Here is a 113,961-nt window from a genome sequence, read left to right as displayed (position 1 = left end):
CGTGCTGTACGCCGCCCGGTCGGGGATCCCGGCCCAGCCCGCGATCGAGCACGTGTTGACGATGACGGCGTGGTCCGACGCCCGCAGGTGCGTCAGCGCGGCCCGGCTCGCCCGCACGATCCCGAGGACGTTGACGTCGAGCAGGCGCATCCAGTCCGCGTCGTCGTTGTCCTCGATCGTGCCGCGGAGCCCGATGCCGGCGTTGTTCACGAGCGCGTCGATCCCGCCGAGCAGCTCGGCGGCCTCGTCGATCGCGCGGCGCACCGCGGTGTCGTCGGTGAGGTCGGCGACCACGGACCCCACGGCGTCGGGCCCCGTCTCCGCGACCCGGTCGAGACTCACGACGCGGGCGCCGCGCTCGGCCATCGCCCGGACGATCGCGGCGCCGATGCCCTGCGCGCCGCCGGTCACGACGGCGCGCAGGCCGTCCAGCTCGGTGCTGTTCACGTGCTCTCCTTCTCGCCCGCTGCGGGCGCTGTCGAGGGGGTGCTCCCCGTCGGGGGCGACGCCGACGGCAGGCCGTAGACGCGACGGGCGGTGCCCTGCCAGACGGCGTGCTGCTCCGCGGGGCTCAGGCCTGCCAGGAGGTCGTCGAGGGCCTCGACCCAGCGACCGTACGACGCGGCGAGCAGGCTCACCGGCCAGTCGGAGCCGTACAGGAGCCGGTCGGCACCGAAGGTCTCCAGGGCGTGGTCGACGGCGGGCCGCAGGTCGCGCGGGGTCCAGTCGTCCCACCGCGCCTCGGTGACGAGCCCGGAGAGCTTGGCGCTGACGTTCGGGCAGGAGGCCAGGCGCGCCAGGTCCGCGGACCACGTCGCCAGGTGCCCGTCCGCGAGCGGCGGCTTGCCGAGGTGGTCGAGGACGAACCGGCTCTGCGGCTGCGCCTCGACGAGCCGCACGACCGCCGCGAGCTGGTGGTCGCGCACGACGAGGTCGAAGACGAGGTCGTCCGCCGCGACGGCCGCGATGCCCCGGCGGACGTCGTCGCGGTCGAGGAACCGGGGGTCGGCCTCGGCCTGGACCATGTACCGGATGCCGACGAGTCGGTCACCACCCCGTGCGGCGCGCAGCCTCGCGAGCCGCTCCGGCACGTCGGGCGCGCGGACGTCCACCCAGCCGACGACGCCCCGCACGAGCGACGAGCCCGCGGCCACGTCGAGGAGGTCGAGCGTCTCGGAGGTCGAGCTCACCGACTGCACGACGACGGTCCCCTCGATCCCGTGCCCGGACGTCGCGGCGGCGAGGTCGTCCGGCGTGAAGTCCGCGTCGATCGCGGCCATGCTCGTGGGGTCGATCCAGTCCTGCGGGTGGCGTGCACGCACCCACAGGTGATGATGGGCATCGACGATGCCGTCCCGGATCATTCATCGAATGTATCGTAGATCTTCCGCCGTTTCGATAGCCCCATAACAGGCATATAGCAGATTCTACGCTGGGTAGAACCGATCACTCGAGAGGAATCACTCATGGAGCGCCACGGTCAGGTCGTCCGGATCACGCCGGGCATGCGCGAGCGGTACCTCGAGCTGCACGCCGCGGTGTGGCCCGAGGTCGAGGCGACCCTCTCGACTCACCACGTCACCAACTACACCATCTTCATCCACGGGGAGCTGCTGTTCGCGTACTACGAGTACGTCGGGGCCGATCACGACGCGGACATGGCACGCATCGCCGCAGACCCGGTCACGCAGGAGTGGTGGACGCACACCGACCCGTGCCAGACGCCGGTCGAGGCGCCTCCCGGCACGCCTCCGGGCACCCCGTGGTCCGAGATGACCGAGGCGTGGCACCTGGCCTGACCCCCGCCGTCTCGCCAGATCACGGTTTCGTTACCACTGTGTGAAATTTACTTCCACACTTCAGTCCATGTGTGATGATCTCTTACAAGCGCGAGGAGGTCGCCGCTCCTCGAATATGTGAAGATCTCTTACAAGCAGCGGAGACGGCAACTCCGCACGACCGACATGTGTGACTCGACATGGTGAAGAGGCCCTGATGCGATCAACAAGACTCCCCGTAGTAGCCGCTCTCAGCGTGGTGACTCTCGGCCTGACTGCTTGCTCCGGCGGCGGGAACGGCGGCGAGGGTGGCGACGTCGACGGCGCCGGCAAGACGCTCGACGTGTGGATCATGCAGGGGACCAACCCGAGCTCGGACGAGTTCTTCGACACCGTGGGCGAGGCGTTCACCGAGGAGACCGGTGCCGAGCTCAACGTCGAGTTCGTCGAGTGGGGCGACGCCCACGACCGGTTCGTCACCTCGATCGCCGGCGGCACGACGCCGGACGTCGCCGAGACCGGGACCACCTGGACGCCCGAGTTCGCCGACGCCGGTGCGCTCGCGCCCCTCGGCGAGTACGTCGAGGGCGCCGGGCTCGGTGACGACCTCGTCGACGGCCTGGTCGAGGCCGGCACGTACGACGGCGAGCTCTACGGCATGCCCTGGTACGCCGGCGTGCGCTCGTTCGTCTACAACACCGAGGTCTTCGACGAGCTCGGCCTCGAGGCGCCGACCACCTGGCAGGAGATCGAGGACGCGGCGATCGCCGTCAAGGACGCGAACCCCGACATGGTGGCCGTCGCCGTGCCCGGTGACGCCGAGTTCACGGTCTACCCATGGGTCTGGGGCGGTGGCGGAGACGTCGCGACGCTCGAGGGCGAGACGTGGACCTCCGGACTCGACTCCCCCGGTGCGCGCGAGGGCATCTCCTTCTGGACCGGCCTCGCGACAGAGCACAACCTGTCGTCGGCCGGCGCGGTGACCTGGCGCGAGACCGACGTCCTCGACGCGTTCGCCGAGGGTGACGTCGCGATGGCGGTCATGGGCTCCTGGACGCCCGCCGCGATCATCGAGAAGAACCCGGACATGGACGGCAAGTTCTCCGCCGTGCCGATCCCGGGCAAGGACGGCGGGATCTCCCCCTCCGTGCTTGGCGGCTCGCACCTGAGCATGTTCGAGACCTCCGACGACAAGGACCTCGCCTTCGCGTTCATCGAGATGATGACGACCGGCGAGTTCGCTCAGGAGTGGGCCTCGCAGTCCGGGTACTTCCCGGGCCAGTCCTCCCTCCTCGACGAGGCCGTCGGCAGCGACGACCCGCTGGTCGCACCCTTCGCCCAGCAGTTCGTCGACGGCGGCGCCTCCGTGCCGGCCTCGCCGGCCTTCGGCGCCGTGCAGGCGCAGAAGACCACGAGCGTCATGATGCAGGCGATCCTCTCGGGCCAGTCGAGCGTCGAGGACGCGAGCGCCGCCGCCGCACAGGAGCTGACCGACACCCTGAACGGCGACTGACGCCGTATGTCGACCCAGCTGCCCACGGCAGCGCCGGTGGGGGCGGGCAGCTCGCCCGCCCCCACCGGGCGTCGCCCCCTCAGCCGGCGCCGCGCCGCGCTCGCCCGGCCCTGGCTCCTGCTCGCCCCCTCGCTCCTCGTCCTCGCGGTCCTCCTCCTGTGGCCGCTCATCCGTGTGGTGCTGTTCTCGCTGCAGGACTACGGGCTCCGCGAGATCGTCTCGGGCGAGCCCAACTGGATCGGCTTCGCGAACTTCGCCGAGATCCTGGGTTCCGCGCAGCTCTGGACCATCGTCCTGCCCAACACCATCGGCTTCGCCGTACTGGCCGTCGCCGGAACCGTCGCCTTCGGGACCGCGGTCGCCGTGCTCCTCGCGTCCCTCGGGACCACGTGGCGCACCATCGTCTCGAGCGCGATCATGGCGGCCTGGGCCATGCCCGCCGTCACCGGCACCTACGTGTGGGTGTGGATCTTCGACGCCGACCGCGGCATCTTCAACCAGACGCTCATGAACATGGGGCTCATGGACGACCCGGTGAACTGGTTCACCGGGCGCTTCAGCTTCTACGCGATCGTCCTGCTCAACGTCATCCACCACGGCTTCCCGTTCGTCGCGATCACCGTCCTCGCCGGCCTGCTCGGTGTGCCCAAGGAGATGCTCGAGGCCGCGGAGATGGATGGTGCGGGCGGGTGGCGACGGTTCTTCCAGATCATCGTCCCGCAGCTGCGCCAGGTCTTCGCCGTCGTCATCATCCTGTCGACGATCTGGGACTTCAAGGTGTTCGCGCAGGTCTACCTCATGCCCGGTGGGGCCGGGTCGAACCGAGAGGTGCTCAACCTCGGGGTGTGGTCCTACGTCGAGTCGTTCGGCCAGAACCGCTACGGGTTCGGCTCAGCGATCGCCGTCCTGCTGACGTTGCTGCTGCTCTCGATCACCGCGGTCTACGTGCGCACGATCCTCAAGGAGGAAGAGCTGTGAGACGAACCTCCCCCGCGCACACGATCGGCAAGGGCGTCCTCGTGGCGCTCCTGCTGATCTTCACGCTGTTCCCCGTCTACTGGATGCTGGCGAGCGCCTTCGACGCCCGCGCCGGACGGTCGAGCTCGTTCTTTCCCCAGGAGCTCACGCTCGACAACTTCGCGTTCGTCCTCGACGAGGGCGGCTTCACGGTGTTCCTGCGCAACTCGCTCATCGTGGCGGGCGCGACGGTCCTCGTCTCCGCGGTCCTCGCGCTGCTCGCCGCCGTCGCGGTCGCACGCTTCCGCTTCCGGATGCGCACGCAGATCCTCATGCTCATCCTCATCGTGCAGATGGTTCCGCTCGAGGCGCTCGTCATCCCGCTGTTCGTGCAGGTCCGCGACCTGCAGCTCCTCGGGACCCTGGCGGGCCTCGTCGTGGTCTACGTGACGCTCGCGCTCGCGTTCGGCATCTGGATGCTGCGCGGCTTCGTGGCGGCGGTCCCCGTCGAGCTCGAGGAGGCCGCGTACCTCGACGGCGCCAGCTGGGGGCGCATGTTCTGGTCGGTCCTGCTGCCGCTCGTGGCGCCCGGGCTCGTCGCGACGAGCATCTTCAGCTTCATCACCGCGTGGAACGAGTTCATCTTCGCGCTGACGATGCTGGGCGGCGCGACCGAGAACTACACGGTCGCGATCGGGCTGCGGTCCTTCTTCGGCCAGTACTCCAACGACTGGGGAGCCGTCATGGCAGGCTCCACGATCATCACCGTCCCCGTGATGATCTTCTTCATCCTCGTCCAGCGCCGCCTGGCGACGGGCCTGACGGCAGGCGCCGTCAAGGGCTGATCCCGCCGGCACCACCGGGCACCACCCCGGCACCACCCGCACCACGACGAAGCCCCGGACCTCCGTGAGGGGGTCCGGGGCTTCGTCGTGGTGCGGGTCCGTGCCCTGTGTCAGGTCGAGCGGACCGTGTCAGGTCGAGAGCACCGGTGTCAGGTCACTCCGCGCCGGCCTGCAGCTCCCCGGTCGGCGGGAGGTCCGCCGTGGAGATGCCCGTGGGCGCGTTGATCGCGCTCGCGGCGGCGACGCTCAGCGGCCCGCGGGAGTGGTCGCCCTTGGGGACCCCGCGGAACGTGAACTCGCCCAGCAGGCCTTCGCCCTCGGCGTCGACCACGATGATCTCGCCGGCCTTGACCTCGCCGAAGAGGATCTTCTCCGACAGGACGTCCTCGATGTCGCGCTGGATTGCACGACGCAGCGGACGGGCACCGAGGACCGGGTCGTAGCCCTTGTCCGCCAGCAGGAACTTCGCGGCGGGCGTGAGCTCGATCCCCATGTCCTTGTCCCGCATGCGGGAGTCGAGCTTGGCGATCATGAGGTCCACGATCGCGACGATCTCCGCCTGCGAGAGCTGCGGGAAGACCACCACGTCGTCGACACGGTTGAGGAACTCAGGACGGAAGTGCTGCTTGAGCTCGTCGTTGACCTTGGCCTTCATGCGCTCGTACGACGTCACCAGGTCGCCGCCGGCGTTGAAGCCGGTCTGGACGCCCTTGGCGATGTCTCGCGTGCCGAGGTTCGTGGTCATGATGATCACGGTGTTCTTGAAGTCGACGACTCGACCCTGGGAGTCCGTGAGACGACCGTCCTCGAGGATCTGCAGGAGCGAGTTGAAGATGTCGGCGTGCGCCTTCTCCACCTCGTCGAACAGGACGACCGAGAACGGCTTGCGCCGCACCTTCTCCGTGAGCTGACCGCCCTCGTCGTACCCGACGTAGCCGGGGGGCGAGCCGAACAGCCGCGAGACGGTGTGCTTCTCGGAGAACTCCGACATGTCGAGCTGGATGAGCGCGTCCTCGTCGCCGAAGAGGAACTCGGCGAGCGCCTTGGCGAGCTCGGTCTTGCCGACACCCGTGGGCCCGGCGAAGATGAACGACCCACCGGGACGCTTCGGGTCCTTGAGGCCGGCGCGCGTGCGACGGATGGCCTGCGAGAGCGCCTTGATGGCTGCCTCCTGGCCGACGACGCGCTTGTGCAGCTCGTCCTCCATGTGGAGCAGGCGGCTGGATTCCTCCTCCGTGAGCTTGAAGACGGGGATGCCCGTGGACATCGCCAGGACCTCCGCGATCAGCTCCTCGTCGACCTCTGCGACCGTGTCGAGGTCACCCGACTTCCAGGCCTTCTCCTTGTCGGCACGCTTCTGCGTGAGCTGCTTCTCGCTGTCGCGCAGCCGTGCCGCCTTCTCGAAGTCCTGCTCGTCGATCGCCGACTCCTTGTCCCGGCGCGCGTCGGCGATCTGCTCGTCGAGCTCCTTGAGCTCGGGCGGAGCCGTCATCCGGCGGATGCGCAGGCGGGCGCCGGCCTCGTCGATCAGGTCGATCGCCTTGTCCGGCAGGAACCGGTCGTTGATGTAGCGGTCGGCGAGCGTCGCGGCCGAGACCAGCGCGGCGTCCGTGATGGACACGCGGTGGTGCGCCTCGTAGCGGTCGCGCAGACCCTTGAGGATCTCGATCGCGTGCGGCAGCGCCGGCTCGGCGACCTGGATCGGCTGGAAACGACGCTCGAGCGCCGGGTCCTTCTCGACGTGCTTGCGGTACTCGTCGAGCGTCGTGGCACCGATGGTCTGGAGCTCACCACGGGCGAGCATCGGCTTGAGGATGCTCGCGGCGTCGATCGCGCCCTCGGCGGCGCCGGCACCCACGAGGGTGTGGATCTCGTCGATGAACAGGATGATGTCGCCGCGGGTGCGGATCTCCTTGAGGACCTTCTTCAGGCGCTCCTCGAAGTCACCGCGGTACCGCGAGCCCGCCACCAGGGCGCCGAGGTCGAGCGTGTAGAGCTGCTTGTCCTTGAGCGTCTCGGGGACGTCTCCGCGGACGATGTCCTGGGCGAGGCCCTCGACGACCGCGGTCTTGCCGACACCGGGCTCGCCGATGAGGACGGGGTTGTTCTTGGTGCGGCGGCTCAGGACCTGCATCACGCGCTCGATCTCGAGCGTGCGACCGATGACCGGGTCGAGCTTGCCCTCGCGCGCGGCCTGCGTGAGGTTCCGGCCGAACTGGTCCAGCACGGCCGAACCGGACGGCTGGCCCTCGGCGGGGCCGCCGGCAGCGACCGGCTCCTTGCCCTGGTAGCCCGAGAGCAGCTGGATGACCTGCTGGCGCACCTTGTTGAGGTCGGCACCCATCTTGGTGAGCACCTGGGCGGCGACGCCCTCGCCCTCGCGGATGAGGCCGAGCAGGATGTGCTCGGTCCCGATGTAGTTGTGGCCCAGCTGGAGCGCCTCGCGCAGCGAGAGCTCGAGGACCTTCTTGGCACGCGGCGTGAACGGGATGTGGCCGCTCGGGGCCTGCTGGCCCTCGCCGATGATCTCCGTGACCTGGGTGCGCACACCGTCCAGGGAGATGCCGAGGGACTCGAGCGCCTTCGCAGCGACGCCCTCGCCCTCGTGGATGAGGCCGAGCAGGATGTGCTCCGTGCCGATGTAGTTGTGGTTGAGCATCCGCGCCTCTTCTTGGGCAAGGACGACAACCCGACGGGCTCGGTCGGTAAATCTCTCGAACATGTGCTGCTCCTCACGAGCGGCGTACACCTGCGCCGGTGGTGCTCAGGCCTGACCGCATCGACTCTATCCGCGACCAACGAGCCGTAGGGCCTCGATATGCCGATGTTCGCCACTGGCGTGAAAGAGGGCTCACGCCGTGACCTTCGCGTACCGGGCCGCGCGACCGGCACGACCAGCTCCATGCGGCGTGCACGACACGCCCGACGGCCGTTGACCCCGGGGCCCCGGAGGGGCAGGCTCGTCAGTGCGTGCCCGTCGCAGCCGCCGTGAGGAGGACCATGCCCCGTCCCGACGATCACCCCGACCCCCCCGCTCACGACGCCTGGGAGCAGATCGTCGCGCGCTTCGCACGGTTCAGCGGCCTGGTGGGCGAGGTCGACGACCCCCTCACCTGGGGACTCGACCTCGACGAGGAGACCGTCACCGGGACGAGCACGGGTGACCATGACCCGTCCGACGAGCGGTTCCTGCGCTCGTACGTGTCCTACCTCGGCGAGACGCTCGACATCGAGACGCTCCGGGTCCGCCCGGACGACGAGGAGCAGGCCGCGGACATCGTGCGCGCCGCCCTCAGCGGCGCGCTGGCCGCGCCGCTGCACTCCGACGTCGCGGACGAGGAAGACCTGCTGGACAGCTATCAGGAGTACCGCGCGGCGATGCGGGCCATCGTGACCGAGGTCGACGCCGCCGAGCTCACGACCGAGCCGTACACCGTCGACGGTGTCGCACGGCCCGCGCTGCAGGTCAGGGTGCGCGAGACCGCTGCGGCCTACGTCCCGCTCGCCGACCGCGCCATCGTCATCGCCGGACCGTCGAGCCTGCTCGACCGCGTCGACGTGATCACCCGACCCATCCGCAACCTCCTGCACGGGGAGGACGGCCCCCGGTTCTGAGCGATCGCCGTCAGGATCCCGCCCGCCGTACCAGCACCCTGCCCGCCCCATCCGCACACCCCCGCGCCCTGCGGGCACCTCGAGGAGACCGACGTCGGTGGCACCAGCAACGCAGGACCTCGTCCGTCCCGGCGGGATCGTCGTCGGCGTCGACGGCTCGGCCGGGTCACGCACCGCCCTCACCTGGGGGCTGCGGGAGGCCGTGAGCCGCGACCTGCCTCTGAGCGCGGTGCTCGTGTGGGAACCCTCGTGGCGGGACGGGCTGTCGGCCACGGACACCGGCGCCCTGGCCGGGCTGGTGGCCGAGCGCCGCCGCGCGGCCACCGACCTGCTCGACGCGGGACTCGTCGCGGCCGGTGCTCGCCTCGGCATCGACGTGGACGCGATCGCCGTCGAGGTCCAGGGCGCACCGGTCCCCACGCTGCTCTCCCTGGGCGAGGAGGCCGCGATGCTCGTCCTCGGCCGCCGCGGGCTGGGTCGCCTGGGGCGGACCGTGCTCGGATCCGTCTCGTCCGCCGTCGTGCAGCACGCGACGGGACCGGTGACGATCGTCCGCGGCGAGCCGCACGACGAGCCCGGTGAGCCCGGCGAGCGGGCTCTGCCGCGGGTGGTGGTCGGGGTGGACGGATCGTCCACGGCGGTCACCGCGTTGCGGCACGGCGCCGAGGCCGCACGACGGACCGGGTCCGTCCTGGTGGCCGTGTACTGCTGGCAGATCGTCACGCTCGCGCCGCTGCCCGACTCCTGGGGGTGGGCACCGCCGATCGACGACTACGAGCGCTTCGCCGCCGACGCGCTCGACGCGGCGATCGAGAAGGCCGAGATCGACCTGCCGCCCGAGCGCCTGCGACGCTCCGTCGTGCACGCACCACCCTCCCGCGGTCTCCTCGCGGCCGCCGAGGGTGCGGAGCGGCTGGTGGTGGGCAACCGCGGGCTCGGCGGCTTCGACCGGCTGCTGCTCGGTTCGGTGAGCCGACAGGCCGTCGACCACGCACCGTGCCCCGTGACGGTCGTCCGGTGAGCTAGGGCACGATCGTGAACGCCGACACCCGCAGCGGGCCCACCCGGTCGTCCGCCACGTAGCGCACTCCGACCGTGTGCTCGCCCGGAGCGAGACCGGACAGCGTCCGGACGAGCGGCAGCAGCCCGACCGTGTGCCGGTTGCCCGTCGGGACCCCGTCGACGACGACCTCGAGGACACGTCCCGCCTGCCCGGTGAGGACCACCTGGAGGTCGTCGAGCTCGCCGTTGCCGTCGAGGTCGAGCACCGAGTACGGCACGCTCGCCCCGTCCGCGGGGGCGGTCAGACGTGGTCGCTCGAAGGTGTACGGCCCGACGGCGCCGCTCGGCTCCGACACGACGTCGACTCCCCCGGTGCGCTGGCTCTGGCGGGCGACGATCGTCTGCTCGCCCGAGCCGTCGAGCCCCCACGGCACCGCCGTCCAGGCGCCGGCCTCGTCGACCGTCGCGGTGCCGACGACCTGGTCGCGCGCGTCGAGCAGCTCGACGAGCGCTCCGGGGGTCCCCTCCCCGCCGAGCTCCGGGAGATGGACGAGCTCACCTGCTGCCGGGCCGACGACGGTCGGCGCGTCGAGCACGACCGGCACCTCCGGATCGGTCGGGTCCACAGGATCGGGTGGGCGCACAGGGACGGTAGGTGGGACGAGACCCGTCGAGCCCTCAGAGCTCTCCGGCGCCGCGGGGGTCTCCGCCGCCGGGCCGGTGCCCGTGTCCTCCTCCGCCAGCTCCTCCGTCGGCGCGTCGGCCCCGTCCTCCCGATGCTCGCTGCCTGCTACCCCGGTGTCGTCCGCCGCGACCTCCCCTCCGGGCTCGGCGACCGTGTCGTCGGCGGTGTCGTCCGTGGTCTCACGAACGTCGTGGTCCGGCTCCGGCAGGGTGACCGACGGTGTCGCGGGTGCCGCGACGGACTCGGTGGCCGGGACCGGCGTCTCACCGGCCCAGGGCTGCGCGAACGCGAGGACGCCCGCGACCGTCGCCGCACCGACGGCGATCAGCCCGGCGAGGAGCGCGCCGTGACCGGTGGCGGCGCTCGCCGCGCTGGCAGACCCGCCCCCCGTGGGGCCGACCCCGCTCGTCGAGGTGTCGGTCACCACCGGTCCGCCCGCCACCATGGGCGCACCGGTGCCCACGGGCGCACCGGAGGCCAGGACGCCGACCGCGGCGGACCCGCCACCGAGCACGGCGGGGAGGCCGAGGACCAGCGGCACGAGGACGAGCGCGAGCCGGGAGGCCACCTCGTCGATCTCCTCGACGAGGATCGCGCACGACAGGCAGCCGGTGAGGTGCTCGTCGAAGCGGTCTCGCGCGACGGCCGACAGCGCACCGCGCTGGTGCTCCGCCATCCGGGCGACCGCCCAGCGGCACTCGGGCGCGACGGCCTCCTCGTTGACGTGGACCTGGAGCCACTCGCGGCGCAGACCCTCGCGCGCGCGGTACGCGAGCGCGGACACCGCCCCGGCCTGCAGTCCGAGCAGCGGCGCGACGTCCCGCGGCTCCATGCCCTCGACCTCGGTGTACCAGAGCACCGCCTGCCAGCGCTGCGGCAGGCGCCGGAACGCGCGGGTCGTCATCGACCCGTCGAGCACGGTCTCGGCGATGTCGCGCGGGTCGCCCACCTCGGGCACGTCCTCGACCGGGAAGAGCTGCGGCGAGCGTGCCCAGCTGGCGGCGATGCTCCGGATCGACTGGTAGAGGTAGGGACGGAACGGGCCCGTCGGTCCGTGGCCCGACCGGATCGCGGCGAGGATCCGCACGTAGGCCTCCTGCACGAGGTCCTCCGGGTCGAACGATCCCGTGATCCGTCGTGCGGCGGCCCGGCCCGCGCCCGCGTGCCGCTCCCAGAGGGTCGCGTAGGCGTCGGCGTCGCCGTCCCGGACGGACGCGACGAGCTCCTCGTCGGAGCGTGTCGCGACGTCGATCGGGTTCTCGGGAGCCACGGGCACCATTCCTCTCTCGGCACCCGGGGTGTCGGGTACCAGGAGAAGAGACCGCTCGCGGGCCGGATCATGACGCGAGCGCGGCGGGCGGTCGCTGTGGTGCCCGCCTCAGTCGGCGCGGACGTCGAGACCCAGCGCGTCGGCGACCGTGAGCGCCTGACCGGCGTCGATAATCGCTCCGGTGAGGGTCGCCGACAGCGGGTCGAGCGCGCTGAGGTCGCTGCCCCGCAGGTCGGTGCCGGTGAGGTCCGCCCGGTGCAGCAGCGCGCCGGACAGGTCGAGGTCGCGCAGCGTCGCTCCCGCGCAGCGGGCGCCGGTCAGGTCGGCCTCCCGGAACCGCGCGCCGCGCAGCACGGCCGAGGTCAGGTCTGCCCGCGGCATCTCGACGAAGGACCAGTTGCCGCCCTCGACCCGCAGGAGGTCGAACGTGCAGTCGTCGAACACGGAACCGACGAGCTTGCACCGGGTGAACGTGGTGTCGAAGAACGTCGACCGGGCGAAGGTGCAGTTGGTGAACGCCGTGTCCGTGTGGGCGGAGGCGTTGAGCTGGACCCCGCGGAACGCGCAGTCGATGAAGGTCGCACCGGCCGTGACGACCTCGGAGAGGTCGCAGTCCACGAACTCGACACCCTCGAAGGTCTCCGCGTCCACCGTGCGCCCACCCCAGTCCTCGCCGGTGCGGGTGCTCGTCTGCCGTCCGGGGCCCTGCGTGCTTCTCGCCATTCCCGCGACGCTACCCGGCCCTGCCGACACCCAGGAGCCCTGCCATGATGGAGGCCCTTGCCGCCCCGACACCGGAGCCACCATGACGAACATCGAGCTGCTCACCGACGCGCACCTCACCGGGGCGCGTGCCGCCGAGAACGGCCGGAGCGCGGAGGTGGTCGTGCACGACGGTCCGCTGCGGCAGACGATCCTCGCGCTCGTCGCGGGGGTCGAGCTCGGGGAGCACAACGCCCCGCCCGCGGCGTCGCTGCAGGTGCTGCGCGGCCGGGTGCGGGTGACCGCGGTCGGCGGCGACGAGGACCTGGGGACCGGCGAGCTGCGCGTGCTCACCCACGAGCGGCACGCCGTCGTCGCGCTCGAGGACTGCGCGTTCCTGCTGACGACCGTGACGAGCCAGCCCGACTGACACCTCGGGAAGATCTCGGCGTGCTCTGCTGTTGCTATACCCCGTAGGGGTATATCGACGAAGATCAGGAGGCCACCGTGCAGCACGACGAGCTCGACCGCACGCAGCACCACGAGCACACGCACCACGACGCGCACGCCGGCCACGATGCGCACGCAGGGCACGACGCACACGCCGGCCACGGCGGGCACGGCGACCACGTCGCGCAGTTCCGGCGGCTGTTTTGGATCATGCTGGCCCTCGCCGTCCCCGTGATCGGGTTCAGCGGGATGTTCGCGATGCTCGTCGGCTACGACCTGCCCGACGCCGCGTGGGTCCCGTGGGTCTCGCCCGTCCTGGGCTCGGTCGTCTTCTTCTGGGGAGGTCGACCGTTCCTCACCGGTGCGGTCGGCGAGCTGCGGGACCGGTCACCCGGGATGATGCTCCTCATCTCGTTGGCGATCACGACGGCCTACGTCGCGTCGATGGGTGCGAGCCTCGGCCTGCTCTCGCACGAGCTCGACGTCTGGTGGGAGATGACGCTGCTCGTCGTCATCATGCTGCTGGGGCACTGGATCGAGATGCGGTCGCTCGCCGCGAGCCGGTCCGCCCTCGACTCGCTCGCGGCCCTCCTGCCGGACGAGGCCGAGCGCGTCGACGCGGACGGGACGACCACGACGGTCTCGCCGTCCGACCTGGGGGTGGGGGACGTCGTCGTCGTCCGACCGGGTGGGCGTGTGCCCGCCGACGGCGTCGTGTCCGCCGGCAGCGCGGACGTGGACGAGTCCATGATCACGGGTGAGTCCCGTCCCGTGCTGCGCGCGGAGGGCGACCCGGTGGTGGCCGGGACCGTCGCGATCGACGACGCCCTGCGCGTCCGGGTCGACGCCGTCGGCGCCGACACCGCGCTCGCCGGGATCCAGCGGCTGGTCGCCGAGGCGCAGGCGTCGAGCTCACGGACGCAGCGCCTCGCGGACCGCGCCGCGGGCTGGCTGTTCTGGTACGCCCTCGCCGCGGCCGCCGTCACCGTGGCCGCCTGGCTGGTCCTCGGGACACCCGAGGAAGCACTCGTGCGGACCATCACCGTCCTCGTGATCGCCTGCCCCCACGCCCTGGGCCTGGCGATCCCGCTCGTCGTCGCGATCTCCACCGAGCGCGCCGCCCGTGCGGGTGTGCTCGTCAAGGACCGCCTCGCGCTCGAGCGCATGCGCACGGTCGACACCGTGCTGTTCGACAAGACCGGCACCCTGACCCGTGGCGAGCCGGTCGTCACGCACCGCGCCGTCTCCCCCGGCCAGGACGAGGACGCGGTCCTGGCGCTGGCCGCGGCCGTCGAGGCGGACTCCCAGCACCCGCTCGCCCGCGCGATCGCCGCCGCGGCGACCGACCGCGGGCTGGACGTCCCGGTGGCGAGCGACTTCCGGTCGTCGACCGCCGTCGGGGTGCGGGCCACGGTGGGAAGCCGCCGGCTCGCCGTCGGCGGACCCGCGCTCCTGGCCGAGCACGGCCTGGCCCCCCTGCCAGACGCCGCGACCTGGGAGAGGGAGGGCGCGACGGTCCTGCACGCGCTCGCCCTGGGCGAGGACGACGGCCCGGCCGACGACGCGACGGTGCTCGGTGCGTTCGCCCTCGCCGACGAGATCCGGCCGGAGTCCCGCGAGGCGGTCGACGCGCTGCACCGCCGGGGCATCCGTGTCGTCATGATCACGGGGGACGCGCCGCCGGTCGCCGAGTCGGTCGCCCGATCGCTGGGCATCGACCAGGTGTTCGCCGGTGTGCGGCCCGAGGACAAGGACGCGAAGGTCGCCGAGCTGCAGCACGAGGGCCGGGTCGTCGCGATGGTCGGCGACGGTGTGAACGACGCCCCCGCGCTCGCGCAGGCGGACGTCGGCCTCGCGGTCGGCGCGGGCACGGACGTCGCGATCGCGTCGGCCGGGGTCGTGCTGGCGAGCGACGACCCGCGGTCCGTGCTGTCGGTGATCGAGCTGTCGCACGCGAGCTACCGGAAGATGCGGCAGAACCTGTGGTGGGCGGCGGGGTACAACATCGCCGCCGTGCCGCTCGCCGCGGGTGTGCTCGCGCCGGTCGGTTTCGTCCTGCCGATGGCGGTGGGTGCGGTGCTGATGTCCGCGTCGACCGTGATCGTGGCGGCGAACGCGCAGCTGCTGCGACGCATCGACCTCGCCCCCGAGCGCCTCGCGTCGTCCTGACACCCGCCCTGTCGCCGCCCGGCCCCGTGCATCGCGGGGCCGGGCGGTTCGTCGTGCGTCGTGCGCTGCTGGAAGACTGGCGCGATGACTGGTGACAGATCTCCCGTGGCCGGCCTCCTGCTCACCCCCGGCGCAGGTGCCGGCCGTGACCATCACACCCTCGTCGCGGTCGAGGAGGCGGTGGCCCCGCTCCCGGTCCGTCGGGTCGACTTCCCGTACCGGCTCGCGGGCAGGCGGATGCCCGACCGGCCCGCGGTCGCCGTCGCCCACCTCGCCGAGGAGGCCCACCGGTTCGCCGAGGAGCTGGGCGTCGCGACCGAGCGGCTCGTGCTCGGCGGCCGGTCGTACGGCGGCCGGATGTGCTCCATGGCGGTCGCGGACATCCTGCCCGCGGCCGGGCTCGCGCTCCTCAGCTACCCGCTGCACCCGCCGGGCAAGCCGTCCTCGCTGCGGGTCGACCACTTCGGGGACCTGCACGTCCCGGTGCTGTTCGTCTCGGGCGACCGTGACCCGTTCGGGTCGCCGGAAGAGCTCGAGCAGCACTCGGCCGCCATCCGCGGACCGGTGACGACCGTCCTGCTGCCGGGGGCGCACGACGTCAAGGGTCGGGACCTCGAGGTGGGCGTCGCCGTGCGGACCTGGATCGCCGGTCTCTGAGCGCGGGATCGGGCAGAGGCCCGGCGCTGTCCGCGGACGGGTGAGGTTGCGTACGATGTCAGCGCTCACCACCCACGGACGCCGCCCCGCGCGGCAGCTGGAGGACCCACCGATGCGCCGAGTCGCCGCCGCGACGCTCGCCGCCGCGCTGATCGCGACGGCGTGGTGGGGCGCGGCCGCACCCGCGGCAGCACAGCCGGTCGGCGGGGTCGTCGCGCAGCGCGACGGTTCCGGAGAGATCACGGTGACGCCGACGTCCGTGACCTTCGACCCGACGCGGTTGTGGTCCGACTGGGGGTCGCTCCACTACGAGGTGACGGCGCTCGACGGATCGCACTCCCGCTGGTACACGCAGATGTACCGCCCCGCCGACGTCGAAGACGGCGAGCTCACGTTCGACCGCCTCGGGCGCCACCACCGGGACGGGCACTGCCTGCGCTGGGTGCAGGTCACCGGCCTGCGAGACATGCACAGCGTCTGGGGCGGCGACGACCCGGTCTGCAGCGAGGACGAGGTCGAGTCCCTGCCGACGCCGGAGCCGGGCGGACCCGAGCCCGAGCCCCGGCCGTCGTCGACCCCTCGCCCGACCACGTCGTCCGAGCCCACGGCGCCGCCGGCCCCGGAGGAGCCTGAGCAGGAGTCGGCCGTCCCGGTCACCGAGGCACCCGCACCCGACGTGGAGGAGGCCGAGGAGCCACCCGTCGAGGAGGAGGTCGAGCCCACCGAGGAGCCGACGGAGGAGCCGACCGAGGAACCCTCCGAGGAGCCGGTCACCGCCAGCGACGAGCCCTCCACGAGCGGCGGCCTCGCCCACGCGAGCGAGCGCGGCGCGCCACCTCCCCCGGCCCCTCGCGACTCGACGTCGATGCTCCTCGCGATGGGTGTCGGCGCCCTCATGGCCCTGACGGGCGGCGCTCTCCTGCTCGTGCGGCGGCTGGGCTGACGACCCTCAGACGCGGGGGCGTTCCGGGTACTCGGCGGGCTCCCGGCCCTGGGCCACGGCGCGTTCGCGACGGCCCTCCAGGATCGCCGGGCGCTCCTCACGCATCTCGGTGAGCACGTCCCGACGGGCACGCTCGGTGAGGAGGTCGATGTAGAGGCGGCCGTCGAGGTGCTGCGCCTCGTGCTGGAACGCTCGCGCGAGGTAGCCGTCCGCCTCGAGCAGCAGCTCGTCGCCGTACTGGTCGACGCCGCGGACCCGCGCGCTCCACGCCCGCGACAGCGGTGCGTAGGCGCCGGGGACGGACAGGCAGCCCTCGTCGTCCTCGTCCTGCTCCTCCGGGTCCTCCGGGTCGCTCGTGATCTCGAGGACGGGATTGACGACGTGCCCGACGTGCCGGTCACCGTCCTCGTCCTCGACGTCGTAGACGAAGACGCGCAGCCCCACACCGATCTGGTTGGCGGCGAGCCCGACGCCCTCCGCGTTGTCCATCGTGGCGAACAGGTCGTCCACGAGCGCCGCAAGCTCGGGCGTCCCGAGCTCGGCCACCGGGCGGCACGGCTGGTGCAGGACGTCCTCACCGACCTCCGTGATCCGCCGCACCTGCCCACGCCCCACCTCGGGCGGGACGTCGGGGTAGGACTCGACCGGCGCCCCGAGCAGGTAGGTCACCGGGCGACGACGCCGAAAGCTCCACATGGCCCGAGGCTAGTTCGCGCAGGTGTCCGCGCCCAAGCGGGATGTGGATGAACTTCCGCGCGCGGTGCACCGCGACACGACGAAGGCCCGGAACGGTGACGTTCCGGGCCTTCGGTCTGAGCCGCCTGTGGGAATCGAACCCACGACCTTCTCATTACGAGTGAGACGCTCTGCCGACTGAGCTAAGGCGGCGCGCGCAGGGTCCAGCGCACCGGAGTGATCCCGGTGCCGGAGCAACGAGCGCGGCCCCACTGTACCTGGCCATCGGCCGAGTCTCCAAAGCGTCACGGACGGACGCCGTCGGTCAGGGTTCGGTGCCGGCAGGCGGTGACCGGGTCAGCAGGTGAGGCCGTCCTCGGGGACGGTCCCGTCCACGAGGAACGCATCGACGGCGTCCTCGAGGCAGTCGTTCGCCCGGCCGTAGGCCGTGTGCCCCTCACCCTCCCAGGTCACGAGGACCCCGGAGTCGAGCGTCTCGGCGAGCCCCTCGGACCACACGTACGGCGTGGCCGGGTCGTTGGTCGTGCCGATGACGAGGATCGGGTCGGCGCCCGCGGCGGCGAGGTCGAACTCCTGCTCGACCTGCGGGACGGGCCAGTCGGCGCACGTGAGCCCGCCGTACCCGAAGAACGTGCCCATCGTCGGGGCCGCCGCCTCGATCTCCTCGAGCTGGGCCGCCATGAAGTCCGGGTCGGGGTTGCCGCGGTCGTCGAGGCAGTTCACGGCGCGGAACGCCTCGGCCGAGTTCGACGAGAAGGAGCCGTCGGGGTTGCGGTCGTTGTAGAAGTCGGCGAGGAACAGCAGGGTGTCCGCGACGCCGTCCTCGAACACCTCGGTGAGCGCCTGCGTGAGGAGGAACCAGTTGCCGTCGTTGTACAGGGTGACGGCGACGCCGTAGAACGCGAGGGTCTGCGTCACGCGACGCTCGCCCGTCGTCGGCAGGGGGTTGTCGAACGCGCGGTCGAGCAGGTCACGGATCTGGGCCATGCCGTCGTCCACCGACCCGGACAGCGGGCAGCCGGCGCCGCCCTGGCAGTCCGTGACGTACGCCCGCAGAGCGTTCTCGAAGCCGACGGCCTGCTGCGCGCCGACCTCGTCGGACGTCAGGGTCGTGTCGATCGCGCCGTCGAGCACCAGGCGGCCGGCGCGCTCCGGGAAGAGGCCCGCGTACGTCGCGCCGAGCTGTGTGCCGTAGGAGTACCCGAGGTAGTTGAGCTTCTCGTCGCCGAGGACCGCGCGCATCATGTCCATGTCGCGCGCCGCGCTCTGGGTGTCGACGTTCGCGAGGAGATCGCCCGAGCGCTCCGCGCACGCCTCGCCCCAGGCGGCGAGCTCCTCGGCGCGAGGTTCGATGCCCTCGGCCGTGTACGGGAAGTCCCGCGAGAGGGACTCGTCCTTGCGCGCGTCGTCGAAGCACTCCACGGGCGTCGACTCCCCGACCCCGCGGGGGTCGAAGCCGATGACGTCGTAGGCCTCGGTGACAGGGTCGCCGAAGCTGCTGATCGCGGCGTCGATGAACTCCAGCCCCGAGCCTCCCGGGCCACCGGGGTTGGTGAGCAGGGAGCCGATCTTCTCCCCGCCCGCCGGCATCCGCTTGACCGAGAGGTCGATGTCGCCGGCGTCGGGGTCCTGCCAGGAGAGCGGAGCGCGCACCGTCGTGCACTCGAAGCCACCGCCGCAGTCCGTCCAGTCGAGGCTCTGCGTGTAGTAGTCCTCGTAGCCGGCCGGTGCGCCGTCGCCGGTGCCGGGTGCCGACGAGGAATTCGCCTCGTCGGCCGGTGTCTGCACCTTCGGCGGGGCGGTGCACGCCCCCAGGGCGAGGACGACCGCGAGAGCGGAGGCACAGACGAGCGGGAGCGCGCGGGAGGGGGATCTCACCACGCCAAGGTAGCCGCTCGGCCTGGTAAACACCTCACCGCACGATCGCCGCGAACCGCCTTTCACGGGGTCTTCACGACATATCGATCGTCGCTCGGTCGATGTGGCTCGCTACGGGGTCAGGCGAGGCCGACCCAGGCCGCCTCACCGGGCGCGCCGTCCGTGCGCGCCGGCACCGAGACCGAACCGTCCCGGTCGAGCACGACCGTCACCGGGGCGGACGCGTCGACGCCGTCCGGGACCGACACGACGGTCGTCGCGGGAACGTAGTCCATGGTGCAGACCTGGTCCGCGGGGATCTCGATGAACGTCACGACGACGTCGCCGTCCGCCACCTCGGCCGCACCCTCGGCGAGCACAGGACACGAGCTGGAGCCGTGCGTGAACACGTACAGCAGCCCGTCCTGGTCCGTCCACGCCGCGCCGCTGCCCCCGTCCGTCGGGGCGTCGATACCTGCGGGCAGCCCTCGGCCGCTCGCGCCCGGCTCGAGCGTCATGTCGGCGGCGTCTGGTCGGCCTTCACCGTCCGGATCCACGGTCTCCTCCTGGGTGGTCTCGTCCTCAGGTACCGTCCCGCTCTCCTCGGGCTGCGACGTCGGGCTGGCGCCTCCTGGCTCCGTCCCGGTGGCGCACGCGGTGATGACGAGCAGGAGCGCTCCCGCGGCGAGCGCGGGGGCACGGCGGGCGGTGAGCATGCGGGACTCCTCGAGGTGGGCGCCTGTACGGGTCCATCGTCGACGCAAACGGCAGCCACCGCAGCACCGGGCACCGAGGTGACACCGGATCGTGACCCCAGGACCCTCGGGCGTGGCGCGCGCGGAGAGGTCCGAATCGCTAGATTCCTCGTGTCGGGTCGTCTTGGTACCGCATCCCGCGGCCCCTCGGGCCCGCAATCGAGAAAGGGTTGCAACGATGGACTTCTGGGACTTCTTCTGGCTCCTGGTCTACAGCTTCTTCTTCATCGCCTATCTCATGGTCCTTTTCCAGATCGTCGGGGACCTGTTCCGTGACCACCAGCTCTCCGGCTGGTGGAAGGCGGTGTGGGTGATCTTCCTCATCTTCCTGCCCGTTCTCACTGCGCTCGTCTACCTCATCGCTCGGGGCAGGGGCATGGCCGAACGGCAGCAGGAGATGATCCGACAGGCCAAGGACGACACCGACTCCTACATCCGCCAGGTCGCCGCCGCGTCCCCGACCGACCAGATCGCGAGCGCCAAGGCGCTCCTCGACTCCGGGGCGATCAGCCCGGAGGAGTTCACGACGCTCAAGGCCAAGGCGCTGGCCTGAGCTGAGCGCAGACGTGCCGGCTGTGCCGCCCCGCCCGAGCGGGACGGCACGGCCGGCGCAGCACATCGTGCCGATATCGTCGACGGATGGCCACGCTGCGTGCCGGACCACCGGACGAGCTCGCCCTGGCGGACGCGCCAGGGGGTGGGCTGCGGCGGCTGACGTCGCACGACTGGCCCCTCGAGCAGGCGCTCTCCCGCGTCGCCGACGTGCCCCGGTGGACCTACTACCCGCCCGATCTGTCGGACGACGACGCCCGCGAACGGGTGCGGGTGGCGGTGGAGCGCGACCGGGCGGGGATCACGGCCCGGTACGTGGTCCTGCTCGACGGTAAGCCCGTCGGCACCGCGGGCGTCGCTGCACGGACGCCGCTCGCCGCGGAGGTCTTCTACGCGCTGCTCCCCGTCGGCCGCGGACACGGCCTCGCGACGTGCGCCGTGGTGGAGCTGGCCACGTGGGGTTTCGGAGCGGGCTACCACGAGGTGCGGCTCGCCACCGTCGTGGGGAACGAGGCGAGCGAGGCGGTCGCGGCCCGCGCCGGGTTCCGGGCCGTCGGGACGCAGGTGCAGGACGACCGCACGACGACGCTGTGGGTCCGGTCGCGCGACGGCTCCCCGTGAGGCAGGTTCCGGTCAGCCCTGCGGGCGCAGGGCGATCGCCATGGCCTCGAGTGCGAGGAGCGGCGCCACGTTCCCGTCGAGGCGCTCCCGAGCCACCCCGATCGCGTCCATGCGCCGGACCGTCTGCTCGGGCGTCGAGTCCTCGGCGAGCGAGCGCACGGTCTCGGCGAGCTCGGTGTTGACGAGCTCGACCTCTGCTCCCAGCTGTACGACGAGCACGTCGCGGTAGAGCGACAGCAGGTCCACCATCGCGCGGTCGAGCACGTCGCGCTGGTGACGGGTCGCGCGGCGCTTCTGGTCCTTCTCGAGCTCGGTGACCTGCGAGCGCAGCCGCGGGGGCAGCGTCTCACCGGGTTCCGCGCCGAGGGACCGCAAGAGCTCGGCCTTCTCCGCCGCGTCGCGTTCTGCGGTCGCGGCCTTCGCCTCGGACTGCGCGACCTCGACGAGCTCACCCGCGGCCAGGACCGCGTCGCCGACGCCGCGGATGCGGCGTGCGATCGCGAGCACCGACGTGCGGCGCTGCCAGGCGTCCGGGTCCCGCGCGAGGCGGCGCGCCAGCCCGATGTGGCTCTGCGCGGCGCGCGCCGCGCCCTCGGCGAGCGCCGGGTCGGCGCCGTCACGCTCGACGAGCAGCCGTGCGACGGCCGCGACGGGCGGCACGCGCAGGACCATGGCGCGGCAGCGTGAGCGGATCGTCACCATGACGTCCTGGGGGCTGGGCGCGCACAGGACCCACACGGTGTGCGGGGGTGGCTCCTCGATCGCCTTGAGGAGGACGTTCGTGGTGCGCTCGGCCATCCGGTCGGCGTCCTCGACGACGATGACCCGCCAACGGCCCTGGGACGGGCTGCGGCTCGCGAGCCCGACGAGGTCCCGCACCTCGTCGATCGCGATCGTCACCTTCTCGGTCGTGACGAGGGTGACGTCGGCATGGGTGCCGGCGAGCGACGTCGTGCAGGCCTGGCAGTGCCCGCAGCCGCCCTGCTCGCACTGCAGGGCTGCCGCGAAGGCACGGGCGGCGTTGGAGCGGCCCGAGCCGGGGGGCCCGGTGAAGAGCCACGCGTGGGTCATCGCGGCCGGGTCGCGGACCGCTCCCTGGAGCACCTCGACGGCGTGCTCCTGCCCGACGACGTCGTCCCAGACGCTCACGCGTTGCTCGCCTCCTGGCCGTGGTCGGCCGGGGCACGTCCGCCCGTCTGCGCGTCGCGCGGCCGGGTGTAGCCGATCGCGGTGTCCGAGTCGTCGAACCCGTCGTCGGGATCGGCGGCCATGGTGTCCTCGGCCTCCTCGACGACGGGCGTCAGGGCGAGGCGCGCCGCGACGTCCACGCGGATCTGTCCCTGGATGTCCTCGACGGGCGCGGAGGCGTCGATGACCAGCCACCGCTCGGGATCCTGCGCGGCCCGCCGCAGGAAGGCCTCGCGCGTGCGCCGATGGAACTCCGCCCCTGCCCGCTCCAGGCGGTCGTGCGCGCGGTCCATGCGGCGCGCGGCGAGCGCCGGATCGAGGTCGAGCAGCACCGTGACGTCCGGCATGAGGTCCTGCACGGCCCAGCGGGAGATGAGCTCGACCTCGTCCGCGCCGAGCTCCCGACCCCCCGCCTGGTAGGCGACGGACGAGTCGAGGTAGCGGTCCGTGACAACCACCGCCCCGCGCTCGAGCGCGGGGCGCACGACGCTCGCCACGTGGTGCGCACGGTCCGCGGCGTACAGGAGCGCCTCGGTCCGCGCGTCCATGTCACCGCCGTGCAGCACGGCCTGCCGCAGCTCGAGCCCGAGCGGCGTCCCGCCCGGCTCGCGCGTGAGGACGACGTCCCTGCCGGTCAGGTCACCCAGCCACTCCCCGAGCAGGCGCGCCTGCGTCGACTTGCCGGCACCGTCGCCGCCCTCGAAGGAGATGAAGTACCCGGGTCCGCTCACGCGCCCACTGTAGCCGCGGCGTCCCACGCGCCGGGTAGCCTCGAGTGATGCCCTCCACCGAGCCCTCGACCGACCGCGCCCGCACGGCGCCGCCCACGCCCGGTGCCGCGTTCGCGGGCCGTACCTTCGACGCCGTGCTGTTCGACATGGACGGCACGCTCATCGACTCCGTGCCCGCCGTCGAGCGGTGCTGGCGGCGGTGGGCGGCCGAGCACGACCTGCCGGGCGCCGAGAGCTTCCAGATCGAGCACGGCACGCCGGCCCGCTCGCTCATCGCGCGTCTCCTGCCGGCCGACCGGGTCGAGGAGGCCTTCGCGCGGATCCTCGAGCTCGAGCTGGAGGACACCGACGGCGTGACGATCCTGCCCGGCACGCCGGAGGCGCTCGCGAGCCTGCCGGAGGACCGGCGGGCGATCGTGACGTCCTGCACGGGGCCGCTCGCCGCGGTCCGGATCCGGGCGTCCGGGCTCGACGCTCCTCAGGTGGTCGTGACCGCCGACGACGTGACGCACGGCAAGCCCGCCCCGGACCCGTTCCTGCTGGGCTCCCGCCGCCTCGGGGTGGACCCCGCGCGCTGCCTCGTCGTCGAGGACGCGCCCGCGGGCGTCGCCGCGGCACGTGCCGCGGGCTGCGCGGTCCTCGTCGTCGCGGGGACCCATACGCTCGCCGAGCTGGCGGGCACCTCCCCCGCACCCGACGCCGGGGCCGTCGACCTGGCGGCCGTGCGGTTCACGGTCGGCCCGGACGGGATCACCGTCACGGACCGCTGACGCCCGTGTCGCGTGCGAGCGCGGCGACGCCCCGACGCAGGGCGAGGACGAGGGCTCCGGCCGCGAAGTAGTCCTCGTCCGACCCGCCTCGCACGACCCGCACCTCGCGGCGCACCTCGTCGACGGCGTCGGTCACCTCCTCGGTCGACGGCCCGTCGGGCGAGCCGTCGTCGGCGCGCAGCGCCCGGGCGTAGGCGGCGACCGCCTCCGCCGTCGTCGGCCGCAACCGGGGACCGAGCGCCACGTCGGAGCGATCCTGGCGCTCCCACTCCGCGACGAGCCGGGTGACCTCGCTGACCACGGAGGCGCCGACGTCGAGCGCCTGCGCCCACCCGAGCTGCTGAGCCGTCCGTTCGATCCGGCGGTGCACGCGCGCCCGGACGTTCCCGCGGGTCGCCTCCTGCGAGCGCGCGATGCTGGCGCGGGTCTGCTCGAGGACCGGCTGCACCGCACGGCGGCGCTCTGCCCACTCCTCGGCCGTCGGCGGGCTCTCCTTCTCGAGGCCCTCGGCCACCTCCTCGAGCTGCTCGGCGAGGGTGTCCCGCAGCCGGGTCAGCTCACGCTCCGACGGGACGAGCAGGAGGGACGGGACGGCGAGGTTCACCAGGATGCCGATGCCCGCGCCGACGACGACGAGGCCGGCGTAGGCCGTGACGAACCCGACCTTGTCCTCGTTGCCGATGATGAGGACGAAGAGCGCCGACGTCGCCGCCCACTGGCCCATCATGCCGAAGACCCGCCAGCCGCCGACGAGGACCGCGAGCGCCACGACCACCGCGACCGATCCAGCGCTCGGCGCGAGGACGAGGTCGACGCCCCGGGCGATCACCGCGCCCAGGACGATCGCGCCGACGGCCTGCACCGAGTGCCGCACGGACCCGGCGACGGTCGTGGACGTCGCGACGACGGCGCCGAGAGGCGCGTAGTACGGGTAGTCGGAGAAGGGCTCGGGGGCGACGAGACCGACCGTCCAGGCGAGCGCGGCGGCGACCGCGGCGCGCCCCGCCATGGCCCAGCGCGGGCGCATCGACAGGAAGCGCACGGTGGCGCGCGTCCATCGCCCGACGGCGGCCTCGCGCGGGGCTGGCTCGTCTCCTCCCACCGGAGTCGCGTCCCTCAGACCTGGTCGCGCCTGGACGCGGCGACGACCCTCGACGCGGCGACGTGCACGTCGCGCAGCTCGTCCTCCGTCATCCCGGTGGCGCGCACGATCGCGGGCGGGATCTGCTCGGCGCGCTCGCGCAGCGCGTGGCCCGAGCCGCTGAGCCGTACCTCGACGAGCCGCCCGTCACGGGCGGACCGCGTCCGCTCGAGGTAGCCCGAGGCCTCCAGGCGCTTGAGGAGCGGGGAGAGCGTCCCCGGGTCGAGCAGGAGCCGGTCCGCGAGGCCGGTGACGGTGGTGGCCTGGCCCGCTGCGGCGTCCTGCCACAGCGCGAGGAGCACGAGGTACTGCGGGTGGGTCAGGCCGAGGGGGTCGAGCAGCGGGCGGTACATGGCGACCATCGCGCGCGCGGCCGCGGACAGCGCGAAACAGACCTGCGCCTCGAGCGCGAGGGGGTCCGCCGGTACCTGGGGATCGGTCATGTCGCCAGCGTACCGACGGCCGCCCTATGCTTGGTGGACCACTCTTTGGTGCACCAAGCATTTTTGTACCCGACGCAGGCCGGAAGGACGACGCGCATGACGGACCGCACGACGAAGGGCTCGACCGGACGCGACCGCGCACGCCGACCGCTGGGCCTGCGCCTGACCGAGGGGTTCCTGCCGATCTTCGGCCCGGCGCAGGTCGGGCGGCAGGGCTCCCCCGGGCGCGGCGTCTCCCCGGAGGAGCAGTCCCGCGAGCGCGAGCTGCGCACGCGCTTCGAGTACGTCACGGGCCCGGACGGCCGCAGCTACGTCGTCGAGCACACCTCGGCTGCGGCGGATGCACCGGACGAGCCGACGCCTCACGAACCCACGACGGACGAGCCCGGCGAGGCTCACTCCCCCGGGTAGGACACACCGATCTGCCGGCGGACCTCGTCCATCGTCCGCATGACCTCGAGCGTGCCGTCCCACGTCATGCGCGGGCTCTGCGTCAGACCCGCTTCGACGCAGCGGGCCACCTCGGCCGCCTGGTACTGCTTGCCCTCGCCGGTGAAGCCGGAATAGTCCCAGATCGCGCCGTCGTGCCGCACGACCCGGAAGGACGTGGGCGCGTAGAACGTGCCGTCCACCTCGATGCGCCCGGCGGTCCCGGAGATCACGGCCTGTGTCGCGGTGCGTGACCACAGCGTCGTCGAGAGCGTCGCCTGCGTGCGCGCCCCGTAGCCGAACGCCATGCTGATCTGCCCGTCGACGCCGGTCTCGGTGAGCGCGCCGACGGCGGTCACCGTGTCCGGCGCGCCGAGCACGTCGTGCGCGAACGAGACCGGGTAGACGCCGAGGTCAAGCAGCGCGCCGCCCGCGAGCTCGGGTGCGTAGAGCCGGTGGCCCGGGTCGTACGGGAAGAACTGACCGTGGTCGGCGCTGAGGTTGACGACCTCACCGATCTCGCCGCGGGCGATCACCCCGCGGATCGCCGCGACGTGCGGCAGGAACCGCGTCCACATGGCCTCCATGACGAACACGCCGGCCGCCGCGGCAGCCTCGAAGACCTCGCGCGCCTCGGCCTCGTTGCGGGTGAACGCCTTCTCGACCAGGACGTGCTTGCCCGCCGCGATCGCGAGGAGCGCGTGCTCGCGGTGGTGCGAGTGCGGCGTCGCGACGTACACCACGTCGACCGTGTCGTCGTGGACGAGCTCGTCGTACCCGTGGTGCGTGGTGGGGATGCCGTGCGCCGTGGCGAACCGCTCCGCGCGCGTGCGGTCCCGCGAGCCGACGGCGGAGACCCGCGCCTGGGTGTGCTGGCGCACCGCCTCGGCGAACGACGACGCGATGCCGCCGGCACCGAGGATCCCCCAGCGGATCGTCGGAGCGGTCCGGGGGTCGGGGACGACGCCCGTGACGTCGACCGGCAGCCCGTCGACCGGGCCGCTGACGCTCCCCGCGGAGGCGGACTGCTGCTGCACGCTGGCTTCGTTGCTCATGGGGCAACGCTATCGCTGTGGGATCGCTCTCAGGCGCGTCGTCCACCGAGTGGGCGAGCCCGGCACCAGAAGTTTCCGCCGGGTGATGCGCACCGGACGGCGACGGGCCACGATGGGCCCATGGCCGAACCGACACCCACACCCGCCGCCAGAGCGAGCGCGCACGGCCTGGTGAAGGTCTACGGCTCCGGCCCGACGGCGGTGCGCGCCCTCGACGACGTCGACGTCGCCTTCTCCGGGGCGCACCTCACCGCGATCATGGGACCCTCCGGCTCCGGGAAGTCGACGCTCATGCACTGCATGGCGGGTCTCGACACCCCGACCGCCGGCCAGGTCGTGGTCGACGGCCAGGACATCTCCCGGATGTCCCAGCGGCGGCTCACGGCGCTGCGGCGCACCCGGATCGGCTTCGTCTTCCAGTCGTACAACCTCGTGCCCACGCTCACCGCGGCCGAGAACATCACACTCCCCCTCGACATCGCCCGCACCCCGGTCGACCGAGACTGGTTCGACGAGGTCGTGGGCGCCGTCGGGCTCGCCGACCGCCTGCACCACCGGCCGTCCGAGCTGTCGGGCGGGCAGCAGCAGCGGGTCGCGTGCGCACGAGCGCTCGTCTCGCGGCCCTCCGTCGTCTTCGCCGACGAGCCCACCGGCAACCTCGACTCCCGCTCGTCCGGCGAGGTGCTGGCGTTCCTGCGCCGCTCGGTGGACGAGCTCGGCCAGACCGTCGTCATGGTGACGCACGACCCGCGCGCGGCCTCCTACGCACACCGGGTCGTGTTCCTCGCCGACGGCCGCATCGCCGGCGAGATCCTCGACCCGTCCCAGCAGGACGTCCTCGACGCGTTGGCCGCGGTCGCGGAGCCGTCGTGATCCGCGTCGCGCTGCGGGGCGTGCGCGCCCACCTCGTGCGGTTCGTGCTCTCCGTGCTCGCGGTGACGCTCGGGGTCGCGTTCGTCGTGGGGACGTTCGCGTTCCGGGGCATGCTGTCCTCGACGTTCGACGACATCATCGCGACGACGCTCGTCGCCGACGTCTACGTGCGCGGCGCCGACGTGCTCGAGTCCGACAACCCCGGCGCGGGCGGAGGTTCCGGTGGCGGCTTCGGCGAGGCCCGCAGCCTCGTGCCGCTCGACCTCGCCGACGACCTCGCGCGGCTCGACGGCGTCGACCGCGCCGTGCCCGACGTCTCGGGCCCCGTCGTCCTCGTCTCGGCGGACGGCACGGCCGTCGTCACCTCCGGCCCTCCCAGCACGGCGTTCTCGATCGACCCGCAGGACCCCAGCCTGACCCTGGCGGACGGCGCGTGGCCGGCCGGCGGGCAGATCGTCCTCGAGGAGAGCGCGGCGCGCACGGCCGGACTCGAGGTCGGCGACACCACCACCGTCGTGCTCGGCGACGAGCCGAGCGAGGTCGAGGTCGCCGGGGTCTTCACGGTCGAGGCGGCGCCCGCGGGGGCCGTGCTCGTCGGGATCGATGACGCCACCGCCCGCGCCGCCTACGCCCCCGACGGGCTCGCGGCGATGATCTCCGTGTACGCCGACGCCGGTACGGACGCCGGAGCAGACGTCGACGCCCAGGGCCTCGCCGACCGCGTCGGGGCGAGCCTGCCCGAGGGCGCTGAGGCCGTCACGGGCGACCAGGTCCGCGAGGAGGCCGGCGAGGCCGTCGAGCAGGTGCTGGGCTTCATCGAGACCTTCCTGCTCGTCTTCGCCGCGATCGCCCTGTTCGTCGGCGCCTTCATCATCACCAACACGTTCGCGATGTCGGTCCGTGAGCGCCTGCGGGAGCTCGCCCTGCTGCGTGCCCTCGGGGCGTCCCCGGCGCAGGTCTTCGCGTCCGTGCTCGCCCAGGCGCTCGTCGTCGGGGTCGTCGGGGCGGCGCTCGGGGTGCTCGCGGGAGCCGGGCTCGTCCGGCTCATCCGGGCGGGCCTGGCCGCCGGCGGCTTGGAGTTCTCCGGCCGAGCACCGCTCGACGCCACGCAGATCGTCCTCGCGGTGGGCCTCGGCGCGCTCGTCAGCGTGCTCGCCGCGATCCTGCCCGCCCGCCGGGCCGCGCTCGTCCCGCCGGTGCAGGCGATGCGCGACGACGTGGCCCCCGACCGGGGCACGGGTGTCCGCGCCGCCGCGGGCCTGGTGCTCGTCGCGGTGGGTGCGGGCGTGCTGGTGCTCGCCGCGCACCTCGGCGCGTCGGTGAGCGACGCCCCCACAGGGTGGGAGGTCGTCGACGGTCTCGACCCGCGCCTGCTCCTCGGCGTCGGCGCGGGCCTCGTGCTGGTCGGGGTGCTCGTCGGGTCGCCCGCGGTCGCCCGCGGTGTCCTCACGGTCCTCGCCGCCCCCCTCGTCGCCGCGCTCCGCCCGCTGGGCCGCCTCGCCCGCGGCAACGTCACCCGCACCCCGCGGCGCACCGCGAGCACGGCGGGCGCGCTGCTCATCGGGATGGCGCTCGTCTCCGTCACGGGCGTCATCGCGGCGTCCACGCAAGCCTCCGTGCGCACCGTCGTCGAGACGGAGGTCCGCGCCGACCTGCTCGTCGACTCCGCGACGTGGGTCGTGCCCGACGGTGCGCTGCGCGCCGTCGAGGCGGTGCCCGGGACGCAGAGCGTCGACGCCGTCCGGCTCGGCGTGACGCCGGCCCTGGCCGTCGACGCACCCGCCGGGACCGAGGCCCGGGGCGCCGACGTCGGCGGGGTGCCCGCCCGGTTCTTCGCGACCGCCCTCGACCCTGTGGCGATCCAGGGAGACCCGACGGCCGCGCTCGAGGCGGGGGACGCCGTCGTGCACCGGTCCACCGCCCGCGAGCGCGGGTGGGAGCACGGGGACGTGCTCGAGCTCGGAGCGGGCGCCGCCGCGCGGGAGGTGCGCATCGGTGCGGTCATCGACAGCCAGATCGTCAGCACGGGGGTGGTCGTCGACGACGACCTCTTCGACGCGCTCGTGCCCGCCGGTCAGCAGTCCGTCCGGATCGTCTACGTCACGGCCACCGACCCCGCCGGGACCGAGGCGCTGCGCGCCGACCTGCTCGCCGCCGTCGAGCCGTACCTCGTGCTGACCGTCCTCGACCGCGAGGAGACGGCGTCCGCGTTCGCCGACCAGGTCGACCAGGTGCTCGTCATCCTCTACGCCCTGCTGGCGCTGTCGATCGTCATCGCGCTCCTCGGGATCGTCAACACGCTCGCGCTGTCCATCATCGAGCGCACGCGCGAGATCGGGCTGCTGCGCGCCGTCGGCCTCGGGCGTCTCCAGCTCGCCGGGATCATCGCGATCGAGTCCGTCCTCACGGCCGTCTACGGCACCGTGCTCGGGGTCGCGACGGGCATCGGGATCGGTGCCGCGCTACCAGGCGTGCTCGCCGACGAAGGGCTGAGCACGCTCGCGATCCCCTGGACACAGGTGCTGGGGGTGCTCGGCGCGGCCGTCGTGATCGGACTCGTCGCGAGCGTCTGGCCCGCGATCCGGGCGGCCCGGCTGCCGGTGCTGGACGCCGTCTCCGTGGACTGAGCGCCCTCGTGGGACCAACGTCACCGACTCGCGCCGGTGGTCCTGCAGCGATGGCGATGCCCGACGGGCCGTGCCTACAGTCGAGGTGTCGCCGGGCACGGCGCACCCATGCCGGACCTGCGACTCCCGCCCCACCGAGGAGGTCCCCGTGTCCGTGGTCCCTGTCCGTACCCTCATCAGCCCCCTGCGCTACGTCCAGGCACGCGGCGCCCTCACCCGGCTCGGCGAGTTCGTCGCCCCCATCGGGACCAAGCCCCTGCTCGTCGCCGACGACGTGGTGTGGGCTCTCGTGCAGGACACCGTCGCGGAGTCGCTGCAGGCCGCCGACCTCCCCCGCCACCGCACGGGGTTCGGGACCTACGCGACCGCGGCCGAGGTCGACCGGCTCGCCCGGGAGATCGAGGAGGCCGGCGCAGACGTGATCGTGGGCGTCGGCGGCGGCTCGACGATCGACGCGGTGAAGGCCGCGGGGCACCTCGCCGGGATCCGCTGGGTCTCGGTCCCGACCGTCGCCTCGACGGACGCGCCCTGCTCGGCCCTGTCCGTCATCTACACCGAGGACGGCGCGTTCGAGGAGTACCGGTTCTTCCCCCACAACCCGGACCTCGTGCTCGTCGACACCCAGCTCGTGGCGAACGCCCCGGCGAAGTTCCTCGTCGCCGGCGTGGGCGATGCGCTCGCGACGTGGATCGAGGCCCGCGCGGTCGCGCAGGCGAACACCACGACGATGGCCGGCGGCCTGCCGCTCGTCACGGGCACCGCCCTCGCCGAGCTGTCGTGGAAGATCCTCTGGGAGAACGCCCTGCCGGCGATCGCGGCGGTGCGCGAGCACATCGTCACCCCGGCCGTGGAGAAGGTCGTCGAGGCCAACACCCTGCTGTCCGGGCTGGGCTTCGAGTCCGGTGGGCTCGCCGCGGCGCACGCCATCCACAACGGGCTGACCGCCGCGCCCCAGACCCACGGCCTCACCCACGGCCAGAAGGTCAACATCGGCTCCCTGACCCAGCTCGTGCTGGAGGGCGCACCCACCCAGGAGATCGACGACTTCATCGTGTTCACCACCCGTGTGGGGCTGCCGAACACCCTCACCGAGATCGGGCTCACGGCCGACGACGTCGGCGACCTCACCCGCGTCGCGCAGTCCGCGACGGCCGAGGGCGAGACCATCCACGCGATGCCGTTCGACGTCCACGTGCCCGAGCTGGTCGACGCGCTGCGCTCGATCGAGAGCTACTCCCGGCGCGTCCGGGCGGACGCCGGCCTCCCGGAGCCCGAGAAGCACGTCGCCCACTGACCCGGTCGCGGCAGCCGCCGAGGTAGAACCCCAGTTCGCGAGGTAGAACCCCAGTCGATCACTGGGGTTCTACTTCGCGGGGGACTTCTTGGCCGCGGGCTTCTTGGCGGCAGGCTTCTTCGCGGCCGGCTTGCGCGCGGGCTTCTTCTTGGGGCCCTGCGCGCGCTTCTCGGCGAGCAGCTCGATCGCCTGCTCGGGCGTGATCGACTCGGGGGTCGTGTCGCGCGGCAGCGTCCGGTTGGTCTCGCCGTCGGTCACGTACGCCCCGAAGCGGCCGTCCTTGACGACGATCGGCTTGCCCGACGTCGGGTCGTCGCCCAGCTCGCGCAGCGGCGGCGCGGCGGTGGCGCCGCGTCCACGCTTCGGCTGCTTGTACAGCTCGAGAGCCTCCTCGAGCGTCACCGTGAACATCGCCTCCTCCGACGGGAGGGTCCGCGAGTCCGTGCCCTTCTTCAGGTACGGGCCGTAACGGCCGTTCTGCGCGGTGATCTCCGTCCCCGACTCGGGGTCGGTCCCCACCACGCGCGGCAGCGAGAGCAGCTGCAGGGCGTCGTCCAGGGTGACCGACTCGAGCGTCATCGTCTTGAGCAGCGAGCCCGTGCGCGGCTTGGGGAGCGCGGCCTTGGCGCGCTTGAGCGCGGCGGCCGACAGCCCCTCCTCGAACTCCGGCTCCGGGAGCTGCTCGGTCACGTACGGGCCGTAGCGCCCGGCCTTCGCGATGATCGGGTACCCGGTCGACGGGTCGGTGCCGAGGACCCGGCCGTCGTCCGCCCCGGCCGCGAGCAGCTCGCGCGCCTTGGCCACGGTCAGCTCGTCGGGCGCGACGTCGTCGGGCACGGAGGCGCGCGGCGGGTTCTCGCCCTCCTTCACCTCGACCGTGAGGTCCTCGACGTACGGGCCGTAGCGGCCGACCCGCAGCTGCAGGCCTTCCCCGATGGGGACCGAGTTGATGTCCCGGGCGTCGATGTCGCCGAGGTCCTGCACCAGGTGGCGCAGGCCCTCGACGGCGTTCTCGCCGTCCTGGCCGAAGTAGAACCGCGTCAGCCACTCGACCCGGTCCTTGTCGCCCGCGGCGATCGCGTCGAGGTCGGCCTCCATCGCGGCCGTGAAGTCGTAGTCGACGAGCCGCTCGAAGTGCTCCTCGAGCAGCCGGATCACCGCGAACGCGAGCCAGCTCGGCACGAGCGCCTGCCCACGGGTGAGCACGTACCCGCGGTCCTGGATGACCGAGATCGTCGACGCGTACGTCGACGGACGCCCGATGCCGCGCTCCTCGAGGGCCTTGACCAGGCTCGCCTCGGTGTAGCGCGGCGGTGCGGACGTCGAGTGCCCGTCGGCCGTCAGGTCGGAGCCGGTGAGCGCGTCGCCCTCGGCCATCTGCGGCAGCCGGGCCTCGTCGCCCTTGCCGGCGCTGCCGGCCGCACCGAGCGAGTCCTCGGCGTAGCGGTCGGTGTCCGAGCTCTCCTCGTACGCCGCGAGGAACCCGCGGAACGTGATGACCGTGCCGGAGGCGGCGAAGACCGCGTCGCGGCCGTCCGTGCGCAGCGCCGCTCCGAGCCGGACCGACGCGGTCGAGCCCTTCGCGTCGGCCATCTGCGAGGCGACGGTGCGCTTCCAGACGAGCTCGTAGAGCTTGAACTGGTCGCCCGAGAGCTCGCGAGCGACCTGCGCGGGCGTCCGGAACGAGTCCCCCGCGGGACGGATCGCCTCGTGGGCCTCCTGCGCGCCCTTGTTCTTCGAGGCGTACAGGCGCGCCTTGTCCGGGACGAACTCGGTGCCGTACAGCTCGGCTGCCTGGCGGCGCGCGGCGTCCACGGCCTCGGCCGACAGTGCCGGCGAGTCGGTCCGCATGTACGTGATGTAGCCGTTCTCGTACAGCGACTGCGCGGTGCGCATCGTCTGCCGCGAGGACATCCGCAGCTTGCGGCTCGCCTCCTGCTGCAGGGTCGACGTCGTGAACGGCGCGGCGGGCCGGCGCGTGTACGGCTTGGTCTCCAGGCTGCGCACGGTGAAGTCGGCGCCCTCGAGGCCTGCCACCACCTCACGAGCGGCGTCCTCACCGAGCTGCGCGACGCCGTCGCGGGCGGCCCCGGGCTTGAGCCGGCCACGGTCGTCGAAGTCGCGACCGCTCGCGACGCGTGCGCCGTCGAGCTGGACGAGCCGCGCGCCGAACGCGTTGCCCGCGTCGGTGGCCGTGCGGTCGGCGAGCCCGAAGGTCCCGGTCACGTCCCAGTACTCGGCAGGCACGAACGCCATGCGTTCACGCTCGCGCTCGACCACGAGGCGCGTCGCGACGGACTGCACGCGCCCCGCGGACAGGCCCTGGCGGACCTTGCGCCACAGCACCGGCGAGACCTCGTAGCCGTAGAGACGGTCGAGGATGCGCCGCGTCTCCTGGGCGTCGACGAGGTGGGCGTCCAGGTCGCGCGTGTTCTCCAAGGCCCGCAGGATCGCCTCGCGGGTGATCTCGTGGAACACCATGCGCTTGACGGGGACCTTGGGCTTGAGCGCCTCGATGAGGTGCCACGCGATGGCCTCGCCCTCGCGGTCCTCATCGGTGGCGAGGTAGAGCTCGTCGGCGTCCTTGAGCGCCCGCTTGAGCTCGGCGACCTTCTTCTTCTTGTCGCCGTAGACCTCGTAGTAGGGGTCGAACCCGTTGTCGACGTCGACCGCGAACTTCCCGTACGGGCCCTTCTTCATGTCCGCGGGCATCTCGGACGGCTGCGGGAGGTCCCGGATGTGCCCGACGCTCGCCTCGACCTCGTAGTCGTCGCCGAGATAGCCCTGGATCTTGCGGGCCTTCGCGGGCGACTCCACGATCACGAGCTTGCGTCCCTGGGACATCCGTACCTGCTTCCTGTGCTGTGGCGGCTCGCGCCGACCGGACCTGCGGACCGCTCCGTCGAGGTGGTGGGGCCAGGGCTCGGCACGCTCGTCGTGCCCGCCCTCGAACCACCCGGCAGCCTATGACGTTACGCCACCGGCGCCCGGGCGCACCCTATCGCTGTGGACGGGCGGTGCAGAAGATGGGTGAAGTCGCCGTCAGCGCGTGGCGGCACGACCCGTCGCCTGACGCAGCAGCAGCAGGAGCGCGAACGCGGCCGCGCTCACCGCGACGACGCCCGCCGCCCCGCCGAGGTAGGCCGTGACCTGGTCCGCGTCGGGGGACGACCAGCTCGCCGGGTAGACGCGCTGCAGGCTCCACACCGCGACCGCGCCGGAGGCGGCGGCACCCAGCAGCAGGAGCACACCGACGATCGCCGAGCCCGGGGCGCTGCCCGCGTCCACGTCGAGCGCCGACGACGGTGTGAACGCGCACACCATCGCTCCCCAGGCGAGCACGACGAGGACCGCGGCGACCACGTCGCTCGGTCGGTGCCACTGGCCGACGAGCGTCGAGACGCCCGTCGCCGCGGTGTACCCGGCGCCGAGGACGGCGACCAGCGGTCGCGCGGGTCGCGGCACGGCGAGCAGCAGGGCGGCGGAGACCGACGCCGCGACCGTGGTGTGGCCGCTCGGGAGCGTGTTGCCCGAGTCCCAGCCGCCGATGAGGTTCTCGCGACCCAGCAGGCTGTGCTTGACGAGCTGCGTGGTGACGTTCGCGCCGACGACGAGGAACGCGACCTGGAGCGCGAGCCCCCAGCGCCGACGCAACAGCGCGATGAGCATCGCGGCACCCACGCCGGCGACGAGGAAGGTCACGGAGACGACGTCGAGCACGGGCTCCGCGAGCTGCCACAACCGGCCCTGGCCGTAGACCGCACCGTCGAACGCGAGCCGCTCGAGCTGCTGGCCCTCGAACGTGTCGGCGAAGTACCGCCACAGCACCCAGACGCCGACGGCCGCCACGAGCGCGGTGAGCACCGCCACGACCCGGGCGACGACGCTCGGCCCCGCACCGGGCGACGTCCCGGTCGGTGCCGCCCGGCCGTGCGCGGGGAAGTGCGCGGGGGCGTGGGCAGCGGGGTGACCCGGGGCGTGGTCCGGGAAGGCGGGCGGCCCGTCCGGCGGCCGCTGGTGCGATCGACCCGGCTGCTGCCCGCCGGAGCGGGGCAGCGGCTGGGTCGGCGCGACGTGCTCGTGACTCATCCGACAACCGTAGGACACCCGTGTGGGGAACTGGCGCAGACGGTGCGCAGGGTCCGGCCACAGAGACAGCACGGGCCGCCGAGCGGTCACGACGTGACGTGCGCGTCCTTCTCCGCCCGGTAGGCCTCGATCGTCAGCGTCCGCAGGCGTGAGCTGCGTCCCGTCGGGTTGTCCACGAACCCGACGGCGGAGATGTACGGCTCGATGACGTGGATCTTCTGCAGCGGCGTGACGATGAGGAGCTGCAGCCCGAGGCTGCGGAACAGCTCGAGCGCGAACCGGGTCGACTCGTCGGAGCCGCGCCCGAACGCCTCGTCGATCACGACGAACCGGAAGGCCTTGGAGCGCACCGCACCCCAGTCGAGCTTGAACTGGTACGCGAGCGACGCGGCGAGGATCGTGTAGGCGAGCTTCTCCTTCTGTCCGCCCGACTTCCCGCCCGAGTCGGAGTAGTGCTCGTGCTCGACGTCGTCCTCGCGCGAGCGCTCCGAGGCGGACAGCACGAACCAGCTGCGCACGTCCGTCACCCGCCGGGTCCAGGCCTCGTCCGCCTCGCTGAGTCCCTCCCGGCCGCGGAACCGCTCGACGATCGCCTTGACCCGCAGGAACCGCTCCTCGGAGTAGAACTCCAGGGTCTCCTCGTCGGTCTCCTCGTCGCGACGCCCCTCGAGGTCGAGGCCGAGCGCGCCGTCCGTGCACGCGCGCAGGTCGGCCCGGAACTCCCGCACCTCCGTGTTCGGGGTGGGCGCCATCTCGAGGCGGATGTACCGGCCCGGGTTGTAGTCGATCGCGCGCAACGAGTCGTTGATCGTGTCGACGCGCTCGCGGATGATGTCGGCCTGCTTCGACAGCTCGGCGTGGAAGCCCGCGATGTCGCGGATCGTGTTGGTGTTGAGGTACGTCTTGAAGTCGACCTCGAACCGCGGCAGGTCGTCGCGCGTGAGGCGCTCGTGCAGGGCCCGGTACTCGGGCGCGGAGCGCACGTCGTCGTCGAGCTCGGTCGTCTCCACGGGGTAGGCCGCGCGGAACGCCGTCATCTGGGCGGCGATGCGCGTGCCGAGCTGTCCCTGGGCGGCCTGCGTCTGCTCGACCTGGTCGGTGAGCCGCGCCCGCAGCGAGCTCTCGACCGTCTCGGCGTCGGCCCCCTCACCGGACCCAGCTCCGGACCCGTCGCCCTCCCCACGGCCGCGCGCGGCGGCCTCGGCGTCGAACGCACGCGCGAGCTCGGCGAGCAGGCCGGACTCGACGTCGCCGTGGTCCGCGACCACACGCTGCGCCCGGGCGCGCTGCTCCCGGGCGGCGTCGAGCGCGTGCCGGTCCCCGCCGGCATCGGCCAGCAGGGCGTCGCGCTCGTGCGCGAGCGCCGCCGCGGCGTCCGCGAGCTCGCGCAGGCGGGCGGCGATCTTGCCCAGCTCGGCGGAGCCGTCCTCGATCCGCCGCTTCTCGTCGTGGAGGTCGGCGACGGCGCGCACGGACTCCTCCCAGTCGAGCTCGCGCCACTCGCGGAAGACGTCGAGCCGGTTGAGGGCGTGCGACCGGCCGATCGCGGCCGACTTCTCCCGGCCGACCTCGTCGCGCCGTTCCTCGAGCGCCTCGCGACGGGCCGTGACGCCCGCGGCCTGCTCGAGGAGCGCGTCGATCTTGGCGGCGTTGGACCAGCCGAGCACGTAGCCGCGGCGGTCCCCGACGTCGCGACGGTCGTCCTTCTCGTGCTGGCTCGGCGAGTGCTTGACCTGGCCCTCGCGCGTCACGGCGCGGCTCGCGCGGCGGAACTCGTCGAGGGTGTCCGCGCACACGTGGTCGGCGCGCCGGTCGAGCTCGGCCTCGACCCAGTCGGCGAGCGGGCCGTCCTTGACCTCGAGCAGGTCGGCGAGCAGCGGCTGCCCTCCCGGTGACCGGGTCCCGTGGCTTTCGCGCACGCGCGTCTCGGCGGGCACCCGGTGGTAGACGAGCCGCGTCCCGAGGTGGTGGGAGTTGATCCACGCCGCGACCGCCTCGTAGTGCTCGGCGGGGACGAGCAGGGACAGGGCGAAGCCGCGCAGGACCCGCTCGGCCGTGCCCTCCCAGGGGGCGTGCTCGGCCCGCACGCCCACGAGCTCGCCCGCGAACGGCAGGTCGGCCTCGGTCAGCCCGACGTCGGCGCACAGCCGTGAGCGCAGGTCCAGGCTCGCGCGGGGCAGGTTCGACTCACGGTCGGCCAGGCTGCGCAGCTCGGCGTTGATCTCGCGGGACTCGGTCTCCACACCCCGGAGCTCGGCCGCGACCTCGGCAGCCCGGGCCTCGATCTCGGCGAGGGCCTCCTGCGCGGCGGACTGACGCTCCGCCGTCGTCTCCCGCACCGCGAGGAACTCGCCCCGGGACGCGACCGGGTCCAGCCCGGCGTTCTCGAGGTAGCGCCCGAACTCGGTGGCCTTGGTGTGCCGCTCGGCGCGCTCGACCTCGCGACGCGCGACCTCGGCCTCGATCTGCGCGAGCCGGTCCCCGCCGTGGCCGGCGCGCTCGATCTCGAGGCGCTGGCGGTCGGCGTCGAGCACGGCGATCTCCTCGCCGAGCCGCCCGAGCCGCACGGTGCGCTCCGCCACCGTGTCCTCGAGGTCGGCGATGCGCCGGTCGAGGGCCGTGACCCGGCGACCCGCGGTGAACGCGCGCAGGGCGTCACGCTGCGCGGCGAGCTCGGCGATCCGCCGGCCCGCGGCGTCGTACGCGTCGCAGTCCGCGAGCAGCGGCGTGAGGCGGTCGATCTGCGTGCGGGCGCGCACCACGGCGTCGTGCGCGCTCGTCAGGTCGTCGAAGTGGGAGACGAGCTTGTCCGTCCACCGGGCTGCGTCGAACGGCTCGAGCATGTGCTCGCGGACGAACTCGTTGAGGTCGCCCACCGACTTCATCGACACCGTCTGGTGGAACAGCTCCATCGCCTGCTCGGACTCGATGCCGAGCAGGCGGCGGAAGTCGCGGCCGTACTCCGGGAAGTGGTCGCGCACCTGCGCCCCGGACGCGCGCAGGCGCCGCCGCAGGACGTTGACGTCGCCGTCGAACCCCGCGAAGTCCTCCGCGATCGTCATCGGCGACGTGCTCGTGACGAAGAACCGCTCGGGCTGGCCCTGGTTGCCGTCCTTGAGCCAGAACACCTGCGCGAGCACGACCCGCGCGTCGAAGCCCCGGTTGGCGAACTCCCCGAGGATCACCGAGTACGTGTGCCCGCTGCGCAGCCCGACGTGCCGCGACGCGCCCGTGACCTCGTTGCGCTCCGACTTGTAGTGCCCGGCGACGTAGGAGCGCAGCGTGCGCTCGCGCGTGCCCGCCCCCGCGGCCTTGTTGTAGCTGATGCGGTTCGCGGGCAGCAGGAGCGTGGTGATGGCGTCGACGATGGTCGACTTGCCCGAGCCGATGTCCCCCGTCAGCAGGGCGTTGCGGCCCTCGAGGTCGACGCTCCACGCGTACCGGTCGAACGTGCCCCAGTTGAGGACCTCGAGGCGCTCCAGGCGGAACCCTGCGCGCGTGTCGACGTCGGCCGCCGCGTCGTGGAGCTCGACGGCGCTGAACAGTCCCTCGGCCATCAGGCCTCCCCGTCTGCGGTGCTGGACCCGGTCGTGCGGGCGGCGTGCTCGGCGTGCTCGGCGTACTCGACGAGCCGGGCGTCGAGGTCCGCGAGCCACTGCGCGTCGACGAACGCCTTGAGGATGCGGCGCACCTCGTACGTGTCCGGCGCGTCGGGCACCGGCCGCAGGAAGCCCAGCTCGACGACCCGGCGGACCGTGCCCTCGACCCGGTCGCGCACCTTCGCCTCGTTGCTCGACTCCGGCCAGAACACCCGCACGAGCCCGACGATCTCGTCGCGGCCCAGGACGAGGCGCGTCTCGCCGCCCTCGGAGTCGAACTGCGCGAGCCGCTTGCGCAGCAGCGCCAGCAGGAGCGAGACGTCGAACGGCAGCTCCCGGCGCGCCACGAGCCGGGGCACGAACGACTCCGCGTCCTCCTCGGGCCGCGAGCGCAGGTACGCGTACCCCTCGGACTCGTCCAGCACGACCTCGAGGCCGAGCGTCGCCACGAAGTCACGGGCCTGCGCCTGCAGCGCGAGCAGGTCGCGCCACACCTGGGGGTGCTGGTCGCGGTAGACCACACCCTTGACGAGCGACGTCACGACGAGCGGCAGCTCGGCAGGTGCGGTCCGGGTGGCCGGCTGGCTCACGAGGCCTCCTCGGTCTCAGGTGTGGGCGGGGTGGCTGCGGGGGCGTGGGTGGGGACCGCCGTCGCGCCGGTGCGGGCGAACGTCACGCGCGGGACGTGCGCCGTACGGCGTTCGTCGCCCGCCGTCCACGACACCTCGTCGGTGTGCTCGCCGTCGTGCACGACGGCGAAGCGCGGGTCGTCCAGGGACAGGTACGTCACGAGCTCGGCGAGTCCCTGCTCGAGGGGTGCCTGCTCGACGACCTCGCGCAGCGAGACCTGCCGGCGGTGGCGCAGGGCGCCGCGCACGTGCCGCACGAGCCGAGCCGGGTCGACGTGCACCTGGTCGAAGAGGGCGGAGGCGTCGAAGTCCGCCGCACCGGGCGTGACGTCGTCGGACGCCAGCGGCGCGGGTGGCTGCGGGCGGAACAGGGGACGCTCGGTCGGCAGGTGGACGTCGACGTGCGTCGCGTCCATCGGCACGGCGAGCGGGCCGGAGTCCTCCGCGCCGAGGCGGGCGCGCTCCGGGTGGTCGCGCAGGGCCAGGGCGTGCGACTCGACGCTGCGCAGGATGTCGATGACCCGGCGGTTCTCGAGCCACACCTGGTCGTCGAGGAACCGGCGCAGCTGCTCCGACAGCACCCGCACGGTGGCCTGGGTGCGCTCACCGGCGTCGAGCCAGTCGTAGTGGATCCGGCGCAACCGGCGGGCGGACGGATCGGCGCTCGGGTGCGGGCCGGCGCCGTCCGGGCTCAGGGCCGGGAGCGCTTGGACGCGCGCGACGAGGGTCGTGAACTCCTCCTGGCGCTGCTGGTCCAGGAGGAAGTCGTAGAAGGCATGGAAGCTGCGGCCCTGGTCGGAGTCCGCGATGGCGGACCTGCTCCCCACGACGGCGTCCAGCAGGTCGCCCTTGGCGCCGTCCCAGCCGGTGATGCGCTCACGCATCTGACGGTCGAGGGCCCGGAAGTTCGCCTCCACCTCCCGGAAGTCGCTGAGCAGCTCGGCGGCGGTGCTCGTGAGCTGCTGGTAGCGGTCGCGCTGCGCGGACGCGTCGAGCAGCGAGACCTGCCCGGAGCGCACCCGCGCGATCTCCTCGTCGATCGCCGCCCGACGCTCCTCCAGCTCGCGCAGCCGCGCCTGCGCGTCGGACTCGGTGCCCACCGTGAGCTGGCGCAGCAGCTCGAACACGGTGTTGAGCCGGGACTCCGTGCCGACGAACGACCGCTCGCGCAGCTGCGTCACCCACGCGACCGCCTTCTCCACCGCGGGCGTGGCGTCGTAGTGCGCCTCGTCCGACCCCGTCGGGTAGTACTTGCGCAACCACCCCTGCTCCGGAGCGGACCAGTGGTCGAGGTACGCCTTGGGCGAGCGTGGGTAGCGCGGACCGTCCGGCGCGGCGCTCCCGTCGGGGTGCGTCTCGGCAGGACGGGGCTCTGCCGGACGAGACTCGGCCGGACGGGACTCTGCGCGGTGGATCTCGTAGAGCGCGTCGTCGAGGCGCGCGACGAGCTCGGCCTCGCCGATCGACCGCACGTTCTGCTCGACGAACACCGAACCGAGGAAGCTCAGCGCCAGCGGAGCGTTGTCCGACCGCAGCAGACGCCACGCCGGGCTGCGCCGCAGCGCGTCGATGTCGTCGTGCTCCACGCAGTCCTCTCCGTCAGCGCCCACCGCAGGCGCAGCAAGCATCCTAAGTCGCGCCGGCGACGATCCGATGATGACGGCACGGTCCCCTCGGGCGTGTCGTTGGCGTCTGCTTCACCGACCGGCGCGGTGGCCATCGACGCGCACGGCGCATGGCATGTGTCCTCGTCTCTCGAGTCGTCGAGCGACCATCCAAGTAGCGAGTGCCGTCAGACCGGAGGTGGCGCGCGAGAAGACACCTACTGCCACCCACTCTCTTCACGGGCACCATCCAGGAAACGGAGTGTGGAGGTCGCCGACGAGAAGGGGCTATCCAGGAAGAGCAGTATAAAGTTCGCCGATAGCAAGAGGACTTTCCCTGGCTGGCGAGGGGTGCGAGAATCTGCCCGACAGTACGCGATGAGCAGCACGCCAAGAGTCCGGAGGATGCAGTGATCCCACGGAACCGACGCACGATCGACGGCGTACGATACCTGGTGATCAAAGGCCTGCCACCGAGGGAATCGACGCTTCGGCGCGCGGGCCGCTCAGGTCTCGGGATCTTTGTCGAGGAGCTCAGCCCCGAGGTCGCGAGCCTCGACTTTCTCCGCCCGGTGATCTCGGAGCTCCGACATCTCCTCGTCACCGAAAGTGCTCGAATCGACACCACGATGCTCGAGAGAGCGAGCAGGCTATCAGATCTTGACATCTGGGCTGTCCCCGCGTCCGCCACCGACCTGTCGATGATCCCAGTGCGGTCGTTCGCTGGATCGGCGCACATGAACTGGGCATCTCTACGGCGGAGCACGACGCTGCGCAAGCTGTACCTCGAGCGCGGGAACTTCTCCTGGCTCAATGAGCTCGACAAACTGGAGGAAGTGTCACTCACGGGCATGCGAGGTGATGTCACGCTACCGCCTCCCCCGTCTGGACTTTCAACCGTGAAGAAGCTAGTACTCCATGGCCCTCGAGCACTTTCCCTCGAGCACCTTCCTGAGTACCAGCGGCTAGAATCGCTTAAAATCTCAGGAGTACGTGAGGTCGCGCACGCGCACAACATCGCAGCGCTGCGCAACCTGAAGCGGCTGCTGCTTGAAGACGTAGTATCGCTGGACTCGTCTCGATGGATCTTTCCGGAACTTGCCATTGACGAGGTGCTGCTCGTCGGCGACGCGGACTGGGCCATCAGTGCCCGAGCACAGGTGCGGCGTACTCGTCGTAGATCAACCCTGCGGTTGCGAGCCGGTGCACCGAAGAGAAAGGGCTCGTAGACGCATCTCTCGCGTGCCCGCTTCCAGGATGCGCGCCCTACTCGGTAGCGACCTCGCTGCGAGGACGGGCAGAGCGGGCCAACGCGCCGGTCACGCCTGAGGCGAACCGCCTCCGCCCCTACTCCTCGCACGGGAGGTCTACCGATACCAATTCGCGGTATTGTGCGATCGTCATTCGCTCACCCTCGACCCAGAAAGTGTTGGGCGGGAGGCCACGCAGCCTTTCCCGGTTGATGACAGCGTCCCCGAACCCCACCGAATCGGTCTCGAACTCGACCCAGAAGTTCGCGAGGTCGCCGTAGTCACCCGAAGCCGATGCCCAGCTCGTCCGATCGAGCGCTATTCCGCTCATTGGATCGGTCAGCAGGTCCTCTGCGCTCCACACCGGAGTGGGTCCGTCCGGCGCGTCCTCGTCCATGGGACTTACCTTCCCGAGGAGAACTGCTTCTCCCGGGCACGTCGGAATGGCCACGGAGACGACCCCATCGTCCTCACGTAGCCCCAAAGGGGGTGGCACAGGGCGAACAGGAAGGCATGATGCGACGAAAGATGCACTCATGCACACAAGCGCAGCCGCGAGAACCGGACGGCGCATGGTCATCAGCATCTATCCCCTCCAGAACTCAATCCCGCACGACTTCGCACCTGGTCCCCGGTTCCCGGATCTTCCCGAGCCGGTGGGCAGCCCGACTCCTACCTGCAGGCCCCCACTCCCATGCGATCAGTCGTCCGCGCCCGGAGAACGAGAATCGAGAATCCCCAAGAGCGACGACGCGAACTCCTCGTCCCCTTCACCTCGGACCCTGAACGCACGGGGCCCGTCGACGACGATCACGGAGCCCGAATCCACCCGCAAGCGCAGCCCGGTATCGCGCCCTCCCGATGTGACCTGCCCTCGACGGTCCAGACCATATGCTGAGTTACCTGTCACGAATACCGAAACGGCTTCTGGGATATTCGGCACCGAGTCCGCACTGCGGGACGGCGCGGCATCTCCTGACCCCTCCGCCCGGACCCAAGCCTCGATGTAGGCGAGTCTCGACGCCATCGTCTCGCCTTTCACCCGGTCGGCGTAACCGCTCGTGGTCAGCGACATCCCCGAGTTCTCGACCAACCCTTGTGTGGACATCAGCCCCACCACGAGAGTTGCAACGTCTTCCTCGTCGCCCACGCTCAACACTGCCACGTCGCGACGAACCGCCTCAACAGAGACACTCCTTGCGGTGTACACACGGAGTGCCTCCGCGAGCGCGTCGACAACTTCGCCAGAGCTGCGCATCACCGTCGTCCTTCCATCGAAAGATGGTCTATCACCGTTGAGAGCTTGGCGGTTGGCCGAGGCCGGGCAGTTGAGAGGCCCGCGGTTCCCCTGGACGGAGACTCTCAGACGACTATCCGGAGTACCTCGACGGGCCTGACGCCACCTTCGATGCTCCTGGCTGTCTTCATGCCTCGCAAGGAAAGTCCGCCGCGATCATCGCACGGAATTGTTCTGCGCTCATGATCTCGCCGCCGACCCAGAAATGATCGGGCGGTAGGTCGCGCAGCGAGTCCGGGTCATCGACAGGCACGCCGAACCCGGTCGATTCGGTCTCGACGTCGACACCGAAGACCGCAAGCCCGCTGTAGTCGCCTCGGACCGTCCTCCAGCTCGTCCGGTCGAGCACGACCACGCCGGAAGCGTCCGTGAGCAGTTCCTCGGCACTCCACGCCGCCTGGAGCTCAATATTCGGATCCGCCGGAGTAACCACCGCGCGAAGTACCGCGTCACCCGGGCACGACGGAATCACCGCCGAGATGACTCCACCGTCCACACGCAGGCCGACTGGCTGCTGCTCGGGTAGAACGGGAAGACATGCCGCAAGGAGAGCGGCCGCCACCCCCGCAAGGCACGGTGCGAGCACCGACCGCCTGCTTGCCATCAACACGTGAACCTCCATTGCTTGACCTCGCCTTTCACGGCACTGGCGGGCTGTGGGCGCGAAGAGGGCTCCTGTGCTGGGAAGACACGGATCGTCGAGGCTATAGCAGTCCCGCTCGAGGGCCGAGCCGTCACGGTGCTGCTGGCCTCGCCCGCACGGGCTGCTGGTGCGGATCGCGAACTGTGCCGGGCGATGGTGCCGTGGCGGTCGGCGTCCGCGACGCGTGATCCCGTGATGGCTCTCGCTCTGCACCCTCCGTCGTGGACCTCGGCCGTCCGTGGCCTCCGCGCTCCGGCCTCAGGCGTGACGTCCCGCCTCGGTCTCGTCGGGGTCGGGTTCCTTCCTGACCGCGCCATGCGGTAGATCCCTGGTGGAGGCGAGGGAGAGCAGGGCCAGGAGGGCCGCTGCCAGCAGCCCGACCTTGAGCGCTCGTAGCTGCGCGGACTCGTAGTCCTCGACGAGCGCCTGGGTGGTCGGCTCGTCCAGCCCGGCCTCCTGGGCAGCGGTTCGGGCCTGGTCGGCGGACATGAAGTCGATGCCGGAACCGATGGCCACACCGACCTGGTCGGAGACTGCGCTGCTGATCCGCTCGTCGGACGAGATGGTGGACACGAACCCGGCGGTGAGCCCGGACAGCACGATCGCCCCGAGCAGGGCTACCCCCAGGGACGAGCCGAGCTGCTGGCCGGTGAACTGCAGACCGCCGGCCTCTCCCCGGCCCGAGGCGTCGACCGAGGACTGCACGACGTTGCCGAGTTGGGAGGCGATCAGGCCCATGCCCACGCCGAGCACCGCCATCGACCAGGCGAAGCTCGAGTCGTCCAGCTCGGGCTCGATCGTGGCCAGGAGCATGACGGCCGCCACCATGCTGGTCGCGAGCCCGACCCGGACGATCGACCGGATCGGGTAGCGCCCGGACAGCCGTGAGCCTGCCGCGGAGGCGAGGAACATGGCGATCGAGACGGGCAGCATCTTGAGACCGGTCTCCAGGGCGTCGAGCCCGATCACCAGCTGCAGGTACAGCGGGATGGTGAAGAAGACGCCCATCAGGATCAGGTTCTGGCTGAACAGGCCGAACAAGCCAGAACGAAGCGGGGCGATCTTCAAGAGCGCCAGGTGCACCAGCGGGTCGCGACCCGTGCGTTCTCGTCGACCCTGCCAGGCCACGAAGGACCACAGCAGGACTCCACCGAGGGTGATGACGAACACGGTCAGCGAGAAGCCGAACGGCGTCACCGGGGAGTCCACCTCGGGCCTGATCCAGCCCCACGTGCTCGACTGCAGCACCCCGAGGACGACCAGGCCCAGGCCTGCGGCGGACAGGATGCTGCCGACGACGTCGAGCCTTGGTACCGGGCCGGTCCTGACCGCGTCGACCACCTTGGGGGTCATCGCCAGGATCAGTGCCACCAGCAGCACCTCGCCGGCGAAGATGATCCGCCACGAGTACTCGGTGGTGGCCCAACCACCCAGGATCGGCCCCACCGCGATCCCGGCCCCGGCGACCCCGCCGATCACGGCGTACGCCACCTTGCGGGAGGCGCCTTCGAAGTTGCCGGCGATCAGCGCCACCAGGGCCGGCAGCACGAGCGCGGCGCCGATTCCCTCCAGCACCGACCAGCCGAGGGCCAGGATGGCCACCGAAGGCGCCAGCGCGGTGACCGCCGAACCCGCTGCGTAGATGATGAGACCGATGACGAACGTCCTCCGCCGGCCGATGATGTCGCCGATCTTGCCGCCGGTGAGCATGAACATCGCCATCACCAGGCAGTAGAGCGTGATCACCGCCTGGATCGTGGTCACCGACGTGTCGAAGTCGGCCACCAGCGCGCTGATCGAGACGTTCATCGCCGACTGGTCCAGCACCATGACGAACTGGGCGATGGCCAAGGCCACCAGTGGCAACCAGTTCGTCCGGCGAGTCGGGCCCGCCTCTGTCACCTCGGAGTCACCAGCAGCCACGGTTGATCCTCTCCTCAGCACAGAGTCCCTGCCCGACGGCGGCGCTGCTCGTCACGCAGGCCCGGCACCGTCCGGCGACGTGTCGAGGTCCGACACTCTCACCGTAGGGTCTCGCCGCCGAGCCGCCTCACCCATTCGAGGTGAAAACCCCGCGCTCTCGGCATCGACGGCACGCCCCCACGCCGTTCGCCCGGTGCGGTAGGGGACCGACCACGCGATACCGCGGATGCCGAGCGCGCTCGCCGAGGCACCAGCACGTCCGACCGACCTTTCCCACACCAGATACCCGGCCACCGTTACTGCGGCAGCTGCGAACGGCGGTCTCGCGGGGGCACTCACTCGAAGACGTGCAGGGGCTCGCACCACACTTCGGGGTCGAGCAACCCCCGTGCGAGGGTTGGCGCCAAGCAAGGCCCCGGCGCACCCAATGGTCTTACAAATGTGAGACACACGGCGTAGAATGGGGCCATGGCTACCAACGTCTCCGCCGACTCCACGTTGTTGAAGGCGAGCTCCTCCACCTCGAAGCTCGCCCCCAAGCGCGTCAGCAAGGCCGCGTCCAAACGCGACTCCGTCACCTTCCGCCCCACCACCGAGGAGCGGCGCATCCTCGACCGCCTCAGTGAGGAGGGTGTCACCACCAGCGACGCCGTGCGCCGCGGCCTGCACCTGCTCGCGCAAGAACGTTGGCTCGACCGCGCGCGCGCGGACGCGGCCGCTCACCGCGACGAGAACCTGAACGACGAGCCGGACGCCTGGTGATCCGCGGCGCCGTCTACCAGGTCGACCTCGGCGAGGCGCGCGGTCACGAGCAGGGCGGGCGACGGTACGGGCTCGTGCTCTCGCCGACCGACTTCCCCTGGTCGGTAGCGACCATCGTCCCGACATCCACCAGGGCGCACCGGACACAGTTTCGGCCCGAACTCGAGGTGGCCGACCAGACCACCGTGTTCCTCATCGACCAAGTACGCACCATCGACGTCGACTACATCGTTGGCGATCCCGTCGACTACCTCCACCACGACGACCTCGCCAAGGTGGAAGACGCACTGAGCCGCTACCTCGGACTCCACCCGGCACCAGACATCTGACTCGACCCGCCGTCGGGCCGGCCGGCCTGGCCCTCGCCCGGGTGTCGGTGGCACCTGGTTCGCTGAGCGACGTGGGAACCATGGACGAGCTGCTCGACGCCACCGCGATCGCCGGTCTGCGCACGCGCCTCGCGGCTGCTGACCCGACGCTCGACCTCACGCACGTTGACGCGGTCGGCAGCGCGGTCGACGGGCACAAGCTGCGCGCGCGCACCGACCTCGTGACCGACGCCCTGCTCGCCGACCTGCCCGCGGACTACGCCGCGTTCGCACAGGTCGTGCGCCGGCTCCTCGTGGACGAGTCGTTCCGCGGCTGGACGCTGTGGCCCGTGACCGAGGCCGTCGCACGACGGGCCCCCGCAGCCGGCAACGACGCCTCGTTCGACGACGGTCTGGCGCTGCTCGCCGAGCTCACGCCGCGCCTGACGAGCGAGTTCGCGATCCGCGGCTTCCTTGCCGCCGACCTCGACCGGACGCTCGTGGCCGCTGAGAGGTGGACCCGCCACCCCGACGAGCACGTCCGGCGCCTCGCGAGCGAGGGCACCCGCTCGTACCTGCCGTGGGCGGTGCGGATCCGCGAGCTGATCGACCGGCCGTCCGCCACGATCCCGCTGCTCGACGCGCTGCACCGCGACGAGAGCGAGTACGTTCGCCGCTCGGTCGCGAACCACCTCAACGACCTCGCCCGGCACGCCCCCGACCTCGTCGTCGAGACCGCAGACCGCTGGCGCCGCGCCGACGACGACGATCCCGTCTCCGCCGATCGCACCGCGCGCGTGGTGCGCCACGGGCTGCGCACCCTGGTGAAGAAGGGCCACCCCGGCGCTCTCGCCCTCCTCGGCCACGCCCCCGCGAGCGTCGCGGTGACGACGGAGCTGGCCCAGGACGTCGTGCGCCTGCCCGGCGTGCTCGAGCTCACGGCGCAGGTCACCAACACCGGCCCGGAGGTTGCGTCGCTCGCCGTCGACTATGCCGTGCACTACGTCAAGGCCGACGGACGCCGCTCCCCCAAGGTCTTCAAGCTCGCGGTCCGCACGGTCGCGCCCGGGGAGACGATCACCCTGACCAAGCGTCACGGCATGCGGCAGATGACCACACGCGTGCACCACCCGGGCATCCATGCTGTCGAGATCCAGGTGAACGGCGAACGCCACCCGCTGGTGGAGTTCACCGTGCTCACCTGAACGCGGACACGCTCAGCGAACCGCGTCCCCGCCGGCGAGCCCGCGCGCCGCGCGGGTCAACATCGCGTGGACGACCGGGCCGTGCGCGAGCCGGACCGGCCCGAAGTACCCGCGCCCGCGCCACCCGTGCAGGCGCACAGCCGTCGTGACACGCACGAGGCGAGCACCGACGTCGACCCCCACGGCGGCCCGGAAGTCCAGGTGCCGGTCGTCCGCGACGATCAACGCCTCCTCCCCCTCGACCCGGTCGACGTCGAAGACCCCCTGGTCCCCGCGCGAGACCCCGATGAGCGCCACGACCGACTGCCGCACCGCGAAGGCCACCCGCACCCACGGCGGCGCGGACCGCACCGCGAAGATCTCCCGAGCCCACACGGCCGGGTCGGTCGGTGCACCGTCGGGCAGCGGGACGAGGACGACGTCCGCGTAGTCCGGCCGCGGCAGGTCCGCGAGAGCGAGGGACGTGAAGACGCCGGTCATGACAAGACCTCCTGGACGAGCAACGCTCCATACGGTGCCGTACGGATGCTCCGTACGGTAGCGTACGGAACGTGCCTCCCGCTACCCGCCTCGACGCCGCGGCCTGGGTCGACGCCGCCTACGCGACCTTCGCCGCCGACGGTCTCGACGCCGTCCGGGTCGAGCCGGTCGCCCGCGCGCTCGGCGCCACGAAGGGCTCCTTCTACTGGCACTTCGCCGACCGCCAGGCGCTGCTCGACGCCGTCCTCGCCCGCTGGGAGGAGGAGACCGAGCGGATCGTCGCGGAGACCGAGGCGACCCCGGGCGACGCGCAGGCCAGGCTCGCCGCGCTCTTCACCGCCGTCGGCCGGCGCGCCACCCCGCGCACGGGCGAGCAACTCCTCTACGCGCAGACCGACCGCCCGGGCGTCGCCGCGGCGCTCGGGCGCGTCACCGCGCGACGGACGGACCTCCTGTGCCGCCTCCTCGAGGAGGCCGGGTACGACGCCGAGGAGGCGCGGGCCCGTGCGACCATCGCGCTCGCGACCGTCGTGGGGGCCGAGCACCTGGCCCTCGCCGCGAGCCACCTCGCCCCCCGCGGCGACGACGCCCGGCGGGTGCGGGACCTCAGCCTCGCGATGATCCTCGGGACGCCGGTCCCACCCACACCGGACGCACCCCGAGGACCTTCGTCCCTACCCGGCCACGCACCCGGTTCGTAGCCTGGGACCGGCGCCCGACGGGCGCCGCCTGCGTGCTCCGACGCCGTGGGCCGCCCACGGCGAAGGACGAGCATGAGCGACCCGGTCGTCACCCTGACCCACGACCCGGACGAGCGCCCCGACGTCGCACCTGGCACCACCGATCTCGGCCGGCCCACCGGCTGGCAGCACTCCCGCGGCCTGATCTTCGGCGAGATGCTCGTGTTCGCGCTGCTGAGCCTCACGGCCGCGCTCGTCCTGTCGATCGAGGCGATCACGCTCGCCGCCGACCCGAGCGCGCAGCTCATGTGCGACGTGAACGCCGTGCTCTCGTGCGGGACCGTCGGCGCCGCGTGGCAGTCCGCGCTCCTCGGCTTCCCCAACTCGTTCCTCGGGCTCATCGCCGAACCGGTGGTCATCACCATCGCGGTCGCGGCCCTCGGCGGGGTGCGGTTCCCCCGCTGGTTCCTCTTCTCGGCCCAGGTCGTGTACTTCCTCGGCGTGGTCCTCGCGTACTGGCTGTTCTACCAGTCGATGTTCGTCATCGGTGCGCTGTGCCCGTGGTGCCTGCTCATCACGGTCGCGACGACGCTCGTGTTCGCCTCGCTGCTGCACTGGAACGTCCTCGAGGACAACCTGTACCTGCCGGCGCGGGCCCAGGCACGGATGCTCGCGTTCGTGCGGTCCGGGTCCTACACCTACCTCACGGCCACCTGGCTCGTCCTGCTCGCCATCGCGATCGTCGCGAAGTACGGGGCACAGCTCGTGGCGTAGTCGGTCGAGGAGGACACGCGAGCGGCCCGTCGCCCGGGGAAGGCGACGGGCCGCCGTCGTCACGGCCGCGAAGGGTTACGGTGCCGTCGCGCCCAGCGTGTACGAGCCCGAGCCGGAGTAGGCGTGGACCACGTACCGGTAGTAGCCGGAGGTGCCGTTGTAGGTGACGGTCTCCGACGAGCCCGGTGCCGTCGACTGCGCCACCGACACCCACTGCGACCCGCTCCACTTCTGCAGGTACAGGTCGAAGTCCGCGCCCGACGGGCCGGAGAGGCAGCCGCGGTGCGTGCCCGAGCGTGTCGTCGTGTAGTAGCTGCCGTTCGGCTGCGCGGCGGTCGCCCCCGAGCTCAGCGTGCCCGTGAACGTGCTGGCGTAGCCCGTGCAGCCCGCGGGCGGCGGCTCCGGGTTGCCGCCCCCACCGCCGGACGTGATGAGCGTGAGGCCGTAGGCGCTGAGGATCGGGTTGACCGGCTGGAAGTAGGTGGTGCCGCCGGTGCGGCAGTTGCCCGACCCGCCCGACGTCACACCCTGCGCCTGGTTGCCCGCGAGGAGCGAGCCGCCGGAGTCACCGGGCTCGGCGCACACGTTCGTCCGGATCAGCCCCGTGACCGTGCCCTGCGGGTACGTCACCGACGAGTTGTAGGCCTGGATGGTCCCGCAGCGCCAGCCCGTGGTCGAGCCCGAACGGCAGACCGCCGCCCCGACCGGCGCCGCCGTGGAGCCCGCGACCTGCACGCGGCCACCGCTGTAGTTGTTCACCGCACCCACCAGGGTGTTGCCGGCCCCGACCTGCACCCACCCGTAGTCGCGTCCCGGGAAGCTCGATCCGCGGAACGTACCGTTCGGGCTGGTGGTCGTCGTGCCCGTCTGGCCGCAGTGGCCCGCGGTCACGAACCCGCCCTGGACGGCGAACCCGACCGAGCAGCGCCCGCCGCCCGACATGTAGTACGCGTTGCCACCCACCACGTCGATGAAGGTACGGGGCGACTCGGTGGTCGTGACGATCTCGACGGCGCCCGCGGGCACCCCCGCCGCCTCGACGAGCTCGGCGGCCTCGTCGAGCGCGTCGGCGTGCGCGTTGACGACGACCGCGTTGGTCGTGACGTCGACGTACCAGGAGGGGATGGCGTCCGTCTCGTCCGCGAGCTCGGCGTCGAGCCGAGACTTCCACGTCTCGAGCTCGTCGAGCGTGTGCTCGACGGCGACGACACGCGCCCCTGCGGCGCTCGCCGCGCGGCGGTCCGCGCTCGCGGCCCGGCGGTCGGAGTCGGCCACGACGCCGACGTAGAGCGTGTTCTCCTCGGGGTCGACCCAGACCCCGGCGAACTCGTCACCGAGCTTCGCCTCGAGGGTGACCTCGGCGCTCGCGGCGTCCGACTGGAACGCGAGACGCTCCGTCGCGTCCCGCGTGCTGAGGCCGAGGTCGCGCTGCATCGCGCGCAGGACCCCGGGTGGTGCCTTCTCGACCGCAGGCGGGGTGGCCGCCGTGCCGTCCGGTGGTGGGGCGCTGGCCGCGGTCGCGTGCAGCGCCAACGGTCCGGTGACGATCGCCGTCGTCGCACAGGCTGCGGCGAACGTCCTCCAGGTGGTGCGTGCCATCGTGGTGTCCCTTCGTCGTCGCCCGGGATCTCCGGGCGATGGGCGAACACCAGCCACGCTAGGACCGGGACACTCCGGGGCACAGATAGTGATCAAGTCATACCCGGACGTTATGTACGTGCTTCCCCATACCGGTCCAACCAGTACAGGTAGCGAGGGCTGCGCGCGACCGCGTCGTCGTGTGCGTGCGCTGCGGCGTCGGCGATGACCCCCACGGGCAGCTGGTCCGCGACGTCCGCGTGCCATCCCACGTACTGCGCCCAGCGCAGCGGCGACCCGGCGAGCGGCACGGCCCGTACCCCCGGCGTCTCCGGGAACACCGGCTGGACGAGCGCCACCGCGTGGCCCGCACGCACCTGGTCGACGCACGCCGCGCGGTCGACCTCGCTGAGCCCGGTCGGCGAGAAGCCCGCCCGGGCGCACTCCGAGGCGAAGCACCGCTCGAAGCACCCGGACCCGGGCGCGTGCAGCCACACCTCGTCGGCGAGGTCCGCGAGGTCGACGGCGGTGCGCTCGGCGTGCGGGTGCCCGGCGGCCAGGAGCACGAAGACCGGGTCGACGCACACCTGGCGCCACACCACACCCCGCGCGCTGGGCGGCGGGGCGTCCGCGCACAGGCCCACGAGCGCGACGTCGAGCGTCCCGGCGGCGACCTCGAGCGCGATGTCGTCGGCCGACGCGGACGACACGATGCTCACCCGCGTGCCCGGCAGCGCGGTGACGACGCGGTTGACGAACAGCCCGGCGATCGCGGTGCTCACGGTGCCCACGCGCAGCGGCGCGCCATGGTCCCACCGACGGTTGACGAGGCGGCGCGCGTCGTCCTCGAGGGCCGCCATCGCGGGCAGCAGCACCCGGGCGCGGCTCAGCACGAGCTGGCCGAGCGCGGTCGGGCGCGCGCCCCGCTGGTCACGCGTGAACACACACCCACCGAGGACCCGGTCGATCCGGTTGAGCTGCGCGGTGAGGGCGGGCTGGGCGATCCCGAGGGTCGCCGCCGCCTTCGTCACGCTGCCGTGCTCGGCGACCGTCACGATCATCCGTAGGTGGCGCAGCTCCAGGTCCATTTCCCGAAACTAGCGGTACCGAGCAGGATCGGCCGGACGAAAGGGGACTAGACGGGCGCGAGGAACCCGTCGCGCACGAGGTTCCGCACCGCCGGCAGCAGCTCGGCGGCGAGCTCGTCGGCCCGGACCTCGTACAACGAGGCCAGGGCGCCGACGATCTGCCCGACCCCCAGCTCGCCGTCGCACACCCCGACCAGCGCCGCGAGCGGGCTCGACGCCTGCACCCCCCGCCCGAAGCCGTCGCCCTGACGCAGGACGACGACGTGCGGGTCCTCCGCGCCCGGCGCGTGGAAGCGTTCCTCGGTGACGTCCGCGGCGACCACGAGGTGCGCGGCGGCGAGCGCGGCGTCGTCCTGGGACTCGAGCCAGTCGTGCGCGGCGAGCGACGCGGCGAGGTGCGCGCCGAGCGGCTGGCGGACCGCACCCGTGTGCTCCTCGAGGCGCCGCAGGGTGACCGCGCCCGCCGCGGGCCGGCGCAGCGTCACGATGCCGAACCCGATCGCCTCGACGTCGCGCGACGCGAAGTCGTCCAGCCACGCCCCGTAGGCCGCCTCCCAGGCGCCGGGCTCACGCTCCGGCGTCGTGCCACCGTCACGGATCCACGTCTCGGCGTACTCCGCGGGGTCGAGAACCTCGCGCTGGACCACCCAGCCGTCGAGCCCCGCCGAGTCCAGCCACGCGCCGACGCGCTCGGCCCACGGCTCGCCGCGGCGGTGCTCCCAGTTCCCGAGGATCTGCGCCACGCCCCCGGGGGCGAGCACGGACCCGACGCCGGAGACGAGGTCGCGGACCAGGTCGTCGCCCGAGCGTCCGCCGTCGCGGTACTCGTACTCGGGGATCCGCACCCCGCCGGCAGCGCTCGACGTGGACCCGACGTCGCGCGGCGTGATGACGAACGGCGGATTCGACACGACGAGGTCGAACCGCTCACCGGCCACCGGGTCCAGCAGCGACCCCTCGCGCAGGTCGAGGCGCACCCCGTCGAGCGCCGCGTTGAAGGCGGCGAAGCGCAGGGCACGCGCGGAGATGTCCGTCCCGACGACGGTCCGTGCGTGCCGGGAAGCGTGCAGCGCCTGAATGCCGCAGCCCGTCCCGAGGTCGAGCACCCGGTCGACCGGCGTGCGGACGGTCACCTGCGCGAGCGTGAGCGACGCACCACCCGCACCGAGCACGTGGTCGGCGGCGAGCCGGCGCCCCGTCGCGAGCTCGCCCAGGTCGGACGCGAGCCACCAGTGCACCGCGCCCGCCGCGTCCTCGGCGGCGTACGGGCGCAGGTCGACGAGCGCCCGCACGAGGTCGTCGTCCCCCGCTCCGGCGGACTCCACGAGACCGAGGCGGACCGCACCCTCCGTGCCGGCCCCGGGCAGCGCCCGGTCGAGCGCTCCGCGCGGTACCTGCTCCCCCAGGAGGAACAGCGCCGCGAGCGCCGCCCGCGCGTCGGCTCCGTTCGCGCCCCGCCCGCCGTCGAGCGCCGCCGCGACGACGCGCCGCGCGGGCAACCCCTGCTCGCGGTGCAGCGCCGAGGACGCCAGTGGCCCCAGGAGGTCCTCGACGCCCTCGACGGTGTACGCGCCGTCGGTCAGGTCGCCGCGCAGCGTGGCGACCAGTCCGGGGTCCGTCGTCCCGAGAGCTGCCGTACCGAGATCTGCCGTGCCGCGAGGTGCCGTGCCGCGAGGTGCCATGAGGACATCCTCCCGGAGAACGGGCTCAGGGACGACGGTGGGGACGCCGACGGGCCCGCCCGCAGCTGCGGACGGGCCCGTCGACGACGCGCAGGGCAGGACGGCCGGAGGCTCAGGCCGTGCAGTTCTCCTCGGTGAACGCCTGGACGTTCTCGCCGGCCGTCTGCACCTCGTCGGCCTGGAACTCGTCCATGACGCCCATCATGCGCTCCGCGTACTCCGGGTCGGTCGGGTCGATGCCGCTCAGGTCGTCGAACGTCGAGGCGAACGAGTCGATGACGCCCGTCAGCACGTCCCAGTCGCCCGAGATCTCCGACGGCGCGTCGACCGCTTCCATCTCGTCGGCGAGGTCGCCGAACGCCGCGGCGACGGCGTCGGGGTCCTCGGGGTTCAGGTCGTCGAACGCGGTCTCGAACTCGGAGCCCGTGTTGCAGAAGGCCTCGATGGAGTCGCCGCCGCAGGCCGACAGGCTCAGGGCGAGGGCGCCCGCGGCCAGGGCGCCGGCGGTCTTGGTGATCGTGCGTCGTGTGGTCATGGGGTCCATCGTGTCGCACAGGACGCTCCCAGGCGACGACGACATCACCAGGTGGGCACATCTCCCCATGCTCGTGCCCCTGCGCGGCGCCGAGCACGGGTCGCGCCGGTCAGCGCCCGCAGGAGTCGCGCAGGTAGGCCGTCACGCTGGCCGAGGACTGCGTCATGAGCTCGACGTCCATCATCGCGCCGGCCCGGTCGATGGCCCGGACGAGCCCGTCCGGGTCCTCCGGACCGACCTCCTCGACGGCGTCCGCGATCATCGTCAGGTAGCCCGCCACGAGGTGCCAGTCGGCCGCGATCTCCGCCGGCGGCGTCGTCGAGACGAGCGCGTCGCGCGCCGCGACGAACCCCTCGACGAGGGCGCCCGGGTGGGCGACGCTGAGCGACACCTGCGCCTTGTTGGCCGCGGCCCACGCTGTCTCGGCGTCCGCGCACGTGTCCGGCGTCCCGCCCTCGGCCGGCGTGCCCGGCTCGTCCCCAGGGGTGCCGCCCCCACCGGGCGGCGGGGCGGCGACCGGGAAGCTCACCACGGGCCTGGCCTGGTCGAACGCCCCGCTCACCACGACGACGGCCGTCGTCACGGCGACGGCGGCGAGGACCACGCCGCGAGCGACGGGTCGCCAGACGCTGGAGTCCATGCGACCTATGATCCCGTGCGCCCGGGTGTGCTCAGGACACGCGACCGGACCCGCGACCGGACGGGCACCTGGTCGAGCACCCGATCGGACGCAACCCGCGGCCGGTCAGGACCCGGTGCGGACCGCTGCGGGCTCCTCCTCCAGCTGCTCGCGGTCGACGCGGGCCGCCCGCAGACGCGACGCGATGACGGCCCCGAACGCGATCCCTGCCGCGACGACGGCGATGCCGATCCGCAGGGTGTGGTTGGCGTCGGCCGGCACGCTCATCACGACGACGGCCGGGGCGATGAGCACGGCCACGAGGTTCATGACCTTGAGCAGCGGGTTGATCGCGGGTCCGGCGGTGTCCTTGAACGGGTCGCCGACGGTGTCGCCGATGACGGTCGCCTCGTGCGCCGGTGACCCCTTGCCCCCGTACGCGCCGTCCTCGATGATCTTCTTCGCGTTGTCCCAGGCGCCGCCGGAGTTCGCGAGGAAGACCGCCATGAGCACACCCGCGCCGATCGCCCCCGCCAGGAACCCGGCCAGCGGCCCGACGCCCAGGCCGAATCCGACGGCGATCGGGGCGAACGCGGCGAGCAGGCCGGGCGTCGCGAGCTCGCGCAGCGAGTCCCGGGTGCAGATGTCGACGACCTTGCCGTACTCGGGGCGCTCCTCGAAGGTCATGATGCCGGGGTGCTCGCGGAACTGGCGCCGCACCTCGTAGACGATCGCCCCGGCGGCCCTGGTCACCGCGTCGATCGCGAGGCCGGAGAACAGGAACACGGTCGCGGCACCGAGGATGACCCCGACCAGCGTGATCGGGGAGATGATCTCGTAGCTGAGCATCGAGGTGACGAGGCCTCCCCCGACCTCGGCCACGTCGTCGAGGGCGGTCTGGACGGCGTCGGCGTACGAGCCGAAGAGCGCGGTCGCGGCCAGGACGGCGGTCGCGATGGCGATGCCCTTGGTGATGGCCTTCGTCGTGTTGCCCACGGCGTCGAGGTCGGTGAGGATCTGCGCGCCCTCGTCGTCCGCGGCACCGATCTCGCCCGACGCGCCGCCCGCCATCTCGTAGATCCCCTGCGCGTTGTCCGACACCGGGCCGAACGTGTCCATCGCGACGATGACGCCCACGGTCGTCAGCAGCCCGCAGCCCGCGAGGGCGATGAGGAACAGCGACAGCCACACCGACCCGCCCGCGAGGAGGAACACGCCGCAGATCGCGGCGGCGATGATGCCCGCGGTGTAGACCGCGGACTCGAAGCCCACACCGATCCCGGACAGCACGACCGTCGCCGCACCCGTGCGGGACGTCGCCGCCACGTGCAGGGTGGGCTTCGACGTCGTGCCGGTGAAGTAGCCCGTGACCCACAGGATGACGCCCGCCAGCACGACGCCGATGAGCACGGCCAGCGAGGCGACGACCCGGGGGTCGCTGGTGACGTCCCCGAGGTCGGCCGTGCCGTTCAGCTCCGTGAACGACGACGGCAGGTAGGTGAAGGCGGCGGCAGCGGCCAGCGCCGCGCCGACGAGGGCCGAGAGGTAGAAGCCTCGGTAGATGGCGCGCAGCCCGCTCTCGTTCCCGCGGATCCGGGTGATGAAGACGCCCAGCACCGCGACGAGCGCACCGATCGCCGTGACGATCAGCGGGAAGACGAGCCCCTGCTCCCCCATGGCGGCCTTGCCGAGGATGAGGGCCGCGACGAGCATGACGGCGTACGACTCGAAGAGGTCGGCGGCCATCCCGGCGCAGTCGCCCACGTTGTCGCCGACGTTGTCCGCGATGGTCGCCGCGTTGCGCGGGTCGTCCTCCGGGATGCCCTGCTCGACCTTGCCGACCAGGTCCGCGCCGACGTCGGCCGCCTTGGTGAAGATGCCGCCGCCGACGCGCATGAACATCGCGAGCAGGGCGGCACCGAAGCCGAAGCCCTCGAGCACCGCGGGCGCGTCGCCCCGGTAGAGCAGCACCACCCCGGCCGCGCCGATCAGGCCGAGCCCGACGACCGACATGCCCACGACACCTCCCGTGCGGAACGCGATGCGCGCGCCCTCCGCACGACCGTTCGGCCGGGTCGCGGCCGCTGCGACGCGCAGGTTGGCGCGCACCGCGAGCCACATCCCGAGGTAGCCGATCGCCGCCGAGAACCCGGCTCCCACCAGGAACGCCACGGACCGGCCGACCTTGATCCCCCCGTCGCCCGGCAGCAGGAAGAGCAGACCGAACACCACCACCGCGAACAGGGCGAGCGTGCGGAACTGGCGGCTGAGATAGGCCGACGCGCCCTCCTGGATGGCGCGCGCGATGTCCTGCATCTTCGCGGTGCCCTCTTCGGCGGCGAGGACCTGGCGACGCAGGACGACGGCGAACGCGAGCGCCGCGAGGCCGATGACCCCGATCACCGCGACGATGGCAAGACTGCTGGAACCGAGCGTGAGCATCCGTCCTCCTTGACGACTGCCAGGTACTGGCCACCACCGACCCCCCGCCGGTGATGGCCAGAGTCTACGCACGTGTGGCGTGCGTCACGACCGTGCGTGCGGTCGCCTACACTCGCTGGACTCTCACTCCCTCAACGACGACGGAAACCGGAGCGACCGTGAACTCCCTGACCCTGATGCTCGTCGGCCTCGCCATGGTGCTCGCGGGCTACTTCCTCTACTCGAAGTTCCTCGCGAAGCGCATCTACCGGCTCGACCCGGCGTTCACCACGCCAGCGCACGAGCTGAACGACAACGTGGACTACGTCCCGACGAACAAGTTCGTCCTGTGGGGCCACCACTTCACCTCGGTCGCGGGCGCGGCCCCCATCGTGGGGCCCGCCGTGGCGGTGATCTGGGGTTGGCTGCCCGCCTTCCTGTGGGTCACGATCGGCACGGTCTTCTTCGCCGGGATGCACGATCTCGGCGCGCTGTGGGCGTCGGTGCGCAACAAGGGCCGGTCGATGGGCATGCTCTCGGGCCGGTACATCGGCAAGCGGGGGCGCAACCTGTTCCTCGTCGTGATCTTCCTGCTGCTGCTCATGGTCAACGCCGCGTTCGCCGTCGTCATCTCGAACCTCCTGATCTCGACGCCGTCCGCCGTCATCCCGACCTGGGGCGCCGTCCTCGTGGCGCTCGTCATCGGGCAGATGATCTACCGCTGGAAGATCAGCCTTCCCCTGACGACCGTCATCGGCGTCGTCGCCCTGTACGGCCTGATCCTCGTGGGCGACCGGTTCCCGGTGGTGCTCCCCGACACCGTGCTCGGGCTGTCGGCCGCGTCGTTCTGGATCCTCGTGCTGTTCCTCTACGCGGGCATCGCGTCGATGCTGCCCGTATGGCTCCTCCTGCAGCCGCGGGACTACATCAACGGCGTCCAGCTCTTCATCGGGCTCGGCATCCTCTACGGTGCCGTCCTGCTCGCACAGCCGACGATCGTCGCGCCCGCCGTGAACGACGCCGTCCCGGCGGGCACGCCCAGCATCGTGCCGCTGCTGTTCGTGACGATCGCCTGCGGCGCGATCTCCGGCTTCCACGGCATGGTCGCCTCGGGCACCAGCTCGAAGCAGCTCGACAAGGAGACCGACGCCCGGTTCGTCGGCTACTTCGGCGCGGTCGGCGAGGGCATGCTGGCGCTCGGTGCGATCATCGCCGCGACCGCGGGCTTCGCGACCCTCACCGAGTGGGAGGCCGTCTACAGCGCGTTCAACGAAGGCGGCGTCGCGGCGTTCGTCACCGGTGGTGCCACGATCGTCAACGCCGGCCTGGGCATCCCCGCCTCGCTCAGTGCAACCATCCTCGCGACCATGGCCGTGCTGTTCGCCGCCACCACCATGGACACCGGCGTCCGCCTGCAGCGCTTCGTCATCCAGGAGGCCGGGGAGCTCGCCGGCCTCAAGATCGGCAAGGTCGTCGGGACGGTCGTCGCGCTCGCCGTCGCGATGGGTCTCGCGTTCGGAGCCGGGGCGGACGGCGCGGGCGGCATGGTCATCTGGCCGCTGTTCGGCACGACGAACCAGCTCCTCGCCGGGCTGACCCTGTCCGTCGTCGTGGTCATCCTGCTGCGCAAGAAGCGCCCGACGCTGCCCGTGCTCGTCCCGCTGGTGTTCGTGCTCGTCATGTCGATCTACGCCCTCGTGGTGCAGCTCGGCACGTTCTACGCGAACGAGAACTGGCTGCTGTTCGGCATGGACATCGTCATCCTCGTCGCCGCGCTGTGGGTCGTCCTCGAGGCGACGATCGCGATGGTCGCCGCCCGGCGGGGCGCCGCCGAGGACGAGTCCGCCGACACGGACAGCGAGCGCGTGGGGTCGTGAGGGCGCTCGCCCGGCTGCGGCACGCGCAGGCCCGCTTCTCGGCGGGCCTGCGCGAGTTCTACGTCGCGCCGTACCGCCGCACGTTCGCCCGGGCGCGGCGCGACGAGGACGACCTGTTCACGATGATCGTCATGGCCGAGGCCCTCGGGGTGCCCAACCCGGCGTCGTACTACACGCTCGAGCTGCTCCCCGTCATGCACGAGCGCCTGCACGACTGGCACCGGCGCATGGGCATGGACCGCTCGCCGCTGGAGCACGTGTCGTGCTGCTAGACGTCGCCGCCCGGGCGCGAGTGCTGTTCGTGGGCGGCAAGGGGGGTGTGGGCAAGACGACGGTCGCGTCCGCCGTCGCGCTCGCCCAGGCCCGTGCGGGCCGGCGGGTCCTCGTCGTCTCGACCGACCCCGCCCACAACCTCGGGCACCTGTGGGGCGTGCCGGTCGGCGACCGGCCCGTGCGCCTCGCGCCGGGGCTCGACGGCGTGGAGGTCTGCCCGGAGGCCACGACCGACCGGCACCTGGCCCAGGTGGGCGAGACGCTGCGGCGGCTCATGCCGGAGCACCTGGCCCACCAGGTCGACCGTCACCTCGAGCTGGCACGGCACACCCCCGGGACCCACGAGGCCGCCGTGCTCGAACGCATCGCCGAGGCCGTCGAGCTCGGCGTCACCGACTACGACCTCGTCGTCCTGGACACCGCGCCGTCCGGCCACACCGCCCGGCTCATGGCCCTCCCCGAGACGATGACGGCCTGGACGGACGGGCTCCTGCGCAGCCGCGACCGCTCGGCGAGGTTCGACGACGCGCTGCGCGGCCTCGACGAGCGGCCCACCGACCGGTCCGAGGACCGACGCTCTGACCGCTCCGACGGGCGCGCCGCGCGCGACGACGAGATCCGGCGCGTGCTGGTGGCGCGCCGCGCCCGCTTCGAGCGGCTGCGGGAGACGCTGACCGACGCCGACCGGACGGCGTTCGTCATCGTCCTCGCGGGCGAGCGGCTGCCCGTGCTGGAGTCCGTCGAGCTGCACACGACGCTCACGGATCTCGGCGTCCACGTCGCAGGCCTGGTGATCAACAAGCGCTCACCCGCGGACGCCGGGGACTTCCTCGCCTCCCGCCGCGCGCAGGAGGACGTGCACGTGCGCACGGTGCGCGCCGCCCTGCCGACGCTCCCGGTCCTGGAGGTCCCGCTCCTGGGCGGGGACGTCGTCGGGCACGAGGCGCTCGCGCGCGTCGCGGAGCTGCTGCGCGCCTGACCGGTCGCTCAGACCGCGCGGACGTGGAGCAGGACCGTGTGCTCGGGGAACTGGTTCGGCGCCTGCACGCCGACCGCGCCGAGGGTGCGGCCGGACAGCCGTGCGCCGTCGGTCCACCACGGCGGCAGCGCGTTGCGGTGCCGGGGCACGACCTCGTCGCCGGGGGCGAGCGGTCGGACGTCGTAGGTCGTCGCCGGGTCGAGGCCCGGCAGGCGCACGCGGCCCGGCGGCGCCCACACCCCCGTGGCGACCTGCACGACGGCGAAGATCGCCTCACGCCCGTCGGCCGCCACGACGCCGTGGACGCGCAGGGCGGGGTCCGGGTCGTCGGCGCGCACCGTGCGGCCGTGGTGCAGCAGGTCCCGGTGCGTGCGGTACGCCTCGACCCACCGGGCGACGTCGGCCCGCTCCTGCTCGCTCGCCGCGGCGAGGTTCCACTCGATGCCGAGGTGGCCGAAGAACGCGGTCGCACCGCGGAAGCCCAGGTCGTGCCGGCGGCCCGTGGTGTGCGAGTGCGGCGAGCCGATGTGCGAGCCGAGCATCTCCGGCGGGACGAGCAGCCCGGTCCCCGCCTCGATGACCTGCCGTTCGAGGGCGTCGATGCAGTCCGACGTCCAGATCCGGTCGGTGCGTTCCAGGATGCCGAGGTCCGCGCGTCCGCCACCGCCCGAGCAGGACTCGAACTCGACCTCGGGGTGGCGTGCCCGCAGCTCGTCGAGGAGGCGGTAGGTCGCGAGGGTCTGCTCGTGGACCCCGGCCGCGCCCGTGGCGGAGTGCCCGGCGTCGATGAGGTCGCGGTTGTGGTCCCACTTGACGTACCCGATCGGGTACTCGGTGAGGATCGCGTCGATGCGCTCGAACACGTACGCCCACGCCTCGGGGTGGGCGAGGTCGAGGACCTGCTGGTTGCGGGCCTCCGGCGGCATCCGGCCACCGGCCTGCAGGATCCACTCCGGGTGGGACCGGGCGAGGTCGGAGTCGGGGTTGACCATCTCCGGCTCGAACCACAGGCCGAACTCCATCCCGAGACCGCGGACGTGGTCCACGAGGGGGCCGAGGCCCTGCGGCCACACCGTGGCGTCGACGTACCAGTCCCCCAGCCCGGAGGTGTCGTCGCGGCGGCCGTGGAACCACCCGTCGTCGAGCACGTAGCGCTCGACCCCGACCTCGGCGGCGGCGTCCGCCAGCGCGGTGAGGCGGTCGAGGTCGTGGTCGAAGTACACGGCCTCCCACACGTTGATGAGGGACTTGCGGGGGGTGCGGGGGTGCTGGGGGCGCGAGCGCAGGTACTCGTGGAACCGGCCGGAGAGCTCGTCCAGCCCGTCGCCGTAGGAGGCGTAGACCCACGGGCTCTCGTACGCCTCCCTTGCGGCGAGCCGGATCTCGCCCGCGAGGAGGAGCTCGCCGGCGCCGAGGAGGCGGGTCCCGGTGGGCATCGCCTGCTCCGCGAAGGTGCGCGTGTTGCCGGACCACGCGACGTGCACGCCCCAGACCTCGCCCGCGCGGTAGCCGAACCCGCGGCGGCCGGCGGTGAGCAGCAGCGTGCCGTCGTGGCTGCGCGCCCTGCGTGACTCCCGCAGATGGGTGCCGGCGACGAACGCGTGGCGCTGCGCGCTGCGCTCGCGCAGGTGCCGGCCGGTGAAGTCGAGGATCTCGTCGGCCTCGCGCGGCAGGGGCAGCGCGACGTCGAGCGTGCCGAGCGCGAAGACACCGTCGCCGGTGCTGGTGACCGCGGCGCGGGTGCGGACCAGGCCCGCGGGCAGGACCTCGAGATCGAGGCGCAGGTCGAGGCCCGCGACGGCGTCCGTCGCGCGGGTGACCACGCGGTGCGCGACGGGTGCGCCGTCGCGCTCGGTGTCGTGCTCCGTCTCGACGGACGTCACCGCGAAGGCGGTGGAGAAGTCGGCGCCGTCGCGGTGCCCCGTGAGCCCGGGGGTACCGAGCCAGGCGGCGGACTGCTCCGGGACCAGCGACAGCGGGACCGGCGTGTCGGTCGAGCCGGACGCGACCGGCGGCACACTCGTGCGGAAGACCTCGTCGAGCTCGGCGTCGGGCACGTCGCCGAGGTCGGCGCCCCAGTGCAGGACGCGCGGGAGCAGCGGGCCACGCGTGTCGAGGACGAGGCTCACTCCCGCGGCGCGCAGGTGCAGCAGGCCAGGCGCCGCGGGCGACCCGGTGCCGTCGGTCGCCTCGTCGGTGGCGGAGCGGGGCGTCGTCATGATGACCTCTTCGTCAGGGGGGTGGCATCTCTGGATTATTTCTAACGTAGAACTATTGAGAGCGTCAACTCTTTCAGGGCAGGTCGGCCTGGGCGGGACTCTCGCCTCATGTGCGCCCTGCCGATCGGCAGACTCCCCAGAATTCCCTCCGGCGCGTCGCGCTCGATATTCTTCTATGGTTCAACTAAACCCTTCGGATTCTTTGAGCCACGGAAGGAAATCAGCCACACTGGTGGCCACCGAGCCGAGGAGGCCACGATGACGCCTGGACCGTGGGTGCCGCTCAGCGGACCCGCCCACCGCATCGCGCTCGAGGTGCTCCTCGACGGCCCGCTGTCGCGCGCCGAGCTCGCGCGCCGCGTCGACCTGTCCGCCGGCAGCCTCACGCGGCTCACCAAGCCGCTCCTCGACGCGGGACTCCTCGTGGAGGTCGACGAGGAGGCGCCGGCGCGGGTCGGGCGGCCGTCGCAGCCCCTCGACGTCGTGCCCTCGGCGCACCATTTCGTCGGCGTCAAGCTCACGGGCGACACCGCGCACGCCGTGCGCACGTCCCTGCGGGCCGAGGTCGTCGCGGCCGCCGAGCGCCCGCTCACCGACCACGACCCCGCCGCGGTCGCGGACGTCGTCGCCGACGTCGTCGCCGAGCTCTCGGGCGGATCGCCCGTCACCGCGGTGGGCGTCAGCCTCGGCGGGCACGTCGCGGGCCGCGGGAACGTGGTCCGCGCGCCGTTCCTCCGGTGGCACGACGTCCCGCTCGGCGACCTGGTCCAGGCGCGCACCTCGATCTCGACCGTCGTCGCCAACGACGTCACCGCCCTGACCGAGGCCACGCACTGGTTCGGGTCGGGGCGCGGCGCGCGGACGTTCGCGCTGCTCACGGTCGGCGCCGGGGTCGGGTTCGGGCTCGTCGCCCACGGGCGGCTCGTCACGAACGACGACGCGAGCCTCGGGCTCGTCGGCCACCACCCCCTCGACCCCGCCGGGCCGCCGTGCTTCCTGGGGCACCGCGGGTGCGCGACGGCGATGCTCGCGATCGGGTCGATCACCGCCCAGGTCTCGGTCGCCCACGCCCGGCCCGTCGGCTACGACGAGGTGCTCGACCTCGCCGAGCAGGGCGATCCCGCCGCACGGCGTGTGGTGGACGACGCGGGCCGCGCGCTCGGGCGGCTCGTGGCCGTCGCCGCGAACTTCACGATGCCGGACCGGGTCGTCCTGGGCGGTGAGGGGGTGCGCCTCGCGACCGTCGCGCACGACGCGCTCCTCGACGGCCTGCACGCCGACCGCGACCCTCTGGCGACGGATCCGCCCCTGACGATCGAGAGCCCCGCGTTCACCGAGTGGGCCCGCGGCGCCGCCGTCATCGCGATCCAGACCTTCGTGCTCGGCGCCTGACCACGCCTGCTCCGCCGAGCATGCGGGGTCGGGTCGGGTCGGGGGCAGGGAGTCAGGGGTGCGCCAGGAGCGCCTCGATGCCGGCGATGATGCGGCCGAGGCCGAACTCGAGCTCGGCGCTGGCGGAGTACGGGGCCTGCTGGGCCTCGCCGGCCGCGGAGCCGACGCGCGCCGCCACCGTGTAGGTGCTCATGTCGGCGATCGCCTCGAGGACGGGGGCGTTCGCCTCCCACCACTCGTCGTCGGTCTGCCCGCTGGTCTCCGCGACGAGGCGCGCGGCACGAGCACGGCGCGCTGCGGCCAGCGCGTGGCTCACCACGAGCGTCACCGTCGCGTCCATCTCGACGTCCCCGAGGCCGACGTCGTCGACCGCGCGCAGCTCGAGGTCGTACTTGCGTGTCTCCCCGGGCCCGAGGACGGGCCGGGCGAGATCCACGTCGAGCAGCCACGGGTGCCGCTCGACGAGGGCGACGTTGGCCCGCGCCACCTCGCGCAGCCGCTCGGGCCAGGTGTCCCCCGGCACCGCGCCCTGCGGGTACAGCTCGCCGTAGGCGTGGTCGACGACCAGGTCGACGAGGTCGTCCTTGTTCTGCACGTACGTGTAGAGCGACATCGTGCCGAGGCCGAGCGCCGCCGCCACGCGCCGCATGGACAGCGCTTCGAGCGTCCCGGCGTCGGCGAGCCCGACGGCGGCCCGCGCCACCTCGGCGGGCGTGCGGGACTGCTGGGGTCCCCGGGCGCCGGGCGTGGCCACGCCCCACAGGAGAGCGAGCGTGCGCGCGGGGTCGCGCGGGGACGTCGGTGCAGGCATCAGGTCCTCGGGTCGGTACTGGCAGCGGGTGTCTCGTCGGCGCTGCGGGGCATATCGCCGTACATCGTACGTGGTACCCGGGCGCCGGGAGCGCCGATCCGCTCGGCGCGCCGGGTCAGGGCGTCGACCTCGTCCCGACGACGACCGTCGACCCGATCTCGTCGTCGTGGGCGACGTGCGCCGCCAGGCCCGCGCTGTTCATCAGGGCTGCGACGACGGCGGCCTGGGCGACGCTGGTCTCGATCAGCACCCGGCCGCCCGCCCTGAGCCAGGCCGGCGCGCCGTCGACGACCCGGCGGTGGACGTCGAGACCGTCCTGCCCGCCGTCGAGCGCGTGGCGCGGCTCGTGCTCGCGCGTCTCGGGCGGCAGGGACGCCATCGCGTCGCTCGGCACGTAGGGCGCGTTGACGAGCAGCACGTCGACACGGCCCCGGAGCGCGGGAGGAAGTGCGTCGTACAGATCCCCCTCGTAGACCTGTACACCGAGGTTGCGGCGCGCGCAGCGGACCGCGACAGGGTCGAGATCGGCCGCATGCACGTCCGCGTCGGGGCGTGCAGACCGCACCGCTGCGCCCAGCGCACCGGAGCCGCAACACAGGTCGACGACGACGTCCGCCGCGCCCGTCCGCTCGACCGCGAGCCGCACGAGCCCCTCCGACCGCCGGCGCGGCACGAACACCCCCGGCTCGACGACGATCCGCAGCCCGCAGAACTGCGCCCAACCGAGGACCTGCTCCAGCGGCAGACCCGCCACCCGGCGGGCCACGAGCGCATCGAGCTCGGCGCCGTCGGACGCGGCCTCGACGAGCAGCGCGGCCTCCTCCTCCGCGAAGACGCACCCGGCCGCCCGCAGCTCGGCCGCGAGCCCGGTGGCGCGCTCGACGAGCGGTGGACCGTGGGGCGCGAGGCCCGGCGTCGGGCGCGGAGTGACAGGTGGCATGGCGCGCTCCACGCTACCGCCGTGCAGCGCCGCGCCCCACCGGACCGGGCGCGGATAATGGGGGCGTGCCCGACGCCGCAGCCACCCGTGCCCACTCCGCCCACGCCCACGCCGAGGACCTCGCCCGGTTCGTCCAGGCGTCACCGTCCTCGTTCCACGCCGCCGAGGAGGTTGCCCGCCGCGCGGTGGCGGCCGGGTTCGTCCGCCTCGACGAGATGGATGCCTGGCCCGGTGCGACGCAGGGCCCGGGGCGCTACGTCGTCGTCCGGGACGGCGCCGTCATCGCGTGGGTCCGCCCTGCGGGCGCCGCGGCGACCACACCGTTCCGGATCCTCGGCGCCCACACCGACTCCCCCGGGTTCGTGCTCAAGCCGCGGCCCACCACGGGCCGCGAGGGGTGGTGGCAGGCGGGCGTCGAGGTGTACGGCGGGCCGCTGCTGAACTCTTGGCTCGACCGCGAGCTCGAGCTCGCCGGGCGCCTCGTCGTGGGCGACGGCAGCCGGGCCGAGGACGTGCACCTCGTGCGCACCGGGCCGCTCCTGCGCATCCCCCAGCTCGCGATCCACCTCGACCGCGCGGTCAACGACGGGCTGACGCTCGACAAGCAGCGCCACACCCAGCCCGTCTGGGGGCTGGGCGACCTCGGCGCCGCCGACCTGCTCGCCCAGCTCGCGGAGCGGGCCGGGGTGCGGGCCGCCGACGTCCAGGGCTACGACCTCGTCCTGGCCGACACCCAGGAACCGCGGATCTTCGGGGCCGACGACGTCTTCCTCGCCTCCGGTCGGCTCGACAACCTGCTCTCGGTGCACGCCGGCCTCACGGCGCTGCTGTTGGTGTCGGAGTCTCTGCACGGCGAGACGCCGGACGAGACGTCCGGCGCCCCCGTCGCCGTGCTCGCCGCGTTCGACCACGAGGAGATCGGCAGCGAGACCCGCTCCGGGGCGAGCGGCCCCTTCCTCGCCGACGTGCTCGGCCGCATCGCCGCGGGCCTGGGCGCGACGGAGGAGGACCGGCACCGGGCGCTCGCCGGGTCGTTGTGCGTGTCGAGCGACGTCGGTCACTCGGTCCACCCCAACTACCCGGAGCGCCACGACCCGGCGAACCGGCCCGTCGCCGGGGGCGGGCCGATCCTCAAGATCAACGCGAACAAGCGGTACGCGACCGACGGGGTCGGCGCGGCCACGTGGGCGCGGGCGTGCGCCGCGGCCGGGGTGCCCAGCCAGGAGTTCGTCTCGAACAACACGATCCCGTGCGGGTCGACGATCGGCCCGCTCACCGCGACGCGCCTCGGGATCCGCACCGTCGACGTCGGTGTGCCCATCCTGTCGATGCACTCGGCGCGCGAGCTCACCGCCGTCGCCGACCCGGCCTACCTGACCGCTGCCGTCGTCCAGCTGTTCCGCGGCTGACCCGCCGGGGCTGAGCGGACCGTCGAGGTGGGAGACTCGGGGACGTGCCGCGCCAGCCCTCCCCACAGCAGTCCGCGACCTCGCCCGCGCGACCGTCTGCGGAGCTGCTCGACGTCCTGCTCGCGGGCGGGCGCCGCGCCGACCGGCTGACGCACGTGCGCGAGCTGCCGGCCCGCACCGGCACGCACGGCGACTGGCCCGCCTGGGCCGACTCGACGCTCGTCGCGGGCTACCGGGCCCTCGGGGTGGAGCGGCCGTGGGCGCACCAGGTCGAGGCCGCCGAGGCCGCGTGGGCGGGTCGGCACGTCGCCCTGGCCACGTCGACGGGTTCGGGCAAGTCGTTGTCGTTCTGGCTGCCCGCGCTCTCGGCCGTGCGCGCCGACGCCGCCGCCACGATGCTCGACCCCGGCCGCATCGAGTCGGTCGCCCGCCGCGGCACCGTGCTGTACCTCTCCCCGACGAAGGCGCTCGCCGCCGACCAGCTCAGCGCGCTGCAGCGGCTCCTCGACGCCGCCGGGACCCGCGACCTGCGGGTCGCGACGTGCGACGGTGACACCGGGTTCGAGGAGCGCAAGTGGGTGCAGGAGCACGCCGACGTCGTCCTCACCAACCCCGACTTCCTGCACTTCGCCCTCCTCGCGAACCACCGCCGGTGGGCGCGGTTCCTGCGGGACCTGCGCTACGTCGTCGTCGACGAGGGGCACGCCTACCGCGGGGTCTTCGGGGCGCACGTCTCGCTCGTCCTGCGGCGGCTGCGGCGGCTCGCCGCGCACTACGCCCCGTCGCCGGACGCCGAGCAGGCGCCTGCCACCGGCCGCGCCCGTCCGACGTTCGTCGTCGCGTCGGCGACCGCGGCCGACCCGGCCCTCACCGCGGCACGCCTCATCGGCGTCGAGCCGCGCGCCGTCACGACCGTCACCGCCGACACCTCGCCCGCAGGACGCAAGACGTTCGCGCTGTGGGAACCGCCGGTCGTCGCCGGGTACGAGGCGACCCACCCCGACGACCCCGCGGTGCCCACCGCGTCGGGCGAGGCCCCCGAGCACCCGCGGCGCACCGCGACCGCCGAGGCCGCGGACCTGCTCGCGGACCTCGTCGCCGCCGGGGCGCGCACGCTCGCGTTCACGCGGTCGCGGCGGGGCGCGGAGGCGGTCGCCACGCAGACGCAGGACCACCTGCGGCCCGCCGCGCCCGAGCTCGTCCGCACGGTCGCCGCCTACCGCGGCGGCTACCTGCCCGAGGAGCGCCGGGCGCTCGAGGAGGCGGTCCGCAGCGGCGCGGTACGGGGCATGGCGACGACGAACGCGCTCGAGCTCGGCGTCGACATCTCCGGCCTCGACGCCGTGCTCATCGCGGGCTGGCCCGGCACGCGGATGTCGGTCTGGCAGCAGGCGGGCCGGGCCGGGCGGGCGGGAGCCGAGGGCCTCGTCGCGTTCGTGGCCCGCGAGGACCCGCTCGACACGTTCCTCGTGCACCACCCCGAGGCGATCTTCGACGCCCCCCTCGAGGCGACCGTGTTCGACCCGTCGAACCCGTACGTCCTCGCCCCGCACCTGTGCGCCGCCGCGGCCGAGCTCCCGCTGCGGGTCGGCGACCTCGCGGCGTTCGGCGACCCGGCGGCGGTCACCGACCTCCTGGGCGTGCTCGTCGCCCGCGGCGCGCTGCGGCGCCGCAGCTCGGGCTGGTACTGGACGCACGCACAGTCCGCGGCCGGCATGACGGACCTGCGCGGCTCCGGCGGCGCGCCCGTGCGGGTCGTCGAGGCGAGCACGGGCCGGCTGCTCGGCACCGTCGACGCGGCGTCCGCCGACGGGTCCGTCCACGACGGCGCGGTCTACGTCCACCAGGGCGTCACCTACGTCGTCGACCACCTCGACCTGCCCGACGGCGTCGCGCTCGTCCGGCGGGCCGACGTGGACTACGGGACGTGGTCGCGGTCCGTGACGTCGATCGTGGTGCAGGAGGACGAGGAGGCCACCGGCGGGCGCGGCGCGGCCGAGCGCCGGTGGGGGCCGATCGGCTGGGGGTACGGGCCCGTCGAGGTGAGCTCGCAGGTCGTGAGCTTCCAGCGCCGCCGGTTGCCCGACCTGCAGATCCTCGGCGCCGAAGGTCTCGACCTGCCCGAGCACACGCTGCCGACCATGGCCGTGTGGTGGACCGTCCCCGAGGACGTGCTGGCCGCGGCCGACATCGACGCCGAGACCGCACCCGGCGCGCTGCACGCCGCGGAGCACGCCGCGATCGGGCTCCTGCCCCTGCTCGCGACGTGCGATCGCTGGGACCTGGGCGGCGTCTCCACCGCGATGCACGTCGACACCGAGCAGGCGACCGTGTTCGTCTACGACGCCTACCCCGGCGGGGCGGGCTTCGCCGAGCGCGGCTACGACCTCGGCGCGACCTGGCTGCGCGCCACCCGGGAGGCCATCGCCCGCTGCCCGTGCGCCGACGGCTGCCCGGCGTGCGTGCAGTCGCCCAAGTGCGGCAGCTACAACAACCCGCTCGACAAGGCGGCCGCCGTGCGGCTGCTCGACGCCGTCCTCGCGCACGCCCCCGACTGACCGACGCCCGCGGCCGCCTCGACCCCGGGGCACCCTGGCCGTCGCCGGCCCTGCCCGGGCCGCGGCGTGCGCGTCGCCGAGCGCCGCACCCAGCAGGCCCCGCGCCGTCGGGCTCGACGTCTCGACGCGGACCACCCCGGCGCCGAGCTCCGCACAGCTCGTCAGGTGGGCGCCGTTGCGCTGCGCGACGTCCCCCGCCCGCTCGCAGCCGTCCCACCCGTCCCGCAGAGCGGTCGCGGCGGCGAGGGCCGACAGGTCCGCGGCCGTCTGCGCCTGCCCGCGCGCGGACTGCGCCGAGGCGAGGGCCGCGAGCGCCGCAGCGAGGAACAGCACGACCGCGACGAGAGCCAGCGCCAGCACGGTCCCGGAACCTCGTTCCGGGTCGTCCGCACGCCCGCCGCGGGATCCCGGGCACGGGAACGCCCGGGTCATGGCTCCACCCGCGCCACGGCCGCACCGCTCGCCCGCAGCGGCGCGCCGGACAGCCACCCCCCGACGACCGGCGTCGTGACCTGCACCTCGACCCACGGGTCACCCCGCACCACGACGACCTGCGCCCCGTCACCCGCGACGTGCAGCGCCGCAGACCGGACCGCAGCGTCGTCCTCCCCGATGGCGGCCGACCGCGCGCCGACCCTCGCCGCGTCCGCGGAGCGCATCTGGGCGCTCGCGGCCGCGGCGAGGGTCAGGACGGCCACCAGGACGAGCACGACGGCGGGCAGCGCGAGCGCGAGCTCGGCCGTCACGCTGCCGCGCTCCCGTGCGACGGTGTCCGCCCGCCCGGGGCGCGGGGCGAGTCGCGTCCGGGCTGGTCGGCGCGACCTGGCGGCGTCCACGCTCACCCCACGGACAGCGCGCTGCGCACGATGCCGAGGAGCGCCTCGCGGACCTCGCCGCTGCTGAGCACGGCGATGAGCAGCCCGGCGAAGCCGGCGGCGGCGATCGTCGCGATCGCGTACTCGGCGGTCGCGAGTCCCGCCTCGTCGCCACCCTGGCGGAGCCGCTCGACGAGGCCGCCTGCGGTGGGCTGCCCGGTCGTGTTCTCTGGTTCTGTCACGGTCGTTCCTTCCTCTGCGGGCCCGCCGGTCGCGGGCCGGGACCTCACTGTGGCGCGGCTCGGCCGATGCGGTGCGGGGCCGGTTGCGCGACAGTGGACGCGAGCGCGCGCGGCGGACCTGTGGACGGCCAGGATCACCGTGGGGTGTCGATCCAGCGGATCTCGCGCGTCATAGGGGTGTCAGCACGACCACGTCACGACCGCAGACAGACCGGAGGACTCCATGAGCACCGAGTACGTGATCTTCATCCACGACGACGAGAAGAACTGGGCGACCGCCACACCCGAGCAGAAGGAGGCGGCGTTCGCCCGGCACGACACGTTCGGCACCCTCTGCGCCGAGCGTGGGCACACGATCACGGGTGGCGCGGAGCTGCTCGCGGCGGCCACGGCGCGGCTGGTGCGGCCCGGCACGGCCGGTGCCCAGGCCGTCACCGACGGGCCGTTCACGGAGACCGCCGAGCAGCTGGGGGGCTACTACGTGGTCGAGACCGACGACGTGGACGGTCTGACCGCGCTCATCGGCGAGGCCTTCGCGGGCGACACCTCGACGTTCGAGATCCGGGCGACGGTCCCGGAGGATCCCTCCTCGGACGCCTCGTGAACCGCGGCGCACGAGGTCGGTCCGCATGAAGTTCCTCCTCCTGCTCCACCAGGACCAGCGGCTGTGGGAGGACACGTCGCCCGCCGCACGCACACAGCTGCTGCGGGAGCACGACGTGTTCTCCCGGGCCGTCGCGGAGCAGGGCACGATCCTCGCGGGCGAGGCCCTGAGCACCGTCAGCGCGGCGACGACGTTCCGACGCCGCGGGCAGACGACCCAGATCACCGAGGGCCCGGCCACGGAGGGCGCGGGGGGCACGGCCGGCGAGGACCCCGCGGGTGCCGAGCAGCTCGGCGGCTTCTACCTCCTGGACGTTCCGGACCTGGACGTCGTCCTCGAGCTCGTCGGGCTCCTCCCGGAGTACTCGATCGAGATCCGACCGGTGATCGACGTGGACGGCTCGTGACCGAGCCGCTCGAGGACGCGTGGCGCGAGCACTGGGCGAGGCTCCTCGCCCAGCTCGTGGGGCAGTACCGCCGCCCGGATCTCGCGGAGGACGCGCTCGCCGACGCGTTCGCCACGGCCGCCCGGAGCTGGCCGGTGGACGGCGTGCCGCGCAACCCTGCCGCCTGGCTGCACACCGCGGCCAGGCGGCGGGTCCTCGACCGGCTGCGCGCCGAGGCCGTCGCGGCGCGCAAGGAACCCTTGATGGTCGTGGACGCCCGCGAGCGCGCCGCCCGCCACGACGAGCTCCCGGGGGGCGAGAGCCGGGACGGCGGGGACGGGACCGCGCGGGCCGACGACGGCGCGCACGTGCCCGACGACCGCCTGCGCCTCGTGCTGGCGTGCTGCCACCCGGCGCTCTCGCCCGAGGCCCGCACGGCCCTCACCCTGCGGTTCGTCGCAGGTCTGCCGGTGGCGGACATCGCGCGGTTGTTCCTCGTGCAGGAGTCGACGATGGCGGCGCGCCTGACGCGCGCGAAGAAGCGGCTGGCCGCGTCCGGCATCCCGTTCGCCGTGCCGGCACCGGACCGGCTCGACGAGCGTCTCGACGTCGTCGCGACGGTGCTCTACCTCGTCTTCACCGCCGGGTACGCGCCCGGCTCGGGACCCGACGTCGTCCGCACCGAGCTGGCGGGCGAGGCGATCCGCCTGGCCCGGCTGCTCGACGAGCTCGTCCCCGGCAGGCCGGTCGTGCGCGCGCTGCTCGCGCTCATGGTGCTCCAGCACTCGCGCCGGGACGCCCGCACAGGTCCCGACGGCGGGCTCGTGCTCCTGGCGGACCAGGACCGGTCGCGCTGGCGCCGCGACGAGATCACGGCTGGTCTCGACCTGCTCGCCACCGTCCTCGACGGACCCGACCCGAGCGTGGTCTCGCCCCTCGCGCAGGAGTACCTGCTCCAGGCACGCATCGCGGCAGAGCACGCGAGCTCCCCGTCGGCGCCGTCGACCGACTGGCCGCTGATCGCGGAGCTGTACGGCGAGCTGGAGGAGCTCACCCGGTCACCCGTGGTCCGGCTCGCACGGTCGGTCGCGGTCGCGGAGGCGGCGGGCGCACCGGCCGGGCTCGCCCTCCTCGACGGGCTCGACGAGGCACTCCCCCGGCACCACCGGCTCTACGCCACCCGCGGGGAGCTGCTCGCACGGTCCGGGCGGGCCGACGAGGCGGCCGGAGCATTCGCCACGGCTCTCGCGCTGTGCGCGAACGACGCCGAGCGGGAGCACCTCGAACACCGCCTGCGGACCCTCACCGCCCCAGGAGACCACCCCCGAGCGACACGAGGACCGGCAGCAGACCGATGAGCACGAACGCCGGGAGGAAGCACGTGCCGAGTGGCAGCACGAGGTGCACGGCGAGCCGTGCCGCCGCCTGCCGCGCGGCTGCCTGGCGCTCCTGACGCAGCTGCTCGCCGGCGGTCCGCAGCGCGTCGCCGGGCGCGGCGCCGTGCTCCCACGCGGGCCGTAGCGCCCGGCCCACCACGGCCAGACGCGGCGGTGCGCCGTCCCAGGCGGTCGCCCAGGACGCACCGAGCACGAGGGCGGCGCCCGCCCGGCGCAGCGCGGTCCCGTCGGGGCCGTCGACCGCGACACCGACCGCCTCGAGCGCCCGCGGAACCGACGTGCCGGCGCGGACCGCCGCGCCGAGCAGCTCGAGCAGCACCCCGATCTCGATGCCCGTCCCGGGCGGGGCGCCACCCCGCGCCGCGTCCGGTTCCCGCGACCCGAGGCGGGTGAGGCGTCGCTCCCGGGTGGCGCGGGCGGCCCACCACGGCAGCGCCCCGAGGAGCGCGCACGCCGCGAGCGTCCACACCGTGGCCCCCTCCGCGCTCACCCCTCGCCCCCCGCCGCCCGCGCCGCGCCGACCATCCGGGCGGTCCAGCGCCGACCGACGACCAACAGCACGACCCCGCCGACCACGGCCGCGCTCCCGAGCCCGCCGTCGAGCGCCTGGGCCACCGGATCGGCGCCGAGGGCCGAGCCGAGAAGGACCCCCACCGCGGGAAGCCAGAGCAGGACCCGTGCGGTGGCGCGCGGGCCGGCGAGCGACGCCTCTCGCTCGGCGCGTGCCTCCGCCTCAGCCGCGAGGGTCGCCGCGACCTGGTCCAGCACCGCGGTCAGCGGGGAACCGACCTCGGCCGCGAGCCGGCACGCCGCGACGACGGACCGTGCCGGGGCGAGGCCCCCGACACGCTCCGCGAGCGCGTCGACGTCGGGGATCCCGCGAGGGTCGGCCCGGACCTCGGCGGCGCGCTGCCAGGCCACGGCGGGCGACGCCCCGGCGCGCAGCAGCGCCCCCACCTGGGCGACGACGAGCCGCACGAGCTCGGGAGCGTGCTGCGCCCGGCGCGCCCGGAGCCTGCGCCAGGTCACGCCGGGCCGCCACGCTGCGGGCCGGACGCCGATCACGCTGCGGGCGCGTCGACCGCCCCGGCGCAGCACGACGTGCACCGCCAACCCGACGAGCAGCCCGACGACCAGGTGCCCCGACCCGCCGCTCACGGTGTCCCCCAGCGGGAGCGGATCTCCTCGAAGGTGGGGCCCGTGACCGGCTCGCCGGCACCGTCCCAGGTCGCCGCGACCTCGACCCGCAGCTCACCGTCGTCCGTCCGCGTGACCCGCCCGATCTCCGCGAGGTACCGGCGACCGACCCCACCGGCCCGGTCTCGGCGCAGGTGCAGCACCACGTCGAGACCGCCCGCAGCCTGCGCGGCCACGGCGGCGCGGCCCATCCCCGCGAGGGCCGCGAGCGCCTCGAGCCGGGCAGGGATCACGGCGACCGCGTTGGCGTGGATCGTCGCGAGGCCACCGTCGTGCCCGGTGTTGAGCGCCATGAGAACCTCGCGGACCTCGGCGCCGCGGCACTCGCCGAGCACGATGCGGTCGGGTCGCATCCGCAGGGCGTTGCGCACGAGGTCGGTGAGCTCGACGCCGCCCGCCCCCTCGACGTTGGGTCGGCGCGCCGTGAGGGGGACGACGTGCGGGTGGTCGGGCGCGAGCTCCCGCGCCTCCTCGACGCACACGACCCGTTCGTCGCCCGGGACGAGGGACAGCAGCGCGGCGAGGAGCGTCGTCTTGCCGGTGCCGGTTCCCCCGGAGACGAGCATGTTCGCGCGGCCGGCGACGAGGCCGCGCAGCACCGGGCCCCACGCGGGGGGCAGCGCGCGGCGTGCGACGAGCTCGTCGAGCGTGAAGGCGTGCGCCCGCAGGACCCGCAGCGAGATGACGGCGCCCTGCTCGCAGACCGGCGCGACGACCGCGTGCAGCCGGGTCCCGTCGGGCAGGCGCGCATCGACGAGCGGGCTCGCGTCGTCGAGCCGCTGACCGCCCGCGGCGGCGAGCCGCACGGCCAGGGCACGGACGTCCTCGGGCGTCCCGAGCACGAGGTCGACGCGCTCGAGCCCTGCGCCCCGGTCGACCCAGATCTCGTCGGGCGCGTTGACGAGGACGTCGGTCACGCGCGGATCCTCCAGGAGCGGCTGGAGCGGGCCGGCGCCGTACAGCTCCGCGCGGGCGGCGCGGGCGAGGTCGGTCAGCGCGGCGGAGCCCAGCACCCGACCCGAGTCCCGCAGCGCGGCGCGCAGCTCCTGGTCGCCGGGCGGGGCACCGCGGCCCGCCATGCGCGAGCGCACCCCGTCGAGGAGCTCGGTCTCGATGCCGCGCCCCCGCGCGCCGTCCGGAGGACCCACGTCCCCGCCCGCCGTCCGGTTCACCGTGCTGCGCCTGGCGACCGCACCCAGGACGCGAGCTCACGTCCTGCCCGGCCCAGCGCGCTCCGGGCGCCGGAGGGTGGGCCCTCACCGCGCTCCACGGCCCCGGCGAGCCGCGGGTCCCACCGCACGGCGGCCGCGAGCGGGAGCCCGACGGCGTCGCTCACCTCCCACGGCGACAGCCGCCCGGGCGCGGGGCCGCGGGTCACGAGAGCGAGGTGCCGTGCACCGGTCTCGGTCAGGACGTACCGGGCGGCGAGCGCTCCGGCGACCCCGGGGAGGTCGAGCGGCGTCACCAGCACGAGCGCGTCGCACGCGCCGAGCACCGCCGCACCGAGGTCCCGGGGCTGCGTGGCGACCCACCGCGGGAGGTCGAGCACAAGGAGGTCGCACGCGTCGGCCACGGCGGCGCACACGTCGACGACGACCTGAGGGTCGATCGCCTCGGGCCGGTCCCGCGCCGCCCCGAGCACCGGCACGTCGCACCACGCGGGCAGCCGCGCGACCAGTGCCGCCCCGTCGAGGGTGCCGCGCGCGCCGTGCAGGTCCGCCCACCGCAGCCCGGGCTCGGGCTCGATCCCGAGCAGGACGTCAGGCCCACCACCTCGCGTCTCGAGGTCGACGAGGACCACGTGGTCGCCGTCGCGGTGCGCAGCCCGGGCGAGGCCCGCGGCGCACACGGACGCCCCTGCCCCGCCGACGGCCCCCACGACGCCGACCACCGCCGCGACACCGCTCCCCCCTCCCCGCACGCTCGCCGCCCCTCGTCGCCACCGGCCGCGGACCCGTCCCGGCCGCTGCTCCGAGACCATCGTGGGCGAGGCCGGCCCGCACGGTCCCGGCCGGCGTCGGGCCTGTGGACGGGTGCCGCGCCGGGCAGCCTGTGGAGAACGACGAACGACCGAGGCGTCAGGCGCCGGCGTCGTAGATGTCGCGGTGCGCCTGGACGTCGTCCATATGGTCCTGCGCCCAGGTCCTGATCTGACGCGTGGTCCGGTAGAGCGAGAGCCCGAGGTCGGTGAGCTCGTAGGTGACGGTGACCGGCACGGTCGGGGTCACCGTCCGGGTGACGAGCCCGTCACGCTCCAGCGAGCGCAACGTCTGGGTGAGCATCTTCTGGCTCACACCGGCGAGCAGGCGGGAGAGCTCCGAATAGCGCATCGGAGCCGGGGTCCCCGGGTCCTCTGCACCCTCACCGCCGAGGCCGCACAGGATCAGCACGACCCACTTGTCCGAGATCCTGTCGAGCAGCTGACGGCTCGGGCACACGGCCAGGAACGCGTACGATGACGACCACGACGTCCACCCTCGCCGGCGGCACATGGACCCTCGGCGACCGGACCGTCACCCGGTTCGGGTACGGGACGATGCAGCTCGCGGGCCCCGGGGTCATGGGGCCGCCGACGGACCACGACGGCGCGATCGTCGAGGCGATGGAGACCCTCGCCGAGCTCCAGCAGCAGGGCCTGATCCGGCACCTCGGGGTCAGCAACGTCACGGCGGAGCAGGTCTCGCACGCACAAGAGGTCGCACCCCTCGTCTGCGTGCAGAACTTGTACAACCTCGCCCACCGCCACGACGACCCCCTGATCGACAGGCTCGCGGCGGACCGCATCGCCTACGTCCCGTTCTTCCCCCTCGGCGGGTTCGCCCCGCTGCAGTCCGAGGCGCTCTCCCGGGTCGCGAACCGCCGGGGCACGACGCCGAAGGCCGTCGCCCTGGCCTGGCTCCTGCAGCGCTCGGCGAACATCCTGCTCATCCACGGTACCTCCCGGGTCGCGCACCTGCAGGAGAACATCACCGGCGCCGGGCTCGCCCTGTCGCCCGAGGACGTGGCCGAGCTGGACGGCATCGGCCGCTGACACGTCCTGGTGCCGCGCCGCTCGTGGAGGACGAGGAACAGGGACATACCGGGAAGACTCCCGCTAGGCTCGCCCCGTGAACTCCACAGCGGACGCGGCGGCCGACCCCTCCCGGCCGCGCCGGATCGCCGCCTTCTTCGACCTGGACAAGACGATCATCGCGACCTCGTCCGCCGCAGCGTTCTCCCGGCCGTTCTACGCCGGCGGGCTCATCTCCCGCGGGGACGTGCTGCGCAGCGCCTACGCCCACTTCCTGTTCATGGTGGGCGGTGCCGACCACGACCAGACCGAGCGCATGCGCGCCCACCTCAGCAACCTCGTCACCGGGTGGGACGTGAGCACCGTGTCGCGGATCGTCGCCGAGACGGTGCACGAGCTCATCGACCCCGTCGTCTACCTCGAGGCGGTCGAGCTCATCGCGAACCACCACGAGCACGGGCACGACGTCGTCATCGTCTCGGCCTCGGGCGCCGAGGTCGTCGAGCCCATCGCCGCGGTCCTCGGGGCGGACCACGTGATCGCCTCGCGGATGGCGACCGAGGACGGGCGCTACACCGGCACCATCGACTTCTACGCGTACGGGGAGAACAAGGCCAGCGCGATCCGCGAGCTCGCGCAGGACAAGGGGTACGACCTCGGGGCGAGCTACGCCTACTCCGACTCGATCACGGACGCCCCGATGCTGACCGCCGTCGGGCACGGGTTCGCCGTCAACCCCGACCGCACGCTGCGGCGTCTGGCCGCCGACAACGGGTGGACCGTGCTGACGTTCACCCGCCCCGTGGCGCTGCGCTCCCACCTGTCGCCGACCTCCCCGCTGGTGATCGGCGGCGCGCTGGCCGTCGTCGCCGTCGCGGGGTGGGTCGTGTGGCGGGCCGTGCGCCGAGGCCGCCGCACACGTCCCTGACACCCCCGCGAACGGGCGCCGCTCGAACACCGTGTGAGGGTTTCACCCAGCCGTTGCGCCCGCGCCGGACCAGGCGTATCAAGGAGGGAACAGCACGCGGATGGCGGTACCCACGCGCGAGGAGTCCACGCATAGGACTTGTTGACCGGGACGTGATGACGACCCGTTGCAGCAATCACTCGGTGCACGCCTGATAGCCACCATCCGGCTGGCGAGGGCGGCGTCCGCGAGGACGCCGTCGTCGTGTGGGGGCCTGTGGGCACGCCGCGTCGCACGCCATACTGTGGGGCATGAGTTCAGCGCCGAGCGTCTCCTCGTCCATCACCGTCCGGCTCCAGGTCGAGGCCAGGCCCACCGCCGTGAGCGAGCTGACCACCGCCATCGAGCACGCCGGCGGGATCGTCTCCGCGCTCGACGTCACCGCCTCGGGCCACGAGCGCATCACCGTCGACGTCACGGTCGCGACCCGCGGCGAGGACCACGCCGGCCAGATCGTCGAGTCCCTGCGCGCGCTCGACGGCGTGGTCGTGGACCGCGTGTCCGACCGCACGTTCCTGCTGCACCTCGGCGGCAAGCTGAAGATCGAGTCCAAGGTCCCCATCCGCAACCGCGACGACCTGTCGATGATCTACACCCCCGGCGTCGCCCGCGTCTGCGAGGCCATCGCCGCGGAGCCCGAGGACGCGCGCCGCCTGACGATCAAGCGCAACACCATCGCGGTCGTGACCGACGGGTCGGCCGTCCTGGGCCTCGGCGACATCGGGCCGCTCGCCTCGCTGCCCGTCATGGAGGGCAAGGCCGCGCTGTTCAAGCGGTTCGCCGACATCGACGCGTTCCCCATCGCCCTCGACACGACCGACGTCGACGAGATCGTGCGGACCGTCAAGGCCATCGCGCCCGTCTTCGCCGGCATCAACCTCGAGGACATCTCCGCGCCGCGCTGCTTCGAGATCGAGGCTCGGCTGCGCGCCGAGCTCGACATCCCCGTCTTCCACGACGACCAGCACGGCACCGCGATCGTCGCGCTCGCGGCGCTGACGAACGCGCTCAAGGTCGTCGGCAAGGACCTCGCCGACGTGCGGATCGTCCTGTCCGGTGCCGGCGCGGCGGGCACCGCGGTCCTCAAGCTGCTGCTGTCGGCCGGCGCCCGCGACGTCGTCGTCGCCGACATCGAGGGCGTCGTCCACCGCGACCGCCCGGGCCTGTCGCCCTCGCTCGCCTGGACCGCCGTCAACACGAACCCGCGGCGCGTCACCGGCACGCTCAAGGAGGCCGTCGTGGGGGCCGACGTCTTCATCGGGGTCTCCGCGCCCGACGTCATCACGGGAGACGACGTCGCGCAGATGGCGCCCGACGCCATCGTCTTCGCCATGGCGAACCCGCGGCCCGAGGTCGACCCCGTCGAGGCCGCGAAGCACGCCGCGATCGTCGGCACCGGGCGCAGCGACTTCGCGAACCAGATCAACAACGTCCTCGCGTTCCCCGGTGTCTTCCGCGGCCTGCTCGACGCCCAGTCGCACAAGATCACCGACGGCATGCTGCTGGCCGCGGCGACCGCCCTCGCCTCCGCCGTGCACGAGGACCAGCTCAACCCCACCTACATCGTGCCGAGCGTGTTCAACCCGGAGGTCACGACGCTCGTCGCCGCCGCGGTCGAGGCGGCAGCACGCGCCGGTGCGGAGCAGGACGGGATGGTCGCCACCGCCTGACGCCTCAGCACCGACCCTGCCTCGATCGGTTGCCGAGCCCCACCCCGTCCACCACGATGTCCGCAAGCCGCAAGGCGGTGGGCGTCGGCGGGGGGAGGCCGTAGTGCACGGGACCGTGTCCGGTGCCGGTCGCCACGGGGCGGCCGCCGTGCACGTCGTGTCCCGCGACCCGGTCCTGGCGTCGTCGATCGCGGCAGGGCTCGACGCGCTCGGCTGGTCCGACGTCCGGCCGCACCCGTGCTCGACGATCGCCCGGGAGCTCGTCGTCGGCAGCTCCCACCTCGTCCTGGTCACGGACGAGGACGGGCACCTCCCCGACGCCTCGCTCAACGTGCTCGGCCGCGGGCGCACGGGCGTGGGGGTCCTGGGCAGCAGGCTCGCGGCCCGCACGCTCCTGGCCGCGGCGCGGCGCGGCGCGTGGGTCGTCGACGGCGACCTCCCCCTGCTCCACCAGCTCCGCGCGCTCGACCGGCACCTGTCCGGCCGCTCGCCGCGTGGCGTCGACGCGCACGCCGTCGCCCTCCTGCACGCGCTGGTCCTGGACCTCGAACGGGTCGAGTCCTTGACCCGGCGCGAGCGGGAGGTGCTGGCCCGGCTCGTCGAGGGCATGCCCGCGGCCGAGATCGCTCGCTCGCTCGTGCTGTCGCTGACCACGGTCCGCAGCCACATCCGGGCGATCCTCACGAAGCTCGGCACGACGTCGCAGCTCGCGGCCGTCGCGACGCTGCTGCGGGTGGGGAGCGGCTCGGCAGCACCCGATCTTCCTCAGAATTGACGATCCCGTCCCGCACGCGCGCTCCTAGCGTGAGAGGCAGCCAGACCCGGCCTCCGAGGGGGCGGCCGAGCTGGTGAGATCCGGACGACGACGTCCGGACGATCCACAGGGGGAAGCCATGCTCATCGTCTGTACGCAGGACACCCGGATCAGAACTTCGACCGCTGATCCGTCGTCGGGCTCGTCGGCCTGGGGTGACGTGGTCGAGCTGCCCGTCGGGGCCCAGGTGCACGCCGACCAGGGGTTCGCGCACGCGCTCGCCGGCCTGACCGACCCGCTCTGCCTCTCCGCGCACGGCAACGACACCGAGCTGGGCGACGCCGACTCCCGGCCCCAGGACTGGGAGTGGAGCGTCGACCAGATCGGAGACCTGCTCACCAGGGTGCCGCCCGGCTACGCCGATCCGATCCTCGTGCACGCCTGCGCCGAGCAGATCTCCAACTTCGCGGCCCGGCTCGCCCTGGCGCTCGCGCAGCGCCGGGTCCTCGACGGCGTCTGGGTCTACGGGTACAACCGGCCCGTCCCGGCGGACGCGAGCTACCCGCCGCCCGTGGGCCTCGAGCGCCGCGCCGACCTGCAGTGGACCCAGGTCACCTTCTGACCTGCACACCCGCGCGCGGCACGGCCGCGCGCCGGAACCACCTCTGCACGACACCCCTGCACGACCGAGACCACCGAGGAGTACCCATGTCCCTGATCCGAGACATCGTGAAGCAGTTCGACGGCAGCGAGGAGCTCGCCCAGACCCAGCGTGAGGTGATCGAGTCGCTCGCGCGGCTCGGCGAGACCAAGGCAGAGCTCTTCGACGTGCGGATCCAGGAGTCGCTCCGTGGCGCGGGCGGCACCAACAGCACGGTCCCGATCACGTCGATCCTCGCCTCGAAGAAGGAGGTCCACGCCTTCAGCTCGACGTCCGTCGAGCACCTCGCCGACGCCGTGAAGTCGTCGCTCAAGTCGTTCGTGGCCGGTACGTCGTCGGACATCATCGACGGCGTGGGCACGCTCGTGTCGGAGGCGCTCACCGCGTTCCTCGGCGGCGCCTCCGCCTCGACGGGGACGATCGAGGAGTACTACGTCGTCACCGAGGGCCTGTCGATCGTCCGGGTCGACCTCAAGGCCTGGTACCAGAACGTCTCGGCCAAGAGCATCTACGAGAAGATGGAGCGGGTCAGCGCGTTCGTCGCGGTGAAGTCGACGGTCGACCTCTCGAAGATCGACTTCAACACGTTCCTGTACCTCTACCAGGACCAGCTGAGCCTCGCGCGCCTCCCGAAGGAGCAGATCACGCAGGCGCTCAAGGACGCCAAGGAGATCTACCGCGAGTTCAACGAGATGGGCGGACGCGTGTCCGCGACGACGCACATCACGCGTCCGCCCGCGGCCACCGCCCCCCGGGGGCGCTGACCGCGCGAGCCTCAGGCCGTCCAGGCTCCGCGTTCGTACTGCGGTCGCCACGGCGCGCGGTCCACGTCCACACCCAGGGCGTGGGCCGCGCGCAGCGGCCACATCGGGTCACGCAGCGCGGGCCGGCCGATCATCACGGCGTCCGCGGCGCCGTCGACGAGCACCTGCTCGGCCTGCTCGGGCGAGGTGAGGAGCCCGACGGCGCTCACCGGCAGCCCGGAGACCTCGCGGACACGACGCGCGGCGGGCACCTGGTAGCCCGGTCCGACGGGGATCGTCGCGGGCGCCACGCCGCCGGTGGACACGTCGACCAGGTCGACGCCGACCTGCGCCAGCCGGGCGGCGGCGTGCGCGACGTCGTCGTCGTCGAGCCCGTCCTCGTGCCAGTCCGTCGCCGAGACGCGGACGAGGAGCGGCATGCCGTCGGGCAGCGCGGCACGCACGGCGACCGCCGACTCGAGCAGGAGCCGTTCGCGGTTCTCGACGGAGCCGCCGTAGGCGTCGTCGCGACGGTTCGCCAAGGGCGAGAGGAACTGGTGGAGCAGGTAGCCGTGCGCGGCGTGGAGCTCGACGACGTCGAAGCCCGCCTCGACGGACCGGCGCGCGGCCTCGGCGAACTGACCCGGGACCGCCTGCACCTCGTCGAGGGTCATCGCGGCAGGCTCCGCCAGGCCCGGGTACGCCTCGGGCGACGGGCCCACGGGGGTCCACCCACCGGCGTCGGGCAGGACCGCTCCACGGGCCGGGTCCCAGGGCCGGTGCGTGGAGGCCTTGCGCCCGGCGTGCGCGAGCTGGATCCCGACCAGCGCGCCCTGCGCGTGCACGAACGCCGTGATGCGGGCCCAGGCGTCGGCCTGCGCGTCCGACCAGATCCCGACGTCCTGCGGGGAGATCCGGCCCTCGGGCACGACGGCGGCCGCTTCCGTGAGCAGCAGCCCGAACCCGCCGGTGGCCCGGGCGCCGAGGTGCACCAGGTGCCAGTCGTCGGGCATGCCGTCCGTCGCGGAGTACTGGCACATGGGGGCGAGCCAGATGCGGTTCGGCAGGGTCAGGTCGCGCAGCCTCAGGGGCTGGAAGAGTCGGCTCACACCGGGACCCAACGCGGCCGGGCCGCGCCCCATTCCGCGCACGTCAGTGGCCGAGGTAGCGGCCCGGTCGGTGGTTGAGCGCGAGGACCACGTTGAGCAGGACGACGCCCGCGACGGAGAGCAGCACCGTCGTCGGCGGGGCTACGGCGAACGCGAGCAGGACGACGACGGCGTCGAACGCCATCTGCACGTAGCCCGCACGCCAGCCGAGCCGCTCCTGCAGGACGAGCGCGAGGATGTTGAACCCGCCGAGGCTCGCACCGTGCCGGAAGATCACGAGCAGGCCGATGCCGATGACGAGGTTGCCGGAGAGCACCGCGTAGACGGGGTCGATGTCGACGGGACCGTCGAAGGCGAGCGGGTGCAGCGCGGAGAGCGCAGAGACCAGCCCGACGGCGGCGGCCGTCTTCGCGGTGAATCCCCAGCCCTTCTTCCAGACGGCAAGGGCGAAGAACGGGACGTTGACGGCGAAGAAGAGGACGCCGAACGGGACGGGTGCGACCTGGACGAGCAGCAGCGCCAGGCCGGCGGTGCCGCCCGTGACGGCCGAGACGGAGCCGAGCAGGAACAGCCCGAGCGAGGCGAGGTAGGTGCCGGTGAGGATCCCGAAGACGTCTTCGAGGCGGCTGTGCGGGGGGCCGACCGCCAGCGGTGGCGGGGTCGTGGTGCGGTCGAGCGGGGTGTCGCCCATGAGGTCCTTCCCGAGGTCGTCGGTTCGTCGCCGAGGCTATCGGACAGTGGCCCGGAGACCGGGCGGTCCTCCGCAGGGGCCTGCAGGACCTATTTGCAAGCACTACGGCCGAATAGCGGGCCACGTGACGGCCGTCACCCGATCCGGTCTAGACTCCCGAGGGTCGGGGCGACGCCAGCCCCGCCGTCCGACGGTCGAGGGCTGCCCGCGCGCGAGCACGCCGTCCGTCGTCGGGCGCCGCACCAGAGCCGATGCGCACCGGAGGTACGCGTGCCAGAGAACCCCACCACCGAACCGACGCCCGGCCTGGAGAACCTTCTCCACGAGACCCGCAGCTTCCCACCAGACCCACGCTTCGCGGAACAGGCGAACGCGCAGGCCGGTCTCTACGACGAGGCGAAGGCCGACCGGCTGGCGTTCTGGGAGCGCCAGGCCCGCGAGCTCGTCAGCTGGCGGACCCCGTTCACCGAGACCCTCGACTGGTCGGGCGCGCCCGTCGCCCGCTGGTTCGCCGACGGCACGCTCAACGCCGCGTACAACGCGGTCGACCGGCACGTCGAGGCCGGCCACGGCGACCGCGTCGCCCTGCACTTCGAGGGTGAGCCCGGCGACACCCGCACCGTGACCTACGCGGACCTGCAGCGCGAGGTCTCGCGCGCGGCCAACGCCCTCGCCGCGCTCGGCGTCACCACCGGCGACCGCGTCGTGATCTACCTGCCCATGCTCGTCGAGTCCGTCGTGGCGATGCTGGCGTGCGCCCGCCTCGGCGCCGCGCACTCCGTCGTGTTCGGCGGGTTCTCCGCCGACGCCCTGCGCAGCCGCATCGCCGACGCGGGCGCGACCCTGGTCATCACCGCCGACGGGGGCTACCGGCGCGGGGCGCCGTCGGCCCTCAAGCCGGCGGTCGACGAGGCGCTCGAGCCGCGCAACGGCGCCGAGCCGACCACGGTGGCGCACGTCCTCGTCGTGCGCCGCACGGGCCAGGACGTCGCCTGGACCGAGGGCCGCGACGTGTGGTGGCACGAGGCCCTCGAGGCGGCAGACGTCCAGCACGACCCGGTGTGGGTCGAGGCCGAGCACCCGCTGTTCATCCTCTACACGTCGGGCACCACCGGGAAGCCCAAGGGGATCCTCCACACGACCGGCGGCTACCTCACGCAGACCGCCTACACGCACCGCAACGTCTTCGACCTCAAGGCCGAGACCGACGTGTACTGGTGCACGGCCGACATCGGCTGGGTCACGGGCCACTCGTACGTCGTCTACGGGCCGCTGCTCAACGGCGCGACCCAGGTGATCTACGAGGGCACGCCGGACAGCCCGCACCAGGGCCGCTGGTGGGAGATCGTCGAGAAGTACAAGGTCTCGATCCTCTACACCGCGCCGACCGCGATCCGCACCTTCATGAAGTGGGGCGAGGAGATCCCGGACCGGTTCGACCTGTCGAGCCTGCGCGTCCTCGGGTCGGTGGGCGAGTCCATCAACCCCGAGGCCTGGATGTGGTACCGCCGCGTCATCGGCGGCGGGACCGCCCCGATCGTCGACACGTGGTGGCAGACCGAGACCGGCGCGATCATGGTCTCGCCCCTGCCGGGCGTCACCGCGGCCAAGCCCGGCTCGGCCCAGGTACCGCTGCCCGGGATCGCCGCAGAGGTGGTCGACGACGAGGCCCACCCCGTGCCGGACGGCGGCGGCGGGTACCTGGTCCTGTCCGAGCCGTGGCCGTCGATGCTGCGCGGCATCTGGGGCGACCTCGAGCGGTTCAAGGACACCTACTGGTCCCGCTTCCCCGGCATCTACTTCGCCGGTGACGGGGCGAAGAAGGACGAGGACGGCGACATCTGGCTCCTCGGCCGGGTCGACGACGTCATGAACGTCTCCGGCCACCGCCTGTCCACGACCGAGATCGAGTCGGCGCTCGTGTCCCACGAGTACGTCGCGGAGGCCGCCGTCGTCGGTGCGGCCGACGACACCACCGGTCAGGCCGTGGTCGCGTTCGTCATCCTCATCGGCGAGTTCGCCGACCGGGCCGCCGACGACGCGGGGGCGGACGCCGTCCAGACGGCGCTGCGCAACCACGTCGCCCGGCAGATCGGCGCCATCGCCAAGCCCCGCAAGATCCTCGTCGTCCCGGAGCTGCCCAAGACCCGCTCGGGCAAGATCATGCGCCGGCTCCTGCGGGACGTCGCGGAGAACCGGGCCGTCGGGGACGCCACGACGCTCGCGGACTCCTCCGTCATGACGCTCATCGCCTCCGGCCTGGCGAAGCCGTCGACGAGCTCGGAAGACTGACGAGCGCGAAGAGCTGAGGCACCGGGTGGCCTGCGTCCCTCAGGCCACCCGGCGCCGGGGCATCTTCCACACGAGCACCATGAGGTAGGCGCCCAGCAGCACCGCGGCGCACCACGCCAGGACGGCGTACGACGCGACCGCGATGACGACCCCGGCCAGCACCCCGCCGAGCGCGCCGCCGAGGTTCATCGAGAAGTCGGACAGTCCCTGCACGGCCGTCCGGTGCGCGGGGGGCGTCCCGTCGATGAGCAGCGCCGACCCGGCCACGAGCCCGCAGGACCACCCCACCCCGAGCAGCACGAGCCCGACCGTCAGGCGAGCGGCGTCGTCGCTGGGAGCGCCCGCGACCGTCACGGCGGAGACGAGCAGGACGACCCCCCCGGCGCCCAGCACCCGCGCGTGCCCCCACCGGTCCGCGAGCCACCCGATCACTGGGCTGAGCACGTACATCCCGGCGATGTGCGCGCTGATGACGACGCCGACCACCTGCAGGCTGGCCCCGCCGTGGTTCATGTGCACCGGCGTCATCGACATCAGGCCGACCATCACGAGGTGACTGACGACGATCGCCCCCAGCGCGAGTTGCGCGGTCGGCGAAGCGCGCAGCACCGACCAGCCCGCGGCCAGGCCTTCCCGGAAGCCGGGCCTGCTCGTGGTCGTCGCGGCCACGCCGGGAAGAGCAGTGACGTCGACGTCTGCGTCGGCGCGCCCACCAGCCGCGGCGGCGGCGCGATCCGCGGCGACGCGCAGCGGGTCCGGCCGCAGGAGCAGCCACACCGCTGCGGCGGCCCCCGCGAAAGCGAGCGCGGCGACGAGGAACGGCACGGGCGACGTCGCGTCGCCGGCGTGCCCGGCGTGGTCGCCGGGCGCACCCTCGAGCAGACCGAGCTGCTCGGTCACCCCGGCGAGGTTCGGGCCGAGGACCGACCCGACCGTCGTCGCCCAGACGACGATCGACAGGTCCGTCGCGCGCCGCTCGGGGCGCGCCAGGTCCGTCGCGGTGAAGCGCGACGCCAGCCCGGTCGCCGACCCGGCACCGAAGAGCAGCATGCCCGCGAGCAGGAGGGGCCAAGCACCCCACCACGTCGCCGCCGCGGCGACGAGCGCCCCGGCGAGCGCCACGACGTAGCCGCTCGTGAGCGACCCGCGCCGCCCGCCCCGCGCGGCGAGCCGGGACAGCGGCAGGGCCACGACGGCCGCACCCACGACCGCGGAGGTCTGCGCGAGGCCCGCGATCGCGTCCGAGCCGGACAGCTCGGACGCGATGAGAGACGCCACCGCCACCCCGGTCGCGACACCGATCCCACCGAGAACCTGGCTCGCCGCGAGGACGGCGATCGTGCGCCGCTGGACCCGGTCGACGGGCACGGCACGGTCGCCAGGCTTGTCGCCGTCCGGGGTGGGGGCGGTCCCACGGGTCTCGCTCACCCGGGCAGCCTAGCGACGGCGCCGCCGGCGCCGACGCGCCACGTCCCCGGGTCCTCGCGGCGCGCGGCGCCCGCCTGCCGTGATGGGATGGACCCCATGCGCGCGCACCCGCTCGAGATCGGCCCCCTCGACCCGCCCACCTGCAGCGCCGTGCGCGCGCTGGCCGACGCGGCGCAGTCTGTCGACGGCGCGCCGCCCCTCTCCGAGCAGCCGCTCCTGCGGCTGGGCACGGACGACGAGGACATCACGCACGTCGTCGCGCGCACTGCGGCCGGGGACGTCGCCGGGTATGCGCAGATCGACCGCGGCGGGGACGGCGCGAGCGCCGAGCTCGTGGTCCACCCCGACGCCCGCCGCCAGGGCATCGGCCGTGCATTGCTGCGGACCGCCGAGCGGGACGCCCGGCTGCCGAGCCGCTCCGGCGAGCCCGGGCAGCGCGGCAGCACCCTGCGGGTGTGGGCGCACGGCGACCTGCACGGCGCCCGGGACTTCGCCGCCCAGGCGGGCTACGCCGTCGTGCGCGAGCTGCTCTTCCTCGGGCGCCGTCTGGCGGACCTGTCCGGCGCCGCGGCGCCGACCGTCCCCGACGGCTACCGGCTGCGCACGTTCGTCCCCGGGGCCGACGACGAGGCGTGGCTGGCCGTCAACGCCCGCGCGTTCGCCGAGCACCCCGAGCAGGGCCGGATGACCCTCGCCGACCTGCGCGCCCGCCAGGCCGAGCCGTGGTTCGACCCGGAGGGCTTCTTCCTCATCGAGCGTGACATCGGGAGTGGCACGGAGAGGGACGTCGAGCACGACGGGGCGAGCGACGGGGCCGACCAGCATCTCGCCGGGTTCCTGTGGACCAAGGTCCCGGGCGGCTCGTCCGAGGGCGAGATCTACGTCGTGGGCGTCGACCCCGACGCGCAGGGCGCGGGACTCGGGAAGGTGCTGACCGCCGTCGGGCTCGCCCACCTGGCCGGGCGCGGCCTGGACCGGGCCGTGCTCTACGTCGACGGGGACAACGCCGCCGCTCTGCGCACCTACGAGCGGGCGGGCTTCGGCCGGCTCGCGGCAGACGTGCAGTACGCGCCGGTCGACACCGGCCTCATCGGCCCCTGAGCCCGATCACCCAAAGTTCACGCAGGGATGCCACCATGAACCCCATGACCGAGACGTCGACGCAGCGCGCGATCGAGCCCGAGCTCGCGGCCCACATCGCCGAGCACATCGCCGAGGACCCCGACGCGGGTCCCACCCCCGCCGAGCTGGCCGCCCTGCCGACGGACCGCTTCGCGGACCGCGAGCTCAGCTGGCTCGCGTTCAACCAGCGGGTCCTGGAGCTCGCCGAGGACGTCACGCAGCCGCTGCTCGAACGGGTGCGGTTCCTGGCGATCTTCGCGTCCAACCTCGACGAGTTCTACATGGTGCGCGTCGCCGGCCTCAAGCGCCGCATCGCCACGGGCATCGCCGTCACGGCGGCGTCCGGGCTCAGCCCCCGCCAGGTGCTGGACGTCATCAGCGAGCGCGGCCAGGAGCTCATGACCCGGCACGCGCGGGTGTTCGCGGACGACGTCCAGCCGGCGCTCGCCGCCGAGGGCATCACGCTCGTGCACTGGGACGAGCTGGAGACCCGCGAGCAGGAGCGCCTGCACAAGTTCTTCCGCAAGCAGATCTTCCCCGTCCTCACCCCGCTCGCGGTCGACCCCGCGCACCCGTTCCCCTACATCTCGGGGCTGTCGCTCAACCTCGCGGTCGTCGTCGCGAACCCGGCCACCGGCAAGGAGCACTTCGCACGGGTGAAGGTGCCGCCGCTGCTGCCGCGCTTCATCGCCGTCGACGCCCGCGGACGCCCGTCGGCCCCGACCGCGCAGGCCGCGGCGCCCGGCAAGGGTCCGACGTCGTTCGTGCCCGTCGAGGAGGTCATCGCCCACCACCTCGACCACCTCTTCCCGGGTATGGAGGTGCGCGAGCACCACACGTTCCGGGTGACCCGCAACGAGGACGTGGAGGTCGAGGAGGACGACGCCGAGAACCTCCTGCAGGCCATGGAGAAGGAGCTGCTGCGCCGCCGCTTCGGACCGCCGGTGCGCCTCGAGCTGGGCGAGGGGATCAGCCCCCGCATCCGCGACCTGCTCGTCCGCGAGCTCGGCGTCGCGGAGGACGAGGTCTCGATCCTGCCGGCGCCTCTCGACCTCACCGGGCTCAACGTCATCGCGGACCTCGACCGCTCGGACCTGCACTTCCCGCCGTTCGTCCCGACGACGCACCGGTACCTCGCCGAGGTCGAGAGCGCGAGCCCCACCGACGTCTTCGCCGCGATCCGTGAGCGCGACGTCCTGCTGCACCACCCGTACGACTCGTTCTCCACCTCGGTGCAGACGTTCCTCGAGCAGGCGGCGGCAGATCCGAAGGTGCTCGCGATCAAGCAGACGCTGTACCGGACCTCGGGCGACTCCCCCATCGTCGACGCGCTCATCGACGCCGCGGAGGCCGGCAAGCAGGTGCTCGCGCTGGTCGAGATCAAGGCACGGTTCGACGAGCAGGCGAACATCTCCTGGGCCCGCAAGCTCGAGCAGGCCGGGGTGCACGTCGTCTACGGGATCGTCGGCCTCAAGACCCACTGCAAGCTCTCGCTGGTGGTGCGCCAGGAGTCCGACGGCCTCAGGCGCTACTGCCACGTCGGCACCGGGAACTACCACCCGAAGACCGCCCGGCTCTACACCGACCACGGGCTGCTCACGTGCGACCCGGACGTCGGTCAGGACCTCACACGGCTGTTCAACCAGCTCTCCGGGTACGCCCCGCAGTCCCGCTTCCACCGGCTGCTCGTCGCACCGCGCACCGTGCGGTCCGGCCTCGTCGAGCGCATCGAGCGCGAGGCCGACGCCGCCCGCGAGGGCCGCGAGGCGTGGGTGAAGATCAAGGTCAACTCCGTCGTGGACGAGGTGATCATCGACGCGCTGTACCGGGCGTCGCAGGCCGGGGTCCGCGTCGACCTCGTCGTGCGCGGCATCTGCGCCGTGCGACCGGGCGTCGAGGAGCTCAGCGAGAACATCCGGGTGCGGTCGATCCTCGGCCGCTTCCTGGAGCACTCGCGCATCTTCGCGTTCGCGAACTCGGGCGGGCCCGCCATCGGCGACGGCCCCGAGAGCGGGCCCGAGGTGTACATCGGGTCGGCCGACCTCATGCACCGCAACCTCGACCGCCGTGTCGAGACGCTCGTGCGGATCGTCGACCCCGACCAGGTGACCGAGCTCATCGACCTCATCGACCTCTCCATGGACGACGGCACCGCGTCGTGGCACCTGCAGGCCGACGGGTCGTGGGAGCGGCACTCGACCGGACCCGACGGCGAGCCGCTCACCGACCTGCAGGCGACGCACGTGCAGCGTCAGCGCCGGCGCCGAGGCATGGGCCGGTGAGGATGGCCGCCCTGCCCGGCGTGGCGCCCCTCGTGGACACCCTCGGCCCCACGCACGTACCGCACGCGCCGGTCATCGAGTCGGCGGGCGCTCTCGTGTGGCGGGTGCGCGACGGCGAGCTCCAGGTCCGGCTCGTGCACCGCCCCCGGTACGACGACTGGTCGTGGCCCAAGGGCAAGCTCGACCCCGGGGAGACGTTCCAGACGGCCGCCGCCCGCGAGGTCGCCGAGGAGACGGGGCGTCCCGTCCTGCTCGGTGTGCCGCTGCCGGGGCTGCAGTACCTCACACCCGAGGGCCGGGTGAAGCGCGTCCACTACTGGGCCGCCCGCCGTGCGGGGCGTCGTTCGGACTCCGCGCCCCTGGCGGCGCGCGCCCCCGTGCCGCCGGTCTCGGTCGAGGAGATCGACCGCGCGGAGTGGTTGGGCGTCGAGGCCGCGCTGGCGCGCCTGACGAGGGCGGCCGACCGCAACCCTCTGGTCGCCCTCGCGGAGGAGTACGAGCACGGAAGGCTCGCGACGCACGTCGTCGCGATCGCCCGGCACGGCAAGGCGGTCGCCCGCGCCGGGTGGCACGGCGACGAGGAGGACCGGCCGCTCACCCCGACAGGTCACGCGCAGTCCGCCGCGCTGGTCCCCGTGCTCGCTGCGTACGGCGTCGGTGAGCTGGTGACGAGCCGGTGGGAGCGGTGCGCCGCGACGCTCGACCCGTACGCCCGCGCTGCGGGCCTGCGGCCCGTGAGCGGCGACCACCTCACGGAGGCGCAGCACGAGCGGTCGCCGTCACGGGTGGCCCGGACCGTGCGCGAGCTCCTCGAGTCCGAGCGGTCCGCCGTGCTGTGCACGCACCGACCGGTGCTGCCGACCGTGCTCGACGTCCTGGGCCAGCACTCCCGCCGCTCGGTCGCGAACGTGCTGCCCACGAAGGACCCGTTCCTCGAGCCCGGCGAGGTGCTCGTCGCGCACGTCGCGCAGACCGCGAAGGGCCCTCGGGTGGTCGCGGCAGAGAAGGTCGCGCCGCCGCTGCACTGATCCCTCGTGCTCCCGGGTGAGCGCCGCCGTCAGACGAGGAAGGGCGAGATCACCCAGTACATGACCGCCGCGACGAACCCGGCGGCGGGGATGGTCAGCACCCAGGCGAACCCGATGTTCTTCGCCACGCCCCACCGCACCGCGGACAGGCGCTTGGTCGCGCCGACGCCCATGATCGCGGACGTGATGGTGTGCGTGGTGGAGACGGGCGCGTGAAAGACGAACGCGTTCGTGTAGAGCACCAGCGCGGCGATCGACTCGGCGACGAAGCCACGGGCCGGGTCGAGCTCGATGATCCGGCGGCCGAGCGTGCGCATGATGCGCCACCCGCCGGCGTACGTGCCGGCCGAGATCGCGGCCGCGGCGGAGAGCTTGACCCACAGCGGGATCCCGTTGCCCGTGTGGTAGCCGCCTGCGACGAGCGCGAGGACGATGACGCCCATGGTCTTCTGCGCGTCCTGCAGTCCATGGCCGAGGGCCATCGCCGCGGCGGACGCGGTCTGCGCGATCCGGAAGCGGCGGAACGCCCTCGCGGGCGCGGCCTTGCGGAAGATCCACAGCACGGCGACCATCAGCGCGAACGCCAGGCCGAAGCCGACGAGCGGCGACACGACCATCGGGATGACGACCTTCTCGACGACCGCGTTCCAGTAGACGGTGATGCCGGACGCGATGCCGACACCGACCAGTCCGCCGATGAGGGCGTGCGTCGAGGACGACGGCAGCCCGAACCACCAGGTGATGAGGTTCCACGTGATGGCGCCGATGAGGCCGCACAGCACGATCACGAGTCCACGGTGCGCGGACGCGTCGTCGATCGCGACGATGTCCCGGGCGATGGTCTCGGCGACCTGTGTCCCGAGGAGCGCACCGACGAAGTTGAAGACCGCGGCCATGAGGAGCGCGGCCCGGGGCGTCAGCGCCCGGGTCGAGACCGACGTCGCGATCGCGTTGGCGGCGTCGTGGAAGCCGTTGGTGTAGTCGAAGCCCAGCGCGAAGGCGACGACCACGACGACGAGCGCGAGCTCCACGGGGTCAGGACTCCTTGAGCGCGATGGTCTCGACGGTGTTCGCGACCTTCTCGAACGCGTCCGCCGCCTCCTCGAGGATCTCGACGATCTCCTTGAGCTTCATGAGGAGGATCGGGTCGCCGATCTCGTCGAAGAGCTGCGCGAGGAGCTTGCGGTGGATCTTGTCGGCCTGGTTCTCGAGCCGGTTGACCTCGACCCAGTACTCCGCGAGGTCGCTCATCGAGCGCAGCCGGGGCATGGCCTCGGCGGTGAGCTCGGACGCCCGCTGGAGGACCTGCACCTGGTCGGAGACCCGCGCAGGCAGCTCCTCGATCTTGTAGAGGACGATGAGGTCCGCCGCTTCCTCCATGTAGTCCATGCAGTCGTCGAGCGCGGAGGCCAGCGCGTAGATGTCGTCTCGGTCGAACGGCGTGACGAACGTCTGGTTGAGGCGACGCATGATCGTGTGCGTGGCATCGTCGGCGAGGTGCTCGGTCTCGGCGAGCTGCTTCGCGAGCACCTTGCGCGTGGGGCGGTCCGCACCCAGGAGCTCGGCCAGGAGGTTGGATCCGGTGACCAGGTGCTGCGCCGAGGCGGCGAGGAGGTCGAAGAACGAGGTATCGCGCGGTGTCAGGCGCAAGCGCACGGCAGGCTCCGAGAGGGGGGGTCGCTGGGGTCGGTTCAGAGTAGGGCCGCGGCCGGGTGAACGGCTACCGCTGGGCGTGTCGTCGTGGTGACCACGGTGAACGCGCGTCGAACTCTCGCCAAATGTAGCGGAGGCCGCGGGCGATCCCGTCATCGCTGCAAGGTGATCCTGCGCGCGCTCGCTGCGCGAGGGAGGGGGTGGGCGACGCCGGACCGCGGAGCGCCTCTCGGCGCGTGGCCGCTCGTAGCGGCTGAGTGTGGAGCCCGGGGCTACCGCGGCCCGACGTCGTCCACCATGCTACGCCGCGTGCCCGGACGAGGCCCAGCGAGGGCGGGGCGGGTGGTGGTGGGCTGCGCCACGTGCGCGGAGATCAGTCGAGGCGCCCGGCCCGCCACAGCGCCGCGGCGTGCTCGAGCTCCTCGGCCGTGCGCTGCAACGAGGAGGCGCCGCGGGTGAGGTGCAGCGCGCCGAACGGGTCGGCGACCTCTCGGGAGTCGGCGTCGAACGCGGCGCCCGTGGCGAGGATCCGGCAGAACGACCCGGCCCGGTCGAGCGCGACGTCGAGCGCGCCGGTGAAGACGCCGGACAGGACGGCGTCGGCCAGCTCGCGCACGTCCTCCGGACCGGGCGGGGAGACGACGCCGGCGATCGCCCCGTGCACGGGAGCCGCCTCGGCGCCGAGCCGGTAGCGCAGCGCGACGGTCTGCGGGTCGCGGCGGACCCACTCGCGCAGGACGTACAGCCGCCACAGCGCGCCCGGCAGCGAGCTGGGCGCCGCGTCGGCCCAGAGCCCGGCCACGACGTCGAGACCCTCGCGCTCCACGAGCCGGACCAGCCGTGCCACGACCTCGGGGTCCTGCGTGTCCCGGCCGCCCCGCACGATGGCGTTCGCGGTCGTGTGGGCGACCTCGTCGCGCAGGGCGGGGTCGAGCTCGCCGGGCAGGTCGGCGGCGTCGCGCGGGTCGAGCATGGCGGGACGGCGCGGGCGGTGGTTCTCGGGACGGTCGGGCACCGTCCCAGTCTCACCCCGTGGCGGGCGTAGGTTCCACTCTCGCCCACCTGGCCCTAGAAACAGTTGCCTTGAGCAATTACTAGTCGTATTGTTGCTTACGGCAAGTAAGGAGACCCCGTGCGATCGACCCTCGCTTCTCCCCCAGCGGCGACCGACGCCCCGACCGACTGCTCGACCGGCACCCCGAACGACGCAGCGAACGACCTCGTCCGCGCGCTCGAAGAGCTCGCCCGGGCGCAGCGAGAGGCGGCGGCACAGCTCGCCCGCGACCTCGACCGCCCGCGCGCCGGCCTCGGCCTCCTGCGCCTGCTCGAGCGCTGCGGCGCCGTGCAGGTCTCGGACGTCGCGACCCGCCTGCGCGTCGACGTGTCGGTCGCGAGCCGTCAGGTCAGCACGCTCGTCGACGCCGGCTACGTCCGGCGCACGGTGGACGACGACGACCGGCGGGCCCGCACGATCGAGCTCACCGAGACCGGTCGCCACCTCGCCGCCGAGTCCTCCCGACAGATCGCCCTGCTGGTCGCCCGCACGTTCGCCGGGTGGACCGGGGACGAGCTCGCCACCGCGACCCGGACCATCCGCGCCGTGGCCGCCACCATGACCCCCGACCAGGAAGAGCACCACGCCCGATGACCAGCACCCCCACGAAGACCCCGGTCGCCGCCGGGACCATGACCCGACGAGAGGTCCTCGAAGCCCTCTCCGGGATCCTGCTCGGCATGTTCGTGTCGATCCTCGCGACCTCGGTGGTCTCGAGCTCGCTGCCGAAGATCATCAGCGACCTCGAGGGCTCGCAGTCCTCGTTCACGTGGGTCGTCACCGCGACGCTCCTCACGACGACGATCTCGACCCCGATCTGGGGCAAGCTCGCCGACCTGACGAACCGCAAGATGCTCATCCAGGTGGCGCTCGTCATCTCGGTCGTCGCGGCGGCCCTCGCCGGGCTGTCGCAGAGCGTCGGAACCCTCATCACGTTCCGTGCGCTGCAGGGCATCGGCGCCGGTGGCCTCATGGCGCTGGCGACGGTCCTGGTCACCGACATCATCTCCCCGCGCGAGCGCGGCCGGTACATGGGCCTCATGGGTGCGGTCATGGCCGTCAGCCAGATCGGCGGCCCGCTCCTGGGCGGCGTGCTCACCGACACCGTGAGCTGGCGCCTGAACTTCTTCGTCGGCCTGCCGTTCGCGATCGTCGCGATCGTCGTCCTGCAGCGCACTCTGCGCCTGCCCCCGCTGCCCCGCCGGGTGGTGCGGATCGACTACTGGGGTGCGCTCCTCATCAGCGTCGGCGTCTCCACGCTGCTGCTGTGGGTGACCTTCGCCGGGCAGAGCTTCGCGTGGGCCTCCTGGCCCAGCGCCGCGATGGTCGTCGGCGCCGTCGGCGCGCTGGTCGCGGCGGTCCTCGTCGAGAAGCACGCCGTCGAGCCCATCATCCCGCTGCACCTGTTCCGGAACCGGACGTTCGTCCTCGCGGTCCTCGCCAGCGTCGCCGTGGGTGTCGCCATGTTCGGGACCGCGGTGTTCCTCAGCCAGTACATGCAGGTCGCGCGCGGCAAGACGCCCACCGAGTCGGGCCTGCTGACCATCCCGATGATCGTCGGCACGCTCGTCGCGTCGGTGCTCATCGGCCAGCTCATCACGCGCACCGGCCGCTACAAGGCGTTTATGGTGACCGGCGCCGCGATCCTCGTGGGCTCGCTCTTCGCGCTGTCGACCATCGACTACCACACGAGCTTCGTGCTCATCGGGGTGTACCTGTTCTTCCTCGGCGTCAGCATGGGCATGCTCATGCAGAACCTCGTGCTCGCGGTGCAGAACACCCTGCACGTCGACGAGATGGGTGCCGGGACCTCCACCGTCGCGTTCTTCCGCACGCTCGGCGGCGCGATCGGCGTCTCGGTGCTCGGGGCGGTCCTCGCGAACCAGGTCACGTCGTCGATCCGGAGCGGCCTCGACCGGCTCGGCGTGCCGTCCGACTCCCTCGGCGGCAGCGCGGCGGTCCCCGACGTCACCACGCTCCCTGCACCTCTGCGGGATCTCGTCGAGCAGTCGTACGGCGCCGGGATCGCGCACATCTTCCTCGTGGCCGTCCCGCTGGCCGTCGTGGCGCTGCTCTGCGTCGCCCTCCTCAAGGAGGTGCCGCTCGGTACCCGGTCGGGCCTGCAAGAGCGCCAGGAGCAGGTGGAGCGTCTGGAACGCGAGCAGCAGGAGAGCCCCCTCGAGGAGTCCCTCGCCGTGGGCGGGACGCCGCGCGGCTGAGCCCGTGCGCGGGCCGGGATGTCAGTCGGGATGCCGTCGGGATGTCACAGGTCGGGAACGGCTGGGGACGAGCCGACCCGCGCCGCGGCCCGAGGCGGCATGATGGGCACATGTCAGCCGCTACCCCCAGTGCCAGATCAGCCGAGGTGAGTGCCACCGAGGCGTACACGGACCTGGAGCGTGAGCTCCGGGTGCTCCTGCGCCGGGCGGGCGCGGCAGCGACGGCGATGGCTCGGCGCATCCACCCCGACCTGCCGGCGAGCGCCTACCCCCTCCTCGCGCACATCGCCGGGAGCACCGGCGTACGGGGGTCTGACCTGGCCGACCAGTTCGGCGTGGGTCGCGCGACGATCTCCCGCCAGCTCAGCCGCCTGCACGACCTCGGCCTCGTGGAGCGCTCGGTCGACCCGGAGGACTCGCGCGGTCAGATCATCTCGCTGACCGAGGACGGCGCCGCGCGCCTCGAGGCGGCGCAGCAGGCGCGGGTCGTGTCGGTCTCCGAGGCGCTCGCGGCGTGGGAGCCCAAGGACGTCGCCGCGCTGGCCGACCTGCTCCACCAGTACTCGGTGGACGTCGTGCGCTGGCAGGCGAACCGCTGAGCTCCCCCGCGGCGGTGCTCAGTCCTGGGACTCGAACGTCAGACTGAGGCTGTTCATGCAGAACCGGTCACCGGTCGGGGTCTGCGGCGCGTCGTCGAAGACGTGCCCCAGGTGCGACCCGCACGACGCGCAGCGCACCTCGGTGCGGGTCATGCCGAGGCTGCGGTCCTCGATGAGCTCGACGGCGTCGCCCGCGAGCGGGCTGAAGAAGCTCGGCCACCCGCAGTGCGAGTCGAACTTCGTGTCGGACCGGAAGAGCTCGGCGCTGCACGCCCGACACCGGTACACACCGACGCGCTTCTCGTCGAGCAGCTCCCCGGTCCAGGGACGCTCCGTGCCGGCCTTGCGGAGCACCGCGTACTCCTCGGGCGAGAGCTCGGCGCGCCACTGCTCGTCGGTCTTGGTCACTTCATAGGACATGTGTCCACCTCCATCGTGCTCAACCAGTGCGGGACCCGCGGTGTTCCGGACGCCGAACAGGCGGTTGCTCGGCACCGTCGGGTGAGGGTGCCGAGCAACCGCCTGTTCGGCGTGCTCGGTGTGGGTGCGTCAGGACGACGTCGTGTAGACCGTGCCGCCGGCGGGGCGCTGCGCGCGACCGCGCCCGCCACGACGCCCGCGCGGTGCGCCGGCGCCGGCCGACGCGCCCTGGCCGTTCTGAGCGCCCTGCCCACGACCGCCCTGCGCGCGACCACCCTGGCCGCCACCGGCCGGGGCGCCCGCGCCGCGGGACTGACCCTGCGTCGTCGGGCGCTGAGCCGAGGTGCCGGTGCGCGGGGCCGCGCCGGAGCGGGCACCGCCCTGGCCGCCACCGCGGCGCGAGGAGCGGGTACCGCCGTTGGTCGACGGCGTCCCCCGGCGGGCCTGCGTCTGCGGCGGGGTGAGCGCCGCGGGCTTGACGTACGCGGCGACGTCGCCGACGAGGGCGGTGACGGTCGCGTCGCCGGGCGCCGCGGGGCGGGGCTGAGCGGTGATCTTCGCCTTGCGGGTCAGGTCGCGCACGTCGCCGCGCTGCTCGGGCAGCATGACGGTGACGACGACGCCCTCCGACCCGGCACGGGCGGTACGGCCCGAGCGGTGCAGGTACGCCTTGTGCTCGGCCGGCGGGTCGACGTGGACCACGAGCTCGATCTCGTCGACGTGGATGCCGCGCGCGGCGATGTCGGTCGCGACGAGCACGTTCACCGAACCGGACGAGAAGGCCTCGAGGTTGCGCTCGCGCGCCCCCTGGCCGAGGTTGCCGTGCAGGTCGACCGCGGGGATGCCCTGCGCGGTGAGCTGCTTGGCGAGCTTCTTCGCCTGGTGCTTGGTGCGCATGAACAGCACACGGCGGCCGGTGCCGGACGCGAGCTGGTGCACGACGTCACGCTTGGCGTCCGCGTCCCGCACCGCGAGGATGTGGTGCGTCATCTGGGGCGGCGGCGCGGCGGCGTCGTCCACGGAGTGGCGCACCGGGTTGCTGAGGTAGCGCTTGACGAGCTGGTCCACGCCGTTGTCGAGCGTCGCGGAGAACAGCATGCGCTGGCCGACCTTGGGGGTCTTGTCCATGATGCGCTTGACGCCGGGGAGGAACCCGAGGTCGGCCATGTGGTCGGCCTCGTCGAGCACGGTGATCTCGATGCCGTCGAGCGTGAGCACCCGCTGGTTCAGCAGGTCCTCGAGGCGCCCGGGGCACGCGATGACGATGTCGACGCCCTTGTCCAGGGCGGTGACCTGACGCGACTGCGCGACTCCGCCGAAGATCGTGGTCGTCGTCAGACCGAGGATCTTGGCGACGGGCTCCATGGTGGCGTTGATCTGGTTGGCGAGCTCACGCGTCGGGCACAGCACGAGCGCTCGTGGCCGGCGAGGGTGGCGCGACGTACGCGACTCGGCGAGACGGGCGACCGTCGGCAGCGAGAACGCGAGCGTCTTGCCGGAGCCGGTGCGGCCCCGGCCGAGGACGTCGCGGCCCTTGAGCGAGTCGGGGAGCGTGGCGGTCTGGATGGGGAACGGGGAGTCGATGCCCTGGCGCGAGAGCTCGCGGACAACAGGGGTGGGCAGGCCGAAATCGGCAAAGGAAGTCACAGTGTGTGGGCCTCTCGGGGCTCAAAGGATCGGGGTCCGCCGCACGTAATCCGGGGGGATCTCCACGACGCGGGGCGCGCAGTTGCGCTGCCCTCGTGAACCCAGTGTCTCATGCCCGCCCCCGACCGTGGTGGTGACCTATGTCTCCCCCTTCGTTCCCCCGCCGAACACGACCCTGCTGCCGTGAACCCGCGCCCGACGACCTCAACGTCGTGCTCGACGACGGGCAGGGTCGTTGTGGGGGTCGGGCACAGGCGGTTGTGGTGGAATGTCGCGCGTGACAGTCGACACCTCCGCAGGGGCATGGGCGAGCGTGACGGACGTCGTCGGGCAGATCTGGCAGGCCGCGACGACGCCGGTCGCTGCTCCCGACACGTCGGTCGTGATGGTGACGGCTGCGGTGGCGGTCGCCGTCGTGCTCGTCACGCCGGTGTGGCGCGTCGCGCGCCATGTCGTGACGATCGCGCACGAGGGGGCGCACGCGTTGGCGGCGCTGCTCACGGGTCGTCGGCTGAGCGGCATCCGGCTGCACTCGGACACCTCGGGCCTGACGGTCTCCTACGGGCGGCCGCGCGGCTTCGGCATGATCCTCACGGCCTTCATGGGGTACGTCGGGCCCGGGCTGATCGGGCTGGGGGCGGCCGCGCTGCTGCGCCAGGGCTACGCCGTCGGGCTGCTGTGGCTGCTGGTGCTGCTGCTGACTCTCATGCTGGCGCAGATCCGCAACTGGTTCGGGCTGTGGTCGGTGCTGGTCAGCGGCGCGGCCCTCGTGGCCGTGTCGTGGTGGCTGGAGCCGCAGGCGCAGAGCGCCGTGGCGTACACGGTCACGTGGTTCCTGCTGCTCGGCGCCGTCCGCCCCGTGATCGAGCTGCAGGCCGAGCGCTCGCGCGGGCGCGCACGCAGCTCGGACGCCGACATGCTCGCGCGCCTGACGCGGCTGCCCGGGCTGTTCTGGGTCGTGGTGTTCCTGCTCGTCACGGTCGGCGCGGCCGTGCTCGGTGGGCTGTGGATCGTCGGGCCGGTCGGGGACTGACCGGCCCGGGCACAGCACGACGGGCCGCCCGCGTGTGCGGACGGCCCGTCGTGAAGTTCTGGGCGGCGCGTCGTCGATCTCGTGAGGATCGGACGACGGCCGGGCGGGGTCGGAACCCCGGGTCGCTCTACTCCTGCGGCGTCAGCACGAAGCCGACGGACTCCGCCTGCGGGTCGGTGTCGAGCGTGAGCTTCTCCAGCGTCGGTACCGTGGCGGACTCCACGAACACGAGCGCCTCTCCGGACTCCACCACGGTGTCGTCCGGCTGCGGGCCGGGCACCAGGGCGAGCTCGAAGCTCCCGGTCTGCTCGGCGGACTCGGCGATCCGCAGACCGCCGCCCTCGGGGACTCCAGCCTTCGTGGTGAGGTCCTGAACTGCTGCACTGGCGTTGTCGGTCAAGGTGAGCACGAGAACTCCTCTCGTAGCCGGGCGAGACTCGCGGGACACACGTCGCCACCCGGACGGGCGACGGCGATGGACCCTCCCGCGGGCCCCTCGGTCTCTTCCACCGAAACAAGAACGACGTCGGATCGCAAGCGTTCGGCCCGAATCTCAGAGAACTTCTCACGAGGCAAGACCCCGCGTGACACGTTCACCCGAGCCGCGTACGGTACGCGCCACGCGGGCGCGGGGCCTCGGGTCCCCGGTCCCGCCGCCCGTCCGGCACGGCCTGCCCGACGACGGTGCGCACCACCCCCGACCACCTCACCGCCAGACCGCTCGCCCCGCGTAAACTCTCGGACGGGCCAGGCGCGCGCGACGCACCCGGCCCCGACGAGGGCCTCTAGCTCAACTGGCAGAGCTGCGGACTTTTAATCCGTAGGTTCCGGGTTCGAACCCCGGGGGGCCCACCACCCCCGCTGCTGACCCCACCCGGTAGCGCTGCGGCCGCGACCGCTGCCTCAAGGACCGCCGTCTTCGTGGTCGGCCGTCGTAGCGCGGCCTCCGGTCCTGCCGGGTGATCCCCACAAGGGTTGCAGATCGGCGTCCTCCGTCTCGGTGGCGACCCTGAACGGAGGATCGGACGGTGCGGGCAGCGCTTGGCGGCCTTGCCCGCGGGTGGCGCGCAGGCTCGCGATGATCGAGACGGTGATGATCGTGGCGACGACTGCCAGGGACACGGTGGTCGGGACGTAGAAGACGTCGATCTTGAGAAGCATCTTCACCCCGACCCAGATGAGCACCAGAGCCAGGCCGACCTTGAGGAAGACGAAGCGGTGGATCAGGTCGGCGAGCAGGAAGTACATCGCGCGAAGACCCAGGACCGCGAAGGCATTGGCGGTGAAGACCAGGAACACCTCGTCGGTCACCGCGAAGATGGCGGGGATGGAGTCCACGGCGAACACCACGTCGGTGACCTCGATCAGGACCAGCACGGCCAGCAACGGGGTGGCCAGGAGCATCCCGTTGCGGCGGACCAGCAGTCTCTGGCCGTGGTAGGTCTGGGTCATCGGGATGAACCGGCGGAAGGTGCGCAGCACCACCGACCGGTCTGGTTCCAGGTGGTCGTGACGCTGTCGAATCATCCGGAACCCGGTGAAGAGCAGGAACGCAGCGAAGACGTACAGCACCCAGGCGAAGTTCTGGATGAGGATGGCCCCGGCAGCGATGAAGATGCCGCGAAAGACCAGTGCGCCCAGCACTCCCAGGAACAGGACCCGATGCTGGAACTCACGGGGGACGGCAAAGTAGCTGAGGATGATGGCCCACACGAAGACGTTGTCGACGGCGAGGGACTTCTCGATCAGGTAGCCGGCGAAGTACTGCTGCGCGAACCCAGCACCCCAGACCCACCAGATGACCACCCCGAAAGCAACACCGAGAGCGACCCAGACCCCAGACCAGGCGGCCGCTTCCTTCACTCCGATCACATGGGCCCGGCGGTGGGCGAACAGGTCGACGGCCAGCATCACGACGATGACGCCGAGCACTGAGGCCCAGACCCAGAACGGGACATCCATCAGAACACTCCGATCCTCTGATCGGAGGTCTCTCCCAGCCCTGTGACGGGCCCGCTCGCCGGAACCCTCATGGGCCGTACTGACGACGAGGCGTGGGTGGGGTACTCCCCTCCTGTGCGAGGGATCAAACCACGTGCCTCCGAATCCGGTCAAGCACTCCGGCCCACCTCCACGAGGTTGCACGTCGGCGGGTCAGAGTCGTGGTCCACGGCGCCCGGCACGCCGGCGACTCAGCGCCCAAGCCCCGACACACCGGTGGGCGTCGAGGTCGCACGACCCTCGATCAGCGGGACGGCCCGTTGGTCGATGAAGAGGATGCCCCCGTCGACCGAGGGCCTCGGTGTGAACGCCGACGCGGCGACGCGCCGGCCCAGCGTCAACGTGTACCCGGGCCACCACTGCGCGGTCAGCACGGTCGTCCCGCCGACCGCGGCACGCTTGCGCGCGACCTCCCACTGCGTGAGGAGGACGGCTAGCGCCACCCCTCGTGACGTGGGACGGGATGTTGCCCACGAGGTCGTACGGCCACGCCGGTGGCGCGTGGCGCAGGAGATCGTCCTCGACGACCGACACCCGCGGGCTGACCCGTCGGCGGAGGACGTCGGCCGTCCGTGGGTCGACCTCGACGGCCCGGACCGGCCGACCGAGCCGGTCGAGGTGCCTCGTGATCGCGCCGGGTGGTTCTGTCCGAGTGCGGCCCGAGGCGTGTGCGAGACATGCGGCGGCTCCTGGTGAACGACGGGAGCCGGGCAGGACGAGACGACCGCCCGGCAGGAAGCCGGGGGCGCGGAACGTTCGGAAGGTGCGTGTCCCTGCGCCGTCAGCGGTGGCGACGGGGACGGGGACGGATCGCGATGGCTGCTGCACACATGGGCGGGACGCTACGCGCGCCTGATGGTGACGTGCACGGCATTTTCCCGTCCAGCCCCCATCACGGCGCGACTCGTGGGATGATCGGCGCAGCATCCTGTTCTGCTGTCCGACCTCGGGGGTGACCCGCGTGTCGTGGCCTGGGATGTGCGCACCTCGCGCGAGCGGGGTCTCGACGATTGCCTCCTTCCGGCTCCGGCCGTAAGGAGGCTTTCGCGTTACCGGGGCCTCCATCCTCGACGTGCTGCCGGGCGGGGCGTAGTTTCGGAACGAGGACCCTTCCAGCCCTCGCCGCCGGTCCATGGCCAGACCGTCCGGCACCGCCATGCCTCTGGCCGCGACGGACCGTGATGAGCATGACCGAAGGACAGCCCCCACGCCCTGACCCCGCGCCACCGCCGCTGCGTGTGACCACGGTCCTCGCCTCGGAGCTCCCGCAGTCTCTGGGTACGGCCGACAGCCCGGCGTCGTACACGATCCCCACCCTGCTGTCTCGGGCGCCGACGCCCGCGGAGCAGGAACTGGTCGAGGGCCCGGCGAGCCACGCGCACCTTGCCGCGCGGGGCTACCCCGAGGTGCGGCTGACCGTCCGAGGTCGGCGGCTGCTCGTCGACGGGTCGACGCTCACGGCGTTGGAGGACGGGTTGGCCCACGAGATCGCGTTCGTCGTGCACCGGCTCGCGAACGAGGGGTCCGAGGCGGCCGACGTCCCGGTCGCGGACCGGGTGGCGCGCATCCGCTTCGAGTAGCGAGCTCGCCGCCACGCGCCGACCGGTGGCAGACTCGCCCCCATGGCGACGATCCACGAGGAAATCACGGAGAAGATCGCGGCGTTCGTCCTGGCGCAGCCGGTCTTCTTCGTCGGTTCGGCACCGCTGAGCGGGGACGGGCACGTCAACGTCTCCCCGAAGGGGATGGCCGGCACGTTCGCGGTGCTCGGCCCGCGGTCGGTCGCCTACCTCGACTACACGGGGTCCGGTGCCGAGACGGCGGCGCACCTGCGGGAGAACGGCCGGATCGTGCTGATGTTCTGCGCGTTCGAGGGCCCGCCGAACATCGTGCGCCTGCACGGGACGGGCCGCTACGTGCCGGCCGGCTCGGACGAGTTCGCCGCGCTGCGACCCCGGTTCGCCAAGGAGCGGGAGATCGGGCAGCGGGGCGTCGTCGTCGTGGACGTCACCCGCGTGTCGGACTCGTGCGGGTTCTCCGTGCCGCGGATGGAGCTCGTCGCGGACCGCGACATCCTGGACCGCTCGCACGAGCGCCGCTCCCCCGAGTACTTCGACGGGTACTGGCGTGATCGCAACGCGCAGAGCCTCGACGGGCTCCCCGCCCTGGAGGTCCCCGACGCCGCGTCGTGACGGTCAGTCCCAGCCCACCTCGTGGGCGGCCGCGTCCGGCTCGACGACGCGGACGATCCGCTCCGCCTCCTCCTCGAGCGCCGTACGGTCCGCGCGCGGGACCAGCCCGAAGGGCTGGAGACGCAGGCCGGCACGTTCTCCGGCGCGCGACACCGACCACAGCCCCGCGACGAACCCGTCCACGAGGAACGTCGGCAGGATGTCACCGTTCTTCCGGATGACGGCAGGCGTGTGCTCAGGGGGCAGGATCCTGTCCCGGGCGTCGTAGGCGACGAGGACGCTGTCCCACTTCGCGAGGAAGCGCGCCGGGGCGGGGGCGTCCGTGAGGTCCGCGGTGCCGGCCAGGTCGACGAGCTCGAGCCCGTCCGTACCGGTCACCGGCTCGATGCGGTCCCCGAGGGCCGCGAGCGCCCGGCGGACGTCGGTGATCTTGCGGATCCCTGCCCAACGCTGGACGTCAGCGACCGACGCCGGCCCGTACGCGGCGAGGTACCGCGCCACCACCTCGGGCAGCGCCTCCTCGGCGGTCGGGGGATCGTCAGGCACGACGTCCGACGGGAGCCATGCCCGGACGTCGACGTACCGCGGCCGGCCGTGCTCGGACCACAGCCCGCTGGGCGGGACGTGCACGAGCCCACCACCTGCGGTGCCCAGCCGGAACCAGGCGCGCGAGACGCCGCCGGGGATGTGCGCTGCCGCGTCCACGCCGGGGTGGAGCCCTTGCAGGTGGTCCTCCATCTCGTCGACCGTGCGGGGTTCGCCGCAGAACGCGCGCAGGCGTGCGTTGAGCTCGACGAGGTCGATCCCGGCGCGGCGTCCGCTCGGCGCCCAGGTCGCGAGCCGTTGGGCGGCGGCGACGGCGTCGTAGGCCGCGTGGTGCTGGGCGGCCACGAGGTGCAGGGTCTGGCGCATCACGGTCGCCTTGACGACCGTGCGCCCGGTGAGGGCGTCCTCGAGGTCCGCGATCGGCGCTCCCGCGCGTCGTGACGACAGCGCGACGTACGGCCAGGTCGCGTGCTGGGCCTGCAGCCCGGCCAGCTGCCCGACGACGTCGGGCGCCGTCCCGGTCGCACGGTCCAGCAGGTGCTGGCGTGCCAGGGTGGAGCGGTTGAGGTCGCGCAGGCTCCAGCCGGTCATGCGGTGCTTCCCGTCCGTCGGCGTCCTCCCACGGTAGGGGCCGCCACCGACACCGGCACCGCCGTCAGCTCTCGAGCACAGGCCTGCGCGCGACGGACAGCACGTGCGTGTCGGGCCAGTCGACGACCTCGCCGGTGGCGGCGTCCCGCAGCGACGCGACGGGGGCGAACGCGTTCTCCACGAGCCACTCGTTGCGCCACGGCCCGCTCGCGGGGTCGAGCTCGAACCCGGCCGCGTGCAGCAGGTCGGCCCAGGCGTCGCCGTCGAGGTCGCAGAAGCGCTCGTGGCACTCGGAGAGCCAGTTGTCGGCGTAGTCCTTGGTCGTGAGGAACTCCATGGCGTCCCGCAGGGTCAGGCGCCAGGACCCGTCGCCCTCGTCGCCGGCCATGAATCCCGCTCCGGACAGGCGCGGGAAGTCGTACGCGAACTGGGCCAGGCGCCCCGCGGTCGACAGGGACCGGACGTACGCCGCGACGTCGGGCCGCTCGAGGTCGTCGAGGTCCGTGCGGGCGCCGCCCGGGCCGTCGCCCGCGGCGGGGGCGCCGTCGGTCGTGGTGAGCGTGAGCAGGACCTCGCGGTCCCCGCCGGCGGGGCCGCACACGTCGGAGTTGATCCACACCCCGCCCGGGCGGGTGTGGGTGAGGACGCGGCGGGCGAAGCGGTCGACGTCGGCCGTCCCGTCGCCGTACGAGCTCACCTCGTGCGTGAGCGCGATGGTCACGGTCGTGTCGACCGACCGGGCAGGCATGACGCTCTGCGCGAGGATGTTGGCCTGGACGAACCAGACGTTCGGGTTGGCGAACACACCCTGCGTCTTCTTGTGCTCCGCCTCTGCAACGAGGTGCCGGGCGACGTCGACGCCGAAGAGGTCGGACTCGTGCAGCCGGGGCTCGCGCGCGGCGAGCTCGAGAAGCCCGCCGGTCGCGCAGCCGATGTCGACGATCCGGCCCGGCTCGACGTACGGCACGACCTGCTCCCACTTGCGCGCCGACGCGTCCTCGAACGCCGCCGCGTAGGTGCGGTAGTCGCGGGTCGTGGTGAGGTCGCCGTCGCCGGAGACCACCGGGTCGGCGAACACCTGGCGGACCTGCGGCACGATCCCGTACCGCCCGTAGAGCTCGGGTACCGCCGGGTGCGCGAGCTCCGTCCAGGAGGGGTCGCCCGCGGCCAGCAGCTCGACGACGTCCCACGGCCGCGCGGCACCGGCGCCTTCGCCCACGTCAGTGTCCGCATCGAGCTCGACCCCCGCGACCCGGTACCCGAGGTCGCGGTAGGCCTCGATGACGGTCGGGGTCGAGCACGCGACGAGGGTGTGCGCCGGGTCGGGCACGACCGTGTGCGCGGTACCGGTCGCCACCGACGTGAGCACGAGGTGCGCGAACCGGGGGTGCGGCGCGACGTCGGGCACCGGGACGACGACGGACCGCAGGTTCTCGCGCGCGCTGACGTTCTCGATGAGCGCCTCGCGCCGGTGGCCCGGCAACGGGTTGCGGCGCGTGCCGGAGTGGTTCGCCGACGTCACCGCCCAGACGACCACGACGTCCGGCTCGCACCGCACCGGGACGCCGTCGAGATCGCGGACCAGCCCGGCCCGCAGCGCCCGCAGGTAGTCGACCTGGAAACGGGTGACGAGGTGGTGGCGGCCGGGGAACAGGACGTGACGGACGGGGCGAGGGCTGTCGAGGGGCACCCGCGTACAGTGCGCCGTCGACCGGCCGTCGCGCAACCGTGGCTCACCACGGGTGCGTCAGCGGCGCTGCCATTCCGGGAGGTCGTCGGTCCACGCGCGCCGCGTGGGCGGCGGTGAACGGTGACCGAGACCGTCGCGCCGGACGGTGCGGCGCAGGACGAGGACGAGGGCGAGCAGGGCGGCGGCGACGAGGAAGAGTGTCATGGCAGCAATGCTGCGCCCGTCGACATACCGCCACGAGTGGCTGGAGTGACGACATCCATTGAGATCCTGCCAAAGCCGTGGGACGGTAGAGGCATGCTCCGAACCGTCGCCGCGCTCGCGATGCCGAACACCGCCCCCTTCGAGCTGGGCGTCGCCTACGAGGTGTTCGGCATCGACCGGACCGACACCGGCGGCCCGCGCTTCGACTTCACGCTGTGCACGCCGCGACCCGGGCTCGTGCCCACCAAGGGCGGCTTCCAGCTCCAGATCGAGCACGGGCTGGAGGCGATCACCGACGCCGATCTCGTCGTCATCATCGCCTACGGCGCCGACGCCCCGGTCGACGACGACGTCCTGGAGTCGCTGCGGGCCGCGCACGCGCGCGGCGCCTGGATCCTCAGCATCTGCTCGGGCGCGTTCGCGCTCGCCCACGCCGGGCTCCTCGCCGACCGGCGCTGCACGACCCACTGGATGTACACCGAGCAGCTCGCCGACATGGTGCCGAGCGCCGACGTCGACCCCGACGTGCTGTTCGTCGAGCACGACCGCATCATCACGAGCGCGGGCAGCGCCGCAGGCATCGACGCCTGCCTGCACCTCGTGCGCCGTGAGCTCGGCGCGGCCGCGGCCACGTCGATCGCCCGCCGCATGGTCGTCCCACCCCAGCGCGACGGGGGCCAGGCGCAGTACGTCGTCGACCCCCTCCCGCGCGAGGGCGACTCCCTCGCCGCGCTCCTCGCCTGGATGCGCGAGAACCTCGACCAGCCGCTCACCGTCCCCGAGCTCGCCGCGCGCGCCATGATGTCCGAGCGCACCTTCGCTCGCCGATTCCGTGCCGAGACGGGCACGACCCCGGCCGCGTGGACCGCCCGGCAGCGCGTCGCCCGCGCCCAGGAGCTGCTCGAGAGCACCCGCGCCGGCATCGACGAGATCGCCGCCCTCGTCGGCTTCGGGAGCGCGGCCGTGCTGCGCCACCACTTCGCCCGCTCTCTGGGCACCAGCCCCGGCGCCTACCGCCGCCGGTTCGCCTGCCCGCTCGACGAGGCCGACGCGCCGTTCGAGGAGCAGGCCCGCGAACCCGTCCGCGAACCCGTGCGGACCGCGTCGCCCGTCTGACCGGGTACGCGTATCAGGCCGGCGTCACGCTGCGGGAGCGTCGTCGCCGTGCCACGGTGGGAAGGCACCTGGCCGACGTCACGAGGAGCCCCTCATGGACCTGCTCGCCGCGCACGGGGACGCGATCGGTGCGTTCGACCACCCCGTCCGCACCATCACCGACGACCAGTGGGACCTGCCGACCCCGGACGACGGGTGGAGCGTCCGCGACCTCGTGCGGCACCTGACCGCGGAGCAGCTGTGGGTACCGGAGCTGCTCGCCGGTCGGACCACGGGCGAGGTGGGCGACGTGTTCGACGGCGACGTCCTGGGCGAGGACCCCGTCGACCGGTGGATCGACGCGTCCGTGGTGTCGCGCGAGGCGTTCCTCGAGCCCGGCGTGCTCGACCGCACGGTGCACCTGTCCTACGGCGACGTGCGCGCCGCGCACTACTGCGCGGAGATGACGTTCGACCTCACCGTGCACGCATGGGACCTGCGGCGGGCGCTCGGCCGGCCCGACGACGATCTCGGCGCGGAGCTCGTCGGCTGGGCGCTCGGCCACGCGCAGGCCCGTGCCGACGATCTCGCCCGCAGCCACCTGTTCGCCGACCCGCTCCCCGTGCCCGACGGCGCGGACGACCTCACCCGGCTGCTCGCCCTCTCCGGGCGCGCACGCTGAACCACCGGCGTCAGGACGGGAAGGCGTAGCCCTCGTCGGCGCAGAGTCCGCGCAGGTCGCCCAGCCCGGCCCGTGCGGAGCCGATGTCGAGCTCGACGGTGTCCGAGCCCCCCATGTCGAAGTGCTCCTGGAGCTGCACGAACGGCACCCGTACCTGCTGGATCGCAGCCGTGAACTCGTCCGGCGCGTTCGTCTCGAGCGTCCTCAGCTGGACACCGACGGCCGTCATCTGCCCCGCGACCACCTGGTCCATGCCCTTGCTCGCGGCGACGAGCGCGTTGCCCACCTCCTCCTCGAGCGGCTCTCCGCCGCCGACGTAGAGCTCGGCGCACACCTGCTGCGCGGTCAACGGGCCGGTCGGGTCCGTCGCGCCCTCGGCCGAGTCGTCCGTCGGGTCATCCGTCGGGTCCTCGGTGCTCTCCGGGGCTGCGGTCGAGGCCTCGTCCTCCGGCGGCTCCTCACCGGTGCACCCGCCGACGAGCCCGGCGACGAGAAGGATCGCGCCGAGAGTCGCGCCGCGGGTTTTCGTGCTGCGTCTCATGTCCTGCATACAACCATCACCGGGGCCGAAGACCCACATCGTATGACGGCCACGTGTCCGGCGTGACGCGCCGCCCAGGTGCCGATGAACGGTTCGCGAACACTCGGCGAATCATCCCGTCCGTGGTGATTCGCGGCCCTGAACCCCTCCTAGGGTGACGGCGTCGATCCGCTCGTGATTCGGAGCACCCATGTCCACCCTCACCGCCCCCGCGCGACCGGCGACCCGCCGTGGCCCGGGACGGCGCACCATCCGCCTCCGCACCTACCTGGCCTTCCTGCTGCTGGCCGGCCCGAACGTCGCCCTCCTGCTGATCTTCGTCTACCGGCCGCTCCTCGAGAGCCTCTACCTCTCGACGCTCCAGTGGAACCTCGGCTCCCCCGACGCCCGGTTCATCGGGCTCGGCAACTACGTCGAGTGGTTCACGGCGCCCGGCACCGGGACCGTCCTGGCCACGACCGGGGTGTTCACCGTCGCGACGGTCGGCGGCTCGCTCGTCCTGGGCCTCGCCCTCGCCCTGCTGCTCAACCGCAGGCTGCGCGGTCGGTCGGCGGCCCGCACCGTCGTCTTCGCACCGTACGTCCTCTCGGGTGTGGCTGTCGGGATGCTGTGGCTGTTCATGTTCGACCCTCGCTACGGCCTCGTCGCCAGCGGGCTCGGCATGCTGGGGTTGCCGTCCCCGCAGTGGTACACGACCTCGCCCTGGGCGCTCGTGATGATCATCGTGGTCTACCTGTGGAAGAACCTCGGGTACGTCGCCCTCATCTACCTGGCCGGTCTGCAGGCGGTCCCGGCGGAGCTGCGGCAGGCAGCCGCCCTCGACGGCGCGTCGACGGTCCGGACGTTCCGCTCGATCGTCCTGCCGCTCCTCGCGCCCACGACGTTCTTCCTGCTGGTGACGACGTTGCTCAGCTCGCTGCAGTCGTTCGACATCATCCAGGCCATGACCCAGGGCGGGCCGCTCGGCAGCACCACGACGCTGATGTACCAGATCTACCAGGAGGGGTTCGTCACGGGTCGCGCCGGCTACGCGTCGGCCGTCGCCACCATCCTCTTCGTCCTCTTGCTGGCCGTCACGGTCGTCCAGCTGCGCTTCGTCGAGCGGAAGGTGCACTACGCATGAGCCTCACCCGACTCGACCGCCCTGACGCCACGACGCCCGGCTCGACGGCCCGGGACGCTCTCCCGCCGGTGGTGACCGGAGGAGCGGGCGATGGCCCGAGCGACGGCGCGGGTGCGGTCGCGGTGCGCCCCGCCCGGCGCCGTCGGGCGCGCGTCCCGGTCGGCGGCTACGTGACGATGATCGTCGCCACGGTGGTCATGGCCCTGCCGCTGGTGTGGATGGCGCTCGCGAGCCTCAAACGCTCCGACGAGCTCTACCGGATCCCGCTGCAGTGGCTGCCAGAGCGGTTCGACCTCGCCAACTACGCGCAGGCAGCGGAGTCGATACCCATCGGTCAGCTCTTCCTCAACAGCGCGGCGCTGACGGTCGCCGGCGCGTCCCTCAAGCTGCTCCTCGGCCTGTGCTGCGCGTACGCGCTCGTCTTCCTCGACGTCCCGTTCCGACGCACCGTGTTCGTGGTCGTGATCTTCGCTCTGCTCATCCCGCAGCAGATCACGATCATCCCCAACTACACCCTCGTCGCGTCCCTCGGTTGGCTGAACACCTACCAGGGCATCCTCGTGCCCGGCCTCGCGAGCGCGTTCGGGACGTTCCTGTTCCGCCAGCACTTCCTCTCCTTGCCCCTCTCGATCCTCGAAGCCGCGCAGCTCGACGGCGCCGGACACTGGCGCAGGCTGTGGCGGTTCGTCGTCCCCATGTCCGGGCCCACGATCGCGGCGGTCGGGCTGGTGTCCGTCGTCGGCGAGTGGAACGAGTACCTGTGGCCGTTCCTCGTGATCGACGACGCCTCGAAGATGACCCTCCCCGTCGGACTGACGCTTCTGCAGAGCATCGACGGGATGACGAACTGGGGCGTCCTCATGGCTGCCACCGTGCTCGTGACCCTGCCGATCCTCGTCGTCTTCCTCGTGCTGCAGCGCCGGCTCGTCGCCGGTCTGACGGCCGGCGCCGTCACGGGCTGACCGGCACCGCCCGGCAGCCACCCAGAACTCCCGACCCATCTCTCTCGCTCCACCACGCACACACCCAAGG

General features: G+C 72.8%; 106 protein-coding genes, 2 tRNA genes and 1 pseudogene (1 of these 109 only partly in view). 53 read left to right on the top strand and 56 right to left on the bottom strand.

Annotated elements, in window-relative coordinates:
- Both OHL10_RS01555 and OHL10_RS01550 read right to left on the bottom strand, forming a co-directional pair.
- Positions 1-447, bottom strand: the 5' portion of a protein-coding gene (locus tag OHL10_RS01555) for an SDR family NAD(P)-dependent oxidoreductase (RefSeq protein WP_265520385.1). Its footprint begins 324 nt before the window's first position; the window shows 447 of its 771 coding nt (coding positions 1-447); the start codon lies at positions 445-447; its stop codon lies beyond the left edge, outside the window.
- Entirely contained in the window at positions 444-1,364 is a 921-nt protein-coding gene (locus tag OHL10_RS01550; RefSeq protein WP_265520384.1) for an amidohydrolase family protein, read from the bottom strand. The genes OHL10_RS01555 and OHL10_RS01550 overlap by 4 nt, the downstream gene beginning before the upstream one ends.
- Before the next feature lie 102 nt (positions 1,365-1,466).
- Between OHL10_RS01550 and OHL10_RS01545 the strand changes: the two genes are divergently transcribed.
- From OHL10_RS01545 to OHL10_RS01530, 4 genes are all read left to right on the top strand, one after another.
- Positions 1,467-1,799, top strand: coding sequence for an L-rhamnose mutarotase (locus OHL10_RS01545; RefSeq protein ID WP_265520383.1), 333 nt, complete (start codon positions 1,467-1,469; stop codon positions 1,797-1,799).
- Positions 1,800-2,034: 235 nt separating this feature from the next.
- Positions 2,035-3,291 carry a sugar ABC transporter substrate-binding protein gene (locus OHL10_RS01540; protein ID WP_425498904.1) on the top strand — a complete coding sequence of 419 codons (1,257 nt, stop codon included), beginning with the start codon at positions 2,035-2,037 and terminating at the stop codon, positions 3,289-3,291.
- A gap of 6 nt (positions 3,292-3,297) precedes the next feature.
- The gene (locus tag OHL10_RS01535) at positions 3,298-4,269 is read left to right on the top strand and encodes a carbohydrate ABC transporter permease (protein ID WP_265520381.1); all 972 of its coding nucleotides are present in this window, start codon (positions 3,298-3,300) and stop codon (positions 4,267-4,269) included.
- A complete protein-coding gene (locus OHL10_RS01530; protein ID WP_265520380.1) occupies positions 4,266-5,093 on the top strand; it encodes a carbohydrate ABC transporter permease in 828 nt (275 codons plus the stop codon). The genes OHL10_RS01535 and OHL10_RS01530 overlap by 4 nt, the downstream gene beginning before the upstream one ends.
- 154 nt (positions 5,094-5,247) lie before the next feature.
- On the opposite strand, the gene OHL10_RS01525 is transcribed toward OHL10_RS01530, so the two are convergent.
- Entirely contained in the window at positions 5,248-7,815 is a 2,568-nt protein-coding gene (locus tag OHL10_RS01525) for an ATP-dependent Clp protease ATP-binding subunit (RefSeq protein ID WP_265520379.1), read from the bottom strand.
- A gap of 278 nt (positions 7,816-8,093) precedes the next feature.
- Between OHL10_RS01525 and OHL10_RS01520 the strand changes: the two genes are divergently transcribed.
- Together OHL10_RS01520 and OHL10_RS01515 are read left to right on the top strand one after the other, a co-directional pair.
- Positions 8,094-8,708 (top strand): hypothetical protein, encoded by a 615-nt coding sequence (locus OHL10_RS01520; protein WP_265520378.1) that lies wholly within the window; start codon positions 8,094-8,096, stop codon positions 8,706-8,708.
- Between the two features lie 97 nt (positions 8,709-8,805).
- The gene (locus tag OHL10_RS01515) at positions 8,806-9,729 is read left to right on the top strand and encodes a universal stress protein (protein WP_265520377.1); all 924 of its coding nucleotides are present in this window, start codon (positions 8,806-8,808) and stop codon (positions 9,727-9,729) included.
- Position 9,730: 1 nt separating this feature from the next.
- On the opposite strand, the gene OHL10_RS01510 is transcribed toward OHL10_RS01515, so the two are convergent.
- Together OHL10_RS01510 and OHL10_RS01505 are read right to left on the bottom strand one after the other, a co-directional pair.
- On the bottom strand, positions 9,731-11,665 hold the full coding sequence (locus OHL10_RS01510; protein WP_265520376.1) for a sigma-70 family RNA polymerase sigma factor: 1,935 nt from the start codon (positions 11,663-11,665) through the stop codon (positions 9,731-9,733).
- 108 nt (positions 11,666-11,773) lie between these two features.
- A complete protein-coding gene (locus tag OHL10_RS01505) occupies positions 11,774-12,388 on the bottom strand; it encodes a pentapeptide repeat-containing protein (RefSeq protein ID WP_265520375.1) in 615 nt (204 codons plus the stop codon).
- Between the two features lie 82 nt (positions 12,389-12,470).
- On the opposite strand from OHL10_RS01505, the gene OHL10_RS01500 reads away from it, so the two are divergent.
- From OHL10_RS01500 to OHL10_RS01485, 4 genes are all read left to right on the top strand, one after another.
- Positions 12,471-12,797: a cupin domain-containing protein gene (locus OHL10_RS01500; RefSeq protein ID WP_265520374.1), complete on the top strand. Its 327-nt coding sequence runs from the start codon at positions 12,471-12,473 to the stop codon at positions 12,795-12,797.
- A 77-nt stretch (positions 12,798-12,874) separates the two neighbouring features.
- On the top strand, positions 12,875-14,986 hold the full coding sequence (locus OHL10_RS01495) for a heavy metal translocating P-type ATPase (RefSeq protein ID WP_265520373.1): 2,112 nt from the start codon (positions 12,875-12,877) through the stop codon (positions 14,984-14,986).
- A gap of 84 nt (positions 14,987-15,070) precedes the next feature.
- Positions 15,071-15,643 carry an alpha/beta hydrolase family protein gene (locus tag OHL10_RS01490; protein ID WP_265520372.1) on the top strand — a complete coding sequence of 191 codons (573 nt, stop codon included), beginning with the start codon at positions 15,071-15,073 and terminating at the stop codon, positions 15,641-15,643.
- 112 nt (positions 15,644-15,755) lie between these two features.
- Positions 15,756-16,586: a hypothetical protein gene (locus tag OHL10_RS01485; protein ID WP_265520371.1), complete on the top strand. Its 831-nt coding sequence runs from the start codon at positions 15,756-15,758 to the stop codon at positions 16,584-16,586.
- A 6-nt stretch (positions 16,587-16,592) separates the two neighbouring features.
- Here the strand turns inward: OHL10_RS01485 and def are convergent, their stop codons facing one another.
- From def to OHL10_RS01465, 4 genes are all read right to left on the bottom strand, one after another.
- Positions 16,593-17,282, bottom strand: a complete 690-nt coding sequence (gene def / locus OHL10_RS01480) for a peptide deformylase (RefSeq protein ID WP_265520370.1) — start codon at positions 17,280-17,282, stop codon at positions 16,593-16,595.
- A gap of 119 nt (positions 17,283-17,401) precedes the next feature.
- Positions 17,402-17,474: transfer RNA gene (locus OHL10_RS01475), tRNA-Thr, on the bottom strand.
- Between the two features lie 144 nt (positions 17,475-17,618).
- Positions 17,619-19,160, bottom strand: a complete 1,542-nt coding sequence (locus OHL10_RS01470) for an alpha/beta hydrolase (protein WP_265520369.1) — start codon at positions 19,158-19,160, stop codon at positions 17,619-17,621.
- Between the two features lie 119 nt (positions 19,161-19,279).
- A complete protein-coding gene (locus OHL10_RS01465; RefSeq protein WP_265520368.1) occupies positions 19,280-19,855 on the bottom strand; it encodes a hypothetical protein in 576 nt (191 codons plus the stop codon).
- Positions 19,856-20,072: 217 nt separating this feature from the next.
- On the opposite strand from OHL10_RS01465, the gene OHL10_RS01460 reads away from it, so the two are divergent.
- Together OHL10_RS01460 and OHL10_RS01455 are read left to right on the top strand one after the other, a co-directional pair.
- A complete protein-coding gene (locus tag OHL10_RS01460) occupies positions 20,073-20,447 on the top strand; it encodes an SHOCT domain-containing protein (RefSeq protein ID WP_265520367.1) in 375 nt (124 codons plus the stop codon).
- Positions 20,448-20,533: 86 nt separating this feature from the next.
- Positions 20,534-21,067: a GNAT family N-acetyltransferase gene (locus OHL10_RS01455; protein ID WP_265520366.1), complete on the top strand. Its 534-nt coding sequence runs from the start codon at positions 20,534-20,536 to the stop codon at positions 21,065-21,067.
- A 12-nt stretch (positions 21,068-21,079) separates the two neighbouring features.
- On the opposite strand, the gene OHL10_RS01450 is transcribed toward OHL10_RS01455, so the two are convergent.
- Both OHL10_RS01450 and tmk read right to left on the bottom strand, forming a co-directional pair.
- Positions 21,080-22,216, bottom strand: a complete 1,137-nt coding sequence (locus OHL10_RS01450; RefSeq protein ID WP_265520365.1) for a DNA polymerase III subunit delta' — start codon at positions 22,214-22,216, stop codon at positions 21,080-21,082.
- Positions 22,213-22,986, bottom strand: a complete 774-nt coding sequence (tmk, locus tag OHL10_RS01445; RefSeq protein WP_425498903.1) for a dTMP kinase — start codon at positions 22,984-22,986, stop codon at positions 22,213-22,215. Before tmk ends, OHL10_RS01450 begins: the two co-directional genes overlap by 4 nt.
- Before the next feature lie 47 nt (positions 22,987-23,033).
- Here tmk and OHL10_RS01440 point away from each other — a divergent pair, with 47 nt between their 5' ends.
- The gene (locus OHL10_RS01440; RefSeq protein ID WP_265520364.1) at positions 23,034-23,756 is read left to right on the top strand and encodes an HAD-IA family hydrolase; all 723 of its coding nucleotides are present in this window, start codon (positions 23,034-23,036) and stop codon (positions 23,754-23,756) included.
- Here OHL10_RS01440 and OHL10_RS01435 read toward each other — a convergent pair.
- Positions 23,743-24,858 (bottom strand): aromatic acid exporter family protein, encoded by a 1,116-nt coding sequence (locus OHL10_RS01435; RefSeq protein ID WP_265520363.1) that lies wholly within the window; start codon positions 24,856-24,858, stop codon positions 23,743-23,745. The two genes, OHL10_RS01440 and OHL10_RS01435, sit on opposite strands and share 14 nt — an antisense overlap.
- Positions 24,859-24,872: 14 nt before the next feature.
- Entirely contained in the window at positions 24,873-25,340 is a 468-nt protein-coding gene (locus OHL10_RS01430) for a MarR family winged helix-turn-helix transcriptional regulator (protein ID WP_265520362.1), read from the bottom strand.
- Positions 25,341-25,436: 96 nt separating this feature from the next.
- Here OHL10_RS01430 and OHL10_RS01425 point away from each other — a divergent pair, with 96 nt between their 5' ends.
- Positions 25,437-25,751 carry a hypothetical protein gene (locus OHL10_RS01425; RefSeq protein WP_265520361.1) on the top strand — a complete coding sequence of 105 codons (315 nt, stop codon included), beginning with the start codon at positions 25,437-25,439 and terminating at the stop codon, positions 25,749-25,751.
- Here OHL10_RS01425 and OHL10_RS01420 read toward each other — a convergent pair.
- The gene (locus OHL10_RS01420) at positions 25,736-26,824 is read right to left on the bottom strand and encodes a Gfo/Idh/MocA family protein (RefSeq protein ID WP_265520360.1); all 1,089 of its coding nucleotides are present in this window, start codon (positions 26,822-26,824) and stop codon (positions 25,736-25,738) included. The two genes, OHL10_RS01425 and OHL10_RS01420, sit on opposite strands and share 16 nt — an antisense overlap.
- 120 nt (positions 26,825-26,944) lie before the next feature.
- Between OHL10_RS01420 and OHL10_RS01415 the strand changes: the two genes are divergently transcribed.
- The 3 genes from OHL10_RS01415 (at position 26,945) to OHL10_RS01405 (ending at position 31,618) form a co-directional block, all read left to right on the top strand.
- Entirely contained in the window at positions 26,945-27,697 is a 753-nt protein-coding gene (locus OHL10_RS01415; RefSeq protein ID WP_265520359.1) for an ABC transporter ATP-binding protein, read from the top strand.
- Positions 27,694-30,324 carry an ABC transporter permease gene (locus OHL10_RS01410; protein ID WP_265520358.1) on the top strand — a complete coding sequence of 877 codons (2,631 nt, stop codon included), beginning with the start codon at positions 27,694-27,696 and terminating at the stop codon, positions 30,322-30,324. Before OHL10_RS01415 ends, OHL10_RS01410 begins: the two co-directional genes overlap by 4 nt.
- Before the next feature lie 148 nt (positions 30,325-30,472).
- Positions 30,473-31,618 carry a glycerol dehydrogenase gene (locus tag OHL10_RS01405; protein ID WP_265520357.1) on the top strand — a complete coding sequence of 382 codons (1,146 nt, stop codon included), beginning with the start codon at positions 30,473-30,475 and terminating at the stop codon, positions 31,616-31,618.
- A 69-nt stretch (positions 31,619-31,687) separates the two neighbouring features.
- On the opposite strand, the gene topA is transcribed toward OHL10_RS01405, so the two are convergent.
- The 5 genes from topA to OHL10_RS01380 form a co-directional block, all read right to left on the bottom strand.
- The gene (topA, locus tag OHL10_RS01400) at positions 31,688-34,462 is read right to left on the bottom strand and encodes a type I DNA topoisomerase (RefSeq protein WP_265520356.1); all 2,775 of its coding nucleotides are present in this window, start codon (positions 34,460-34,462) and stop codon (positions 31,688-31,690) included.
- A gap of 198 nt (positions 34,463-34,660) precedes the next feature.
- Positions 34,661-35,707, bottom strand: a complete 1,047-nt coding sequence (locus OHL10_RS01395) for a phosphatase PAP2 family protein (protein ID WP_265520355.1) — start codon at positions 35,705-35,707, stop codon at positions 34,661-34,663.
- A gap of 86 nt (positions 35,708-35,793) precedes the next feature.
- A complete protein-coding gene (locus OHL10_RS01390; protein ID WP_265520354.1) occupies positions 35,794-39,264 on the bottom strand; it encodes an ATP-binding protein in 3,471 nt (1,156 codons plus the stop codon).
- A complete protein-coding gene (locus tag OHL10_RS01385; protein WP_265520353.1) occupies positions 39,264-39,896 on the bottom strand; it encodes a DUF4194 domain-containing protein in 633 nt (210 codons plus the stop codon). The genes OHL10_RS01390 and OHL10_RS01385 overlap by 1 nt, the downstream gene beginning before the upstream one ends.
- Positions 39,893-41,521, bottom strand: coding sequence for a DUF3375 domain-containing protein (locus OHL10_RS01380; protein WP_265520352.1), 1,629 nt, complete (start codon positions 41,519-41,521; stop codon positions 39,893-39,895). Before OHL10_RS01380 ends, OHL10_RS01385 begins: the two co-directional genes overlap by 4 nt.
- Positions 41,522-41,994: 473 nt before the next feature.
- Here OHL10_RS01380 and OHL10_RS01375 point away from each other — a divergent pair, with 473 nt between their 5' ends.
- Positions 41,995-42,768 carry a hypothetical protein gene (locus OHL10_RS01375; RefSeq protein ID WP_265520351.1) on the top strand — a complete coding sequence of 258 codons (774 nt, stop codon included), beginning with the start codon at positions 41,995-41,997 and terminating at the stop codon, positions 42,766-42,768.
- A 118-nt stretch (positions 42,769-42,886) separates the two neighbouring features.
- Here the strand turns inward: OHL10_RS01375 and OHL10_RS01370 are convergent, their stop codons facing one another.
- The 4 genes from OHL10_RS01370 to OHL10_RS01355 form a co-directional block, all read right to left on the bottom strand.
- On the bottom strand, positions 42,887-43,186 hold the full coding sequence (locus OHL10_RS01370) for a hypothetical protein (protein ID WP_265520350.1): 300 nt from the start codon (positions 43,184-43,186) through the stop codon (positions 42,887-42,889).
- A gap of 303 nt (positions 43,187-43,489) precedes the next feature.
- Entirely contained in the window at positions 43,490-44,047 is a 558-nt protein-coding gene (locus OHL10_RS01365; protein WP_265520349.1) for a hypothetical protein, read from the bottom strand.
- Between the two features lie 166 nt (positions 44,048-44,213).
- Complete coding sequence (locus OHL10_RS01360) at positions 44,214-44,708, bottom strand: hypothetical protein (protein WP_265520348.1); 495 nt, start codon at positions 44,706-44,708, stop codon at positions 44,214-44,216.
- 279 nt (positions 44,709-44,987) lie between these two features.
- On the bottom strand, positions 44,988-46,652 hold the full coding sequence (locus OHL10_RS01355) for an MFS transporter (RefSeq protein ID WP_265520347.1): 1,665 nt from the start codon (positions 46,650-46,652) through the stop codon (positions 44,988-44,990).
- A 468-nt stretch (positions 46,653-47,120) separates the two neighbouring features.
- Between OHL10_RS01355 and OHL10_RS01350 the strand changes: the two genes are divergently transcribed.
- The 3 genes from OHL10_RS01350 to OHL10_RS01340 all read left to right on the top strand — a co-directional run bounded on the left by OHL10_RS01350 (position 47,121) and on the right by OHL10_RS01340 (position 48,927).
- Entirely contained in the window at positions 47,121-47,414 is a 294-nt protein-coding gene (locus OHL10_RS01350; RefSeq protein WP_265520346.1) for a hypothetical protein, read from the top strand.
- Positions 47,411-47,743 (top strand): type II toxin-antitoxin system PemK/MazF family toxin, encoded by a 333-nt coding sequence (locus OHL10_RS01345; RefSeq protein ID WP_322645508.1) that lies wholly within the window; start codon positions 47,411-47,413, stop codon positions 47,741-47,743. Before OHL10_RS01350 ends, OHL10_RS01345 begins: the two co-directional genes overlap by 4 nt.
- 80 nt (positions 47,744-47,823) lie before the next feature.
- On the top strand, positions 47,824-48,927 hold the full coding sequence (locus OHL10_RS01340; RefSeq protein WP_265520345.1) for a DNA alkylation repair protein: 1,104 nt from the start codon (positions 47,824-47,826) through the stop codon (positions 48,925-48,927).
- 12 nt (positions 48,928-48,939) lie between these two features.
- Here OHL10_RS01340 and OHL10_RS01335 read toward each other — a convergent pair whose 3' ends face one another.
- On the bottom strand, positions 48,940-49,407 hold the full coding sequence (locus OHL10_RS01335; RefSeq protein WP_265520344.1) for a DUF2867 domain-containing protein: 468 nt from the start codon (positions 49,405-49,407) through the stop codon (positions 48,940-48,942).
- Positions 49,408-49,478: 71 nt separating this feature from the next.
- On the opposite strand from OHL10_RS01335, the gene OHL10_RS01330 reads away from it, so the two are divergent.
- Together OHL10_RS01330 and OHL10_RS01325 are read left to right on the top strand one after the other, a co-directional pair.
- Positions 49,479-50,108, top strand: coding sequence for a TetR/AcrR family transcriptional regulator (locus OHL10_RS01330; protein ID WP_265520343.1), 630 nt, complete (start codon positions 49,479-49,481; stop codon positions 50,106-50,108).
- 72 nt (positions 50,109-50,180) lie between these two features.
- Entirely contained in the window at positions 50,181-50,861 is a 681-nt protein-coding gene (locus OHL10_RS01325) for a vitamin K epoxide reductase family protein (RefSeq protein WP_265520342.1), read from the top strand.
- 75 nt (positions 50,862-50,936) lie between these two features.
- On the opposite strand, the gene OHL10_RS01320 is transcribed toward OHL10_RS01325, so the two are convergent.
- The 6 genes from OHL10_RS01320 to OHL10_RS01295 form a co-directional block, all read right to left on the bottom strand.
- The gene (locus OHL10_RS01320; RefSeq protein ID WP_265520341.1) at positions 50,937-52,460 is read right to left on the bottom strand and encodes a S1 family peptidase; all 1,524 of its coding nucleotides are present in this window, start codon (positions 52,458-52,460) and stop codon (positions 50,937-50,939) included.
- Positions 52,461-52,570: 110 nt separating this feature from the next.
- A complete protein-coding gene (locus OHL10_RS01315; protein WP_265520340.1) occupies positions 52,571-53,527 on the bottom strand; it encodes a LysR family transcriptional regulator in 957 nt (318 codons plus the stop codon).
- 47 nt (positions 53,528-53,574) lie between these two features.
- Complete coding sequence (locus OHL10_RS01310) at positions 53,575-55,209, bottom strand: DUF7059 domain-containing protein (protein WP_265520339.1); 1,635 nt, start codon at positions 55,207-55,209, stop codon at positions 53,575-53,577.
- Positions 55,210-55,321: 112 nt separating this feature from the next.
- On the bottom strand, positions 55,322-55,744 hold the full coding sequence (locus OHL10_RS01305) for a hypothetical protein (protein WP_265520338.1): 423 nt from the start codon (positions 55,742-55,744) through the stop codon (positions 55,322-55,324).
- Positions 55,745-55,853: 109 nt separating this feature from the next.
- Entirely contained in the window at positions 55,854-56,384 is a 531-nt protein-coding gene (locus tag OHL10_RS01300) for a hypothetical protein (RefSeq protein ID WP_265520337.1), read from the bottom strand.
- A 105-nt stretch (positions 56,385-56,489) separates the two neighbouring features.
- Positions 56,490-58,805 (bottom strand): sodium-translocating pyrophosphatase, encoded by a 2,316-nt coding sequence (locus tag OHL10_RS01295; protein WP_265520336.1) that lies wholly within the window; start codon positions 58,803-58,805, stop codon positions 56,490-56,492.
- Positions 58,806-58,963: 158 nt separating this feature from the next.
- On the opposite strand from OHL10_RS01295, the gene OHL10_RS01290 reads away from it, so the two are divergent.
- The 3 genes from OHL10_RS01290 to OHL10_RS01280 are packed head-to-tail and all read left to right on the top strand — an operon-like array spanning position 58,964 to position 61,913.
- Entirely contained in the window at positions 58,964-60,661 is a 1,698-nt protein-coding gene (locus tag OHL10_RS01290) for a carbon starvation CstA family protein (RefSeq protein WP_265520335.1), read from the top strand.
- Positions 60,658-60,933: a cory-CC-star protein gene (locus tag OHL10_RS01285; protein WP_265520334.1), complete on the top strand. Its 276-nt coding sequence runs from the start codon at positions 60,658-60,660 to the stop codon at positions 60,931-60,933. Before OHL10_RS01290 ends, OHL10_RS01285 begins: the two co-directional genes overlap by 4 nt.
- On the top strand, positions 60,924-61,913 hold the full coding sequence (locus OHL10_RS01280; protein ID WP_265520333.1) for an ArsA family ATPase: 990 nt from the start codon (positions 60,924-60,926) through the stop codon (positions 61,911-61,913). The genes OHL10_RS01285 and OHL10_RS01280 overlap by 10 nt, the downstream gene beginning before the upstream one ends.
- A gap of 8 nt (positions 61,914-61,921) precedes the next feature.
- Here the strand turns inward: OHL10_RS01280 and OHL10_RS01275 are convergent, their stop codons facing one another.
- A complete protein-coding gene (locus OHL10_RS01275; protein WP_265520332.1) occupies positions 61,922-64,132 on the bottom strand; it encodes an alpha-galactosidase in 2,211 nt (736 codons plus the stop codon).
- Between the two features lie 258 nt (positions 64,133-64,390).
- Between OHL10_RS01275 and OHL10_RS01270 the strand changes: the two genes are divergently transcribed.
- The gene (locus OHL10_RS01270) at positions 64,391-65,524 is read left to right on the top strand and encodes an ROK family transcriptional regulator (RefSeq protein ID WP_265520331.1); all 1,134 of its coding nucleotides are present in this window, start codon (positions 64,391-64,393) and stop codon (positions 65,522-65,524) included.
- Positions 65,525-65,576: 52 nt separating this feature from the next.
- Here the strand turns inward: OHL10_RS01270 and OHL10_RS01265 are convergent, their stop codons facing one another.
- Positions 65,577-66,335: a TetR/AcrR family transcriptional regulator gene (locus OHL10_RS01265; RefSeq protein ID WP_265520330.1), complete on the bottom strand. Its 759-nt coding sequence runs from the start codon at positions 66,333-66,335 to the stop codon at positions 65,577-65,579.
- Between the two features lie 115 nt (positions 66,336-66,450).
- The gene (locus OHL10_RS01260; protein ID WP_265520329.1) at positions 66,451-67,275 is read right to left on the bottom strand and encodes a putative protein N(5)-glutamine methyltransferase; all 825 of its coding nucleotides are present in this window, start codon (positions 67,273-67,275) and stop codon (positions 66,451-66,453) included.
- A 65-nt stretch (positions 67,276-67,340) separates the two neighbouring features.
- Between OHL10_RS01260 and OHL10_RS01255 the strand changes: the two genes are divergently transcribed.
- Both OHL10_RS01255 and OHL10_RS01250 read left to right on the top strand, forming a co-directional pair.
- Positions 67,341-68,684, top strand: a complete 1,344-nt coding sequence (locus OHL10_RS01255) for a M18 family aminopeptidase (RefSeq protein ID WP_265520328.1) — start codon at positions 67,341-67,343, stop codon at positions 68,682-68,684.
- Positions 68,685-68,728: 44 nt separating this feature from the next.
- Positions 68,729-71,242 carry a DEAD/DEAH box helicase gene (locus OHL10_RS01250; RefSeq protein WP_265520327.1) on the top strand — a complete coding sequence of 838 codons (2,514 nt, stop codon included), beginning with the start codon at positions 68,729-68,731 and terminating at the stop codon, positions 71,240-71,242.
- A 57-nt stretch (positions 71,243-71,299) separates the two neighbouring features.
- Here OHL10_RS01250 and OHL10_RS01245 read toward each other — a convergent pair.
- The 3 genes and pseudogenes from OHL10_RS01245 to OHL10_RS01235 form a co-directional block, all read right to left on the bottom strand.
- Positions 71,300-71,674, bottom strand: a pseudogene (locus OHL10_RS01245) (Rv3654c family TadE-like protein); the annotation flags it as partial.
- Positions 71,671-71,988: a TadE family type IV pilus minor pilin gene (locus OHL10_RS01240; protein WP_265520326.1), complete on the bottom strand. Its 318-nt coding sequence runs from the start codon at positions 71,986-71,988 to the stop codon at positions 71,671-71,673. The pseudogene OHL10_RS01245 and the gene OHL10_RS01240, both read right to left, overlap by 4 nt.
- A 92-nt stretch (positions 71,989-72,080) precedes the next feature.
- On the bottom strand, positions 72,081-72,299 hold the full coding sequence (locus tag OHL10_RS01235) for a DUF4244 domain-containing protein (protein ID WP_322645507.1): 219 nt from the start codon (positions 72,297-72,299) through the stop codon (positions 72,081-72,083).
- Between the two features lie 223 nt (positions 72,300-72,522).
- On the opposite strand from OHL10_RS01235, the gene OHL10_RS01230 reads away from it, so the two are divergent.
- Genes OHL10_RS01230 through OHL10_RS01220 form a run of 3 tightly spaced genes read left to right on the top strand, consistent with a single transcriptional unit; the run spans position 72,523 to position 74,646 of the window.
- Positions 72,523-72,903, top strand: a complete 381-nt coding sequence (locus OHL10_RS01230; protein ID WP_265520325.1) for a YciI family protein — start codon at positions 72,523-72,525, stop codon at positions 72,901-72,903.
- A gap of 25 nt (positions 72,904-72,928) precedes the next feature.
- Positions 72,929-73,309: a YciI family protein gene (locus OHL10_RS01225; RefSeq protein ID WP_265520324.1), complete on the top strand. Its 381-nt coding sequence runs from the start codon at positions 72,929-72,931 to the stop codon at positions 73,307-73,309.
- Positions 73,306-74,646: an RNA polymerase sigma factor gene (locus tag OHL10_RS01220; RefSeq protein WP_265520323.1), complete on the top strand. Its 1,341-nt coding sequence runs from the start codon at positions 73,306-73,308 to the stop codon at positions 74,644-74,646. The genes OHL10_RS01225 and OHL10_RS01220 overlap by 4 nt, the downstream gene beginning before the upstream one ends.
- On the opposite strand, the gene OHL10_RS01215 is transcribed toward OHL10_RS01220, so the two are convergent.
- From OHL10_RS01215 to OHL10_RS01195, 5 genes are all read right to left on the bottom strand, one after another.
- On the bottom strand, positions 74,591-75,175 hold the full coding sequence (locus tag OHL10_RS01215) for a type II secretion system F family protein (protein ID WP_265520322.1): 585 nt from the start codon (positions 75,173-75,175) through the stop codon (positions 74,591-74,593). The two genes, OHL10_RS01220 and OHL10_RS01215, sit on opposite strands and share 56 nt — an antisense overlap.
- Positions 75,172-75,843, bottom strand: a complete 672-nt coding sequence (locus OHL10_RS01210) for a type II secretion system F family protein (RefSeq protein ID WP_265520321.1) — start codon at positions 75,841-75,843, stop codon at positions 75,172-75,174. The genes OHL10_RS01215 and OHL10_RS01210 overlap by 4 nt, the downstream gene beginning before the upstream one ends.
- The gene (locus tag OHL10_RS01205; protein WP_265520320.1) at positions 75,840-77,054 is read right to left on the bottom strand and encodes a TadA family conjugal transfer-associated ATPase; all 1,215 of its coding nucleotides are present in this window, start codon (positions 77,052-77,054) and stop codon (positions 75,840-75,842) included. The genes OHL10_RS01210 and OHL10_RS01205 overlap by 4 nt, the downstream gene beginning before the upstream one ends.
- A complete protein-coding gene (ssd, locus tag OHL10_RS01200; protein ID WP_265520319.1) occupies positions 77,051-77,803 on the bottom strand; it encodes a septum site-determining protein Ssd in 753 nt (250 codons plus the stop codon). Before ssd ends, OHL10_RS01205 begins: the two co-directional genes overlap by 4 nt.
- Before the next feature lie 157 nt (positions 77,804-77,960).
- Positions 77,961-78,374: a winged helix-turn-helix transcriptional regulator gene (locus tag OHL10_RS01195; RefSeq protein WP_265520318.1), complete on the bottom strand. Its 414-nt coding sequence runs from the start codon at positions 78,372-78,374 to the stop codon at positions 77,961-77,963.
- Here OHL10_RS01195 and OHL10_RS01190 point away from each other — a divergent pair.
- From OHL10_RS01190 to OHL10_RS01165, 6 genes are all read left to right on the top strand, one after another.
- Entirely contained in the window at positions 78,338-78,913 is a 576-nt protein-coding gene (locus tag OHL10_RS01190) for an aldo/keto reductase (protein ID WP_265520317.1), read from the top strand. The two genes, OHL10_RS01195 and OHL10_RS01190, sit on opposite strands and share 37 nt — an antisense overlap.
- 76 nt (positions 78,914-78,989) lie before the next feature.
- Positions 78,990-79,820, top strand: a complete 831-nt coding sequence (locus tag OHL10_RS01185) for an HAD family hydrolase (protein WP_265520316.1) — start codon at positions 78,990-78,992, stop codon at positions 79,818-79,820.
- 290 nt (positions 79,821-80,110) lie between these two features.
- Complete coding sequence (locus tag OHL10_RS01180) at positions 80,111-81,529, top strand: NAD-dependent malic enzyme (RefSeq protein WP_265520315.1); 1,419 nt, start codon at positions 80,111-80,113, stop codon at positions 81,527-81,529.
- 103 nt (positions 81,530-81,632) lie between these two features.
- Complete coding sequence (locus OHL10_RS01175; RefSeq protein WP_265520314.1) at positions 81,633-82,304, top strand: helix-turn-helix transcriptional regulator; 672 nt, start codon at positions 81,633-81,635, stop codon at positions 82,302-82,304.
- A gap of 118 nt (positions 82,305-82,422) precedes the next feature.
- Positions 82,423-82,905 (top strand): hypothetical protein, encoded by a 483-nt coding sequence (locus OHL10_RS01170; RefSeq protein ID WP_265520313.1) that lies wholly within the window; start codon positions 82,423-82,425, stop codon positions 82,903-82,905.
- An 86-nt stretch (positions 82,906-82,991) separates the two neighbouring features.
- Positions 82,992-83,708, top strand: coding sequence for a hypothetical protein (locus OHL10_RS01165; RefSeq protein ID WP_265520312.1), 717 nt, complete (start codon positions 82,992-82,994; stop codon positions 83,706-83,708).
- 11 nt (positions 83,709-83,719) lie between these two features.
- On the opposite strand, the gene OHL10_RS01160 is transcribed toward OHL10_RS01165, so the two are convergent.
- Both OHL10_RS01160 and OHL10_RS01155 read right to left on the bottom strand, forming a co-directional pair.
- The gene (locus OHL10_RS01160) at positions 83,720-84,796 is read right to left on the bottom strand and encodes an NADH:flavin oxidoreductase/NADH oxidase (RefSeq protein ID WP_265520311.1); all 1,077 of its coding nucleotides are present in this window, start codon (positions 84,794-84,796) and stop codon (positions 83,720-83,722) included.
- Positions 84,797-84,839: 43 nt separating this feature from the next.
- A complete protein-coding gene (locus OHL10_RS01155) occupies positions 84,840-85,487 on the bottom strand; it encodes a YitT family protein (RefSeq protein WP_265520310.1) in 648 nt (215 codons plus the stop codon).
- Positions 85,488-85,757: 270 nt separating this feature from the next.
- Here OHL10_RS01155 and acs point away from each other — a divergent pair, with 270 nt between their 5' ends.
- Positions 85,758-87,779 (top strand): acetate--CoA ligase, encoded by a 2,022-nt coding sequence (gene acs / locus OHL10_RS01150; RefSeq protein WP_265520309.1) that lies wholly within the window; start codon positions 85,758-85,760, stop codon positions 87,777-87,779.
- A gap of 39 nt (positions 87,780-87,818) precedes the next feature.
- Here the strand turns inward: acs and OHL10_RS01145 are convergent, their stop codons facing one another.
- Entirely contained in the window at positions 87,819-89,207 is a 1,389-nt protein-coding gene (locus OHL10_RS01145) for an MFS transporter (RefSeq protein ID WP_265520308.1), read from the bottom strand.
- A gap of 96 nt (positions 89,208-89,303) precedes the next feature.
- Here OHL10_RS01145 and mshD point away from each other — a divergent pair, with 96 nt between their 5' ends.
- Genes mshD through OHL10_RS01130 form a run of 3 tightly spaced genes read left to right on the top strand, consistent with a single transcriptional unit; the run spans position 89,304 to position 93,639 of the window.
- Positions 89,304-90,308, top strand: a complete 1,005-nt coding sequence (mshD, locus tag OHL10_RS01140; protein WP_265520307.1) for a mycothiol synthase — start codon at positions 89,304-89,306, stop codon at positions 90,306-90,308.
- A gap of 35 nt (positions 90,309-90,343) precedes the next feature.
- Positions 90,344-92,611 (top strand): RNA degradosome polyphosphate kinase, encoded by a 2,268-nt coding sequence (locus OHL10_RS01135; protein ID WP_425498902.1) that lies wholly within the window; start codon positions 90,344-90,346, stop codon positions 92,609-92,611.
- Between the two features lie 2 nt (positions 92,612-92,613).
- On the top strand, positions 92,614-93,639 hold the full coding sequence (locus OHL10_RS01130; RefSeq protein ID WP_265520981.1) for an NUDIX hydrolase: 1,026 nt from the start codon (positions 92,614-92,616) through the stop codon (positions 93,637-93,639).
- A gap of 29 nt (positions 93,640-93,668) precedes the next feature.
- Here OHL10_RS01130 and OHL10_RS01125 read toward each other — a convergent pair whose 3' ends face one another.
- The 3 genes from OHL10_RS01125 to OHL10_RS01115 all read right to left on the bottom strand — a co-directional run bounded on the left by OHL10_RS01125 (position 93,669) and on the right by OHL10_RS01115 (position 96,265).
- The gene (locus OHL10_RS01125; protein WP_265520306.1) at positions 93,669-94,670 is read right to left on the bottom strand and encodes an inorganic phosphate transporter; all 1,002 of its coding nucleotides are present in this window, start codon (positions 94,668-94,670) and stop codon (positions 93,669-93,671) included.
- A 4-nt stretch (positions 94,671-94,674) separates the two neighbouring features.
- On the bottom strand, positions 94,675-95,295 hold the full coding sequence (locus tag OHL10_RS01120) for a DUF47 domain-containing protein (protein WP_265520305.1): 621 nt from the start codon (positions 95,293-95,295) through the stop codon (positions 94,675-94,677).
- A gap of 370 nt (positions 95,296-95,665) precedes the next feature.
- The gene (locus OHL10_RS01115; RefSeq protein ID WP_265520980.1) at positions 95,666-96,265 is read right to left on the bottom strand and encodes a hypothetical protein; all 600 of its coding nucleotides are present in this window, start codon (positions 96,263-96,265) and stop codon (positions 95,666-95,668) included.
- A gap of 159 nt (positions 96,266-96,424) precedes the next feature.
- On the opposite strand from OHL10_RS01115, the gene OHL10_RS01110 reads away from it, so the two are divergent.
- The 3 genes from OHL10_RS01110 to OHL10_RS01100 all read left to right on the top strand — a co-directional run bounded on the left by OHL10_RS01110 (position 96,425) and on the right by OHL10_RS01100 (position 99,164).
- The gene (locus OHL10_RS01110; RefSeq protein ID WP_265520304.1) at positions 96,425-96,940 is read left to right on the top strand and encodes a MarR family winged helix-turn-helix transcriptional regulator; all 516 of its coding nucleotides are present in this window, start codon (positions 96,425-96,427) and stop codon (positions 96,938-96,940) included.
- Positions 96,937-98,565 (top strand): MDR family MFS transporter, encoded by a 1,629-nt coding sequence (locus tag OHL10_RS01105; protein ID WP_265520303.1) that lies wholly within the window; start codon positions 96,937-96,939, stop codon positions 98,563-98,565. Before OHL10_RS01110 ends, OHL10_RS01105 begins: the two co-directional genes overlap by 4 nt.
- Before the next feature lie 110 nt (positions 98,566-98,675).
- Positions 98,676-99,164, top strand: coding sequence for a MarR family winged helix-turn-helix transcriptional regulator (locus OHL10_RS01100; protein ID WP_265520302.1), 489 nt, complete (start codon positions 98,676-98,678; stop codon positions 99,162-99,164).
- Between the two features lie 18 nt (positions 99,165-99,182).
- Here OHL10_RS01100 and msrB read toward each other — a convergent pair whose 3' ends face one another.
- Positions 99,183-99,584, bottom strand: a complete 402-nt coding sequence (gene msrB, locus OHL10_RS01095; RefSeq protein WP_265520301.1) for a peptide-methionine (R)-S-oxide reductase MsrB — start codon at positions 99,582-99,584, stop codon at positions 99,183-99,185.
- Positions 99,585-99,713: 129 nt separating this feature from the next.
- Positions 99,714-101,231, bottom strand: coding sequence for a DEAD/DEAH box helicase (locus OHL10_RS01090; protein ID WP_265520300.1), 1,518 nt, complete (start codon positions 101,229-101,231; stop codon positions 99,714-99,716).
- A gap of 277 nt (positions 101,232-101,508) precedes the next feature.
- Between OHL10_RS01090 and OHL10_RS01085 the strand changes: the two genes are divergently transcribed.
- The gene (locus OHL10_RS01085; protein WP_265520299.1) at positions 101,509-102,264 is read left to right on the top strand and encodes a M50 family metallopeptidase; all 756 of its coding nucleotides are present in this window, start codon (positions 101,509-101,511) and stop codon (positions 102,262-102,264) included.
- Between the two features lie 127 nt (positions 102,265-102,391).
- Here the strand turns inward: OHL10_RS01085 and OHL10_RS01080 are convergent, their stop codons facing one another.
- Positions 102,392-102,673, bottom strand: coding sequence for an iron-sulfur cluster biosynthesis family protein (locus OHL10_RS01080; protein ID WP_265520298.1), 282 nt, complete (start codon positions 102,671-102,673; stop codon positions 102,392-102,394).
- 370 nt (positions 102,674-103,043) lie between these two features.
- Between OHL10_RS01080 and OHL10_RS01075 the strand changes: the two genes are divergently transcribed.
- Positions 103,044-103,119 (top strand) — tRNA-Lys (locus OHL10_RS01075).
- A 48-nt stretch (positions 103,120-103,167) separates the two neighbouring features.
- Here the strand turns inward: OHL10_RS01075 and OHL10_RS01070 are convergent.
- On the bottom strand, positions 103,168-104,226 hold the full coding sequence (locus tag OHL10_RS01070; RefSeq protein WP_265520297.1) for a TerC family protein: 1,059 nt from the start codon (positions 104,224-104,226) through the stop codon (positions 103,168-103,170).
- A 230-nt stretch (positions 104,227-104,456) separates the two neighbouring features.
- A complete protein-coding gene (locus OHL10_RS01065) occupies positions 104,457-104,708 on the bottom strand; it encodes a class I SAM-dependent methyltransferase (RefSeq protein ID WP_265520296.1) in 252 nt (83 codons plus the stop codon).
- A 744-nt stretch (positions 104,709-105,452) separates the two neighbouring features.
- On the opposite strand from OHL10_RS01065, the gene OHL10_RS01060 reads away from it, so the two are divergent.
- A complete protein-coding gene (locus OHL10_RS01060; RefSeq protein WP_265520295.1) occupies positions 105,453-105,845 on the top strand; it encodes a hypothetical protein in 393 nt (130 codons plus the stop codon).
- A gap of 42 nt (positions 105,846-105,887) precedes the next feature.
- Complete coding sequence (locus tag OHL10_RS01055; protein WP_265520294.1) at positions 105,888-106,457, top strand: pyridoxamine 5'-phosphate oxidase family protein; 570 nt, start codon at positions 105,888-105,890, stop codon at positions 106,455-106,457.
- Between the two features lie 3 nt (positions 106,458-106,460).
- Here OHL10_RS01055 and OHL10_RS01050 read toward each other — a convergent pair whose 3' ends face one another.
- The 3 genes from OHL10_RS01050 to OHL10_RS01040 all read right to left on the bottom strand — a co-directional run bounded on the left by OHL10_RS01050 (position 106,461) and on the right by OHL10_RS01040 (position 109,488).
- On the bottom strand, positions 106,461-107,594 hold the full coding sequence (locus OHL10_RS01050) for a winged helix DNA-binding domain-containing protein (protein WP_265520293.1): 1,134 nt from the start codon (positions 107,592-107,594) through the stop codon (positions 106,461-106,463).
- Positions 107,595-107,658: 64 nt separating this feature from the next.
- On the bottom strand, positions 107,659-109,284 hold the full coding sequence (locus OHL10_RS01045; RefSeq protein ID WP_265520292.1) for a class I SAM-dependent methyltransferase: 1,626 nt from the start codon (positions 109,282-109,284) through the stop codon (positions 107,659-107,661).
- Between the two features lie 57 nt (positions 109,285-109,341).
- A complete protein-coding gene (locus tag OHL10_RS01040) occupies positions 109,342-109,488 on the bottom strand; it encodes a hypothetical protein (RefSeq protein WP_265520291.1) in 147 nt (48 codons plus the stop codon).
- A gap of 93 nt (positions 109,489-109,581) precedes the next feature.
- Here OHL10_RS01040 and OHL10_RS01035 point away from each other — a divergent pair, with 93 nt between their 5' ends.
- Complete coding sequence (locus tag OHL10_RS01035; protein WP_265520290.1) at positions 109,582-110,604, top strand: helix-turn-helix domain-containing protein; 1,023 nt, start codon at positions 109,582-109,584, stop codon at positions 110,602-110,604.
- A 94-nt stretch (positions 110,605-110,698) separates the two neighbouring features.
- Positions 110,699-111,265, top strand: coding sequence for a TIGR03086 family metal-binding protein (locus OHL10_RS01030; RefSeq protein WP_265520289.1), 567 nt, complete (start codon positions 110,699-110,701; stop codon positions 111,263-111,265).
- Between the two features lie 10 nt (positions 111,266-111,275).
- On the opposite strand, the gene OHL10_RS01025 is transcribed toward OHL10_RS01030, so the two are convergent.
- Positions 111,276-111,806 carry a hypothetical protein gene (locus tag OHL10_RS01025; RefSeq protein ID WP_265520288.1) on the bottom strand — a complete coding sequence of 177 codons (531 nt, stop codon included), beginning with the start codon at positions 111,804-111,806 and terminating at the stop codon, positions 111,276-111,278.
- A gap of 190 nt (positions 111,807-111,996) precedes the next feature.
- On the opposite strand from OHL10_RS01025, the gene OHL10_RS01020 reads away from it, so the two are divergent.
- Positions 111,997-112,929, top strand: coding sequence for a carbohydrate ABC transporter permease (locus tag OHL10_RS01020; protein WP_265520287.1), 933 nt, complete (start codon positions 111,997-111,999; stop codon positions 112,927-112,929).
- A 176-nt stretch (positions 112,930-113,105) separates the two neighbouring features.
- Positions 113,106-113,891, top strand: a complete 786-nt coding sequence (locus OHL10_RS01015; RefSeq protein ID WP_265520979.1) for a carbohydrate ABC transporter permease — start codon at positions 113,106-113,108, stop codon at positions 113,889-113,891.
- Positions 113,892-113,961 lie beyond the last annotated feature (70 nt).

The organism is Oerskovia flava, assembly GCF_026163685.1.
Classification (GTDB): Bacteria; Actinomycetota; Actinomycetes; order Actinomycetales; family Cellulomonadaceae; genus Oerskovia_A; species Oerskovia_A flava.
The sequence above is the reverse complement of the archived record's forward strand: the minus strand, read 5'-3'. Positions and strand labels throughout refer to the sequence as shown.

Coding starts and splice junctions, on each gene's coding strand:
- OHL10_RS01295 (WP_265520336.1), bottom strand. CDS start 58,805: ATGCTCACGCTCGGTTCCAGCAGTCTTGCCATCGTCGCGGTGATCGGG.
- OHL10_RS01015 (WP_265520979.1), top strand. CDS start 113,106: ATGATCGTCGCCACGGTGGTCATGGCCCTGCCGCTGGTGTGGATGGCG.
- OHL10_RS01195 (WP_265520318.1), bottom strand. CDS start 78,374: ATGTGCCGCCGGCGAGGGTGGACGTCGTGGTCGTCATCGTACGCGTTC.
- OHL10_RS01420 (WP_265520360.1), bottom strand. CDS start 26,824: ATGAGCAACGAAGCCAGCGTGCAGCAGCAGTCCGCCTCCGCGGGGAGC.
- OHL10_RS01265 (WP_265520330.1), bottom strand. CDS start 66,335: ATGCCTGCACCGACGTCCCCGCGCGACCCCGCGCGCACGCTCGCTCTC.
- OHL10_RS01365 (WP_265520349.1), bottom strand. CDS start 44,047: ATGCGCAGCTCTGGCGAAGTTGTCGACGCGCTCGCGGAGGCACTCCGT.
- OHL10_RS01055 (WP_265520294.1), top strand. CDS start 105,888: ATGGCGACGATCCACGAGGAAATCACGGAGAAGATCGCGGCGTTCGTC.
- OHL10_RS01050 (WP_265520293.1), bottom strand. CDS start 107,594: ATGACCGGCTGGAGCCTGCGCGACCTCAACCGCTCCACCCTGGCACGC.
- OHL10_RS01060 (WP_265520295.1), top strand. CDS start 105,453: ATGACCGAAGGACAGCCCCCACGCCCTGACCCCGCGCCACCGCCGCTG.
- OHL10_RS01260 (WP_265520329.1), bottom strand. CDS start 67,275: ATGCCACCTGTCACTCCGCGCCCGACGCCGGGCCTCGCGCCCCACGGT.
- OHL10_RS01340 (WP_265520345.1), top strand. CDS start 47,824: ATGGACGAGCTGCTCGACGCCACCGCGATCGCCGGTCTGCGCACGCGC.
- OHL10_RS01550 (WP_265520384.1), bottom strand. CDS start 1,364: ATGATCCGGGACGGCATCGTCGATGCCCATCATCACCTGTGGGTGCGT.
- OHL10_RS01440 (WP_265520364.1), top strand. CDS start 23,034: ATGCCCTCCACCGAGCCCTCGACCGACCGCGCCCGCACGGCGCCGCCC.
- OHL10_RS01390 (WP_265520354.1), bottom strand. CDS start 39,264: ATGGCCGAGGGACTGTTCAGCGCCGTCGAGCTCCACGACGCGGCGGCC.
- OHL10_RS01115 (WP_265520980.1), bottom strand. CDS start 96,265: ATGCTCGACCCGCGCGACGCCGCCGACCTGCCCGGCGAGCTCGACCCC.
- OHL10_RS01370 (WP_265520350.1), bottom strand. CDS start 43,186: ATGGACGAGGACGCGCCGGACGGACCCACTCCGGTGTGGAGCGCAGAG.
- OHL10_RS01275 (WP_265520332.1), bottom strand. CDS start 64,132: ATGACGACGCCCCGCTCCGCCACCGACGAGGCGACCGACGGCACCGGG.
- OHL10_RS01455 (WP_265520366.1), top strand. CDS start 20,534: ATGGCCACGCTGCGTGCCGGACCACCGGACGAGCTCGCCCTGGCGGAC.
- OHL10_RS01130 (WP_265520981.1), top strand. CDS start 92,614: ATGGCCGCCCTGCCCGGCGTGGCGCCCCTCGTGGACACCCTCGGCCCC.
- OHL10_RS01135 (WP_425498902.1), top strand. CDS start 90,344: ATGAACCCCATGACCGAGACGTCGACGCAGCGCGCGATCGAGCCCGAG.
- OHL10_RS01485 (WP_265520371.1), top strand. CDS start 15,756: ATGCGCCGAGTCGCCGCCGCGACGCTCGCCGCCGCGCTGATCGCGACG.
- OHL10_RS01230 (WP_265520325.1), top strand. CDS start 72,523: ATGAGCACCGAGTACGTGATCTTCATCCACGACGACGAGAAGAACTGG.
- OHL10_RS01315 (WP_265520340.1), bottom strand. CDS start 53,527: ATGGACCTGGAGCTGCGCCACCTACGGATGATCGTGACGGTCGCCGAG.
- OHL10_RS01170 (WP_265520313.1), top strand. CDS start 82,423: ATGCTCATCGTCTGTACGCAGGACACCCGGATCAGAACTTCGACCGCT.
- OHL10_RS01490 (WP_265520372.1), top strand. CDS start 15,071: ATGACTGGTGACAGATCTCCCGTGGCCGGCCTCCTGCTCACCCCCGGC.
- OHL10_RS01320 (WP_265520341.1), bottom strand. CDS start 52,460: ATGGCACGCACCACCTGGAGGACGTTCGCCGCAGCCTGTGCGACGACG.
- OHL10_RS01415 (WP_265520359.1), top strand. CDS start 26,945: ATGGCCGAACCGACACCCACACCCGCCGCCAGAGCGAGCGCGCACGGC.
- OHL10_RS01505 (WP_265520375.1), bottom strand. CDS start 12,388: ATGGCGAGAAGCACGCAGGGCCCCGGACGGCAGACGAGCACCCGCACC.
- def (WP_265520370.1), bottom strand. CDS start 17,282: ATGTGGAGCTTTCGGCGTCGTCGCCCGGTGACCTACCTGCTCGGGGCG.
- OHL10_RS01545 (WP_265520383.1), top strand. CDS start 1,467: ATGGAGCGCCACGGTCAGGTCGTCCGGATCACGCCGGGCATGCGCGAG.
- OHL10_RS01500 (WP_265520374.1), top strand. CDS start 12,471: ATGACGAACATCGAGCTGCTCACCGACGCGCACCTCACCGGGGCGCGT.
- OHL10_RS01180 (WP_265520315.1), top strand. CDS start 80,111: ATGAGTTCAGCGCCGAGCGTCTCCTCGTCCATCACCGTCCGGCTCCAG.
- OHL10_RS01030 (WP_265520289.1), top strand. CDS start 110,699: ATGGACCTGCTCGCCGCGCACGGGGACGCGATCGGTGCGTTCGACCAC.
- OHL10_RS01020 (WP_265520287.1), top strand. CDS start 111,997: ATGTCCACCCTCACCGCCCCCGCGCGACCGGCGACCCGCCGTGGCCCG.
- OHL10_RS01105 (WP_265520303.1), top strand. CDS start 96,937: ATGACCAGCACCCCCACGAAGACCCCGGTCGCCGCCGGGACCATGACC.
- mshD (WP_265520307.1), top strand. CDS start 89,304: ATGCGCGCGCACCCGCTCGAGATCGGCCCCCTCGACCCGCCCACCTGC.
- OHL10_RS01360 (WP_265520348.1), bottom strand. CDS start 44,708: ATGGAGGTTCACGTGTTGATGGCAAGCAGGCGGTCGGTGCTCGCACCG.
- OHL10_RS01190 (WP_265520317.1), top strand. CDS start 78,338: ATGACGACCACGACGTCCACCCTCGCCGGCGGCACATGGACCCTCGGC.
- OHL10_RS01310 (WP_265520339.1), bottom strand. CDS start 55,209: ATGGCACCTCGCGGCACGGCACCTCGCGGCACGGCAGATCTCGGTACG.
- OHL10_RS01520 (WP_265520378.1), top strand. CDS start 8,094: ATGCCCCGTCCCGACGATCACCCCGACCCCCCCGCTCACGACGCCTGG.
- OHL10_RS01325 (WP_265520342.1), top strand. CDS start 50,181: ATGAGCGACCCGGTCGTCACCCTGACCCACGACCCGGACGAGCGCCCC.
- OHL10_RS01070 (WP_265520297.1), bottom strand. CDS start 104,226: ATGGATGTCCCGTTCTGGGTCTGGGCCTCAGTGCTCGGCGTCATCGTC.
- OHL10_RS01430 (WP_265520362.1), bottom strand. CDS start 25,340: ATGACCGATCCCCAGGTACCGGCGGACCCCCTCGCGCTCGAGGCGCAG.
- OHL10_RS01025 (WP_265520288.1), bottom strand. CDS start 111,806: ATGAGACGCAGCACGAAAACCCGCGGCGCGACTCTCGGCGCGATCCTT.
- OHL10_RS01465 (WP_265520368.1), bottom strand. CDS start 19,855: ATGCTCACCGCCCGCCGTGCCCCCGCGCTCGCCGCGGGAGCGCTCCTG.
- OHL10_RS01100 (WP_265520302.1), top strand. CDS start 98,676: ATGTCAGCCGCTACCCCCAGTGCCAGATCAGCCGAGGTGAGTGCCACC.
- OHL10_RS01350 (WP_265520346.1), top strand. CDS start 47,121: ATGGCTACCAACGTCTCCGCCGACTCCACGTTGTTGAAGGCGAGCTCC.
- OHL10_RS01425 (WP_265520361.1), top strand. CDS start 25,437: ATGACGGACCGCACGACGAAGGGCTCGACCGGACGCGACCGCGCACGC.
- OHL10_RS01270 (WP_265520331.1), top strand. CDS start 64,391: ATGACGCCTGGACCGTGGGTGCCGCTCAGCGGACCCGCCCACCGCATC.
- OHL10_RS01225 (WP_265520324.1), top strand. CDS start 72,929: ATGAAGTTCCTCCTCCTGCTCCACCAGGACCAGCGGCTGTGGGAGGAC.
- OHL10_RS01395 (WP_265520355.1), bottom strand. CDS start 35,707: ATGAGTCACGAGCACGTCGCGCCGACCCAGCCGCTGCCCCGCTCCGGC.
- OHL10_RS01305 (WP_265520338.1), bottom strand. CDS start 55,744: ATGACCACACGACGCACGATCACCAAGACCGCCGGCGCCCTGGCCGCG.
- OHL10_RS01300 (WP_265520337.1), bottom strand. CDS start 56,384: ATGGACTCCAGCGTCTGGCGACCCGTCGCTCGCGGCGTGGTCCTCGCC.
- OHL10_RS01335 (WP_265520344.1), bottom strand. CDS start 49,407: ATGACCGGCGTCTTCACGTCCCTCGCTCTCGCGGACCTGCCGCGGCCG.
- OHL10_RS01040 (WP_265520291.1), bottom strand. CDS start 109,488: ATGACACTCTTCCTCGTCGCCGCCGCCCTGCTCGCCCTCGTCCTCGTC.
- OHL10_RS01525 (WP_265520379.1), bottom strand. CDS start 7,815: ATGTTCGAGAGATTTACCGACCGAGCCCGTCGGGTTGTCGTCCTTGCC.
- OHL10_RS01165 (WP_265520312.1), top strand. CDS start 82,992: ATGTCCCTGATCCGAGACATCGTGAAGCAGTTCGACGGCAGCGAGGAG.
- OHL10_RS01035 (WP_265520290.1), top strand. CDS start 109,582: ATGCTCCGAACCGTCGCCGCGCTCGCGATGCCGAACACCGCCCCCTTC.
- msrB (WP_265520301.1), bottom strand. CDS start 99,584: ATGTCCTATGAAGTGACCAAGACCGACGAGCAGTGGCGCGCCGAGCTC.
- OHL10_RS01460 (WP_265520367.1), top strand. CDS start 20,073: ATGGACTTCTGGGACTTCTTCTGGCTCCTGGTCTACAGCTTCTTCTTC.
- OHL10_RS01535 (WP_265520381.1), top strand. CDS start 3,298: ATGTCGACCCAGCTGCCCACGGCAGCGCCGGTGGGGGCGGGCAGCTCG.
- OHL10_RS01155 (WP_265520310.1), bottom strand. CDS start 85,487: ATGGGCGACACCCCGCTCGACCGCACCACGACCCCGCCACCGCTGGCG.
- topA (WP_265520356.1), bottom strand. CDS start 34,462: ATGTCCCAGGGACGCAAGCTCGTGATCGTGGAGTCGCCCGCGAAGGCC.